General features: G+C 49.7%; 77 protein-coding genes. 28 read left to right on the plus strand and 49 right to left on the minus strand.

The window, feature by feature from the left end:
* The 8 genes from XMD579_RS10860 to XMD579_RS10895 form a co-directional block, all read right to left on the minus strand.
* The coding region (locus tag XMD579_RS10860) for a hypothetical protein (protein ID WP_173481966.1) at positions 1 to 556 on the minus strand (556 nt) is incomplete at its 3' end.
* A 238-nt stretch (positions 557 to 794) separates the two neighbouring features.
* The gene (locus XMD579_RS10865; protein ID WP_173506361.1) at positions 795 to 19,901 is read right to left on the minus strand and encodes an Ig-like domain-containing protein; all 19,107 of its coding nucleotides are present in this window, start codon (positions 19,899 to 19,901) and stop codon (positions 795 to 797) included.
* A gap of 84 nt (positions 19,902 to 19,985) precedes the next feature.
* Positions 19,986 to 21,257 (minus strand): sigma 54-interacting transcriptional regulator, encoded by a 1,272-nt coding sequence (locus tag XMD579_RS10870; RefSeq protein WP_173481968.1) that lies wholly within the window; start codon positions 21,255 to 21,257, stop codon positions 19,986 to 19,988.
* Positions 21,258 to 21,329: 72 nt separating this feature from the next.
* Entirely contained in the window at positions 21,330 to 22,493 is a 1,164-nt protein-coding gene (locus tag XMD579_RS10875) for an HlyD family efflux transporter periplasmic adaptor subunit (protein WP_173489332.1), read from the minus strand.
* Positions 22,486 to 24,585, minus strand: a complete 2,100-nt coding sequence (locus XMD579_RS10880) for an ATP-binding cassette domain-containing protein (RefSeq protein WP_173481971.1) — start codon at positions 24,583 to 24,585, stop codon at positions 22,486 to 22,488. Before XMD579_RS10880 ends, XMD579_RS10875 begins: the two co-directional genes overlap by 8 nt.
* A 10-nt stretch (positions 24,586 to 24,595) precedes the next feature.
* Positions 24,596 to 26,071 carry a FimV/HubP family polar landmark protein gene (locus tag XMD579_RS11470; RefSeq protein WP_173481972.1) on the minus strand — a complete coding sequence of 492 codons (1,476 nt, stop codon included), beginning with the start codon at positions 26,069 to 26,071 and terminating at the stop codon, positions 24,596 to 24,598.
* Positions 26,064 to 32,681, minus strand: coding sequence for a cadherin repeat domain-containing protein (locus tag XMD579_RS10890; protein WP_173481973.1), 6,618 nt, complete (start codon positions 32,679 to 32,681; stop codon positions 26,064 to 26,066). The genes XMD579_RS11470 and XMD579_RS10890 overlap by 8 nt, the downstream gene beginning before the upstream one ends.
* Before the next feature lie 261 nt (positions 32,682 to 32,942).
* Positions 32,943 to 34,247, minus strand: coding sequence for a ferric reductase-like transmembrane domain-containing protein (locus tag XMD579_RS10895; RefSeq protein WP_173481974.1), 1,305 nt, complete (start codon positions 34,245 to 34,247; stop codon positions 32,943 to 32,945).
* Positions 34,248 to 34,381: 134 nt separating this feature from the next.
* Between XMD579_RS10895 and XMD579_RS10900 the strand changes: the two genes are divergently transcribed.
* The 3 genes from XMD579_RS10900 to XMD579_RS10910 are packed head-to-tail and all read left to right on the plus strand — an operon-like array spanning position 34,382 to position 36,194.
* Positions 34,382 to 34,990 carry a protocatechuate 3,4-dioxygenase gene (locus XMD579_RS10900; RefSeq protein ID WP_173481975.1) on the plus strand — a complete coding sequence of 203 codons (609 nt, stop codon included), beginning with the start codon at positions 34,382 to 34,384 and terminating at the stop codon, positions 34,988 to 34,990.
* Between the two features lie 36 nt (positions 34,991 to 35,026).
* Entirely contained in the window at positions 35,027 to 35,848 is an 822-nt protein-coding gene (locus tag XMD579_RS10905; protein WP_173481976.1) for a M48 family metallopeptidase, read from the plus strand.
* Between the two features lie 25 nt (positions 35,849 to 35,873).
* Complete coding sequence (locus XMD579_RS10910) at positions 35,874 to 36,194, plus strand: DUF1905 domain-containing protein (RefSeq protein WP_173481977.1); 321 nt, start codon at positions 35,874 to 35,876, stop codon at positions 36,192 to 36,194.
* A gap of 17 nt (positions 36,195 to 36,211) precedes the next feature.
* Here XMD579_RS10910 and XMD579_RS10915 read toward each other — a convergent pair whose 3' ends face one another.
* Positions 36,212 to 36,589: a DUF2237 family protein gene (locus XMD579_RS10915; RefSeq protein WP_217362034.1), complete on the minus strand. Its 378-nt coding sequence runs from the start codon at positions 36,587 to 36,589 to the stop codon at positions 36,212 to 36,214.
* 9 nt (positions 36,590 to 36,598) lie between these two features.
* A complete protein-coding gene (locus XMD579_RS10920) occupies positions 36,599 to 37,201 on the minus strand; it encodes an NADPH-dependent FMN reductase (protein WP_371731447.1) in 603 nt (200 codons plus the stop codon).
* Positions 37,202 to 37,295: 94 nt separating this feature from the next.
* On the opposite strand from XMD579_RS10920, the gene XMD579_RS10925 reads away from it, so the two are divergent.
* The gene (locus tag XMD579_RS10925; RefSeq protein WP_173481979.1) at positions 37,296 to 37,685 is read left to right on the plus strand and encodes a hypothetical protein; all 390 of its coding nucleotides are present in this window, start codon (positions 37,296 to 37,298) and stop codon (positions 37,683 to 37,685) included.
* Positions 37,686 to 37,730: 45 nt separating this feature from the next.
* Here XMD579_RS10925 and XMD579_RS10930 read toward each other — a convergent pair whose 3' ends face one another.
* The 11 genes from XMD579_RS10930 to XMD579_RS10980 all read right to left on the minus strand — a co-directional run bounded on the left by XMD579_RS10930 (position 37,731) and on the right by XMD579_RS10980 (position 49,330).
* Positions 37,731 to 38,297, minus strand: a complete 567-nt coding sequence (locus XMD579_RS10930; protein ID WP_173481980.1) for a hypothetical protein — start codon at positions 38,295 to 38,297, stop codon at positions 37,731 to 37,733.
* A gap of 102 nt (positions 38,298 to 38,399) precedes the next feature.
* Positions 38,400 to 38,873, minus strand: a complete 474-nt coding sequence (locus XMD579_RS10935; protein ID WP_173481981.1) for a hypothetical protein — start codon at positions 38,871 to 38,873, stop codon at positions 38,400 to 38,402.
* A 14-nt stretch (positions 38,874 to 38,887) separates the two neighbouring features.
* Positions 38,888 to 39,400: a retropepsin-like aspartic protease gene (locus XMD579_RS10940; protein ID WP_173481982.1), complete on the minus strand. Its 513-nt coding sequence runs from the start codon at positions 39,398 to 39,400 to the stop codon at positions 38,888 to 38,890.
* Between the two features lie 11 nt (positions 39,401 to 39,411).
* Positions 39,412 to 41,748 (minus strand): DNA polymerase II, encoded by a 2,337-nt coding sequence (locus tag XMD579_RS10945; protein WP_371815204.1) that lies wholly within the window; start codon positions 41,746 to 41,748, stop codon positions 39,412 to 39,414.
* Positions 41,741 to 42,733, minus strand: a complete 993-nt coding sequence (mvaD, locus tag XMD579_RS10950) for a diphosphomevalonate decarboxylase (protein ID WP_173481983.1) — start codon at positions 42,731 to 42,733, stop codon at positions 41,741 to 41,743. Before mvaD ends, XMD579_RS10945 begins: the two co-directional genes overlap by 8 nt.
* Positions 42,733 to 43,656 carry a mevalonate kinase gene (gene mvk / locus XMD579_RS10955; protein ID WP_173481984.1) on the minus strand — a complete coding sequence of 308 codons (924 nt, stop codon included), beginning with the start codon at positions 43,654 to 43,656 and terminating at the stop codon, positions 42,733 to 42,735. Before mvk ends, mvaD begins: the two co-directional genes overlap by 1 nt.
* Positions 43,653 to 44,660: a mevalonate kinase gene (locus tag XMD579_RS10960; protein ID WP_173481985.1), complete on the minus strand. Its 1,008-nt coding sequence runs from the start codon at positions 44,658 to 44,660 to the stop codon at positions 43,653 to 43,655. Before XMD579_RS10960 ends, mvk begins: the two co-directional genes overlap by 4 nt.
* Before the next feature lie 2 nt (positions 44,661 to 44,662).
* Entirely contained in the window at positions 44,663 to 45,829 is a 1,167-nt protein-coding gene (locus XMD579_RS10965) for a hydroxymethylglutaryl-CoA synthase (RefSeq protein WP_173481986.1), read from the minus strand.
* Between the two features lie 15 nt (positions 45,830 to 45,844).
* The gene (gene fni, locus XMD579_RS10970) at positions 45,845 to 46,870 is read right to left on the minus strand and encodes a type 2 isopentenyl-diphosphate Delta-isomerase (protein WP_173481987.1); all 1,026 of its coding nucleotides are present in this window, start codon (positions 46,868 to 46,870) and stop codon (positions 45,845 to 45,847) included.
* Positions 46,867 to 47,907, minus strand: coding sequence for a hydroxymethylglutaryl-CoA reductase (locus XMD579_RS10975; protein WP_173481988.1), 1,041 nt, complete (start codon positions 47,905 to 47,907; stop codon positions 46,867 to 46,869). Before XMD579_RS10975 ends, fni begins: the two co-directional genes overlap by 4 nt.
* A 202-nt stretch (positions 47,908 to 48,109) precedes the next feature.
* On the minus strand, positions 48,110 to 49,330 hold the full coding sequence (locus tag XMD579_RS10980; protein ID WP_173481989.1) for an argininosuccinate synthase: 1,221 nt from the start codon (positions 49,328 to 49,330) through the stop codon (positions 48,110 to 48,112).
* Positions 49,331 to 49,561: 231 nt separating this feature from the next.
* Here XMD579_RS10980 and rnt point away from each other — a divergent pair, with 231 nt between their 5' ends.
* Complete coding sequence (gene rnt, locus XMD579_RS10985; protein WP_173483279.1) at positions 49,562 to 50,197, plus strand: ribonuclease T; 636 nt, start codon at positions 49,562 to 49,564, stop codon at positions 50,195 to 50,197.
* A 16-nt stretch (positions 50,198 to 50,213) separates the two neighbouring features.
* On the opposite strand, the gene grxD is transcribed toward rnt, so the two are convergent.
* Entirely contained in the window at positions 50,214 to 50,555 is a 342-nt protein-coding gene (grxD, locus tag XMD579_RS10990; RefSeq protein ID WP_173483231.1) for a Grx4 family monothiol glutaredoxin, read from the minus strand.
* A gap of 169 nt (positions 50,556 to 50,724) precedes the next feature.
* On the opposite strand from grxD, the gene XMD579_RS10995 reads away from it, so the two are divergent.
* The 8 genes from XMD579_RS10995 to XMD579_RS11030 all read left to right on the plus strand — a co-directional run bounded on the left by XMD579_RS10995 (position 50,725) and on the right by XMD579_RS11030 (position 58,575).
* Positions 50,725 to 51,906, plus strand: a complete 1,182-nt coding sequence (locus XMD579_RS10995) for an aspartate aminotransferase family protein (RefSeq protein WP_217363555.1) — start codon at positions 50,725 to 50,727, stop codon at positions 51,904 to 51,906.
* A gap of 60 nt (positions 51,907 to 51,966) precedes the next feature.
* On the plus strand, positions 51,967 to 52,875 hold the full coding sequence (argF, locus tag XMD579_RS11000; RefSeq protein WP_173483232.1) for an ornithine carbamoyltransferase: 909 nt from the start codon (positions 51,967 to 51,969) through the stop codon (positions 52,873 to 52,875).
* A 78-nt stretch (positions 52,876 to 52,953) separates the two neighbouring features.
* Positions 52,954 to 53,895 (plus strand): LysR family transcriptional regulator, encoded by a 942-nt coding sequence (locus tag XMD579_RS11005; RefSeq protein WP_173484701.1) that lies wholly within the window; start codon positions 52,954 to 52,956, stop codon positions 53,893 to 53,895.
* Complete coding sequence (locus XMD579_RS11010) at positions 53,888 to 54,217, plus strand: YqcC family protein (protein ID WP_173506362.1); 330 nt, start codon at positions 53,888 to 53,890, stop codon at positions 54,215 to 54,217. Before XMD579_RS11005 ends, XMD579_RS11010 begins: the two co-directional genes overlap by 8 nt.
* Positions 54,210 to 56,192: a monovalent cation:proton antiporter family protein gene (locus tag XMD579_RS11015; RefSeq protein WP_173506363.1), complete on the plus strand. Its 1,983-nt coding sequence runs from the start codon at positions 54,210 to 54,212 to the stop codon at positions 56,190 to 56,192. The genes XMD579_RS11010 and XMD579_RS11015 overlap by 8 nt, the downstream gene beginning before the upstream one ends.
* A gap of 49 nt (positions 56,193 to 56,241) precedes the next feature.
* On the plus strand, positions 56,242 to 57,294 hold the full coding sequence (locus XMD579_RS11020; protein ID WP_173506364.1) for a DUF3549 family protein: 1,053 nt from the start codon (positions 56,242 to 56,244) through the stop codon (positions 57,292 to 57,294).
* Positions 57,295 to 57,303: 9 nt separating this feature from the next.
* Entirely contained in the window at positions 57,304 to 58,305 is a 1,002-nt protein-coding gene (locus tag XMD579_RS11025; RefSeq protein ID WP_173506365.1) for a nucleoid-associated protein, read from the plus strand.
* Between the two features lie 3 nt (positions 58,306 to 58,308).
* Complete coding sequence (locus XMD579_RS11030) at positions 58,309 to 58,575, plus strand: hypothetical protein (RefSeq protein WP_173481997.1); 267 nt, start codon at positions 58,309 to 58,311, stop codon at positions 58,573 to 58,575.
* A 15-nt stretch (positions 58,576 to 58,590) separates the two neighbouring features.
* Here XMD579_RS11030 and XMD579_RS11035 read toward each other — a convergent pair whose 3' ends face one another.
* Both XMD579_RS11035 and XMD579_RS11040 read right to left on the minus strand, forming a co-directional pair.
* Positions 58,591 to 59,397, minus strand: coding sequence for a replication protein P (locus tag XMD579_RS11035; protein ID WP_173506366.1), 807 nt, complete (start codon positions 59,395 to 59,397; stop codon positions 58,591 to 58,593).
* Positions 59,315 to 60,109 (minus strand): DnaT-like ssDNA-binding domain-containing protein, encoded by a 795-nt coding sequence (locus tag XMD579_RS11040; RefSeq protein WP_173483239.1) that lies wholly within the window; start codon positions 60,107 to 60,109, stop codon positions 59,315 to 59,317. Before XMD579_RS11040 ends, XMD579_RS11035 begins: the two co-directional genes overlap by 83 nt.
* A 141-nt stretch (positions 60,110 to 60,250) precedes the next feature.
* Between XMD579_RS11040 and XMD579_RS11045 the strand changes: the two genes are divergently transcribed.
* Genes XMD579_RS11045 through XMD579_RS11055 form a run of 3 tightly spaced genes read left to right on the plus strand, consistent with a single transcriptional unit; the run spans position 60,251 to position 63,232 of the window.
* Positions 60,251 to 61,759: a thymidine phosphorylase family protein gene (locus tag XMD579_RS11045; RefSeq protein ID WP_173483240.1), complete on the plus strand. Its 1,509-nt coding sequence runs from the start codon at positions 60,251 to 60,253 to the stop codon at positions 61,757 to 61,759.
* Positions 61,760 to 61,766: 7 nt separating this feature from the next.
* Positions 61,767 to 62,657: a ribose-phosphate diphosphokinase gene (locus tag XMD579_RS11050; RefSeq protein WP_173506367.1), complete on the plus strand. Its 891-nt coding sequence runs from the start codon at positions 61,767 to 61,769 to the stop codon at positions 62,655 to 62,657.
* Entirely contained in the window at positions 62,657 to 63,232 is a 576-nt protein-coding gene (locus XMD579_RS11055) for an alpha-ketoglutarate-dependent dioxygenase AlkB (protein WP_173506368.1), read from the plus strand. Before XMD579_RS11050 ends, XMD579_RS11055 begins: the two co-directional genes overlap by 1 nt.
* Here XMD579_RS11055 and XMD579_RS11060 read toward each other — a convergent pair.
* Positions 63,212 to 63,646, minus strand: a complete 435-nt coding sequence (locus XMD579_RS11060) for a flavodoxin domain-containing protein (RefSeq protein WP_173482003.1) — start codon at positions 63,644 to 63,646, stop codon at positions 63,212 to 63,214. The two genes, XMD579_RS11055 and XMD579_RS11060, sit on opposite strands and share 21 nt — an antisense overlap.
* 168 nt (positions 63,647 to 63,814) lie before the next feature.
* Between XMD579_RS11060 and XMD579_RS11065 the strand changes: the two genes are divergently transcribed.
* The 3 genes from XMD579_RS11065 to ppiC all read left to right on the plus strand — a co-directional run bounded on the left by XMD579_RS11065 (position 63,815) and on the right by ppiC (position 66,025).
* Positions 63,815 to 64,486, plus strand: a complete 672-nt coding sequence (locus XMD579_RS11065) for a DUF4395 family protein (protein ID WP_173482004.1) — start codon at positions 63,815 to 63,817, stop codon at positions 64,484 to 64,486.
* A 118-nt stretch (positions 64,487 to 64,604) separates the two neighbouring features.
* Positions 64,605 to 65,729 (plus strand): SulP family inorganic anion transporter, encoded by a 1,125-nt coding sequence (locus XMD579_RS11070; protein WP_217364124.1) that lies wholly within the window; start codon positions 64,605 to 64,607, stop codon positions 65,727 to 65,729.
* Positions 65,730 to 65,746: 17 nt separating this feature from the next.
* Positions 65,747 to 66,025: a peptidylprolyl isomerase PpiC gene (gene ppiC / locus XMD579_RS11075; protein ID WP_173482006.1), complete on the plus strand. Its 279-nt coding sequence runs from the start codon at positions 65,747 to 65,749 to the stop codon at positions 66,023 to 66,025.
* Here ppiC and XMD579_RS11080 read toward each other — a convergent pair.
* Entirely contained in the window at positions 66,022 to 66,816 is a 795-nt protein-coding gene (locus XMD579_RS11080) for a DUF3530 family protein (protein WP_173506369.1), read from the minus strand. The two genes, ppiC and XMD579_RS11080, sit on opposite strands and share 4 nt — an antisense overlap.
* 174 nt (positions 66,817 to 66,990) lie before the next feature.
* On the opposite strand from XMD579_RS11080, the gene XMD579_RS11085 reads away from it, so the two are divergent.
* Positions 66,991 to 67,410 (plus strand): hypothetical protein, encoded by a 420-nt coding sequence (locus tag XMD579_RS11085; RefSeq protein ID WP_173483247.1) that lies wholly within the window; start codon positions 66,991 to 66,993, stop codon positions 67,408 to 67,410.
* A 4-nt stretch (positions 67,411 to 67,414) separates the two neighbouring features.
* On the opposite strand, the gene XMD579_RS11090 is transcribed toward XMD579_RS11085, so the two are convergent.
* Complete coding sequence (locus XMD579_RS11090; protein ID WP_173506370.1) at positions 67,415 to 67,957, minus strand: hypothetical protein; 543 nt, start codon at positions 67,955 to 67,957, stop codon at positions 67,415 to 67,417.
* A gap of 152 nt (positions 67,958 to 68,109) precedes the next feature.
* Here XMD579_RS11090 and XMD579_RS11095 point away from each other — a divergent pair, with 152 nt between their 5' ends.
* Positions 68,110 to 68,685: a rhodanese-like domain-containing protein gene (locus XMD579_RS11095; RefSeq protein WP_173506371.1), complete on the plus strand. Its 576-nt coding sequence runs from the start codon at positions 68,110 to 68,112 to the stop codon at positions 68,683 to 68,685.
* 102 nt (positions 68,686 to 68,787) lie between these two features.
* Positions 68,788 to 69,318, plus strand: a complete 531-nt coding sequence (locus XMD579_RS11100; protein WP_173482011.1) for a hypothetical protein — start codon at positions 68,788 to 68,790, stop codon at positions 69,316 to 69,318.
* Here XMD579_RS11100 and XMD579_RS11105 read toward each other — a convergent pair.
* From XMD579_RS11105 to XMD579_RS11120, 4 genes are read right to left on the minus strand one after another with little or no spacing between them, the layout of a single operon-like run.
* Positions 69,315 to 70,115, minus strand: a complete 801-nt coding sequence (locus tag XMD579_RS11105) for an amidohydrolase (protein WP_173484713.1) — start codon at positions 70,113 to 70,115, stop codon at positions 69,315 to 69,317. The two genes, XMD579_RS11100 and XMD579_RS11105, sit on opposite strands and share 4 nt — an antisense overlap.
* On the minus strand, positions 70,103 to 71,254 hold the full coding sequence (locus tag XMD579_RS11110) for a methionine aminotransferase (RefSeq protein ID WP_371815205.1): 1,152 nt from the start codon (positions 71,252 to 71,254) through the stop codon (positions 70,103 to 70,105). The genes XMD579_RS11105 and XMD579_RS11110 overlap by 13 nt, the downstream gene beginning before the upstream one ends.
* 9 nt (positions 71,255 to 71,263) lie before the next feature.
* Positions 71,264 to 71,638, minus strand: coding sequence for a hypothetical protein (locus tag XMD579_RS11115; RefSeq protein ID WP_173506372.1), 375 nt, complete (start codon positions 71,636 to 71,638; stop codon positions 71,264 to 71,266).
* Positions 71,638 to 72,120, minus strand: a complete 483-nt coding sequence (locus XMD579_RS11120) for a DUF2489 domain-containing protein (RefSeq protein WP_173484714.1) — start codon at positions 72,118 to 72,120, stop codon at positions 71,638 to 71,640. Before XMD579_RS11120 ends, XMD579_RS11115 begins: the two co-directional genes overlap by 1 nt.
* 18 nt (positions 72,121 to 72,138) lie before the next feature.
* Between XMD579_RS11120 and XMD579_RS11125 the strand changes: the two genes are divergently transcribed.
* From XMD579_RS11125 to XMD579_RS11135, 3 genes are all read left to right on the plus strand, one after another.
* Positions 72,139 to 72,378: a hypothetical protein gene (locus XMD579_RS11125; RefSeq protein ID WP_173482015.1), complete on the plus strand. Its 240-nt coding sequence runs from the start codon at positions 72,139 to 72,141 to the stop codon at positions 72,376 to 72,378.
* Positions 72,379 to 72,460: 82 nt separating this feature from the next.
* Positions 72,461 to 73,939: a SulP family inorganic anion transporter gene (locus XMD579_RS11130; RefSeq protein ID WP_173506373.1), complete on the plus strand. Its 1,479-nt coding sequence runs from the start codon at positions 72,461 to 72,463 to the stop codon at positions 73,937 to 73,939.
* A 9-nt stretch (positions 73,940 to 73,948) separates the two neighbouring features.
* Positions 73,949 to 74,794 (plus strand): universal stress protein, encoded by an 846-nt coding sequence (locus XMD579_RS11135; protein ID WP_173482017.1) that lies wholly within the window; start codon positions 73,949 to 73,951, stop codon positions 74,792 to 74,794.
* A 62-nt stretch (positions 74,795 to 74,856) separates the two neighbouring features.
* Here the strand turns inward: XMD579_RS11135 and XMD579_RS11140 are convergent, their stop codons facing one another.
* From XMD579_RS11140 to XMD579_RS11160, 5 genes are all read right to left on the minus strand, one after another.
* Positions 74,857 to 75,195, minus strand: coding sequence for a carboxymuconolactone decarboxylase family protein (locus XMD579_RS11140; protein WP_173482018.1), 339 nt, complete (start codon positions 75,193 to 75,195; stop codon positions 74,857 to 74,859).
* An 83-nt stretch (positions 75,196 to 75,278) separates the two neighbouring features.
* Positions 75,279 to 76,067, minus strand: coding sequence for a sulfite exporter TauE/SafE family protein (locus XMD579_RS11145; RefSeq protein WP_173482019.1), 789 nt, complete (start codon positions 76,065 to 76,067; stop codon positions 75,279 to 75,281).
* Positions 76,068 to 76,095: 28 nt separating this feature from the next.
* Positions 76,096 to 77,412: a sulfatase gene (locus XMD579_RS11150; protein WP_173482020.1), complete on the minus strand. Its 1,317-nt coding sequence runs from the start codon at positions 77,410 to 77,412 to the stop codon at positions 76,096 to 76,098.
* Positions 77,409 to 79,346 carry a TRAP transporter fused permease subunit gene (locus tag XMD579_RS11155; RefSeq protein ID WP_173506374.1) on the minus strand — a complete coding sequence of 646 codons (1,938 nt, stop codon included), beginning with the start codon at positions 79,344 to 79,346 and terminating at the stop codon, positions 77,409 to 77,411. Before XMD579_RS11155 ends, XMD579_RS11150 begins: the two co-directional genes overlap by 4 nt.
* A gap of 64 nt (positions 79,347 to 79,410) precedes the next feature.
* Entirely contained in the window at positions 79,411 to 80,391 is a 981-nt protein-coding gene (locus tag XMD579_RS11160) for a TAXI family TRAP transporter solute-binding subunit (protein ID WP_254442903.1), read from the minus strand.
* A 99-nt stretch (positions 80,392 to 80,490) separates the two neighbouring features.
* Here XMD579_RS11160 and XMD579_RS11165 point away from each other — a divergent pair, with 99 nt between their 5' ends.
* The gene (locus XMD579_RS11165) at positions 80,491 to 81,411 is read left to right on the plus strand and encodes a LysR family transcriptional regulator (protein WP_173506375.1); all 921 of its coding nucleotides are present in this window, start codon (positions 80,491 to 80,493) and stop codon (positions 81,409 to 81,411) included.
* 6 nt (positions 81,412 to 81,417) lie between these two features.
* On the opposite strand, the gene lipA is transcribed toward XMD579_RS11165, so the two are convergent.
* The 12 genes from lipA to XMD579_RS11225 all read right to left on the minus strand — a co-directional run bounded on the left by lipA (position 81,418) and on the right by XMD579_RS11225 (position 92,178).
* Positions 81,418 to 82,395, minus strand: coding sequence for a lipoyl synthase (lipA, locus tag XMD579_RS11170; protein WP_173482025.1), 978 nt, complete (start codon positions 82,393 to 82,395; stop codon positions 81,418 to 81,420).
* Entirely contained in the window at positions 82,392 to 82,982 is a 591-nt protein-coding gene (gene lipB / locus XMD579_RS11175; protein ID WP_254442908.1) for a lipoyl(octanoyl) transferase LipB, read from the minus strand. Before lipB ends, lipA begins: the two co-directional genes overlap by 4 nt.
* A 68-nt stretch (positions 82,983 to 83,050) precedes the next feature.
* Positions 83,051 to 83,323, minus strand: coding sequence for a YbeD family protein (locus XMD579_RS11180; protein ID WP_173489067.1), 273 nt, complete (start codon positions 83,321 to 83,323; stop codon positions 83,051 to 83,053).
* Positions 83,324 to 83,363: 40 nt separating this feature from the next.
* Positions 83,364 to 84,512, minus strand: a complete 1,149-nt coding sequence (locus XMD579_RS11185) for a D-alanyl-D-alanine carboxypeptidase family protein (protein WP_173494304.1) — start codon at positions 84,510 to 84,512, stop codon at positions 83,364 to 83,366.
* Positions 84,513 to 84,542: 30 nt separating this feature from the next.
* Positions 84,543 to 85,409 carry a septal ring lytic transglycosylase RlpA family protein gene (locus XMD579_RS11190; RefSeq protein WP_173506376.1) on the minus strand — a complete coding sequence of 289 codons (867 nt, stop codon included), beginning with the start codon at positions 85,407 to 85,409 and terminating at the stop codon, positions 84,543 to 84,545.
* A gap of 2 nt (positions 85,410 to 85,411) precedes the next feature.
* Entirely contained in the window at positions 85,412 to 86,395 is a 984-nt protein-coding gene (gene mltB, locus XMD579_RS11195) for a lytic murein transglycosylase B (protein WP_173506377.1), read from the minus strand.
* Positions 86,396 to 86,424: 29 nt separating this feature from the next.
* Entirely contained in the window at positions 86,425 to 87,564 is a 1,140-nt protein-coding gene (rodA, locus tag XMD579_RS11200; protein ID WP_173482030.1) for a rod shape-determining protein RodA, read from the minus strand.
* Entirely contained in the window at positions 87,564 to 89,453 is a 1,890-nt protein-coding gene (gene mrdA, locus XMD579_RS11205; protein ID WP_173482031.1) for a penicillin-binding protein 2, read from the minus strand. Before mrdA ends, rodA begins: the two co-directional genes overlap by 1 nt.
* Positions 89,454 to 89,458: 5 nt before the next feature.
* The gene (rlmH, locus tag XMD579_RS11210) at positions 89,459 to 89,926 is read right to left on the minus strand and encodes a 23S rRNA (pseudouridine(1915)-N(3))-methyltransferase RlmH (protein WP_173482032.1); all 468 of its coding nucleotides are present in this window, start codon (positions 89,924 to 89,926) and stop codon (positions 89,459 to 89,461) included.
* Between the two features lie 5 nt (positions 89,927 to 89,931).
* Positions 89,932 to 90,261: a ribosome silencing factor gene (rsfS, locus tag XMD579_RS11215; protein ID WP_173482044.1), complete on the minus strand. Its 330-nt coding sequence runs from the start codon at positions 90,259 to 90,261 to the stop codon at positions 89,932 to 89,934.
* 10 nt (positions 90,262 to 90,271) lie between these two features.
* Entirely contained in the window at positions 90,272 to 90,925 is a 654-nt protein-coding gene (gene nadD, locus XMD579_RS11220) for a nicotinate-nucleotide adenylyltransferase (RefSeq protein ID WP_173483268.1), read from the minus strand.
* Positions 90,925 to 92,178, minus strand: a complete 1,254-nt coding sequence (locus XMD579_RS11225; RefSeq protein ID WP_173494302.1) for a glutamate-5-semialdehyde dehydrogenase — start codon at positions 92,176 to 92,178, stop codon at positions 90,925 to 90,927. The genes nadD and XMD579_RS11225 overlap by 1 nt, the downstream gene beginning before the upstream one ends.
* Positions 92,179 to 92,379: 201 nt before the next feature.
* Between XMD579_RS11225 and XMD579_RS11230 the strand changes: the two genes are divergently transcribed.
* Positions 92,380 to 94,200, plus strand: coding sequence for a hypothetical protein (locus XMD579_RS11230; RefSeq protein WP_173494301.1), 1,821 nt, complete (start codon positions 92,380 to 92,382; stop codon positions 94,198 to 94,200).
* Between the two features lie 73 nt (positions 94,201 to 94,273).
* Here XMD579_RS11230 and parC read toward each other — a convergent pair whose 3' ends face one another.
* A complete protein-coding gene (gene parC, locus XMD579_RS11235) occupies positions 94,274 to 96,514 on the minus strand; it encodes a DNA topoisomerase IV subunit A (RefSeq protein ID WP_371815206.1) in 2,241 nt (746 codons plus the stop codon).
* A 146-nt stretch (positions 96,515 to 96,660) separates the two neighbouring features.
* On the opposite strand from parC, the gene XMD579_RS11240 reads away from it, so the two are divergent.
* Positions 96,661 to 97,527 (plus strand): ChaN family lipoprotein, encoded by an 867-nt coding sequence (locus XMD579_RS11240; protein WP_173506379.1) that lies wholly within the window; start codon positions 96,661 to 96,663, stop codon positions 97,525 to 97,527.
* Positions 97,528 to 97,827 lie beyond the last annotated feature (300 nt).

Raw genomic sequence — 97,827 nt, forward strand, 5'->3', positions numbered from 1 at the left:
CGATGACATCGTCCAGTACTTCGCCGTTGCTCATAAGCGTCAGGGTTGGCAGCTTCGCGCCCGGTGTCACACCGACCGCTTCATCAAACACAACAGTCAGGGTGACTTTATCGCCAGGCAGGTAGTTACCGCTGACAACATCTACAGAGGCTACGCGCGGTGACACGAGGTCGTCAGCAATATCTTGCAGTGAGGTTTCAATAGTGACAGCAGCGCCAGCATTGGCAGTAGAAACGATCTGGCTATTAACACCTGAAGTGACAGTGGTCGCAGCGACAGAACCATCAGCGGCGAGAACTGATGCGCCATTTAAAGCAAAACCGGTGACTGACAGAGACGGGGTAGCGTTGTCAGTATCCGATACAAAGTAGTTGAATGTCAGTGTGGCGTCGTCGGTTTGACCGGCGTATGTCGCAATCGCGCCGTTAGACAACGAAAGAAAAGGCACAGCGCCGTTTGACACTGTGACACTGTCACTGAACGTTGCGCTGATAGGCACAACGGATCCGGAATTGTAGCGCGCTGATGGCACGCTGAAACCTGAAAGAAAAGTCATCTCTACCCCTAGATTTGCTCTTCGTTTAACTTCATTCGCCTCTGGCTAATAGTGACAACTAGTGACACCAATCCAACCAGGTTTGTCATTATACTGACAATTTGTCACTGATGTCAAACATGTCAGGTATTTTTTGTCACACTCGACTATGTATGACATGGGGTAGATATGCGGGGAACTACTTTAGGGCATAAAAAACCGCCCCGAGGGGCGGCTGTTGGATTCACGGATAACTGAATTACCAGTTGAACTCCCAGGTATCAACCTGTTGGGTTTCTGTGATGTGCGTCACCTTAAGCCCAAGCGAGACAGATCGATCTGACGATGCATCGTTGCCAGCCACATCGACACCGGCAAACGTGACTTCACCACTGGTAATGTCGCTTCCGGTTACTGCGTGGGTCGACACAACCACACCGTCGACGACTAACTCAAGCGAATCGCCTTCGGCTATATCGACAAGCTTAATGACGATATCAGGGGTAGCGTCCGCGTTAACACCACTGTCATCAACGGCGGCGTTAGTTCCGTTATATACAGTATTCGTACCGGTTATTATTTCCTTGAATACTGCATCTGCCGTGTCCGTAGGAGATGCGTCAGTCACAGTTACAGCGTTACTGCTAGTGGCTGAAAGATTACCCGCTTCATCCATTGCATAAGCGTAATATGTACCAGCCGCCAGGCCTTCGGTAGACAGATTGGTATCTGTGTTAGTCGACGTAATGGCGACCCGGTTAACTTTGTCATCTGCCAACGCGACTATATCAGCAAAGGTCGAGATTGCATCGTCGTTATTGTCGTTGATTAGATAGACAAAGCCTTTCTCATCTGACTGGACAACAACATCATCACTAGCATTACTCACAGATTGAGCAGCCATGACAAGGTTAGGATTCGTTGTGTCAACAACAATAGTCGTGCTGTACTCACTGGTCGCATCGTTTCTGACTCGAATCTTCAGGCTGGCACCGTCAGTCAACGCAGAGGCAAAGGTTATCATCTGCCACGGCCTGTTGTCGGAGAGGTAGCCCGAGTTCGAAATACTCGAAGAGGTCCAACTAGAGCCTCCGTCAAGAGAGTATTCAATCTGCTTGTTGTAGAAACCGTCAGGAGCATTGGCAATCGATACAATTGCTGACTCAATTGTTTGGGACGATATATGATTATCATCGAATGTAATCACTTCAGCGCTGTCGATCGTCACCGCTCCTAGACCGTTACTCAGCGTTATATACCTGCTACTGGAAATGGCGGGTGAAAAATCAGTGAAGCCATTTATGGCATCTGCCAACTTTCCAACCATGCTATTGTTTCCAGTGGCGCCACTAAGCGGGAAGGTTACGACTCCCGATGTGCCACCTGCATCTGTATAACTCACCCTCAGGATATCACCGTCCGACAAGTCAACTGTATCAATGCCGTTACTGACCACGCTAACTGAGGCACTCACCATTATCGGCGTGTCCGAGATCAACGTAACATCTAGTTCAAGCGGTTCAGGTACCAAATTGAAAGATTGGTGTGCAGCCGAACCCTTGTTACCCGCCACGTCAGCGATGCTTGCAAGCAGAGTAACCGCCCCACTCTGTCCTGCGAGATCAGACGAAGTCAGGTCGATATCAACATACCCATTTGTGATGTCATTGGCTGTCAATTCTATTGTTGTTAAGGCACTAACGGAGATCTCATCCACCGAGCTCTCGCGATCCAACGTCACAAGGTTGTTCGTCAGGGTAAGCGGCTCAGTTTGATCTACTGGCACGGTAAAGCTGATCTTCGCGCCGGATGAGCCCGGAGTTCCGATCACGGTGATAGTGATTCCACTATCTACACCACCCTGCAATAAGCTGAACGAGGTGCTGCTATCGAACATTGGATAAGAGACGTCATACTCATAGGTGTTACCACCGACCAATGACGGCGCACCACTAACTGACACATCGGACGCGTAATCGTTGATCGTTTGACTAGGTTGAGTAATCACAACAGCCGGCGTGCTTGCGGGTAGCAACACCTCGCTCCACGATGAGCCGTCCCACTGTATGAAATAGGCCTGTGGATTATCCAAGGTACCACGAGCCGCATTATCGTAGTAGCGCGCGCAGTGATAAGTGATGGCTGTATTCTGCAAAAACTCGTTTGCATTTATGAGGTTTATTAGATCGTTAGAACCAAAATACTCATCAAGATATAGACCCGATATAGGTTCTCTGTATCCTGCCGCGGCAAAGGCTGTATCGGTCATCTGATCTGCCGCAGTAATGATGCCATCACCATCTGTATCCACAGCATAAAATGCATCGTGCACGAGATGAGCTTCAATTAGCTTCAAGTTATGCGATGAGTTTAGCGTATAAGTAGTCACATCTGGCGATGCATCGTCGTAGGTTAGATACTCCTTCATTGTCCCGACAACGTTCACGCCACTCATTGCAACGCTGGCCGTAATGGTCTGAGCACCGTCGGCACTATCAAGTTGCACGTAGTCACCGGCACTCGTGCTGCTCGTATCCAAATTGACTCGAACGGTACCACCAGTGGAGTACAAATCGACATCTGTAATGCTCAACGGAGCAGTTACAGGAGCCGTCGTATCAAAAGTTATTGCCTGAGTGAATTCGGCTCCAGTGTTACCCGCCGCGTCAGACACCCGGAACTTCACAGTGGTATCACTGTTGAGATTCGCATCGCTAAAGCTCACAGCAGTAGAACTGATAGCAGTTGCGGCGACCTGGCTCCATGCAGCACCATTCCAGTACTCTAGAATTTCACCAGTAGCCAAGGCTGCCGAGAGTGTCGCACTGATTGTGAGGCCATCTACATCATTGGTGATGAAATCGCCTTGTACCCCCGAGTCATCACTGATAGTTATCGCAGTGACAGCCGTCGTGGGTGCTGTGGTATCCAGCGTGAAAGTAAGGCTCTGACTGGCAGAGACATTCCCGGCAACATCAGTCTGTCGAACCTCAACAACATAAGCTCCATCGGCCGAACCGTCGGTTGCCGGAGCGGTGTAGGTTTCACTCCACGAACTGAACGCCCCCGCATCCTTCTGCACTCGATATTCAACAATAGCGCCTGATTCTGCATTTGCTGGTGCAGTAATAGCGCCAGAGTTAGTTACTGCATCTGAATCATTGCCGGAGACACCGTTGGTACTGTCAACAGCCAAAGTTGCGTTTGGTGAAGCTACAGCCGTGTCGATGGTAATTAACTGCGAATCCACAGTTCCCGCCGTTCCGGCTGAATTCACAACCCGCATCTGTACTGTCGCTGTAGACGTTAAACTTGAGGCATCGTAGCTAACTGCAGTACCTGTTACTGAATCGCTGATATCAGTCCAGTCTGTACCGTTAGTTGAGAACTCAAGACGCTGGCCCGTTGCCAGCGCGGCATCAAGTGTCGCGGTGATGGTTAGACCGTCGTCGTCGCTGGTGATGAAGTCTGGAGTGGACGGTATTCCGGCTTTGACATTAAGAGCAGAAACGTCAATATCTGTCGCAGTTGGGCGAACCAATATCTCACTACCGGAACTGTAGAATTCATCTATCCCTACTGCAGCTTTCCACGTAGTTAACGCTGCGGGCTCGGGATTTCCTCCTCTGAAGGTCTGCAAAATCTGATATTGCAGAGTATAGATCGAATCACCCGGAGCCGGTACCGCAAAATCAGAGGTGTAAGTGGCTCCATTTAACTCCAATGTTAAGTAGTCACCAACCTGTACCGAGCTAATATCAATTAATACGTCCCCTTGCTGTCGATTGGGGTCAGTACTAACTGCAACAGCTAAATCTGCCATAGGCGGATATGCTGAGGTGTCATCCGAAATCGCATCGATCGTAACCGATGGAACTGGCAGAAGAGCGGCTAATTCCGCCGGCGTATCTGCGGCATTAACGCCGGCTGACACTGCCGCGGCGTTTAGCGCAGCAACTTCAGCGACAGCGACAGTACGGCCCAAGCCTATGGCGTTGTAATCATCGGCATCCGGTGCAGCACTGCCCTGATCGTCGATGTAATCCAAAACTACCTGCATCGCTGTCAATTTGGCGTGTGCCGCATCGAGCGCTGCCTGAATAGCCGATGCACTAAGCGTTCCGGTTATCCCACTGACAATCTCATTCGCAAGAGAAACAAGCTCTTGCGTCAAAGGCAGATCAGAAGATCCGTCGTTGTAGGTGTCTATGCCAAGAGCGAGATATCCAGTGAACGCGGGTAACTGAACCGTCGACATAGCCGTAGGATTTAACGCCTCAATAATAATGTTGAGGGATTGTACTCCCCAAACACCGGCGCTATCGATAATGTCCTTGCCAGCATTTGGTACGGACGGAGATGATTGATAATACTGCTCTCCTGAGTATCGTTCCGACACTACATAATCGGTTAAGCCAGCACTAGTCCATGCGTTTGGCAAACCGTTGAAAGCGTCGACAATTGCGTACAGACCGCCGTCAAAAGCTGGATTATCCTCATTTCCAGAAACCGACGTGTTCAAGTCAGTCGTATCAACTGAAATATCGGTACCAGTACCTCCCCTAATTGCTAGCGCAAAACGAGCACCATTAATCGTCGCATAGCGGTAGGTCACATTCGGACCTGAGCTTGGGTCAGGGTTAACATTTCCATTGACGTCTTCTTTGAAAATGTTCTGTGCTTCAGCCAAGGTCAAACCATCATTAGATCTTCCAACAGCGTTATCCCCGTTTCGGTCGAGCAAGTAATAGACTCGCCCACCATCAACGGTCACTGGCAAGATAAGATTGCCCAAACTACCCATATCAAATGTCGACGGTACGGGAGGTGTAACAAACTCTTCAAAGGCCTCCAGCGCGAGCGCAGCCGGCGTAATTGCAACGTTATTGGATAGCGTCACACTAGTTAGGCTATCTGAGTTCCCAGCCACATCAGTGAATTGGAAGTCCACCGTAACATCGCCACCAGCTGCCACTTCGGTATCGCCTGCCGAGACGATGTAGGTAGCTGAATAGGTACCATTACCGTTGTCCGTAACACCTTCTAGCGTTACACCATTGAACTTGGCTGCTGAGAACGTAATTCCAGTTTCGCCGCTCGCGGATGTAAGAGTAATTGCCACCGAGTCACCCACGCCGTAGGTTCCTGGAGCTACGCTCACCGACAGGTCAACTGCAGTATCTAGCGTCAGATTAATCATTTGCGTCGCGGTATTACCCGCAGCGTCAGTGTGCTTCACCTCAACCTTATAGCTGCCATTTGTGGTTGGCGCAGTGTAGGTACCAGCCCAGTCAGAGACAACACTGTCATCAGCTGCATTCAAAATGCGGTACTGCAGTGTATCCGAACCTGTATTTGTGGGTGCTGTAATGCCCGCCGTATCGGTTATGCCATCTGTCGCGCTGCTACCGCTGTCGGTGGTGATAAGCGCATCAGGCATTGGGATCGTTGAATCATATTCAAACGTGATTGTCTGAACTGTAGAAATGTTGCCCGCTTCGTCGGTCTGACGTACTTCTACTTTGTAGTTACCATCAGTTGTCGGCGCTATGTAGCTAGTCGACCAATCCGTCACGACAGCATCGGAGTTGTCAGCATCAAGCACACGGTATTCAACTACCGCCTGCGTCTCAGCATTGGTAGGCGCAGTGATAGCCGCACTATTTGTAAGGCTGTCATTCGCAGTACCTGAATCGCTTGTCAGCGCCGCATCGGTGGTAGCAGGAGGTGTGGTATCCAACACAAAGCTGGAAGTTGCTGCAGTACTTACGTTGCCTGCATCATCTGTCGCTACTACAGATACGGTGATCCTACCGTCGGTTAGCTGCGTCAAATCTGCAGAGGACAACTGTACAAATTGACCTCCGCCAGTTGCTGTCAGCGTTTTCTCAACTTCGTTGGAACCATTAGTGAAGGTTAAAGTGATCTCTGTGCCCTCTTCCGCAGAGACGTTGTAGAGACCCTCAGTTGCATTCAACGACGTGATCTCAGTTTCGGTCAATGCACCGGAAACAGCCCCATTAACCGCAAGACTTGGCGCATCTGGAACGACTGTATCAATCACAACAGGTTTCCCGGTTGGTACCGTCTCTTCACCCAGGGCATTACGAATCTTCAGTGTGATCGCCGCAGACTGGGTCAGCGTTGGATCAAGGTACGAGACAGACGTACCTGATACGCTAGAGCTAATGTCGACCCACTCACCTGCACCATTGAAGTACATAAGCTTGTGACCGGCAGCTAGTTCGGCGCTCAGAGTCGCCTTCACGGTCAAACCAGAAGTCTGGTTTACAATGAAATCACTCTCGGAGAAATCGGTGCTAATTACACCACCTAGTTCAATTTTGAAACCTGTGGTGGACATGTCAGCGCCGTCTCGGTCTCGGACATACAGGTTTCTAATCGAACCCGAGCTCGAATTGCTAGCTTGATAGCCGGCTGCGTAGATCTTTGCATTCAGCTGATTGTAAATATCGATGTAACTCGCATCACCGTTCCAAGTCGTATCGAATGTTGCAATTACTCCGTTTGAGTCACTTACCGTATACGTGCCAGAGCCAAAATCTTCGTAGTCAAAATAGATCGTATCGGAACTCGTGCTAACGCGAGTGTCGGATGGTCCAATCTCTCCAGATACATTTTCAGTGACCGTGTAACCAAGACTATCGAAGGTAATTGCCTGAGTCGGTGTTACTGGTTTCACCTCCTGCAATGCCACCGTCACATCAGTAGTATTGTTGAAGCTATCCGTGAATCCGGCTGTCACGGAGATAGTCTCAGTACCCGCAAACTTCGCATTTACCGCGGTGTAGGTGTCCATGTTATTGGCTGTCGACTTCGTAAAGTACGCAGCAAGCTCGGTATCGGTCAGTGCTGTTCCGTCAACCTTCACAACAACATCGGCATTCTCAGTTACCGTAAAGCCGTCATCATATGAGGCGTCACCTAAATTCACTACTGCGGTCAGAACTGGGGCATCAGGTGCCGTGGTATCCAGAATTCCTGTACCCGCCAGCTCGGTGGATGCGTAACCCAGGTTACCCGCCGCATCCTTAAGTGCGGCAGTAATAGAAAGGGTTTCGGTACCATCGAATGCATCGGTAATCGCCGTCGCGGTGTAGGTACCTGCAGGGCTTTCAATGATGTCAAAACTATCGGTAATGTCGGTTGAACCATCCATCAACACCACGGCTGCGGAGTGTTCGCCAACGATCGTGAGCACATTGCCGTCACTTGAAAGGGTCGGCTGGTTAGGACGATCGGCATCCAAGCTAAAGCTTGCAATATCAGAGCTGGTGGTTTGGTTGCCGGCCAGGTCGGTGGAGATCACCGATACTGTTATCGTGCCTGTGCCAAGGTTGTTTACATCCCCAGCCGTCAATACCAACTTCTGCGCGCTGCCATCATTGGCTGACAGTGTCTTCGTAACCGAAGTGCTGCTAGATGCATCACTTGTTAGGGTTACTTCGAGCGTTTCACCCTGCCCGCCTTGAACGGTAATGACACCTTCAGGAGCTGTGGCTTCTACGACACTTGCTGCATCATCGCTTATCGCCACTGGAATGACTACTGCGGGAGCAGACGGATCTGTGGTGTCGACTACGATATCCTGTGAGGCTGTTGCGCTGGCCTCACCAGAAAGATCCTTCACACGGATTTCGAGTGTGTAGGTCGCATCTGCGCTAAACGCAGTTGAACCGAATGCGATAGCGGTGCCGGTAATAAAGTCATCGGCAATCTGAGTCCAGGCACCATCATCAATACGGTACTCGGCCAACTGCCAAGCTTTCAGTTCAGCGCTCAGCGTTGCAGAGATCGTTTGAGCGCCGGTATGCGACGTGATGAAGTCAGTAGCAGAACCACCCGCATTATCAGCATCAAACGTATCCATGCTAATAGCGTCGATGCTAGCGACCGTCGGCAGTGGCTCAGCCACAAGGTCTACGAGGCTTTGAACGGCTGACTCAGTGAGCGTTGCTAGATCTTCACCGCTGTCCGTACCAATTGAGCTGTGCGCCAGAATTGCGTTCGCTACAGCGACATGACGCTCCTCCAGCGTTACCGCAGGTGAGCCAAAGGCGGTTATACCTGCATCTTGGTATTGCGCCAGCGACGGTGCAGCGACATCGACACCATCGGCTTGCGCGTACTCAGCGATTGCAGCTAGGGCTAATAGATGATACGAGCCTGTGGTGATCAGACCTTGGATATCGGTGAAACTGGTGTAAGTTCCTGACGCAGCATTTAGTTGCTGCAACAGAGCAGGAATTAGCTGATCCGTGATACGCGAGCCATCACTCAGTTCAAGGCCAGCTTCACGCAGATCATCGACATCAGGCGGAGTGTTGTTGCTGTCGGCAATATAGGCAGCGATTTTCGTCAGCGCGGTTGTCTGAGCCGTCATCACGGATGACGCAATTGCCGCGATCTCAGACAGATCTTCAACATTGCTTAGATCCGTTTCAGCGCCGAGGGCTTCGTTGAACAGCCTCAAGTTAGATGCATCGATGCTCAAGCCAAGCACCGCTGTATCGGTCTCTGACAACAAGACATCGGCTTCGTCATTGATCTTGCCTATTAGGCGATCTGTTACTGCAGTGAGTGCAGCGATCTGTGCCACTGTGGACACATCATTCTCATCCAGACCCGCAACGATCTCGCTGACGAGGTCGGCTTGCAGATCGGCCTGCGCATTATCTGCACGTAGGGTCACACCAACTCTGGTCAGATCTGTTGCAGCGATTGCGCCACTATCGATTGCTGCAACATCCAGAATGGTCTCCATGCTATCGAAAACAGCCTGGATTGACTCGCCCGTGGTCAGCGTCTCATTGGTTGATTTCAGGGCTGAGAGTACCGCATCCTCGCGGCCTGCAGTGACATCTAGACCCACATCTACAAATGTCTGGGCCCCCATAGCACTAGTATCAGCCTCTGCATCGCCTGCTGCAGCAATCAGCTGCCCATGAGTGGTGATGGCTATCGCCATCAAACTCTGGAGCGACGCCAGATCAGATACAGCACTCAGGTCTGTCTGCTGTTCAAGTACTGCCTGCAATGTGGAGAGGTTATCGGCAGTGATGTTGGTGACACCTAGATCTTCCAAATCGCTCTGAGCGATATCAGCTGTGCCTGCCACATTTGCAAACAGTGCCGTGGTAAGCGACAACAGTTCGTTAATATCAGCAACGCTTGCAAAGTCAGACTCATCCGCAGCCGCGAGAAGATCACTCACTAGGGTGAGCTGCACAGTTTGCGCTGTTAGATCAGCAACCGGTGTCAAACCAATGGCAGTCAGCATTTGCGCTGAAACGGCTCCTGTATCGCTGTCTGCGATATCCAACAGGCTATTAATCGCATCAACAGCGGCTTGGACGTTAGCAAGGGTTGTTGCACTGCTGGTGTTCTTCAATGCTGACAAAGTCACTGCCAGACGCGTGTCGTCTAGAGCGTCGATCCCCATGTTGGCAAAGGTTGTTGCAGTAAGCAGAGAGGTATCCGCACTGCTCTGCCCGGCAACAGCCGTGATGTCGGCGAAAGCTTGAACAGTGGTATTCAGTTTGCTCTGCAGTTCCGCCAGGGTTGAAACGGAGTCCACCGACCCAAGGTCGCTGAGCACCTTCTGTAGCGCCGGTAGGTTATCTGCGGTAGCTCCCTGAATACCCAAATCTAGGTACTCAGCGTCGGTCACCTGAATGTCAGTGTCACCGGCAGCACGTGTCAGAACGCGGTCGACAAGGTCAACCTCTACCTGCAGGTCAACAAGACGCGCAACATCGCTGAGCGAAAGTGTAGCTAAGAAATCTTGCAAGATAGCGACCTGAGCGGGTTGGGCACCGGCTGTCGCTGTCAATTCAACACCAATGTTGACGAGATCAGCCTCATCAAAACTTGGTGTACCGGACTGTGCTGTCGCTAGAATAGCGGTGTAGCTGTCGACAAGTGTCTGAACAGCAGCGAGGCCGGTCACCGTGTTACCAGTATTGGCCAGCGCGTCTTTAACGGCCAGAGCCATATCGTCCGCGGTTAGGCCCGTGATAGCGTCATCTGTGACGCCATCTACGCCCATTTCACTGAATGTCGCAGCATCAATAGCGGCTAACGCTGCGCTTGTATCCGATTGAGCTTGGGCTGTAGTTGTTAGCGCAACCACTGCATCAAAGGCATCAACCGCTGTCTCCAGCAGTGTTTCAAGGTTCGCGTATTGAACCACTGCAGCACTGCTGGTTTGATCAGCCAGCACCTTCAGCAGAACAGCACTTCGACTGTTGCCAGCGCTGTCGGCCAGCAGATCAGCAAACCCGAGTTGTGTTAGCTCCGCATCGGATATCGCGACGCTTTGCACATCGTTTGAATCTGCGAGTGATAGAACCTTCTCTACCGTGGCAACGTAGCTTTCGATCTTAGCGACTGTGTTTATCAGATTCGCCTGATCTGCCGCAGATTGTCCGTTTCCTACAGACGCAATAACCCCTTGCAACAGCGCTACCTGATCTTCTGAACGAGTCGCACTTAGGTTGGTGACTCCAATTATCTCAAACGCCTGTTCAAGTTCCGCAGCGCTTGGTTGAGCGCCGGTTGCGTAAACCGTGTTAAATACTTTGTTGTAGCTGCTGGCCAGGCTATCGATTTGAGCGTAGAGATCACCCTCAACTTCAAATCCATCGCGCACGCGCGCCAAGGAATCCAGTACTGCGCTGAGATTATCGGCACGCACTTCAGCCAAACCGATATCCGCAAATGCCTCGAGACCAGGTTCTGCCGCGTCAGCAGCCGACGAGTATGCGTGGATCAACGCAGATGCGGTGGTGACTTTGTTCACCAGCGCTTCGACGACGGCAACCGTCATCAGATCTATTGCGCCTAGTTCGGCATAACCGCTGGCGTTATTAGTGTCTGCGATGACTTGTAGCGTCGGATTACCCGAAGCATCGAGAACTTCAGCGCCTTCGCTATCAAGAACCTTCTCGTATCTTAGCGAGGTGTTGACGATGGTACTGCTTGCCGTGAACGTCGCTGTCCAGTTAATACCGTCGGTGCTGCTCCAGATTGGCGCACCCTCGGCAGCAGTGAAGTTACCGCCTACCAGTTCCAGTACGTCGTCTGGCAACTGCCCCACCCGCTCTGGGAAGCTGATCGTCACGACAGACGACTCCCCAGCCACCAACGCAGTTCTTGTGAATACAATGGTTGCCTGACCAAGCGTGTCAGCCAACTGATCAGCGAGTACGCGGTTGATCGCACCCATTTGGGTGTCATCAACGTTTTGAATATCCAGCGCTTCAAGCTGCGCTGTGGTAATACCTGAGGCTCCCTCTGGCGAACTCGTAAAAGTTGCCAAATCAGAGGTTGTTACCTGTACATAATCGCGGTTCAGACTGAGTGTGTCTGTCACCTCACCGACTCGCTCCCAAGTTGCAACCAGACTATCGCCTGATTCAGCCAAAGTGAGGGCAAATGGCAGATCGGCGTAGGCGTCCGCTGCCTGCAATTGCGCAAGCAGATCAGTGATGAGGTCGCCTTCGGACACATCTACCGTAAGTACAACATCACTAAACTCTAGACGGACTTGTCCTGGGGAAAGCTCAAATCCACTTTCAACAACAGTACCTGCAGGTGCGATTGCCTGTACAGCAAAGCTAGCAATATCGCCGCTCTGAACGACAGTCGAAGTGATTTCGCTGGCTGCAACAGTTTCAGTCAGGGTCGACTGGAAGGTTGAGTCGGGCTGAGGTCCAAAAGACTTGTAGAGCACTTGTACGTTGTTGCCGTCGGCAACCACGGTGTAGTTCTTAGCAGAATAACCAGGCTGCGCCTGAATTGCCGCGACCAGGTCACTGACGCTCGGGTTTACCACACCAGAGAGATCCAACGACAGTGCATCGCCACCAATATTGATCGCAAACACAGCGGGCTCTAGCGTGCCATCGGTGCTCACTGTCAGGCTTTGCTGCGCCTGAACCATGGCATCTGCCGTACCCGCTTGTAGCGCAGACAGATTCTTAACCGCTTCAGCTAGCGTGATAATTTTATCGCGGGTATCCACGGCGGTATCGCCATAGCGACCTGAGAGCCTGTCAAGAAGCTCATTCATTACAGCGCGCTCAGTAGCGGCAGTTGCAGGCAGAATATTATCGACGCTACCAATAATAAAGTCGTTGCGTGAAGAGCTCTCTGCGGGGTTACCCACCAAGTCAGCAGTGCTCGCTTGTACTTCGAATACTGCGCGAGGGTCATCAACCACAAAGGTAGGCTGGGGATCTTCGCTTTCGGCAGCAGCGACGGAGATCGCTTCGGTCAAATCTAACGACCATTCGAACTCAACGGTTCCATCTACAGTGTTGTAGGTGGCGCTATTGACAGTAAGCCCAGCGGGTAGCAGTGAATCGTTTATCACGACCGCGCCATCCACGATCTGCAGGAAGCTTGTGTCCAGCGAGTATTTGAAGCTATCGTCTAAGGAGTTGTTCAACAGCACATTGAGGTTGTCGCCTGGGCGAATACCCTCAATCGAGCCTTTTACAAGCAGGGGGGCGTCGCTTGAAGGCGCAGTAACCTCAGCAACTGGCGGCACGATGTCGACTGCTACTAGAATTGGGGCACTGAAGTCCGCCTCTTGCCATACCTGTGTTTCGCTTGCGGCTATTGCGAAGCTTACAGGGATACTATTGGCATCGCCTTGTAGCTCAATGATCTCCATCGGCACAGGCACCGAGATCGAGCCATCTTCAGCGATATGAGAGGCATCGATTACCACCTCAAAGATATTGGGCTGACCATCATGATCACCGCCAACGATATTACCCCAGCGCACAAAAATAGTGTCGCCAAGTTGAGCACCTTTAATCGGCAGCGTTGCTGTCTCGGCTTCCGCTAAGTTCAGACCAAAGCCCGAGGCTGCAGCGGCATCCATATAGGCCAGATCCATGAGATCGCGGTTTACGCCAACGGAATCGAGTGACTCGATGCTTGATGAAGCCTCGAGGGCTTCGACCAAAAGATCGGCACCGGCCTGTTGAATCGCAAAACCGGCTGTACCGTCGATGTTAGTGACAGGCTCAATCTGCTCTGCAAGCTCTGACAATGTTGCAGCAACAGAACCGCTGAGGCTGTCTCGCGCTGATAGCATGGCAAGCACTTGACCGTATTTAACAGATGCTTCGGAGACACCTTCTTCTCCTGGTTGTAGCAAGTCTAGGCCTGTATCCGCCTCAACTGCCGCAGCGTTTGTTACCGCTGGTGTAGTCGCAGTGATGTCATTTAAGCCAAAAATTGAACCAATACCTGCGTTGTACTGATCAACAGTTGCAACGTCGAGCTGAGCGTCAGGCCCATTGATCGCAAAGAATTTTGCAACGGCCAACTCAGTCAGAGGTGATACGGTCACGTCGACCGCACCCGGCCCAGTAACATTGAACATTGCACGAATAACGGTATCCAGGTCTTTCGCTTCACCGGTGTACTCGTCGATGTAATCAGGATCAGAATCCTCGTCGAGAACTTCAAGAATCACAGGTCCACGATAGCCCGCAGGGTAGGTTTCGCTTGGCGAGACTACGATGCTTGCTTTACCCGTTGCCGGGTCGATATTAATTACAACCCCATCTTCAAGAAGCGAATTACCCGCTTTGTCTAGCAGATCAATCTGAGCCGCGGAGTTGACGACGAGACCGAGCACGATCGATGGATTAAGCTCGAATGACTGAGTATCGACACGCTGCGTGTGACTGAGATCTGACTCAGAGAGGTTCTGAGCAAAATCGCCTAAGGCATCACTAGCGATGCTTACCTTCAGATCGGCATAGGTCAGATCGGGAATCTGAACGTCTACACTGAAGCGCGTCAGATCCATTTCACCCTGTTCATTGAGCTCAAAGCGGAAGTTCTCTGCTACTAACCCTGTATTCCAGCCGGGATCCGATTCAGTTGGCTGAGGCATCGCATGCAGGTTGCCATCAGAATCTTCGTAGGCACGAGGTGCAACCGAACTGCCGGGGATCTGAGCCAACTCGATCGAGAAGAAATCCAAAATCTCAGCTTCGTTATCAGCCACCAGCTGTGCAATTGCAGCAGTGTCCGATGGATCAATACTCTGGTCAGTCGCAAGAATCCAATCCATCACCTCTGAGAATTCAAAGGTGAAGCTAACGGCCTCTAGCGTGTTAACCACATCCTCACCGTCATCATTGGCAGTGAAGCTGTCGGTGGCAGCAGTAAGTTCCGGCGCTTGGGTATCGACCACCGCCGTGGTGTAGTTACGCTTATCGCTCACCATCTCAACAAGCGCGGGGTTACCGGCATCATCAGTCAGCACGGCTGACTGCTCTGCCAGACCGAGAACCTCTAGATCATCGCTGTTGATATCCCCCTCAGCGACGGTGTATTCAAATCGAAGGGTGTCTGTTCCATCTCCTTCGATGTAGTAAGCAAGCTGACCATTACTCAAGGTCAGTACTGGGCCATCGTAATCCTCATGACCTATTTGCGACTGAGTAACAGCGTTCAAGTCAACGTTGATGACAGAATCAAACGCCACTTCAAACGCAATCGTGGTGCCTGCTTGGTAGTAGCCGTCATTCGCTACATTAGTCGCAGCAGAGGCGCCCGTTGCGCTAGAAGTTGTCTCGACAATGCTGATTGTCTGCACGACCGGCGCATCCGTATCAACAACAACGAGGTTCGCCGATGTCAGAGACCCGCTCTTAATTCGGCTCACATCGAAGGCATTACCATCTAGGGCATTGCCGGCGGCATCCGCAATCACTCCGCCGTTCATCACTACGGCGTTAACTGCTAGCTCAGCTGCAGACTGGTGATTATCCAGTACGTCGTATCGGAACAGGAGTGTGTTCGAGTAACTGCCCGATACATAGCTGGCGACACCGCCATTCGACAGTGCCAAGGTAGGTCGGCCCGCCGTTGTATCGACTGAAACCCACTCAGTGGTATGCATTTTGATCCAGACTACATCACCGGTGTTGTACATGCCGATCTGTGCAGGATCCACCTCAGCGCTGTTGTACTGCGCCTCAATTGCACTGAAGCCAACAAGTGCCGGGCCCTCTGCGTCAACAATAACCGTGTTCTGTAGACGGTTAGACGATCCGAGCTGCGTTTGCGTCAGGTTACCCGCCTGATCAACAACCAATTTGTCATTCTCTAGGAAAGTGACAACCTGCAGGTCTCGGACCTGTGCATCACCCTCACTGAAGGTGTATTCAAAACGCCAGCTGTCAGTACCCGAGCCAGAGACGTAGGTCGCCGTCTCACCATTGGATAGTGTCAGCGTCGGCACTCGATCACTCGCCGGCTCATCGGCTCGATCCATTAGGGTCACCGCCTCAGAGAATTTAACGTCTAGGGCTAGCGTATCGCCGATAGCATAAGCACCGGCAACAGTTTCAATACCCTCGATGCGCGCGTTGACTGTATCAACAGGCTGAACCAGCACGTTAGAAGCAAGATTTGCGTTGAACGCCATATCAGCGACTGCACCATCAGCAACACGTACTTTTACCGGATCAGTGCTGTTGTCATTCGGTATAACAACGAAGCTGTACTCGCCTTCTGGCCGCCCGGAGTTATCAGGCGTTTCGAGACTGTCGAGATCAATCTCGCCGTTGAGAACATTGATCCAGCTGAAATCTTCAGGGGTGCCCGGGATGCTCGGTGCAATCGCAGAGTAACTAATCTCTCCCGTCTGCGCGTCGACTGTGCGTAACTGGACCGCTTCGGAGAAGTTGATAACGATACGGACTTCATCACCCTCACCGGCAATCCCTCGAAGGTCGGAGCGGATCTCTACCGTTGGGTAGGCACTGTCGAGTGTGTACGCAGCTTCCGCTGACGTTCCCAGACCATAATTTCCTGCCAGGTCCGACACCTGAGTCATATCAAGAGAGATAGACTGTTCACCAGCTTGAGTACCTTTGAGTGGTGTGAAACTACCCGTCCAGGTTACCCCGCCATCATCACTAGAGAGCGCGCCAAGCGAGCCATTTTCAAGATTGAAAAATTCGGGGCGCAGCTCTTTTACCGCTGCATCAAAGACGACTGTCAGCGTCGCCAACTCACCCGCACCGAGGGTCGCAGAGCCATCTGTATCTAGCAGGCTGATCTGCGTCACCTCTGGTCGCGAAAGATCGATCTGCACGCCACCCTGATCATCGGCTAGAGCGCCATCATTTGGCAGACTCAAATCGGCTGATTCACCCGCAACAACGCCGGTAAAACGGGCAAAGTTAGCGCGAAACTCATCGATTGCGAGCTGGGAAGCCTCGCCATCGGTTGCTCGTACTGTGTAACTGAAGACTAAGCGGTTTGGCGTTGAGGCTGCTGCATTGAATTGCGCAATTTCACCATTGCTCAGTTTCAGCTCTGGAGTACCCAGCGAATCGTCCATCGCAACGGGTTTGTTCCAACCCAACGCAATATCGATAATCTCGCCTGCCTGATAGTTCCCCGCGTTAACGGAGATGGTGTTGAAGTAAGGCGTTGCGGCATCAACGACGACATCAGAGCGGTACGATAAGCGGCTATTGTTACTCAGAATTGCCGGGTTAACTTCATTACCTGAGATATCTTTTAACAGCGCGCCGTTACCAATTAGAGCGTGGACATCGAGGTCTGAGGTGTCGAAATCGTTCGGTTGAACGACATATTTAAACTTGAGGTAACGGCTCTCATCGCCGCTTACATACTCAGCGACCGCACCGTTACTGAGCGCTAAGATTGGACTCCCGTTGGTGAAGTCGACATAAACGTTTTCGCTGAACTGAACCGTCAAATCGACCTCATCACCCGCGAGATAAAGCTTATCCTCAGCCGCGGTGATGGTTACGATGACCGGCGCGACACTGTCGATCTCAACGGTTCGCAGATCTGCCAGATTGGTACCGGGCTCTATCTGAGCTTTCGCGGCATTACCGGCAAAATCAGTAATAACTGAATTGTTGCGTACCAGAGCGAGCACATTGAGTGCATCTACCTGATCGTTCTCAACGACTGTGTACTCAAACACCAGTGTGTCGCTCTCACTACCGCTGATATAGCTGGCCTCTTGGCCGTTGTTTAGAGCGAGGAACGGACGGAAGCCGGTCGATGTATCAACCTTTACCTTTTCGTCATACTTCACCGCGATACGAATAGTCTCGTCCACTGTGTAAGGCGTAGTATCAACGGCAGTCACCGAAACAATCTGCGGCGGGATCACATCCCACGCGCGGGAAAACGACTGCTCCGCGTTTTCATTGCCTAATAGATCGGTCACTGTACCCTTGCGCAGCGCCACAGTGACTTCACCCGTTGGGTTATCAGCTAGCGGCTCTACCTCCAGCGTGTAGACCCGATTCGGGACTACCTCGGTAAAACCACTGGTCACTCGCAAACCGTTGGTAATTGTCAGGTCGTTGACATCGAAACCGACAACTTCTTCACCAAAATCGATGGTAAAGAGACGGTTATTATTGAACAGGATCTCTTGCGAGAAGCTGACTATCGGGCCTTGAGTATCGATGCTCAGAGGGTTTGAAGCGCTCAAGCCTACACCCGCGTTGCCAGAGTCATCAACGACCAGAGCGTTATCGAGTGTCAGCGTTACACCCTCTGCCTCCTGACCTAGGCTAGGGATGAATACCCCTTTCCAGACGGTTCTCGGTAGTTCGGTACCGTCCACCGCTACCAACGTATTCAGCGTTCCGTTAGAGACTGTGATAGCTGAGCGCGGATTCGATACCGGCTCAGCAAAAGTCAGAGTTACACCGACGGTTTCACCGGCGACAACCTGCGAGCTATCAAAGCTGATTTGTCCCTCTGGGCGGGTTGTGTCCACCTCGATATCGTAAGTAGTTGCAACGGCAGTAATATTACCCAGTGCTAGAGAGACCTGATCATTTGCATCAGCCAAAGAGACAACGTCCACACCATCGGCATTGAAACTCAGCACATCCAGGTCAGATGAGTCAGCGTCACCATCCTGAAGGGTGTAAATGAACTTGTAGGTGCGGGCATCTATCTGCGCAGCATAATTTGCAGTAGTGCCGTTACTCAGGCTGAGGTTCGGTGAACCATCGCCTTCAAAGTCGACCGGCTCAGAGAACTTAACCAGGAACTCAACACTGTCGCCGATAGAACGAACACCATTGGTCGATTGAATCGCGCTGATATAAGGGGAGCGCGCATTGATCTCAACATCGTTGAAGGTCGATAGATTATTTGCGCTGCTGATACGCAGATCGACATTTTGCCCCAAGGTGCCAACAAAAGCGCCATCGTTCTCCGCAACACCGAGAACCGTCAGATCCAACGTATCACGGTCGCTCGGTTTCACAACGTAGCGGAATGTCAGCGTATTTGTTCCACTTCCCCCTTGATAGGTGGCAAAACCACCATTTTTAAGCACGAGCGTCGGCACACCCTCGGTGGTATCGACGTTGACAACACCGGTCGTACGAACCGTCAGATCTAGAACATCACCCACCACAAACTGCTCGGTGTCGTTATCTAGATAGCGGACACTCTCGATCGTGATCGGCTCATAGGTCACTACATCCGGAGCATCTGGATTCTGGTCACCGAGTGATACAAATAGCGCGTCAGCAAGACCTGGCACTGGGACTTCACCCAGTCCGTTACCAGCTGAGTTACCATCACCATCAAGGATGGTACCGCCATTAAGTAGAATCGTCCCAACCTGAAGGTCAGCAACATTCATCGTCTCGGTAACAACAAACGAGAATGTGAGAGTCTGTGTGCCTGACCCTGCTGAGTAGACACCGAAAACGTCGAGTAGTTGTTCCCCATCGCCGGTCAGCGTCAGCGTGGGTGTACCGTTACGGCTGTTGACTAGCACAGGCTCATCAAAAACGACTTTGAAAGATACGGTTTCACCCACCAGGTAGTTGCCGCTGACAACCTCAACCGAACGGGCTTGCGGGAGAACAAGGTCGTTATTGGTTTCAGTGTTCCCAACGATGGCGATTTTATCTTGCAGCGTTAGGTTGGCATCATTTGCTAGGTCATCTGGGGTTGCACCGATCAGATAGACATCCCGGTCCTCAATCGCCACTGTGGTAACAGTAGAGTTGATAATTGCATCGCCCAAGTAGAATCCGTTAACGCTCAAGTCCGGCGTTGAATCGTCAGTCTCGGCTACGGTGTAACGGAATACAAAGGTATCATCGGAGTTTAACGCTGCAGTCGCCTCAGCGTCATAGATCGCCCAGCCGCCATTGGATAGATGGAGGTAGGTTAAATCCGAAGCCCCCTGGATAGAGACCACGTCATTGAAACGGGCCTCTATGAGCAGACTTTCATTGTAATTGGTCAGTATCTGACGCGCTGCAAACTGTTGAATTGTGATAGCCATTGTACTCTCCTTGCGCTAACAGCGCACTAGCCCTGCCACACAAGCAAAGCCGGTAAATTCTTTAAAATCTGATGCTTATATAACTTATCTAGACTTGGCTTTGATTTTTTCTATCTTGCGATACAGCGTGCGAACCGTGCATCCGAGCTCGTCTGCAACCGCCTTCTTATCACCGCCATGCTTCACTAGCAGTTCCTCGATAAACAGGAGTTCGCGCTCCTTTAGCGAAAGGTTTTCTCGCTGTGCGCGTTGAGCTGATGGCGCTGTTGATGAGACTGGCGAACCAACCACCGGTTGGGGTTGTGGGCGCGCCTGAGGTGCAGGCGCACTGCCCTGATCGGCTGTACTTAGGTCGTCAAGCGACTGATTGGTTGCAGAGAACTCCTGCAGTTTTGAATCCACGGTATCGGTATCAACCTGAGCCCCTGGAGCACCAGACCAACGCCCTTTTCGACGAGCATCGTTAAGCTCAGCCGGCTCTACTACCGGAGCAGAGTTTGCTTCTTGAGTGGTCAGGGTATGTGTCTCAGTCGATCGTTCAAGAGCCATTGGATCATCGGCGTTATCCACCATAGTCGATTCAATGCTGAACGTGCGATCCTGCAAGTCTTGGCTCTGGCTGAACACTGAGCCGCCGGTAATCGCGAACTGCATCACACTCTCATTGATGACATAACTCGTGGACTGCGAGATTGCTCGTAACAGGATGTTGCGCAGCTCAATCAGGTTACCGGTGAAGCTGTGCGAAAGCAGGCGGTTGTAGGCCGAACGATCCAACTGGTAAGGCTGACCCGGCGCAATTTCACGCAGGATATTTGCCGAGAGCAGATCGATATCCGCAATACGCTCGTTCAGTGTTGGCGTATTAATCACCATCTGGGCGAGCATGTGATACAGATCGTTTCTGAAACGACCCGCTTCAACAAGTGCGGTTAGGTTAGCGGACGTTGAACAGACAAGACGCACGTTGGATGCGATCACATCATTCGAGCCAACCGGCGTAAATACACCGCTCTCCAGATAGCGTACCAACTGTGCCTGCATATCCAGTGTTAGCTCTGCCACCTCGTGCAGATAGAGTGTGCCCTCTTCTGCCAAGAATACGGCACCTTTGCGCACCATCTCAAAAGCGGAGTTCTGCATGCCGAACAGTTCGATACCAAAACGGCTATCGTTCAGTGCAGTACAATTGACCGTTACAAAGCGGCCATCAGCCCTACGACTCGCCTTGTGAATAGAGAGCGCACACTGTCGGCGACCCGTTCCTACCTCACCGTTGATCAAGACGTTGGCATCCAAACGGGATGAACGCTGTAGGTTTTCAATCAACAGTTTGAACGCTTCACTGGCAGCCATGGCACACTACTCCTAATGTAATATTTGTCATATGTGGCAAAAATATTCTTGTTTGTCGCATCTGTCAAACTCCTATTTTTCACCAAATGACTGATTCAATGTCTTGACAACTGGCTTGAGCAGGTATGTCAGGACTGACCGGTTACCGGTCTTAATGTCAACCTGACCGGTCATACCCGGGATCAGCTCGACCTCTTTTCCAATCGATGTAAATACGGGGTTTGCAGGCATCATCAGGTGGACGATATAGAAGGTTTGCTCCTGCCCTGGACGGCTCCCATCTTCGACAACTGTGTCGCCCGAAATGAACTTGACGTTTGCTTCAATTGTCCCGTAAATGCTTGAGTCAAAAGGGTCAAGACGCAAAGTTGCCATTTGGTTCAATGACAAGTCAGCAATGTCTTTGGGCGCTACTTTCGCCTCGAGAAGTAGCTGATCATCTTTAGGGATAATCTCCATCAACTCTTCGCCCGCTTTGAGGACTGCACCCATGGTCGTGACGTTGATGTTCTTCACATAACCTGGAATCTGAGCCACTACATCTGAGCTCTCTACCATATCGGTGCGCTGGTTCAGCACTTGGCTCGACTGCGAGAGTTCATCGCGCGCTTCAGCTAGTTCGGTACTGGCTTTCTCACGGTATTCATTTATGCGGCTGCGCAGTTTTGCTTCAGCGTCGATGACCGCTTTTTCCGCGGTAAGCACCTCCATCTGATCCACATCACCGGTGGCCTTAAGCTGATCAACAATCCCCTTTTCGCGTTTAGCTAGGCGCAGGTTGTCGCGCAATGCGCTGACATCGTTGCGAAGACTCGCTTTGCGACTCTCGTAGAGTGTGCGTTCGATATCAACGATTTCAGCAGCCCCTTTAACGAGCTCCGGCTCAAACTGCGGCTCTTCATCAGATATCTCGGCAGTTAAGCGTGCGATTTTGGCTCGCAAAGCATACACACGGGCTTGGATCTCGTTACTTGAGGCTTCAAAACGCTTGGAGTTAATCTTTGCGAGAATCTGCCCCGCTTCAACGAAGTCACCCTCTTTTACATACAGCGCATCAAGAACACCGCCATCCACAGACTGAATCACCTGCACACGGCTCTGAGAAAACACTTTTGCCTGTGCCCGAACAAACTGGTCCAACTCGAAATAGTAGGACCAGGCGATAAAGCCTGTGAAAGCAGCGAAAACAATCCATACAACGGCTGTTCCGCTGTAAATCTCTTTAGTCTTAGCCATTGCTCACCGCCCTAGCGCTCTTTGGGCGCAGTTGTACCGCTGACGCAGGCGCGTCATTCGCGATCTGACCGTTATTCATCACAATGACTCGGGTAGCCAGATCCATCGCCAATTTAGGATTGTGGGTAGCGAAGAGTAGAATATCGGTCGGACGCATCCGCACTTTGATCGCCTCAACGACCGCCGCTTGAGTATTCGGATCGAGTGACGCAGTGGGCTCATCAAGCACCCAGACGCTGGAGTTGCCCACAAACATGCGCGCAATAGCGACGAGTTGCTTCTGCCCGCCCGAGAGACCAACACCGCCCTCGGCAATCTCAAGGTCTAGGCCTTTCTCGCTCTGATCAGCGATAGCGTTGAGACCTAGAAGGTTGACCACACTGAGAATTTTGGTGTCGCCGATTGGGCGACCCAGAGTGAGGTTGCTCTTCAAAGTACCTTTGAATAGTTCTGGGGTTTGCGGCAGATACGCTAGGTTCTTAGCGATGTATTCAGGGTCGAGTTCCCAAAGGTCGGCATCGCCCAGACGAATGCGTCCGGCACTGGGTTTGTAGAGACCGGCCAGCACTTTTAGAAGAGTAGATTTACCTGAGCCGATACTCCCAAGGAGCGCGATTCGCTCGCCCTGCTTCACCTCCAAACGCTCTACATTAAGGATCTTCTGCCCCTCTTCCGAGTACTGAAACTCCAGATTTTGCACGGAGATGCGAGCTGGGCGAACATCCGGATAGACATAGTCGACGCCCTGATTACGCTGTTCTGGAATAGCCCAGAATGCGTCTATCATCTTCATTGACTGCGCCACGCTCTCATACTGCACAAGATGACCTACCGCCTGGCCCACAGGGCCCAGTACTCGGCCACCCAAAATTGAACAGGCGATCATGCCACCCATAGTCATCTCACCCTGACCGATCAAGTAGACGCCGATAACGATCGCAATTACATATGAGACCTGTCCCATTGTTTGAGATGTAGTGGTCGCGTTGGTGGAGATACGCTTCTGCTTGAGGCTGTACTCGGAGATTGAGTCGTTGATCTCATTCCACTCATGCTCAAACATCTGGTAGGAGCCAACGCTTCGGATTGTTTCGCGTCCGCGAATACTATCGACCAAGACACCTAGCTTCTCGTTCGAGCGCATCACTAGGTTTGCCGCTAGGTCCTTGCAGCGCTTCTGTGCAATCAGTGCCATGATGATGCTGACCACCAAAAATGCGCCGTAAACAAAGGCGATCTGTCCACCGATAAGGTAGATAACACCGAGGAACATCAGTGCAAACGGCATATCCACTAGCGAGAATACAATCGTCGAGGAGAAGAACTGACGTACCGACTCAAGACCATTGATCTGGGCCGTCAGTGTACCAACCTGATTTGGCAGCTTGTCGAGCTGCACATTGAGAAGGCGCTTGTAGATGTCCGCTGAGATCTTCTTATCGATAAACGATGAGTTGTGATCGACAATCTTGGAGCGGGTGATTTTGAGTAGCCAGTCGACCATGTAGATGATCGATACGCCAGCCACCAACGAGGTCAGTGTCTCCATCGCCAAGGTCGGCACAACACGGTCATACACCTGCATCGCAAAAAGCGACGAAACTACAGCAAAGAGGTTAACGATGACCGTGGCGATCGCGATATTCACCAACCACACCGGATGCTCTTTGAAGTTCTTAAAGATCAGACCCTTGGTCGTGATGACCTTCTGCTCCGGCGCGCTCTCATAACTGGTCTGTCTGCGCTCTAGCCAAGTGACGACGGTTACAGGCAAATGCTCAGGTTCAAGCTCAACCTCATCCAGCGTGACCTGATCGATGATGCGATAGAGTGTGTCGCTCTTCTCGATAATCTTCCACTGTCCGTCATGGAAGATAATCCCTGGCAGGTTGCTATCTTGTAGCTGAGACGTTGAGGTATGCGCCACATTAAGATCATTTAGACCCAGACGTTTAACTACGAACTGCAAGGTCTCGAAGGGCGTAAAGTTTGTCAGCTCCTGGAGGTCCTCAAAGGCCTTATCCAGAGCTCCGACATCATATGTGGCGCCACTGTTCGCCAGCAGGGCCATGGTTAGTTCTTTAGTAATCACTGCTCAGGCCTCACTCGATCTTATCGTTCTTATCCGCAATGATCGGTCGATCACTGGGGTTATTCATTTTTGCCAGAATGGCTTTTGCTTCGGCCTTTTCTGCCTCCGAACCATCACGGCCGATCTCTTCGAGCAGCATCCGAGCCATCACTTCATCACCCATGTTCATGTAGACAATGGCTAACTGCAGCTTCTCGCTCTTGTCGGCGCCGGCAACTGCAGGCTTGGCTACTTTTTCTGGTTGTTGCTGAACCGGCGCGCTTGGCTGTGCCGGGGGTCGTGCCGGCGCTGGGGCAGGCTGAGTCGTCGGCGCCTGTGCTCGCGGCGTAGCTGGATTCACAGGGCCTGCGGGTTTAGCCGGATTAGCTGGCGGCGGCGCTGGCGGTACTGTTGGTCTGGCTGGCCGGGGTGCAGGCGCGCGCTGTACTGCTGGGGCCTGGGGCTCTTTGGTTGGACTAGCCTGAGCCTGTTCTACCCTCGCAGGTATCGCTGGGCGCTGCGGTGCTGGGCGCACTGGCGCTGGTTCTGGATCATTCCAATGAGGCTGTTGGGGGCTCGGTTGTTGCGGGCTTGCCTCTAATGGGTGCCAAGGTTGCGGCATCTGCACGGCCGCTGTTTGAGCCTGTGTATGCTGAAGCTGCTGATTGTGGCCCATCAGTGAGGGCAACGCCTTGAGTAGATCACTCATCATGGAATGCTGGTCGTGCTGCACCGAATGATGACGCGAGTCTGAGTTCTTGTGCATAAACAGCACGACAACAAACATCGCTAAGAGAAGTAGCACCGCCAGTGCGATAACGACAATGTAGAACGGGAACTGCTCAGTGCCATTGGAGACTGGTTGGCTGCTCGACTGCATCGGCGGGTAAAAAATCTGTGGTTGTGGAGCGGGCGTGGAGTAGATCGCCGCTGGCTGCATCGGCTCAACGACCGGCGCCGGCTGTGCCGCTGGGGTCGTCACTGAAGATGACTGCGCAGCAGGTGCTACAGCTGCCACAACCGGTTTTGATACGGCTCTTACCGCGGTTTTAGCGGGCTGATCGTACTCTTTAGCCGGCGCGAAATTTGCAGCTACCTGCCCTGACTGAAGCGACAACTCTACAGGATAGACGCGACGAAACTCTTTGAACTGCACATCCAGTATCAACGTGAAATTAGCACTATCGACTGGGGTTGATGTGGTAATAAGGTAGCGATTGACGCCTAACTTGCGCACGGTCGCGGTATTGAAAAACGCAGGTCGGGTGTAGCCAGCTTTTTGGTACTCCGCTTCTGATGCCACAGTGACGCTAACTGGGTCAGTAACAGATGAACCAAATTCGGCGACGCCATAGACCGGCTTACCGATGGACGGAAATATATTGAGTTTTAACCCCTCATTCGCCAAAGCGACATTGAGCCCTATAACCAGTAACAGAGCGACTAACGTAAGCAGTCTAATGAAGCGTTTGGCATGGATTGATGCCATATAATTTGAGTTAACCATAGATATTTACATCCGTTTCAGCGTCAATGTGGTCGACACCAGCGGGTGTAACGACCTGTGTGTTATTCAAAATTGAATCTGGTGTTGCAGGCTGAGCAGCTGCGACCGCATCGTCAGTTGTGCTCAGTTCCTGAATTTCGCCATCGATCAGCATCTCGAAATCGGACTCGTCCGAGAGGTAAGCTGAGAGGTCAAGTAGATCGGTATTCGGTTCAATCCCTTCGGGGGCGATGAACGGTGCAATTACCATCGGGTAATAGTCATAGAACTGCTCGAGTACCTGAGTCAGCTCTGGGGCAATCTGTTGCACGTATGGGTTTTCGCTTGCGGCGACGGCTTGAACAGCGTCGGCAATTAACGGGTCGAGCTCGCATTGATCTAAACCGCTCGCAGGGTCAAGCAGATCGAGCGTTGAATTGATTCCACCGGTAAGGTTATCCAGCGTAGAGAGAGCCGCTAATACCAGACCGTGGTTCTCTGCAGCAGAGATTCCGTCAGCTGTATCAAACCCATCCGCTGTTGTAACTGTGATTTGGCCGCGGGTGTCGGTGAGGCTAAACAGCCCATACAGCTGTGCCATCGCCTGATCATAAGCGGCATCCAGATCCAAAACGCTATTTGCCTCTGCTAAACGCAGCGCCAGCTCTGTCAGTGGCGTCACGCTGATCGGTTCAAGCGCTACTGAATCTTCGTAGTTGATGAGCGCGCGTAGACCAAATCCTGCCGTGGTTTGGCCGTAGTCCTTTAGCTCGCCGCTAAACTCATCGAGGTAATCAAGCTCTGCTGAGCCGTCCAGAATATTGATGATCGCCGGGCCGCTGTAGCTAGCTGGCATCAGGTCGACATAGTCGATTGCACCGTTGAGTGGATTGAAGTCGGTCTCGCCGAGGAGTTCGCCCTCTAGGGTATAGGCTTTGACAATTAGGGAGTCGGTGACGAATTCGCCGGCCACAATCCAGGTGCTCGTGTCACTGTTGTAATCGTGTACAGAACCATCGATATCGACAAACGTCGTTTGATCGTAATCGTAGTAAGATTTTGCGGTGTTATTGCTGTCCACGCCCGTAAGTTGGCCCAACACCAAATCAAACACTAACGAGCCACCTTTCAGATCATCAAGCGACACTCCATTGGAGGTCGCTAGATCAAAGACTAGAGTATCGCTTTGTGTCGCATCCGTGCCCGAAGTAAACGTGGCGACAATCTCATCTGTGCCTACCTTCGTGACATTAATTTCTGTGTTGGCGGGAATGATCAGTTGTTCGCTGTAGCTCAGCGTAAAGCTTGTTGTTTCTAGCTCCACTGTCTCGACAGTGGGTTGAATATTGTTAAATGACCACTCTCCTGCAACATCAATCGCTGAAAAAATGAGATCGGCGTTACCGCCGGCGCCAGTCAATGTAACGCCGTCATCGAGGACGATGGCGTGAACCGAGACTGTTCCAACAAAGTCAGTATCCATGGGCTGTGTCACCTGGAACAACAAACTGCTGGCATCATTTGGGTCGACCGATTGCAGTGCGGCGTTGAGTTCTTTCACCACTGGATTACCCAATGAATCAGCCCCAGTCAGGTGTAGTACAGCCTTGACCCCTTGTACATCAGACGGGGTCACCGGCTTATCGAAGGTGACTTGTAATGGCAATGTAGCACCCTGCAAGGGCGAAACATTCCATTCGGCACTGATCACTTGCGCAGCATTTGGAGCAACATCGGACACAGCGACAGTCAATGTTTTGTCTGAAAATTCATCACCATTGCTTGCGCGAAGAGTAAAGCTGAAACCATTGCTCGCATTGCTCTCGTAATCTAAGTTCTCCAGCGCGGTAATTGCACCCGAACTTGAATCAACTGAGAAAGGCACGGTGATAATTGGCTCGTCATTCACATCGAGCTCTGAATTCTCAACGATCGAATACTCAATAGTTCCGTTAACGCCAGATGCCAGCGTTGCGATACTTGGCTGGAAGGTTGTCCCGGCCAGAACTTCTGGGGTCTCAATATTTTCTAGCGCTGAATCAAACACTGGATTGGTGCCGTCATCCAGTACAGCGACCGTTAACGGAAGGTCCTTGGGAACGCCCTGCTCATCGGTTGCACGAATTCGGAAGTTGAGCGTAGACAGCGTTTCATAATCGAAAGTCACGTCATCTTTGAATACAAGATCCCAGTACTCCGGCGAATCTGCATTCTGCGTGATGGTAAAGAAGTCAACGGATCCGTCTAACAGAGTCAAAACTGCAGCGGGATCATCAACGCGCAACTCCCAAGCATAAGCCGAAAGATCTGTATTCTCTTCAACTGTCGCAAGACTCAAGCGCATTTCGGAGAGTTCGATACTCTGCCACTCACCAGTGGCGATATTTCGCTCTTTCAGGGCAACGAAGTTAGCTGCGGTACCGCTCTCATTGACATCCAAGCGCACATTTTGAGTAGCCGTTTTACCGTCTGCTCCAGTGGCGATAAGCGTGAAGGTATAGACGCTCTTTAGATCGTAATCTGGTGATGCATTGATACTGACGTCACCGGTATCTGGGTCGACGGTCAGGAGTTGGAAGTCACCGGTACGTGCTAGCGAGAATACAACTTGATCCGACACATCACGCTGACTATCGTCATCATAGATGTCAGTAACTGTGCCCGGACTGTAGACCAGCGCGCCCGCTTCCACATACTCCTCAACCACACGCACAGCATCGTAGTCATCCTCAGCAGTACCATCATCTTGGAATTGAGGTGCGCTCTCATCCAGGTTACCGATATGAGCTGCAATGCTGGCTGTTCCGCCGATATTACCTGCCGCATCGACGGCATTTACCGTCAGGGTTATCTCTTTCGTATCCTGATCAACCAACCGATCTTGAACCAAGGATTCGAAGTCAAATTGCCATAAGCCGCTGACTGCGTCTTGGCGGATACTGACACCGCCGGTATCAGGGTTAATTTGGAAATATTGCTGATCTTCGGCGCTCAGTTCGTATGTGATTGATGAGGTATCGTCCGACTGAGCGATGAAGAACAGAGTGGACTGATAAGGCTGATTCTCCAGTAATTCAATCAGACCACCAGTGATCTCATCGCCATTGGAATCAACAAAGATAGGAGCCGTAGGCGGCGTCGAGTCAAAAGTAAACACACCGCTTTTCGTCGGCACACCAATAATTAGGTCACCGGCTGAGTCCAGCATTCTTATGCTGTAGTTGATATTGGTGTTATCTAGCTGCGCGGATTGGAGTGCGGTTAAGGCGGTCAGATCGAAAGTTGAACTGCCCAGATACCCCGCACTGGTAACGCTCGTATCGATTGATGCAACGAGAGAATCATATCCATCCAAGGTAAATTCAATTTTTGCGCCAGCCGGCGACGCAAAGCTGAGAATAGAGAACTCTGCATCAGGACGCAGCACCCCTTCAGTTGTATCCACACCCAGAATTGAGGCACCTACGTTGTAGGTGACCGTGGTCATCTCATCAACCGGTGAATACTGGGGAATCTCATTACCCGCAAGATCACTGACTACCAGTGTGTCGAGGAAAACCGCGTCCGGGGCAATGTTCAGCGTTGTATCGTCAACAGTGACACCCTGCACCACGAATGTTAGTTCTGAGGTGACACCGGTTGTGTCGGCTGGAACTACCAGGGCTGCTTGATTCGGCTCACCAACTAGATTGGATAACTGCAGATAGCTGGCGTCTGTTTGAGCAACTAGCGTAGTCCAGTCGATAGTTGCACTGGCATCCAACTTAGCGACTACTGTGACGTCTGCTTGGTCATTTTCATCAATGACATAGCTGACCAGCATCTCGGAAAAATAAGGGAGACTGGTGTCGATCGTGTAATTTCGATCCAGAAAAAGAGAAACCTGATCTCCGGTGTTACCGCTGGCATCGACTTGGTAAGCTTGAACCTGCTTTGACGTTAGGACACCCTCGGGCAGTGCAATGGTCGTTACGTAAGTGTCGCCTGAACGAGTCCAGCCACCAGAAGGGGGAAGAGCTTCGATAAAGGTCTCCCCTGCATCCAGCGAGTAATTGAGAACTGCGTATTTCTCCAACCCGAAGACCTGAACGATCGAGGTACGTGTGATGCCATCCGAGGCAGAGGCGCCTGTATCCGTTATCGAAAGTGAAAGCTCGCTCGGCGCAACCGTGTCAACCTCGGGATTAAACAGCTCCAGAAGTTCAAGTCCATTGCCAGCCAAGTCAGCGTAGGTGTCGGCTGGTATTACAGCCGAGCCGATTCCCTCGAACGGCTTATCAAGCACAAAGTCCGCAGTAAATTTCAGCGGATTTTGTGGGTCAACTATAGGGGCAATAAGGGTGTTTTGATCATCAACGGCAAGACTCAAACCACTTATTTGAAGACCTGAAAAATCAGGCGGCCACTCAGCCAATTTTTCAGAAAACAGGATGTTCAGCTGATACATACCAGCGTTGTTCTCGGTCAGGGTCTCAGTGGTATCTATCCAGAGTTTGACAGTCGGTGCGGCCTGATCAATATCCAGAGTTCCTGTGCTCTCCAAGCCAGATTCAGGAACTACGGCTCGAACATCAAAAGACGTTTCACTCCCCGCTGCTGGTTGTACCCATTCTCCGCTTACGGGTACCGCCGTTGCTAAATCAATCGACCATGCACCATTAACGACCGTGACATCCTCAAAGGTAACGATAATCTGCTGATCGGTCCCAATAACGGAAACATCTAACGTCTCACCCTGTTTTAAATTTGCTGTACCGCTGACCGTCGGCGAAAGCTGGCCGCTAACCGAATCAGTCACTACGGGTGCGACGGATGCACTGAGATCAACAGTGAAATCATCTACGGCTAAATCACTGCTCATCAACTCCGTACCATCAAGGTACATCGCGATCCGTGCTGTGACTGTGTAGTCGCCATCGTTAAGTGGCAGGCTTAATTCAGTTGCAAATCTTGAGGTTTCTAACGGTGTTGCTGTTGCAGTATCGAGCGTCCACTCGTATACGCCCGCCTCTGTCTGACTGGCAACCGGTGTCACCTCGTATTCAATCAGCTCTTCACCGGTTGAGGTGGTTTGGCTCAGTTTGACGATGAGTTTGAGATTTTCATTCAGCTCAGGAGATGTGCCGGTGAAAACAGGTGACTCGACATTGACGATCGCTAGATCGTTGACTGTCGGACTTGGCGGCGCCACTCGCAGCTCGCTGGTCGTTTCATCTGTTGAACTTAGCTGCGACTCACTATTCGTAACAGTTGCCTCTACGTCGTAGATAACACCCTGCTCCAGCTCTGAGAGTGTGCCAGAGACAACATCAAGATCCTCCGCGCGTAGATTGAGGGCCCAATCGCCATTCTCATCGGGTGTGACATTGACAACGACGCCATTCACGGCGACGGTTAATTGCTCGCTCGCCCCCAAAACAGCCGTGCCCTCAATGATGGGGAGCGTGTCAGACACGTTTTGTGTGTCGACCGTAGGAAGTTCAGGCGCCGTTGTGTCACTCTCATCAACATCTAATACTTCGATTGTGATGGCTTTTTCAGTGACATTTCCGGCGATGTCAGTCGCAATCAGTGTCAGCTCATAAATATTGTCGCCGTCGTCATCGCTCGGCGCTTCAAAATCGGGTGCCTCTTTAAATTTGATGGCACCGGTTAGCGAATTAACCGAGCAAGCAGCTTTGTCAGCACCATCGATAGAGTACTCCAGGGTTGTTTCATCCGTTGCAAGCGCAACACCTATATCGGCACTGTCCAGCAGAGAATCTGTCGTTCCCTCATCAAAACTGAGTGCAAGCTCATCACTGTCAAACACAGGCGCGATACGATCGAGCGTGATGCCGACATCATTTGTAACAGTGGCGTCTGACACCAGCGTCGCAACCATGTCATACAGCCCGTCATCGAGGGCCTGCAGTTCAGCCGCTTCTATTGCAAACAGTGCTTTGTTATTGCTGACAACCGCTTCGTAAGTTGTACCGGCAAACTCCAATTCGATGGTTTCGCCGTTGTCTATGTTCGCTGTTTTAACCGTCACAACGGCATCGTCAACATCCTCATCGATACCAAGCTCTGTTCCGAAAGTTGTTACGATACTGGTGATACTCGCGGCAGGTGCCGCTACTGTCCCACCGACGCCACCAACGCTAATGTTGATATCCCCACCCTCCGGCGTAGGGGCAAGGAGGGCAGCAGCGGGCGCCGCAGCACCCATCGCCATCATCGCAGGACTGATACCACCCGCAGCAGCCGCTGGTGCGGCAGTTCCAAACATTGGGATCGCACCTGACAAACCACCGTAAGAGGCTTGCATCAGGCCGGGAACGTAATCGGGGAAGTAGACCTCAGTCTCGGGTCCGAAACTGGCCAGCATTGTCTGAGTGCTATAGGGCGTGCCCATGTCACCGAAGAATTCACGAATTATGACAATGGTGCCATCGGGTAGAAGCAGTTCTAGATTGGGTCCGTTTTGTCGCCCCTCTACAAACGGAATCGGACTGAGAGAGGAGCCGTCCAATAGGGTATAGCTGGCCCCTGCTCGTGCGAGCAGCTCACGCATTTCGGCCACATCGTACACAGTCGATGCGGACTCGAAATCTTCTTTGATCAGGACCTGCCTTTGGTCAAGGATCATCGTGCCATCGTTACCCTAAATTGGTCAAAACTATGTCAAATTACAAATTGACACACTTATGACAATTATGTCAGGTATGGCAAATAGCGTCAACGATAGACGTGACACTATTGTCAATGATGGCAAAAATAGACGAATAACCTTATTAAAATCAATATCTTGAATGAACCTAGCGTTCAAGCAGGGCTCATTAAAAATATGACACACAGGCGCGAAAAATGGGTAGAAGATCCATTCTTGACAGAAAAAACAATATGAGTGTCAGTCGTAATCAAACCGCTCCAGCAGAATACGATCGTCAGATACGCCCTTCTGTTTGAGTGCCTGATACACCTGGTCCATCATCGGTACAGGCCCGCAAATAACGAAGAGCCAAGTGTCAAACTCAGCGTCGGAAAAGCTCTGCTCAATCAGCTTCTGATCGATTAAACCGACCTCACCCTGCCAACCCTCAGTTGGCTCTGACAGCACAAGTATTGGGTTGTCATCAGCCAGCTCGTCACGACAGACAATCTGATCCTCAGTCCGGTTAGCGTATATCAGACGATACGAACGCGGATCATCGGTTTGTTTGAGTTGCTGAAGTATTCCAAGTATCGGTGCCACACCCACACCCCCTGCAATCAGAGCAACACCGGGTTCCGAGCGGCCATCGACGATCAAACTACCATAAGGGCCATCCAAGTAAGCACGCGCACCCACCTTGGTTTCACCGAGCGTTGAGGTGAAATCACCGAGCTCTTTGATCACAAAACAGATCTCAGGCCCCTCTGCGGGTGCCGACGCGATAGAGAACGGGTTCTCGCTGATTGAGAAACTTGAATGACCGAGCTTCAACCAGGCGAACTGCCCGGCTTTGTAATCCATCCCCGGATGCCCATCCGGCAGCAAACTCAAGCGCCACTGTCTCTCTGACAACCTTTCCACCCGACTCACCTTCCAGGGTTTGCCCAGTTGTTGAATGGGCGAAATCAGATAGCGGTACACTAGCGTCAGAAGCGCAATCAGCGCCATGACTTGCCATAGCAGCGCTACAGTTTCGTGTGCCGCATACCGCCCCGCAGACAAGGTATGGTGCAGAAGGAGTCCAACCAAGGCTGCGGCGATTAAGCCGTGCAGCCGTCGCCAGGTCTCATAGCGATAGTCCAGCGACGAGCGCCAGACTGCCAACACAACAAGCACTGGTAGCAAAATAAAAGCGATCACACCTGTCGAGATCGCGGCAAAGTCAGTGGCGACTGCAAATTGACGCGTGCTGTCCCACGGCCAAGGGCCTGTTGTTGGGGTCGATTCGTAAAGAAAGGGATGAAGCAGAGCAGCGATCAGCGCACACCATCCAATGATGCGATGAAACCTCATCGTTGCATCCATGCCAACCTTGCGTGAGAAAGATTTAACCCGGCCAGACAGAACAAATTCAGAGAGGATCATCGCGAACGCAAGGATACCCAATACTGAACCAAGCTCTTGCCAGAAAATGCGTGGATGACCTACGAAGTACCAGGAGGCCAGCAGGGGTATTGCAATAATCAGTACATAAAAACCTATCAACAGTCCCTTCTTCATCTCAACCCCTCCGTAACGCCCCGTATCAAAAACTCTCAGTATCAATATAGGTCAACGTTACGATAGCGGGCTAAACTAAACGCCATCTGCCCAATCCTGCGTACCAACCCAAACTAGTGACAGGAGGTTTTTACATGTCGAAAATCAATGTTAAACGCCGCTCCCTACTAACTGCCGCGGCACTGCTCCCGTTGGCTCCCGTTGCCAATGCGCTTGCTCCAACCCCGTCAGCAATGGAGGGACCTTTCTACCCCACCTCTTCGATGCGCTTCGATGATGTCGACAACGATCTGGTAAAGATCGAAGGTGCGGTAAAAGCCGCCGGCGGTGAAGTAATTCAGCTGAACGGTAGACTCGTAGATAGCGATGGGGATGCCATCGCCAATGCGATCGTAGAGATCTGGCAATGTGACGCGACGGGTCGCTACTTGCATACGGCGGATCGCCGCGCCGAACCACGCGACGCTGGCTTTCAAGGGTTTGGCCGCGCCCGTACCGATGCTGAAGGGCGCTTTACGTTCAGAACCATCAAGCCTGTGCCCTACCCGGGCCGCACCCCGCATATCCACGTGAAAGTGATTGACCAAGGGTTTGAGCTGCTCACCAGCCAGCTCTACCTCGAGGGCCACCCCGGCAATACGCGCGACTTTCTATTCAATCGTATGAGTAGCGAACAGCAGCAACAGGTCAGTATGCGCTTTGAGCAGGATCCGGCGCAGACAGAGGTGTTACTGGTGGTATAACATTCGCTAGAATTAAGTTCGCCCGAGAGCCCTTCAATGACAAAATTTTCCAAGCTTGGCTTAACACTCACGCTAGCTGCGATGCTCAGCGCGTGCGGTACCAGCCCCACCGGTCGCAGCCAGCTGATGCTGGTCTCACCCTCGCAGGCTATCAACGCCTCCAAAGCGGCTTATACCCAGATGTTGGCCCCGCTCAAAGATGAAGGCAAAGTAGACACTGATGCAGAGGTGGTTAAGCGCGTACAGACGATCGCGGGGCGTATTGTCTATCAAGCGATCGAGCGCTTTCCCAACACCCGTAACTGGGATTGGAGCATCAGCGTTATTGATGACCCAGAGACTGTAAACGCCTGGTGTATGGCAGGCGGTCGCATGGCCATTTACACCGGCTTAATTGAGAAGCTAAATCCAACCGATGATGAACTGGCTCAGGTGATTGGGCATGAGGTCTCCCATGCCTTGGCCAATCACACGGCGGAGCGTATGTCTGTGGCGATGGCGACTCAACTTGGGATGTTGGCACTGAGTGTTGCAACCGAGAACAGTGAATACCGCGATCTTGCGCTTACAGGTGCGCCTTTGGCCGCTGCAGTCGCGATTACGCTGCCCAACAGTCGGACCGGCGAGCTTGAAGCCGATCGTCTTGGCATGGAGTTGGCTGCGCGCGCCGGTTACAACCCGAACGCTGCTGCCACCCTCTGGCAGAAGATGGGCGCTAATAGCAAAGGTGCTCCGCCCGAGTTTCTAAGTACCCACCCTGCCCCAGGAAACCGCCAACAGACGCTGGCAAACTTGGCACCGCAGATGACGGGCTTATACAACCCAACTGCAGCGGCCCTTACCTACTCGTTTAACTAGGTTGCAAAGACAAGAGCGGACTGAGATGCAAACGAGCTCATCGCACGAGGCACATAGCTTTGGATTCACTGGCGAAGTCTGGCGCTGGGAGTCGGAGAAAGCCTCTTGGTTCTTCGTCACCCTGCCCATCGAGACCGCCGAGCAGATTCGCTTCTTTTTTCCGTTAAGACGGGGCTTTGGCAGCATTCCGGTTCAGGTACAGATAGGCTCCAGCTGCTGGAAAACCTCTATTTTTCCCGATAAGAAGTCGGGCTCGTTTATCCTCCCACTCAAGGCACCCGTTCGCACCAAGGAGGGCTTTGGAGAGGGAGACGACATCTCTGTGGAAGTGACCGTCTCACCTTAAAAAGCGCCATGCTCTGGCTAGTGCAGCTGCTCATGCGAATATCGCTTGAGCATCTCTAGATCGACTCGTTCCAACGCAGCGATATTTGTGGAGCTAAGCTTTACCGGCGGCGCACAGTGGAAAGCCTCCGCCTCAAGCCATCGCGAGGCACACAGGCACCATGAGTCGCCAGCCTTTAGACCCGGGAAGTCATACTCCGGCCGAGGGGTAATCAGGTCATTACCGCGACTCAATGAGAACTGCAGAAACTCGTCGGTAAGAATCGCACAAACGGTGTGTGAACCACGATCATAGGCATCGGTATTGCAGCAGCCGTCACGAAAGTAACCGGTCATTGGGTCGCAACCGCACTGCTCCAACGCCTCTCCCAACACGTTTTTCTGTTTCTCAGCCATCATCCACTCCTAGACGTCTTGACGTGAGTACGCATGGCGCTCGACAAAGGATTTGAATACGCTCGCGTGACGCTGCAAAAACTCGATAGTGGGTTGATCTACGATTTTCCCAGCCTGCACTTTCTGATTCACACCAGCAATCATTACCTCAGGTTTATTCATAAAGTGAAGGTCCAAGTAGACGCCCACCTGACGCAGGTGATACTGCATCCGGGCCGTGCCTTGGTTACCGGGGCTCGCACCAATGATTGTGGCCGGCTTGCCTGCAAAGGGCTGAGGTTTGCAGCGCGACAGCCAATCAATGGCGTTCTTGAGCCCACCGGGTATCGAAAAATTATACTCGGGGCTAAAAAAGATCACGCCATCAGCTTCAACTATCTGAGTTGACAGCTTCTCAACTGCTGGGTGACTCTCATCTTCCCCATCGTAAAGGGGAATACCTGCAATAGATCCGAGCTCCAGCTCAAACTTACCCGCTGCAATCTCGCAGTAATGATTAAAGATTTGTCGATGCACGCCATCGTCACGACGGCCGTCCTCAAACTCAAAAAACAGTTTTTTATCGAGCTTTTGACTTGTAAGTTCAAAGAGTAGTGAGAGTATCTTGCTCACTAAGGAGCCCTCCACCCTTGGTGTTTAGTAAATCAATTAGGCTGCTCTCGAGCGGCCATCTTTTTTTGTACTAAACTCAAAGCAAGGAGATCATATGACTAAGCAAAAGTGGATTACATCTATCACATCAATCTGGCTGACCATTTTGACAGGGAGTTTTTTACATAACGCGCTTTTTGCAAACACAAGCACGATAGACTGGAACATATTCGATGAATTCATAGTCATCGCTACACCGTTACTCATTGTATTGATGCGTTCAAAACTACTGACACTTCATAGGCGTGCTAAAACATTCACGGTCTATAGATGGATATTCCTGCGTACTGGTATGCTCGTGATTGGATTAGTGACCCTCCTCGCGGGACTGTTCGGACTAATATTCAGTGCCAGAGCGATTCAGGTAACTTCCAATCCCACCTATCACTCTCAGGACCAAAAAGACCCATTAGGGAACGACTCTCAAAATCCTAACTTTTGGTAAAAGAGTATGAAGATCTCATTAGCGAGATTTGTAGATCATTATTCATCATCCATTTTTACCAACCTCTCCTGAACTACCACCCATTGAACCAGGTACACGCGTTGATGAACTGCCAAGAGTGCCTGAAGTCGGACTAACAGGGTTACCCGACATACCTGATCTGGGTGACCCCCCTACTGACTGAAACCCTTTCGCCAATGCTAATCCAACGCCTGTCATAATCATTAACCAAATAATGGGAAGAATCAGAATGATGCCATAGGAGAGCATGACACTGATGACCGTTTCCAATGCAGAGGCCTCACTTGCATCGGTGGACGTCAATAAGGCCAGACGGTGCTGGAATAGATTACCCAGCCCTAAAATCGCGTGCATGAACTCCAACGTGAACCACATGCCTGCCATCGTAAAAAATGCCTTAAAACGATAAGACGTAAACACCAACACGATGGGTGTCGCAATGACAATCACAGCCTGAATCAAAGCAATAATCATCGGTATGAAGACCTTTACGGCTTTATTGGCTGTCATAAGCTGAGCGGCCTCTATGGCTTGAGTGCTAGCACCCACCGCTGCCACGACATTCTCTGCCATGCCAATGACGTTATTCATTATATTACTGACACTGAAGCCTTGATCTTGGTATAACTGTGTCTCGGCACATAGGAACTTTGCCCTGCTCGAGTGACGGCGTCTGTGTTAATGCCCTGAACCTCAAGCACCGTTCCAGACCTCTGAGCAATACGGGTTAGTACCGCGTTCAATGGGTTCTTGCTTATCAGGCTGATGATTTCTTTCATCCCGGATGAATCCATAGGCCTCTTGATTATGGAGATAGGCCTCGGGCGATTGATAGAACGTACCGGGCGTTTGGAGAAAAGTTTTCGAGCCTAACCAATCAACATCCCAAAGCTTATTCAGCGCAGAGCGATCAACTGGTATCGTGGTTAGCTGCTCACGCGCCACGCTGTAACAACCCGATTCGAACTCGCCGATGCGTTGAATCAATTCAGCATCATGAATTTGTGCTTTTGCTGTTTCATACAGGTAATCGTTATAACTGTATGAGCAGCCCATTGACCGGATCGCAGCATGGGTTAAGCCCGATGAATACTGCGTAGTGATCCCCCAAAGAAGCGGTATTCTTGCTTCGTGAGCCGACGTCAGATAAGAACCGAAATCAGCCAAAAGAGCATTACCTCTTAAGGAACACGAAGCTCCAGCTTTCCCTCGCTTTGAACAAAGTCGAGGTGTTTTAGAAAACTCATCCCTAACAGAACAATCTGACTGTCCAGCTCAGGTACAATCATTGCGGGTACGTTAGCCATGGAGAGCCCACCCAAGCTAACCTCCTCCAACTGCGTTAAATCGACGGGCACTCGACCATTGGCGGTTATCGCAAAGCTTTTGCCCTCACGGGGTAACGAGAGCTCATCGGCCAGAGCATCTGAAAGTGACACATAGGTCGCACCGGTATCAACCACAAAAGAGACAGGGTATCCATTGATCGTACCGGGTGCTCGATACTGCCCTTTTCGATCGGCAATCAGGCGAACCTGATCGGTGCCGTTTGCCAAAGATAGTTGTGCATTGGGATGATCGCGCTGTTCAAGATAGGCGTTAAAGCCATAGGTAAGCATCACCAGAATAAGAATCCAGGTCATATGCGCAGAAAAACGGGCCATTTTACGCTGTGTACTCGGAACCTTATTCACACAAAACCTCTCTAGAAAAGCGCTCTCTGTTTATCTATCAGATCATTAAAGCTGGCACCAAGAAAGGGTAATACTGTGTCAGCGACCGGCTCTAACTGTTTAGAGACATAGTGTTGATAATCAATGATTGATTTACGACAGATGGTTGGTTCTGGACCGTTAACTGTCATGACGTACTCAATAGGGTCGCCTCGCCCTAAACGCACGTTTAAACCCTGCCTATCTAGGTATGACTGCATTTTTTTAGCCGCTTTCACATGCGGTGGATTACTGGCCTGATAGGCATCTAGAGGTCGTCTTAGTCGACGACGATAGGTCAATTGATGATCTGCATTACCGCTGAGTAGTTGCTCCGTGGTTTCGACGACCAGATCACGCCAAGACTCGTCATTGAATATTCTGGACAACAACTCTGTCTGGAAGTTTTTGGCCAAGGGTGTCCAATCGGACCTAACCGTCTCCAACCCTTTAAAGACCAATTGATCCTCACCACCCGATCTCTTAAGACCCGCATAGCGTTTCTTAGTGCCCTTCTCAGAGTGACGCATGGTTGGCATCAAAAAACGTTTGAAATGAGTCTCATATTGCAGCTCAAGTGCACTCTCTACACCGTATTGCTGTTTAAGGTGCTCTTGCAGCCAGTGGTTAGCTTGATCTGCCAATTCAGCACCGTACTGTGCGATATCACCCTGTTGGCAGTCATCGCCCAACCAGACAAAGACTGAATCGGTATCGCCATAAATCACCTGATGGCCCCGTTCAAACTCAAACCATTGCGCGGTTTTTTGCAGGAGCTCATGGCCTCTCAACGTAATTGCTCCCGATAGGTTCTGATCATAGAAGCGACACAAATTGGACCCTAACACCCCATAGCAGGCATTCATCTGTATCTTGATCGCTTGTGATAACGCAGAGTTACCTTGCGCCTTGGCTCGATCTCGGGCTAACCAGAGCTCTTCAATGATCGCGGGAAGAATGGCCACATCGGCATTGAACTGCGCACCAAAGAATCCTGGTACTAATGATGCCTCTGAGGCCTCACCCGCCAGAGCGAGTGCTAAAGGATCCACTGAGAAGGTACGAATGATACTGGGATAGAGGCTCTTAAAATCGAACACTAACACATCACGATAGAGTCCGGGTTTAGACTCCATGACAAACCCACCAGGCACAGAGAGGTCACTGCGACCTGAGGCATAAGGAGGTGCTACATAGCCAGCGCGATGCAGCTTAGGCAGATAGAGATTATCGAATGCCGCTTGGGAACCACCCACTTTGTCCAACGCCAAACCAGTAAGACGAGTGCGTTCGATAAGATACTCAAGCAACTCCGCTTTTTTGAAGATCTCTAACACCAATCGACAATCTTCAATGTTATAGGTCGCTAATGCTTGTTTATCCTCTCTAAAGAGTTGCTGTATCTTCTCACCACGATCGTAAGGGTTATCAATCGCTTTACCACGCCCCAGCAGTGCCTGAGCGACACTCTCTAGGCTGAAGCTATCAAATTGCCAGGTAGCCCCTTTTAAAGTCTCGATGCCGTCGATGGCAACACGACCAGCAATGCGACTGAACCAGCGACCATTTTGACCAACATCGACGTGCATCTCACTGCTATCACGTCCAAGTTTGAGTCCAACTCGATTAGCCTTAGCTCGCCGTGCTAGCACGCGCAGATCAAAGCCAATCAAATTCCAGCCGACGATCAAATCAGGATCCCAATCTGCCACTATCTCGACAAAGCGTTGAAGCAGAGTTCGCTCATCCGAGCAGCCCTCACACCAGGCTAGTTCGGGTGCCTCACCATTAAATAGCACAAGACTCTGATCGCCCTGCTGCAAACCTATAGAGAGCAATTGATTGGCATTTAACGTGGTTTCAATATCTAACGAGAGTAGTTTTAAATCAGGTGTAAAATCATAGGGGCGTAACTCAACCCCTTTAACAGTTTCGAACTGAACAGCCCCAGTGCGAATAAACCGTTCCATCAAGTAGCGATCAACCGGCCTGATATCCTCTTCCATGAGAGCAATTTGTTCCGCCTCGAGTCGTTTTAACACTTCCCAGTAAACTTTTAGGCTTTGGCAGTAGAGACCCATGACCGGTTTTAAAGAGAGGGATTTCAGTTCTAAATGACGCAGCGTCCAACCCGATATATCTTTCAGACAGGACTCAATGGCAGCTTGATCAATAGCGAAAACAAAACAGACCGCTTCTGCATGTGTGACGGTAACCGCATGAGCCCCCTCCACCCCAGTCAACCAGAAGGTGTATTCAATACCCTGCGAACCATCTCGCTGAGTTCGAGTAAGAGGGAAGCCAGTGATTGGCATAACCGCGTTAGACACCGAAAGGGGTGACTACCTCTAGTTCAGGGAAGTGAGCCAATAGATCACTTAAGGACTCTTTCTGGAAAAGCAGCTTCAAGTTAGGCCCCGCATCCATGGTGAAATAGACCTCCAACCCCTGCTCACGAAGGTGCCACACCTTATGCATCGCCTGTAACGACTCTGGTTGCCAATAGACGAGCGGTGGCCAGCTGGAAGCAAACGTGGCATGCATAGACATAGCATTATGCTCTGCCGTAGAACCCAACAAGGTAAAGTCCTTATCTGAGATCGCCTGATGCAGCTTCGACAGATCGGCATTTGCTTGAGCGGGCCAACTGTTATAAAGGTGGGAGGTCTCCTTGGTGCGCTGCATCCCAGATCGGCTATCAACGGACTTTTCGCCGATATCTACTTTGACCAGACCGATTCGAAGATCATCCCAGGTCGCATCAATCGGGTGTGCATGACTGTCCAAGCCATCTTCACGGTGCCCCATGTGCCACTCTACAAATCCATTAAAGATGGATCGACAGGCACTGCCGCTCCCCATACGCGCAATCATGGATAGCGCTTCATTGGATAGATGAAGTGATAGTGCATCGTTCATCGCCAACGTCAGGGCCGCAAAACCAGAGGCAGAGGAAGCGAGGCCTGCCGCGGTAGGAATGTTATTTCGAGTCTCCACTCTGAAAGCGAGTGACTTGTTACCACGAAAAAGATCGATGAACCGACTGACACGACGTGCAAACTGTGAATCCTGGTGCATCTGTTGGCCGTTTAACCATACCTCATCAATCGGCTGATCAATCGGCGTTACTCGAGTTCTAGAGCCCAAATCATTCAATGAGACAGAGAGGGAGGGGTTGATCGGCAAATTAAGTTCAACATCTCGCTTGCCCCAGTACTTACACAGAGCGATGTTACTCGGAGCAAAGTGTTCCGATGAAGCGGAGACAGCCCCCAACTCGGGCAGCACTTTAGTCAGTACTTCTTGCTTAGTCATCACATTGACTCCTGTTTGAGACCTACACTGTGTATCGAGACGGGCAGATGTTGATAGGGTATCTCTGAAGGATTGGTCAAACCTAACGAGATGACAGAGTCACCCAAACCAGATCCTGAAATCTTAGCACCCAGAACACCAGACTGCTGACGCATTCTAAATTGCAGGTCTGCTAAATTAGCATCACACACTCCTAGCGCATCCATAAGCCCTGAGTATTGATCCATCAATTGCCCTAGCCGGTTCCACTCTTGTGACTCTATCGCTTGTTCTGCTGCGCGAGTCACCTGCCCCATTAATTGATAGATTGAGGTATAAATATCGGGATCGGCGTCAGCTCGCTGATTTACCAACGCAATCACCTCAGGTGTTTTCATCTTGTACCCGACGTAGAAGAGATCAATATCAGGGGTGCCTTTCAGTGGACGCACCTTGGCACCGTTCATTTCGTAGGCGATCATACCGCCCCAAATTGAAGCGGCTAAATCGGTGCCCGAACCACGACCGCCTTGAACCCTGTGAACGGCCTCTAGAGCCTGTTTGAATACCTGTTCATTGGTCACCGGCTCATTACAAAAGTTTAACAGGCAGGCAACGGTTGAAGCGGTGACAGCGGCCGATGAACCCAGGCCAACTTGATCTGAAAACTGACTGGAGACGGTTAAATCAAAACCCTGTTTTAGCTTGGATTGACATAGCTGAATTGCAGTGACCATAAAGCTGAACGTTGAATCGTCTGCTAACTCACTCAAAGCGCTCTGGTAACGGCCCAGTTCCGATTCAATAGTGACGACCTCATCCACTCGCGGGATCAAAGAGACAGACAGCCGGTTACCAACGGCCAGAGCAATGGCAGGTTGACCATGCAAGATGGCATGCTCGCCCATTAACATCAGGTTACCGGGGGCCGAATAACAGATCATACATCGTCTCCGAGACTGACACCCTGACCATCCGATTCAACCCGCCCCCAGCGCATCAAAGACGGTAACTTCAAAGCATCCGGTGTTTGATTAGGCAGATAGGCCAGCACAAGCCCACCGGCATCACCGGATACCGCACCAGCACCAGCGATTTTAGCCACACCGCCTAACCTCTCGATCCGCTCAATCAATGCGGCGACTCGGGCGGGCACCACCCCGATACGGTTTAAAAGGCGGTGGTTATCTTGAATCGCAGAGAAGAGCTGATCGAGATCGGTTTGAGCCGTTTCGATACGATGCGTCACAGCAGCAAACTCACTCCATATATCCGACTGTTCAAATTGGCTGCGAACACGCTCGACACAAACTCCGGTACTTGTTGCAGGAGTTCCGGTAAATATCCAGTACCAGTCGTTATTAAAAATATCAGGCAACAGACCCAATCGATTCGCTTGATCCTGCTCCACCTTGACCAAACCCCCCATGGTTACTGTAGCGGCATCAATCAAACTGCCGCGACCGTGTTGTAAGCGTTCGCAGTGCCGCACCTGCTCAATCAAAGTGGCTAAATCTTCATGTTTGGAGAAGAGTTTCAAGAGTGCAGCGAGCAGAGCAGCAGACGAGCCCATACCGGCACCCACCGGAATGTCCGATTGAATATCAAATTTGCCGCGCGGAATGCGTTCAAGGTTACCTAGGATACGGGCCACATCAACGGTGTAGAAAATCAACTCTGCCGGTCGAGAGAAGATCTCGCTGATGGAGCGTTCACCTCGAAGGTAGCCATCAAACGCCGCATCCAATTTATGACGAAGAGTGGAAAACTTTTCCAGAGCCATCTCATGTGCTCTGTCTGGAGTAAACCAGCTAAGTCGAGGCAGAAGATCGGGAGTAAAGTTAACGGTCAAACGCTGTTTAACCGAGAATGCTAGAGCTGGAGCACCGTACACAACGGAGTGCTCACCACTTAAAATAATTTTTCCGGGAGCACTTGCAACCGACATGACTAACGTTCTACGTACTCACGTTTATGATCGCTAATCGCCGCCAAGCGGAAGCGGCCCTGTGTATCGGGTGCAATCACATGCTGCCCACCATCACGTGGATCAGGGTAACGGTAAAGGGTGAGATACTCTTCGTAGCTCAATTCAGTTCGATCGTTTAGCAGCTCAGCGTGGCGGCCTGTATTCAAAGCCGATTGGTAGCCCGCCACCACCTTAGCGGTGAAGAACTCACTGACCGAACCCGAACCATAACTGAACAGTCCGATACGTTTATCGGTTAAATCTTCGTTAAGTTGCTCAAGGAGGGAACAGAGCCCAATGTACATTGACGCTGTGTAACAGTTACCAATCAAACGGTTGTAGATAAGTGTTGGTTCAATCTGAGCAGCAAGCTCTTCCGGAGATTGACCCGTTTTATTGACACGGGCCAACTGTGAGTGAGCTTTCTGTGCCATCTTGCCAAAGGGTAAGTGGTAGCAGAAATAGTCGATATCACCGTAGCGAACGGAACTCTCTTCACAGAAGTTTTCCCAGCTACGTTTCAAAGATGTTAGGTAAATTTTGGTCGAGTATTTGCCATCGACCAGCGCCGTTGTACGGTAGTTGGGACGCCAAAAATCCATCACATCTTCAGTGTGAGTGCCCGATTCTGGTTCAATCTCTAGAACTCTCGGGTTTGCTTTGATCAACATTGCAACCGCACCACAACCTTGGGTGGCTTCACCTGGAGAGTCCAGGTCGTAACGAGCCACGTCAGATGCGATCACAAGCACCTGTTTACTTGGGTTACGAGCAACCAGTGCACAGGCCATTTGAACGGCCGCTGTTGCACTGTAACAAGCGTGTTTAAGCTCAACGACACGGCAGTGACTGTTCAATCCCAACAAACGATGTACATAGACACCCGCCGCTTTGGATTGATCAATACCGGTCTCAGTGGCAAACAGAATCGTTGAGATGGCATCAGTTCCAATGCGTTCAACAATAGGAAGCGCAGCGTTCGCCGCAAGCGTAACGATATCCTCATCATGCGCCGCCATCGCCATCTTCTCTTGACCGATACCATCGTAATACTTGTTCGGATCAGTGCCTTGACGTTCAGCCAGCGTGCGCAAATCGAGGTAGTAGCTCGATGTATAGAAGCTGATTTCGTCGATACCTACGGACATACTTTGATCAAATCCTTAAAACTGTTCGATGACAAGCGCTCGCTGACCCTTAAGCGCTGTCGTACTAGGCACACCTAAAAGAAACAGTGCCGTTACATATTCACGTTTTATACGTTCAATTACGTCGACAACCGCATCAGCCGATTGCATTGCAGGTTGCAGTAGAGGTGCTGCAAATCCCCCCAACGAGGCGCCGAGTATAACAGACTTAGCTAGATCAATCCCATTACGTAGACCACCGCTGGCAATTAACGTGCTCTTATCTTGCCAAGACTGACATTGATCTAACGCCACCGGTGTCGGTAATCCCCAATCTTGGAATAGTAACCCAAGGTCATCCTGATCACGACGATGATGTTCGATTCGACTCCAGGAGGTTCCGCCGCTGCCTGCCACATCGAAATAACGAACGCCTGCTCGGTAACCAAGCTCCACATCGGCGGCCGACAGGCCAGAACCCACCTCTTTCAACCAGACTGGAACGGACAAACCCTCGACAATCTGCTGGATCTGATCGGCAAGATTCTCGAAATTACGGTCACCCTCAGGCTGAATGGCTTCCTGCAAAGGGTTCAAGTGAAGATAGAGAGCATCGGCTTTCAGTAGGTCGACAGCGGCCTGACACTGCTCCAGTGAAAAACCATAGTTGAGCTGCACAGCACCAACATTGCCGATCAATAGCGCATTGGGAGCAACCGATCGAAGATCAAAACTACTCCTAGCCGAATCGTCACTGAACATCACTCGCTGCGAACCCACCGCCATCGCCACGCCACAACGCTCGGCTGCTTCAGCGAGATTACGGTTAATGGTCCGGATCAACTCATGATCGCCACCGGTCATCGATGAAATGAGCATGGGGAAGCTTAGCGATTTACCCAACAATTTAATGGACGGATCGATCTTTTCGAAATCAAGCTCTGGCAACGCCCTGTGCGTTAACTTGATACGATCGAAGTAGCGCGCATCACGATCGGTCTCGGCATCCTGCAGAATCGCATTGATGTGCTCAATCTTCCGATCGTTGGTCAACTGACTCATTTGCGTTCCATCTGAAGGTGCGACTGCATCAGCTCACCTGGGTTAGTCTGCGCAGCAATAAGCGACAGCTCACCACACAGAACCGTCGCACCACAGATTGCAGCTAATCGACGAGCATTAGCACCCGGCTCACGATCATCTCGACAGCCAAGGCGTTCTAGGTTCTCTTCTACAAAGTCGATCCCTTTGCCGTTACCGACACTGCCGACGATGAGGTTGGGTAGCGTACAGCTGAAGTAGAGATCGCCGTTGCGAACCTCTGCGTGAACCACACCTTGTGAGCCCTCAATGATATTGGCCGCATCCTGCCCTGTTGCCAAGTAAAAGGCGAGCAGCATATTGGCGTAGTGCGCATTAGCACTGCGCAAACCACCAGCGATCATTGTGCCGATCAGGTTTTTCTTGATGTTCAGATCAACAATTTTTTCCGGCGTAGAGTGAAGGCGGCGCTCAACAATATCTCGTGGAATCAGGATTTCACAAACCACATACTTTCCACGACCAAGAATACCATTAACAGCGGTTGCCTTTTTATCGGAGCAGTAGTTACCCGATATGGAGCTGTACTGAAGGTGTGGATACTCTGTCAAAATCCAAGGAATCAGATGATCAGCGGCGTTAGTCACCATATTGTGACCAGAGGCATCACCTGTCGTAAACTCAAGGCGCAGGTAAATAAGGTTACCAACCACCTGTGAATTGATATCAATTAACTTGGCGAAACGGCTCGATTTAGCCACTACCTCATTGAGGTCATCCATTCGTGCTTTTAGAGACTGGATCGCTTGGTGCGCTGCATAAGCATCTTCCGCTTCAAGCAAAATCGAGCGAGTCATACGCTCATCAATCACACTGACTTTAATCCCCTCTTCACAGAGTGTAGAGATACGTGCACCACGGCCAACGGATGGCCATAGAGGGGTTTCGTAAGTGGCTAGAGGAACACTCAACTTCTCTTCAATCAGATGACCTGACAGTTTCATCGGACCGACCCAGCGCATTGGGATCGGAGCTTGAAGAATTTTGTGTGTTTTCATCCGCTGAAAATCCAATAAAAAAGGGTTGTAGTAACAACCCTTTAGGTTCAATAACTATCTAGAAACAATTTTATCGATCACATCTACCTGATGCAATTGATTGAACTCATAACAGAGCTACTGAGATCACTAAAAAAACAAAAAACCCGAGTCATCAATCGATGATTCGGGCTTCGATTTAGCAACCTAGGCTAGTTGACGATCAGTCGAACTTACGACCTTTGCTAGCTGCGATACGCATACGAAGGGCATTCAACTTAATGAAGCCTGCAGCGTCTTTCTGATCGTAGGAACCTGCATCATCTTCAAAGGTTGCAATGCTCTCGTCAAACAGACTCTCTTCAGAGCGACGACCAACAACCGTCACGTTACCTTTGTACAGTTTGACACGGACTTCACCGTTCACGTACTTCTGGCTCTCGTCGATCATCGTTTGAAGCATCTTGCGCTCTTCTGACCACCAGAAACCGTTGTAGATTGTCTTAGCGTAACGTGGCATCAGCTCATCTTTTAGGTGAGCCGTTTCACGATCCAGTGTAATCGATTCAATCGCACGGTGTGCAGGAAGCATGATGGTTCCGCCCGGTGTTTCGTAACAACCACGTGACTTCATACCTACAAAGCGGTTCTCTACGATATCAAGACGGCCGATACCGTTTTCGCCGCCCACCTTGTTAAGGTAAGTCAATACGGTAGCTGGAGACATCTCTTCACCGTTGATCGCAACAATGTCACCCTGACGGTAGGTCAATTCAAGGTAAGTTGGCTGATCTGGAGCCTCCTCTGGAGAAACAGACCAACGCCACATATCGGCTTCAGCTTCTGCCCAAGGATCTTCAAGAATGCCGCCTTCGTATGAGATGTGAAGCAGGTTCGCATCCATAGAGTAAGGTGACTTTTTCTTTTTGTTAGAGAAATCGACTGGGATGTTGTGAGTTTCACAGTAAGCCATTAACTTCTCGCGCGAGTTAAGATCCCACTCACGCCAAGGTGCAATAACGTGCACGCCCGGTTTCAGTGCGTAGGCACCCAATTCGAAACGTACCTGATCATTACCTTTACCGGTCGCACCGTGTGAAATCGCATCGGCACCTGTCTCGTTGGCGATCTCAACCAGACGCTTAGCGATGAGTGGACGAGCGATCGACGTACCCAGTAGGTATTCGCCTTCGTAAATGGTGTTCGCGCGGAACATTGGGAATACGTAATCACGAACAAACTCTTCACGAAGATCTTCGATGTAGATCTCCTTGACGCCCAACGCTTCGGCTTTAGCTCGCGCTGGCTCAACCTCTTCACCCTGACCAATATCAGCAGTAAAGGTTACAACTTCGGCATTGTATTCATCTTGTAACCAACGAACGATTACAGAGGTATCCAAACCACCAGAATAAGCTAAAACGACTTTTTTAATGTCGGACATTGACGACTCCAACTCCATGCTCGCCCGATCAGGGCAGAGGTTAATACGGCGCACTGAACTCATGAATCAGACAGCACTGAAATTTATGGGCGGGAATTATAGCGAACATTTAAATAAATATCAGTAGATCTGAGTTTTAACTCTGCCCTTATCCATTGGATTTGTTAAACTCCACAAAACCCCATCGAAGAGTAAGGATCTACTGTGCCAAATTCGAAACAGCGTCACCCAATGGCAGACCGTTTCCGTGGTTATCTTCCCGTTGTTGTTGATGTTGAAACAGCTGGATTCAATGCTCAAACCGATGCTCTCTTAGAGATTGCAGCGGTCACTCTGACCATGGATGAAGAGGGCTACCTGATCGTAGATCAGTCAATTGAGGCGCACGTAGAGCCTTTCGAAGGGGCAAACCTAGAACAATCGGCGTTGGATTTCACCGGCATCGACCCTTGGTCGCCGGATCGTGAGGCCGAGCCAGAACTCATGGCGATGGAGAAGATCTTCAAGCCTATCCGCAAAGCGGTTAAAGCGCATGACTGCAAACGAGCCATTTTGGTTGGACATAACGCCCACTTTGATCATAGCTTTGTATGCAATGCAGCTGATCGTTGTGACATCAAGCGTAATCCATTCCACCCATTCTCCACTTTTGATACCGCCACACTGGCGGGTCTAGCGTATGGCCATACGGTCCTCGCTAAGGCGTGCGATCTCGCCGGAATTAGCTTCGACAACAAACAGGCGCACTCCGCTCTCTACGACACAGAGAAAACGGCCGAGCTATTTTGCATGATTGTCAATCAGTGGAAAGAGATGGGGGGATGGGACATGATGCTCGCCCTCAGAGAAGAGAGCGAGCTGGACTAACAAGCGTCAGCGGGGATTAACCCTCAGCGTTGTCACCCTCTTCAGATTTAGCCGCTTCAGAGACCAATGTCTGTAGTTCACCGCTCGCTGCCATATCACAGATAATGTCACACCCGCCGACTAGCTCACCATTAACCCACAACTGAGGGAAGGTCGGCCAGTTAGCGTACTTTGGTAGTTCTGCACGAATGTCAGGGTTCTCAAGGATGTTTACGAAAGCAAAACGTTCGTTACACGACATCAACGCTTCAGATGCACGTGATGAAAAACCACACTGAGGAAAGCGAGGTGTGCCTTTCATGTAAAGAAGAATGGCATTGCTTTCGATCTGTTCTTTAATTGTCTCTAAAGTGCTCATTAACTCACCTCTTAAATCTCATTGAACGAATGGGCGCACTATACAGTAAATCTGAGTAAAAAACTCGGTTATAACTACTCTAAGATTGCTTATTTTGTAAGCACAAAATAATATTAGTCTCCAGCGACAGCCACGGCTGTCTTTTTGCGTTTTATGGAGAACACTTTCAATGACCATGACCCCTGTAATGCCCACCTACGCTCGGTTACCTGTTGCTTTCACCCACGGTGAAGGCGTTTGGTTGTACGACACTGAAGGGCGACGCTATCTGGATGCACTCTCTGGCATCGCAGTTACCGGTCTTGGTCACGCTCACCCTGCCGTCACTCAAGCACTCAGCGAACAAGCCGCTAAACTGATTCACACTTCCAACCTGTACGAGATCTCTCTGCAACAGCAGCTGGGTGAAAAGTTATGTACAGAGACCAATATGGAAGCGGTCTACTTCTGTAACTCCGGTGCGGAATCGAATGAGGCTGCAATCAAGATTGCTCGTAAATACGGTAACGACCGCGGCATCACTAACCCGTCTATCATTGTGATGGAGCAGAGTTTTCATGGCCGCACCATGGCAACGCTGTCAGCCACTGGAAATCGTGCCATTCAAGCCGGGTTCGAACCACTTCTGAGTGGCTTCGTGCGCGTGCCATACGATGATGTTGAAGCGATTAAGAAGGTCGCATCAAACAACCGGAGCATTGTAGCAATTCTTGTAGAGCCCGTTCAGGGTGAAGGTGGCGTGCACGTCCCTACCGACGGCTACCTAAAAGCACTGCGTGAGATTTGTGATGAGAATGAGTGGCTGCTCATGCTTGATGAGGTTCAAACAGGTAATGGACGTACTGGCAAATACTTTGCCTTCCAACATGAAGGTGTACAGCCTGACGTATTGACCACAGCAAAAGGTCTAGGCAACGGGGTTCCTATTGGTGCCTGCTTGGTTGCAAAACATGGCAACCATGTATTCGGTCCTGGTAACCACGGCTCAACCTACGGTGGTAATCCATTGGTATGTGCGGCGGCGCTTGCCGTTTACAACACCATCCAAAATGAAGAACTGATGGCCAATGCGATGGCTCGTGGCCAACAGATTCGTGATGGCTTGGCCTCTCGCTTTGCCGACCTTGAAGAATTTGTTGAGGTACGAGGCAAAGGGTTGATGATCGGTTGTCAGTTCAATACTGACATTGCTGGCTTAGCTAAACTTGCCTCTGACAATCAGCTATTGCTCAATGTGAATGGAGGAGGTAAGGTTATTCGATTGCTACCACCTCTAATCATCTCTGAGTCTGAAGCAGAGCAACTGATAGAGACTGTATCTGAGCTAGTTCATCAGCTACTTGCAAAGTAATCAAAACTAACTTTATTTAGGATATCGTCAGCCATGCATTTGGCTGACGTTTTAATTTTTATGGGAACAAGACACTTTCTAACTCTTCTAGACCTAACGCCTGAAGAGCTTAACAAACTGATCAATCGTGCGATTGAACTCAAACGCATGCGCAATGCGGGAGAGATCTACGAGCCACTCAAGAATCGCGTTATGGCGATGATCTTTGAAAAGTCGTCTACACGAACACGTGTCTCCTTCGAAGCAGGCATGGCACAGTTTGGTGGTCATGCGATGTTCCTATCCCCTCGCGACACCCAGCTGGGACGCGGTGAACCGATTGAAGACAGCGCTCGAGTCATCTCTAGCATGGTTGATGTAGTGATGATTCGCACCTTCAGCCACGAATTAGTTGAAACCTTTGCAGCCAACTCCAAGGTGCCGGTCATTAACGCGCTGACCGATGAGTTCCACCCCTGTCAGCTACTTGCCGACATGCAAACCTATCAAGAGATCCGAGGTTCTATTAAAGGTAAGACCGTGGCATGGGTTGGTGATGGCAATAACATGTGCAGTAGCTACATCAATGCGGCTCGCCAGTTTGATTTCCATTTAAACGTCGCTTGTCCTAAAGGTTTTGAGCCAGATGCAGAGCTACTCGCCGCAAACCCTGGTCGTGTAACAATTACTCATGATCCTAAAGAAGCCGTTAAAGATAGCGACCTGGTTGTAACCGATGTTTGGGCATCAATGGGACAGGAGGAGGAAGAGGCTCTTCGTCTGAAGCGTTTTGATGGATTCCAAGTCAATACAGCATTGATGGATCTCGCTAAACCGGATGCTCTATTCATGCACTGCCTGCCGGCTCACCGCGGTGAAGAGGTCAGCGACGAAATGATGGACGACCCACGTTGCGTTGCATTTCAAGAAGCTGAAAACCGCCTACACGCCCAAAAAGCACTTCTGGAGTTCCTTCTAGTAGGCATTTAACCCTTTGAGTAAGCAGTCCATGGGCTGCTTACTTGATATGGTCTATACTGGCCTCAATGCAATTAGCTGGAGTCAGCCATGATCGATCTTCGACATCTTAAAACTCTTGTGGCATTAAGAGATGCCGGTAGCCTTGTCGAAGCTGCAGAGCGGGTTCACTTAACCCAATCGGCCCTTTCACACCAAATCAAAGATCTCGAAGAGCGCCTAAACTGCTCGCTGTTCATCCGCAAAACCAAACCGATTAGTTTCACCTCTGCTGGTCAACGCATACTATCGTTGGCAGATGACATTCTACCGATGATCCGAACAGCCGAGCGTGATATTGCTCGCTTAGCGGGTGGTGAAGTTGGTCGTTTGAATATCTGTATTGAGTGTCATAGCTGTTTTGATTGGCTCATGCCAACCATCGACTCATTCCGCAAGAATTGGCCTGAAGTTGAGATGGATCTCTCAACCGGTTTTACATTCCAGCCACTGCCAGCACTGGCTCGTGGTGATATTGATCTTGTCATCACATCGGATCCAGAGCCAAGAAACGGCATTCACTACGTTCCACTGTTCAGTTACGAATCGATGCTCGCCCTAAGCCGCCAACATCGACTCAATGCTAAAAAGCAGATTGAGCCGTCAGATCTATCGGAGGAGACCTTGATCACCTACCCCGTCGATCAAAACCGTTTGGATCTGTTCACACGATTTTTAGACCCAGCAGGTATCGAACCTCAAGAAATTCGCACGGCGGAGTTAACCGTTATGATGGTGCAGCTGGTTGCTAGTGGTCGAGGCGTGGCTGCGCTGCCAAACTGGGCACTGCACGAGTATCTTGAAAAGCAGTTCATCGATGCCAAGTCTTTAGGTGAAGAGGGTTTGTGGTGCACACTCTATGCGGCTATCCGCGAAGAGCAGAAAGAGTCAGACTTCATGCTGGACTTCCTAAGCACCGCGCAAGAGATCAGCTTTAAACGACTCAACGGCATTAAAGCCGCGATCACCAAGTTCGAAAACAACGATGAGTAAAGCTCAAGCCGTTACACTCTCGATTGAAGCGATCAGAAAAGAGATGGTGCGCTTATCACTCTGGGAAGCATCGCCACCGCCCCAGGAAGCTTTAAGTAGTCAGCAACCCTTTTGCATCGACACGCTTGAGTTTACTCAGTGGTTGCAGTGGATTTTAATCCCTAGGCTTGAAGCCCTTTTAAAAACTAAAATTCCTCTGCCTGACTCCAGTGCCATCCACCCCTATGCCGAAGAGGCACTGAAGAGTCGTACAGAGAACGCCCAATTAATCGCTCAGATTCAACAACTCGATAGAGCACTCAGCGGGGATACTAATGGCTGAAAGCTACGGTCTATTTGAACAGATACTGCTTATTTTCATTGGTGCCGTTGTTGCCACCACCCTGTTCAGACGTTTAAAACTGCCAGCCATTTTGGCCTACCTAGCTATGGGTGCCCTGATTGGCCCGTTTGCGCTTCAAGTTGCACACCCCGACCAGATGGCGCTTCTTTCAGAGCTTGGCGTTGTATTCCTTCTGTTCATGTTGGGTCTTGAGTTCTCATTGCCAAAAATGATTGCCATGCGCAAAACCGTTCTTGGCTTAGGTTCAGCCCAAGTCATTACTACCTCCGCTATTTTCATCGGCTTATCGCTACTAATGGGGATGGAGTTGGCACCCTCCATCGTTCTAGCCGGTGCGTTAGCCTTATCTTCTACAGCCATCGTGACCAAAGAGCTCATTCGACTCCAGCAGCTAGGACAACCGCATGGGCAGCTATCCTTCGGGATTCTGCTATTTCAAGATATTGCCGCGGTCGTCTTTCTGATCTTAGTTCCTGCGCTAGGAACCAGCACCGCTGAAGCTAGCGAATCAATCATCTGGCCACTACTGCAAGGCGCTGGATTGCTACTTTTACTTCTTATTCTTGGGCACAAAATTCTTCCCGCACTGTTTAATGAGATTGCCCGTGAACGCTCGGATGAGCTCTTTGTCCTAGTTGCACTGGTCACTGCTATGACGGCAGCTTGGATTACTCACGCAGCGGGCCTATCAATGGCTTTAGGTGGCTTCTTAGCGGGCATGATGTTGGGCGAGAGTCACTTTAAGCATCAACTTGAGAATGACATACGCCCATTTAGAGATGTGCTGCTTGGCCTCTTCTTCGTCACTGTGGGTATGCAGCTTGATCTGTCTGCGCTGGTTGAAAACATCCACTGGGTTATTCTAACGACTCTGATGCTGGTCACGGCGAAAACCCTCGTCATTTTGCTGCTAGGTCGTCTATTCGGTAATAACGCAAACACCTCCCTGAAAGCAGGCATCAGTCTAGCTCAAGGCGGTGAGTTTGGCTTTGCCCTACTCGCGGTTGCTCTGACCTATCACGTGATCGACAGTGACCTAAACGCTGTCTTAGTCTCCACCATTATCATTTCGATGGTCATTACACCTAGTCTATTAAATAAAGCCGATTGGATCGCAGAGCGCTTTTTCCCAACCGAAAACAGCACTGAGTCTGTGCCAGAGCACCAACATGCTGATGCCGCCAGCCAACATCACGAACTCGCCGACCATGTCATCATTTGTGGCTATGGTCGTGTTGGACAGATTGTGGCTCGTTTTCTGAAGCAGATGGGGATTCAATACGTAGCCATCGATCCGGACCCGATTCGCATTAAAGAGGCCTCTTCAGCCGGTGAGCCTGCCTATTACGGCGATGCCAAACGTGTCGATATTATGCGAGGCTTAGGAGCTGCGAAGGCTCGCCTTATTATTCTGACGCTGCCTAACCCCAAGTCGAGCCTTGAGACGTTAAAACAGATCAAGCGCGAATTCGGTGATATCCCAGTACTCGTTAGAACCCAGGATGACTACCACTTAGAGCAGTTTCAGATATACGGTGCGGCAGAGGTGGTGCCTGAAGCGCTTGAAGGCAGCCTAATGTTGGTCTCTCATGTACTCACACTACTGGATGTTCCCGCCGATATCATCAAAGAGCGCATCCGTTCGGTAAGATCACAACGTTATCGGATATTGCATGGTTTCGTGCACGGCGGACAATCCCTGAAAGCCGATTTAGACCCAAGCCGTGTGATTCAGAAGCACGCGGTTACTCTCTCTGAAAACGCCTATGCTTGTGGCAAAACCCTGGACGCCCTTGACCTAGAGTTAGAGATCAGCTCACTGATTCAACAGGGTGAGGAGATCGATAACCCATCGGGTACTCTGCTACTTAATGAGGGTGACACTTTGATTCTGACCGGATCGCCTAGGGAGATTGAACAAGCAGAAGAGAGGATTCTGCTCGGCAACCTGTGATTCGCTCGCCGACATGGTAAAATCGCGCGCTTAGAAAATGGAGTCAGCGATGAGCGATCAACAGGTAACTTTAACCGCACTATTCAAACAGGCCGGAACCGCGATGCGTATCTACGATCTCGGCCGTCGTATCAGAGCATTCAGTGCTGACGAGTTTGAACGCATCGAGACTCAGGCCACCCCTTACCCTACTCCCTACCTGCAGCACGCCTGGATCGCGCTGCTACTTTGGAATCCTAAGTCTGCTGATGAGAATGCCGTCTGGTTTTTGAAGTTACCGCTTGATGAGCAAGGGTTTCTGCTCAGCGCTGTACGTGATGATATCGTCAATCGCCTCCTACAAAACGTTCAATCCAGTATCGACGGTGTTCCAACAGAAGACAGCCTAAAAGAGAATCCTTTCGCGTTTAAACCAAGCGATGAAAAGATGGCACTGTTTCATGCCAAAGCGGCTCTGGATAACCACCAAGCAGCATCAGCCTATTATGAGCCTGTGCAGCAATTTATCAGCCAACCCAACCTTGATACAGGCTGGGAGAACTTGTCACTGCAGGGCTTGGCTGATTTTGTTGTAAGACTGGAACAGTCCGGTAACGAAGCCACTTTAGTGAACGCACTGAATCAGCTTCCTGAAGGTTTACACGCACAGGTTTTAGGGCTGCTTGAACATGTGAAGCCTAGCAGCGATCTATCCGAAAAGCTGTTTCAGCAGCTAACAGAGGCATTAAGCGAAAACAGAGACCCTGTGCTTATCTCACTTCTTATCCGTGCGCTCTCTAGTGCTAAAACAGAAAGCCATACGCATCAGGCGATTGAAGCTGTTCTCAATAGCAGAGCAGCACAGAGTGCTGAGCTGCTCGCTGCGATCGCTACCCGTTGTGAGAACGCGCTGCTTGAGCCAACACTTCTAACTCTGTTTTTAGAGGCTCTAGCTAAGTGTGATGCCGGGCAGAACGCCTTCAGTCGTATCCTAGCAGACTTGATGTACCTGCCGGTGCATCGAGTCTTGATGGTTCAAGCGCTTCGCTCATCCTCGGTGTCCGATGCACTGAAACAGGCAACCGATCAAATGTTCGGCCCACACTTTCGCCAACCACAATAGGCTCTTGCAATGAACAGTGTTCGCGCTATCGCTCACCGATTAACTCGTCAAACTGGTGATCAGTCATTTCACCTAAAAGAGCAACCTATTGGGTCAGAACTGAATGCCCGAAAACTGCTGAACGAAATCGATCAGGTCTTCACCCGCAGGGCCACCAAGCGTTATGGCCGTTTTGCGGATGAGGCAACGAGCTTCAAAGGACTCCTGCTGAACTGGCAAGAGAAGGGTCTGGACCTGACTCAATTCAGCTCCAAAGTCGTCGAGCTGTTAGCCGTGATGTTCGAGAGTGAGGATTTAGAGACGGATGGTTACTGGGCGTTCATCGAGCAAGATGAGACCGAACTGCACGAACTCTGGATAGCTCAATTAAAACAGTCTGACGGATGGTGTTTTGATGAGAGCAATGAGCTGATTGAATCAGAACAGATTGAGTTTTCAAAAATGGGACTCTGTTGCTGCATCGATCTTAAGCGCCTTTTTGACCCTAACGCCAGTCGCTACCTAACCTTAGGCTTCGGTTTTGGTGACCGTTCTGCCACTCGAGCTTTGGCTGAGTTTATTGGCTTCTTCGATACGGTGGATACCCAAGCTGACACAGAACGCTTCATGGAGGTAGTTCGTGACTACAGCGCCAATATGCCGGAAGAGGCTGGTAAACGTTATCAGAAAGAGGTTGCCGAGTTCTGTATAGAGCAATCCAAAGCGGGGGAGACCGTAAGTTATCGTGACCTAACTGCCTCCGTTGAAAGTGACCAAGAGGTTGGGTTTGATCAATACATCGCCTCTGAAGCCCCAGAACTTAAAGAGCAGTTCATTCCCGATCGCGCCAGTCTGAAAAAATACGTTCGCTATACCGGCAGAACGCGTGAGGTATCGATCAGTTTCAGCAATGAATCGCTCGGAAAATCGATCTCTTTTGATCCTAACAGTGAAACTTTGACATTAAAGGATCTGCCTGCGAACCTGATCAAGCAGCTCAAAGAGCAACTCGAGCCAGAGATTAAGGAGTAACCGATGCACTTTTTCATCATCATCGCGGGGGTCGCTTTCTTCATCTATTGGAAGTTTTTTAGACCTCGCCAGTTAGAGGTGTTTATCGTCTCGGTCATTGCCACAATGATCACGATGACGCTGGTTGCCATTGTGTTTGATGATGTGAAATTGGGCTTTCTCTTTTCGGTATCGATCCTGGGGTGGAGTAAGCTGTTTGACCAACTGATCAGCGATCAAAATGCTTCGAAAATGTCGAAGCACCTTAAACGCTTTCTTGGAAGAAAATAGTACTCTTGGATCTGACTATTGAGTAGTCGGCAGCGTCCAACCACGATCTTGAGCCGTTGCTAAACTCTGCTGGTACTGTCGCGAGCGCACATTGGAGCCCTCAGGCAGGGTCAGGTAATAGAGCAATTTGCAGGCCTCAGCCTCATCGATCTGATGGGTTTTAGCAAACTCGAGCATGGTGGTTGCATGCGTCACTTCGCTTTTGTCTTCAATCGCAACAGGCACCGGTTGATCAATCGTCTCACCAGCACGCACCCGCTTTGAAATCATATCGTAGTAGTATCGAAAACGTGGGTAGATATTGGCTTCCGCCTCCCCTCGAATCTCATACCAACCGGTCTGCTTAGCCGCCTCATATACTGCAGGGTGAGACCAACCGTGATGATGATCACCCGCGTATCGACAAGCCTCTTGGTAAGCTTCATAACTGCTAGGAAGACCAAAGTCTGCTCCAACCTCTTTTAGTATGTTGAGGAACTCTGAGATGGATGGCATCCAAGCTAAGGTCTCTTTACAACGATTAATAGCCGCTACCAGTTCATTTTCACCATAGCCAGAGATGCTCATTGCCCACTCACGTTTGGCAATCATAATCTCCTGCTCGGTTTCAAAAGCACTTTTGAATTTATGGCCATAGATCGCCATGAAACGAGCAAACACCATGTTGACCATCGCTTTGGTCTCTTGGCTGATCAGCTCGCGTTGCGGCGCCTCATGTTCCGGCGTACTGAGTGAGCGATTACCAGTCGAGGTTTTTGAGGTCCATGACGGCTGCGGTAACCCGTTTTCGGTTTTCCCGAGTATCTCGTCGACTTTTTTCATGCTGCCCACCGGCTTGTGAAGATTCGTTAAAACGTTCAGCTTTAGCCGAACGGCTCTCTTGATCACGAACGGCACGTTTTACCCAGGCTAAGAATTTCTGGTTCCAAACGCTCTGGTGATCAAGTTTATCCAGATAGTAGAGTGTAAATTCATCAAGATGCGATTCCGCAAATCGAGCTTCAATACCATGCTGCTGAAGCAACTGATAGAAACTCTCATCAGGCCTCCAAGAGACATCCATACGAATTTGAAGTTTGCGTTTCTGTTCAGCCGCTTCGAAAATTTCGTCCAACTCATTGGTTGATCGACGCCAGCCACCACCAAAACTGGGCGGCACGTTCCGTCTAGAGTTTGGCAAACGATGAGTTTGAGGTCGAGCAGCTGTCGCCTGGATGGCTGCAGGCGCTTGTTTTGTCGCAGGCGTTGCTACGGATTGAGAAGCTCCCTTTTCAAAACTAATCAGCAGTTGATCATCAGATACTTGCAGACCAAACAGGGATTCAGATGCCAGCGTGTAAAGATGCTCAAGCAACTGTGCCTCACTCCAGAAGGGGCAGCGCTCCTGCAACGCAGACAATGAGAGAGTTAACTCATCTGCTTTGACAATAAGGCGGTACTGTTCAATCAGACCCAACAGCAGCGCACCATCCACACCATACTTGGATGCTAGGGATGGGGAGACAGATAGAGGCTGTTCGGGTAGATCGTTCATCAATACACTCTCAAAGTTGATCAATTATTTTAACAGCGCCGATTGATCCATAACAGTAGAAACCTCATTACTGTTTGAACTCTTGTGGAAAGTATCCCGTTTTTAAGTAGACTGAATTTAGTCTTAGTATAAGAGTGACCTATGTTTCCAGAGAAAATGAATCCCTTAAGGGCACGCCGTTTAGGGATTGATACACACCACGAACCCAACATCTACCTTCGTTCAGACAGTTCTGTCTGCAAATCGGAAGGGTTTAACAGCCTAACGCGCGTCCTCGTCTCGACAGAACAGAATCACATGATCGCCACGTTGAATATCGTGACGGGAGACCTAATTGACGAGGGGGAGATCGGACTCTCTGAATCGGCTTGGGAGAAACTTAAACTGATAGGACATGAGTCCATATGGCTGTCTCACCCAAGGCCTGTTCATTCGCTGTCGCATGTGCGATCAAAGGTCTATGGCCATAAATTAAATGAAGAGCAGTTTAGCGAAATTATTAATGACATCGTTGATGAACGTTACGCTGATGTTTACTTAGCCGCCTTTATTACCGCCTGTGGTGACGACAAGTTAGATGATGAAGAGATCACCTCTCTCACGCGCGCAATGATCAATGCTGGAAGCACTATTGATTGGGGGCTAGATCAGGTCCTAGACAAACACTGTGTGGGTGGTTTACCCGGCAACCGCACCACGCCCATTGTGGTCTCCATATTAACGGCTGCAGGCTTAACCATTCCCAAAACCTCTTCACGAGCAATCACCTCGCCGGCCGGTACCGCTGACACCATGGAGACGCTCACAGATGTCAGTCTCACCTTAGATCAGATGCGAGAGGTCGTTCACTCGGAAGGAGGTTGTTTAGCCTGGGGAGGGTCCGTGAGGCTGAGCCCTGCTGACGATCTACTCATTCAAGTAGAACGCGCACTCGATATCGACAGTGAAGGACAGCTGATCGCCTCTGTTTTATCAAAAAAAGTAGCCGCAGGCGCGACCCACGTTTTGATCGACATTCCAGTAGGGCCAACCGCTAAAGTTAGAGATGATGAAGCCGCCGATAAGCTAGCAAACAGTTTTAAACGAGTGGCTGATAACTTAGGTGTCACCTTAGCCATTGTTAAGACAGACGGGACTCAACCGGTCGGTGAAGGAATTGGACCCGCTCTTGAAGCGCGAGATATTGTCCGAGTTTTAAAATGTGATGAGCAAGCACCTCAGGATCTGCTAAATCGCGCGGTCTACCTTGCCGGTGCAATGCTCGATTTAAGCGGTAAAGTATCACCTGGCGAAGGTGAAAAGCTCGCCAGAGAGTTGGTTACAACGGGGAAAGCTTGGGAGAAATTTGTTGCCATCTGTCAGGCGCAAGGCGCTTTTAAAGAGCCACCTATAGCCCACTATCGTTACGAAATGTTAGCGGAGAAGGATGGCACTCTCGCCACTGTTGATAATCGTATCCTAGCTAAAGTCGCCAAGTTGGCCGGTGCGCCAGCTGATGCGGCGGCGGGGGTTGATCTACACGTTAAAGTAGGCGATCTGATCAAACGTGGGCAGCCCATGCTAACGATTCATGCTGAACACATTGGCGAGCTAAACTACGCGGTAGACTATCTGCAATCACACCTACAAATTTTAACCTTTGGTGAATAGGTGACTTATGAAAAAAACCATTCTATTTAATCTATCTCCAAGCCACCCTATTCCGGAGAAACTCGCTGAAGCTACCGGTCTACCACTAGGTCAATTTGAAATCCGTCACTTCCCTGATGGGGAGACGTTTCTCAGGGTTGATACCGACGTAGCAGAATCCAACGTGGTTATTTTCTGCGACCTATACCAACCCAATGAGAAACTTTTTCCATTACTCAGTTTTGCAGAAAATGCTCGCGAGCTAGGCGCTAGCAATATCTGTCTGATCACACCCTATCTTCCGTATATGCGCCAAGACAAACGTTTTCATACTGGCGAATCGATCACCTCTAGACACTTTGCTAAGCACCTATCCCTCGCCTTTGATGCACTGATAACGGTCGATCCACACCTACATCGTTATCCAACACTGGATGCGGTTTATACACTCAACGGAATGGTCTGCACGGCGCAAACGGTGATTACCGAGTTCCTAAAAACGCAAACCGACAACTTATTATTGATCGGCCCTGATGAAGAGAGTGAACAGTGGGTAGCTGCCATCGCAAACGCATCTAATCGCCCCTATCAGATCCTGTTGAAAGAGCGATCAGGTGATTACGATGTCTCTGTGACAGAGCCTGAACTGGCCCAATACAGAGGCTATTGTCCTGTATTAGTCGATGACATCATCTCCAGCGGCAGAACCATGCTAGCGACCATTGAACACTTGGAGTCAGCGGAGATGGGTAAACCTTTGATCATCGGAGTCCATGGTATTTTCGCTAAAGATGCATATGCACTATTGAAAGATATTGCCGAAATTCACAGCTGCAACAGCATTGTCCATGAGACGAACTCATTAGATCTGACACCGGTCATAGCTACGCAATTGATGGGCTATCTTGAACAGCTGTAATGGGTAGTGATTTAAACGTTAAACTGATCGAGGGTTTTCTCAGTTCTAAAGAAGCAGATGCACTGCTCACAGAGCTCACAGACACCTTAGAGTGGCGCCAAGAGAGTATTACCCTTTATGGAAAAAGCCACCCTATTCCAAGACTGCAGTGCTTTGTAGCATCAAAAGGTGTCAGTTATCGTTACTCTAATCTGACAATGGAGGGTAGCGGCTTTCCGAACATTCTCGAATCCATTAAAGACAAAATCGAGTCAACGGCCAACCACACATTTAATGCCGTTCTTTGTAACCTCTATCGAGATGGGCATGACAGTATGGGGTGGCACAGTGATAACGAGCCAGAACTGGGCGAACAGCCTGTCATCGCGTCACTGTCACTAGGGAGCTCTCGCACCTTTCGATTTAGAGATCTAAAGAGTAGAAAAGAGACCGTCGACTTTGAACTCAGCCACGGCTCTCTGCTGATCATGAACGCTGGAGTTCAAGAGTATTGGGAGCACTCAGTGCCAAAACGTCTTCGCGTTAAACAACCGAGAATCAATCTAACCTTTCGACTAATCGATCCAGCTCGCTAGCCAACGCATAACAGGTTCTGCTGGCTCAGGATCTTTATTGGCATCAACATAGAGCGGCTCAACCAACGATTGAGCCTTCAGATTTGAAAACACTTCAAACAGTCGTTTGGCCGCCCCGTTGAAATAGTCATAACTTGAATCCCCTAACCCTACCAATGCAAAGCGCTGATGGGTTAAATCGGGCTCTTCATCTAATAGATCACAGTAGAGCGGCATCAAACCGTCTGGGATGTCTCCCATTCCTGTCGATGCCGTCATAATCAGCAGGGAAGCTGATGGATCAAGATCAGAGAGCTCGGGTGTATCTAGCCATTCACACTGATGTCCCTGAGTGGTCAGAAATTCCTGACACTCATCAGCCAATTCAATAGTTGAACCATAAACGGTACCGACGATGATTTGAAACTTAGACATCCAATAACCCTGCTGGAGAGCCGCTTATATTAGCAAAGTTAATAAATAACCAAGAGATCTATAACCAAACTAGTTAAGAAAAACTTAACCTAAGCAGCATCTATTATTAACGCTTATACCTAGCCTATTATTAGGAACAGTTAATATAAAAACAATAGAGGATCACTGATGAGAAACCCACTGTTTCACCCAATGAGTTACGACATGGTCAACGACAATGTTGTTAGAACACGTGCCGCTTTTCTATTCTTAGTACCCGTCTCTATATTAGTCATCTTCTACAACACCATAAATGGCTCGGCTTTCATTGTTGATCCCAGCACACTGGAAGATACTTGGGAAACCAACATGGCTGGGCAGATCATCTACTCCGCTGAGGTCGTTCGCCAGGTCTACGACTGGACCCCACAAACTTACCTATTGCTCTATGTCCTTTGGGAGATGGTGCTAAGTCAAAGCAAACGCACCGCTTGGCTCTGCCCTCTGTTCTGGATTTCCGCTGCCATGAACCGTCACCACAAGCCGGTCTACCGCCCATACCAGCCTAAGAAGTTTGCTTGGAAGATTGGTACCGCACTGGTTGCAGCCTGCCTTCTCTTCTTCAATCCGGTACCGGTTGCCGAATTTGTAAACAGCCTCACAGGAAGTGAACTGCTGACAACCACACAAAACTGGATGCCTCGCTGGACCCCGCTAGTGACCATTCCTCTCTGTCTAACCTTCATGTGGCTTGAAGCCGCTGCAGGTTGGTGTGCCGGCTGTTGGTTCCACTCGGTGCTGGTAAAAGTTGGTATCTTCAAAGAGCACTGTGACACCTGTGTTGACAGCAGCAACGACTAAAAGACGATAGCTAGTTCACTCAAAACCTTATAAATTGTGAGGATCTTATACGATCTATACGGTCCTCACTGACATCCCACATCGATCACGTTTTAATTCGGTACTCCCTTTCACTGCTCTGCGTGAGGTCTTTAAAGAGGGGTACCGTTTTGATCATTTCATCAAAGACCTACTCGCCGGTTTAACTGTCGGTATCATCGCCATTCCGCTCTCTATGGCACTCGCCATTGCCAGCGGTGTACCTCCACAGTACGGTCTCTATACAGCGATCATTGCCGGTATATTGATCCCTTTAACCGGTGGCTCTAGATACAGCGTTTCAGGCCCAACGGCTGCATTCGTAGTCATACTCTATCCCGTTGCTCAAAGTTACGGCTTGAATGGACTTCTACTCGCAACGCTTCTGGCCGGTTTGATCATGCTCACGCTCGCTTTCGCGAGGTTAGGTCGGTTGATTGAGTATATACCCGAACCGGTGACTCTCGGCTTCACCAGTGGCATTGCCGTCGTTATCGCAGTATTGCAACTCAATGATTTCCTAGGCCTTCATATAGCTGAAATGCCTGAATTCTTCTTTGCCAAGCTTGTCACCCTGTTTGACCATCTTCCTGCCATTCACACCGGGGAGCTCGTTGTCGGGGTGGTGACACTGGCCTCATTGATCATTTGGCCAAAATTTAAAACGCCCATCCCAACCTATCTTCCAGCAGCCATTGTCGGAACCCTAGCGGCTTTTCTCTGGGGCTTTAACGAGATAGAGACTAGCTGCTTCTCGCTGACCGTCATCTTTGACATGGTGATCGCCATTTGCGTGGGCGTCGTGCTAGCGGCACTGCTCTTCATGCGAGACATAGCACAGATGACCCAAGTAAAAGATATCAGTGGGGTGCGTAAACATGTCCCTAGGCCGCTCTCTGAAAGAACCGCCGTCTACAAAATCAACGGTCCGCTTTTCTTTGCTGCCGCTGATCGAGTTTTTGACCAACTGGAGCACCTAAGCCAAGGAAAACAAAAAATCATCTTATACCTAGATGGTGTATCGATACTGGATGCCGGCGGGCTGTCGGCACTTGAACGTTTCATTGAACGTCGAATTCAGGATGGCTGTGAAATCGTTTTGGCAGATCTGCAGTTTCAACCGTTAAAAACTGTCTCTCGATCTGACCTGACACCTCTACCGAACCAGTTAAGTTTTACCGCCACCTTAGCAGAAGCGCTAGATCTGATAGAATTCACAACATAACCATTTCGAGAGAGACTATGGCCACCGCATCTGCAGTACACATTTTGGTAAAGACCAAAGAGGAAGCTTTGGCGATATTAGCTGAGCTTAAAAAGGGCAAGAAGTTCGATCAGCTCGCTAAAAAACACTCTATCTGCCCATCAGGCAAAAAAGGCGGTAGCCTCGGTGAGTTTCATCGTGGCGATATGGTCAAAGCCTTCGATGACGTGGTCTTTAAGCGCCCTATTTTAAAGGTTCATGGTCCTATCAAAACCCGTTTTGGCTACCATCTAATTAAGACCCTCTACCGTAACTAAGGTAAAAGCCTATCTAACCAACCAGAAACAGTGTCGACCAACTCAGATTTATGTGTTTTGAAGTAGTGCTCTGCCCCTTCAACAACCAGCTGTGCAGACTTTGGATTACCTGCTTTTTCCAGCATAGCCAGACGCTCTGGCGCTTTTCTGATGACAGCTGGGAAATCCTCACTGCCATAAAGATCTAAGACTGGCATTGGCATTTTATCAAGCTGAAAGGGCTCTACCATCGGTTGTTTGTAATCAGTGGCTCCCATCCCGATTCCGATATAGGCATCAAATGAGGCTAAGCTCGCTTCAGGTTGATTCTTAATCCAGCGCTGCGCCATGTGTGAACCACAACTGTGAGCGAGCAAAACAACCTTTCCGCCCTGCTGTTTAGCAAACTCGGTAGCAGCCTGGAAACGTGGAGCAGCATCATCAAAGATATCGACGTAGTCAAAATATTTAGCGCTCTTTTCCAGAACCGGAAGTTGAATGCTGAGCGTATTCCAACCCGCTTCGACCAATCCCACTCGCAAAGGGTTTACAACGCTCTCCCAGTCGGCGTGATAACCACGTCCATGAGCGATGATCACTGTCCCTTTTGGCTCGTCGGCCTCCATAAAGATCGCTAGAAACTCCCGATCACCGTCACTGAGTTCTATAGGGTCGCCATCAAAGATGACATCAACTATTTCATCCACCATCCGTTGTTCACGCTCAAGATCAGGGACTCGTTGAGCATGAGCGACAGTGGCAAGCATCGATACCCACAGTGTAAATGCTAACGGGAAGGTAGATAGGCGCATGACAAACTCCTAAGATGAATCAGACAGGTTAACTGTATTAAAGCAGAATACGAAAAGGTGTAAATATTGAGTCACTTTTAAAATAAATTAATAACTTAGGGAACTTTTCAGGAAAACCTGTCTCTATATAGATAAGTGTCACAATGTTCATTAATGGTACAAAAGCAAAGTCCAATGAGAATCATCGCAACCTCTTTAATCTGCTCAACACTGCTGGTAAGTGGATGCTCTAGCGTGAGTTACGACACGGCTCATAAGCTACGTATCAATGGCGATGTAGTCACTGCCCAATGTGAATCATCCATGTCAACGGTCACTGAGCATGAGAAGTTAAAATGGGGACGTAACATTGCAACGCCTATTTTGACGGTAGCGACCGTTGGATTGGCACCCATCATCATCGGTGCCAACGCAGCCTTGGACTATGTCGATCGCAAAAATGCATCCAACATGTTGGAGAGTTGCGGCAAGAATCCACTCAATGAAGAGCAGATACTTGCCGATGTTGGTACTAACGCCATGGTAAACGTCGCATTAGGCGCGGTTGATGTGGGTGGTGTGCTATCACCTGTTAGCTCAAACGCCGCGAACTAAGTTTCTACTCTGTGCCCAATCGATACGCATCGTGGCAGGCTACACACTGCGACGTAAGATCGGCCATTTTCAGAAAAATCTCCTGACTATCTTCGGTAATTTCCGCATCCCTGAGCGTCGTAGCTAATGCATTGGCTTTAGTGTGCATCCCGTGACCCAACATCTGCATTCCAGGAGGCATGTACTCTCGAGCCGAATGCAGACCATTGGCGCCGTGACTGTTGCCAAAACCAAGATGCTGCTCAATCGCTTCTGCAGCCTGAACATAGTCTCCAGAGGCCACATTCATTAGGGCTAGGTTTACCCCCCTCAGGTGGTCTCGCATGTTCTGCAAAGTGAGATGGTATTCAGCTTCAGGAAACAATACGAGTTCTCTCTGGTCATTGACGACAGGTGTAGCCTCCTCTTCAGACATGCCGAGATGCTTCATCATCATCTCGTGATCATGTTGAGTCATTTTGCTGTGATCAACGGACATCTCTGCCATTGAGTGGCTAGAAGCCGTCATCAAAAACAGGGCTAATGAGAGTGGAGTCAGTTTTTTCATGCCAGGACCTACGAAGTAATTATTCGATCAAAGAATAATAGCAGAGGTTAAAAATTAATAAGACTTTTCCAAAGCAGAAGAGGATAATGGTAATAAGACTCTTGTTTATGGTTATAAAAAGTAAGAGTCGCTATTAACACTGAGGAAAGATCATGAAAAAGCTTTTAAGCATCGCTACCGCTGCAGTATTTGCGGGTACCACATTAACTGCAATCGCCAGCGACGAACACATCCAGCTATGGGACAAAATGAACGCTTACACCGTTGAGCTTGAAGATGGCCCAATGGAGATCACTCGAGTTAAAACTCCACCTGCATTGATTAAGGGTTACCTACAACCAATGGTTCCAGCAGAAGGTGTAACGCCAGTTGGTGAGATCGATGTGATCGAAGCGATTGGTAAAGAGAACAACATGATCGTTGATATGCGTATGAAAGATCACGTTCTTCAACTAGGTACCATCCCTGGATCTATCAACATTCCATACACTGAAGTTGCCATGAACATGGATCAATTCGGTTGTGAGAAAAAGGGTGAGGGTTGGAGCTGTGCAGACGTTACAACTAAGATCTACGCTTTCTGTAACTCAAGCACCTGTCCACAAAGCCCAAGCGGCATTCGTGCCATGATCCGTGAAGGCTACCCAGCAGAACTGATCTACTACTACCGTGGTGGTTACCAAGATTGGACCATTCATGGACTTACAACGGTTGAGGGTGACCTCTGATAGAGAGAGTGAACTTATAAATATTCTAAAGAGGCCTTAGAGCCTCTTTTTTTATTCCTGTTCAATGAATAAAATAGGCTAAATTTTGATCAGGAACATGAATTGAAAACCTACTCTCTAAAAGCCCTTATTATCTCAGCCGTGTTATTGGTCAGCGGCGCTCTCAAAGCCGATGATTCTGCTAGAGCCTTCTACCAACTTGCAGAGAGACCGGTCACACTGATTGATATGGGCTTTTACAGACTCAACCTTGATCTAGATAAGCAGTTAATCCCGAATATTGCAGATCTTCTTAATACCCGAGACGAGCAGATTGGCATGCGCGCCTACATCTCCTCTTCACCTGAAACCGATATTATTTTAATCGTTGAGACACGCCTTAAGGGTGCGTTTGATGATTCCCGAAGTACGCGAAAAGCAAAAGCACTGTGCGACAAAATTACCGCTGAATCCGCACTCTATTTCTTTAGAAATCCTTTAATCGATTACTTTCAGACATTTGACCCATTTGAAGAGCCACTACCTAAGGAGTTAGCGGGTCATCTTGAAAGCGCACTTCGCCTCAGTGCGATTGTACCCACCAAAGAGGGGTTACCTGAGTATCGTTGCATGCGCCCGCTTAAACTTCGTTAAAGTTCAACGATTCTGCGCTTAACACCGCTCAAGGTGAACGCATCACGATCGGCGGCCGCCGGGAAGCGAGATCGATACTCCATAAGATCGTCTTTATTCAGCGAAACAGATTCGATCGTTGCTTGAAACGGTTCACTCTCTTTTAACAACTCCCCATCAAAAGAGATCACCAGGCTGTCGCCAGAATACTCCAGTCCATTTCCGTCCGTACCGACTCGATTGACTCCAACAACATAGGCTAGGTTCTCCACGGCTCGCGCCTGAAGCAGAGAGCGCCACGCGACTCTTCTAGCAGCCGGCCAGTTAGCCACATAGAGAAGCAGATCATACTCATCACAATTTCTTGACCATACCGGGAAACGAAGGTCATAACAGACCAGCGGCATAATTCGCCACCCTTTGTAGTGAATAATGACGCGCTCTTCACCGGCCGAGTAGTGATTTGGCTCATCACCCATAGTGAACAGATGGCGTTTGTCGTATTTAGCGACACGCCCCTCAGGGGTGATAAATAGGAAGCGATTTCGAAACTCCCCTGCCACAGAGACGGAGAGACTGCCTGCCAGAGCTTTCCCGCTTTGAGACGCGAGTTCAATCAGCCATTGTAAGTTCTTACCATCAATCGGTTCTGCACAGGTTTCAGGTGACATGGTAAAACCTGTCAAAAACATCTCAGGCAGAACGACTATATCGCAACTATCTAAAGCTAATATCTGCTCATCGATAGCCTTACGGTTGGCCTGAGAGTCCTCCCAAGCAAGATCGATCTGAAAATAGCTCAGCGTTAAATTCGACATAGGCGTTCAATCGCTTTATCAAGGGTGTCATCCGCTTTGGCGAAGCAGAGACGAATACAACCTGTCTGCTCACCGTTTGAGTAGAACGGCGAAAGAGGAATGGCTGCGACACCCACCTCATCAATCATACGCAGTACAAATTGATCATCAGGCTCATCGCTGATCGCAGTGTAATCTACCAACTGAAAATAGGTACCACTCGAGTTGAGCAGTTTGAAACGGCTGTTTTGCAGCCCCTTAGCCAATCGATCGCGTTTTTGCGTAAAGAAATCCGGCAGTGTTCGTGGGTAGTCTGGCTCTTCAACCATAAAGTCCGCTATCGCATGTTGAATCGGGGTGTGGCTTGTGAATGTAACGTACTGGTGAACCTTGCGCAGCTCTTTGGTTAATGGCGCAGGCGCAACACAATACCCAGTGCGCCAGCCTGTGACGTGATAGGTTTTGCCGAACGAGGAGACAATGAACGAACGCTCAATCAACTCTGGATGTGTGTTCACACTTTGATGCACCTGTCCGTCATAGACCAGGTGTTCGTAGACCTCATCACTGATGATCAATATGTCGGTGCCTCTGACAATGTCTGCCAGCGCATCTAAATCGGATCGCTGCCAAATAGATCCCGTCGGATTATGTGGCGTGTTAATGATGATCATACGGGTTTTAGGTGTGATGGCTGCTCTTACCTCATCCCACTGCACCGAGAAATTGGGCGGTAGCAACTTAATATGAACGGGCACTCCACCATTAATCTCAATGGCAGGCTGATAGCTATCATAGGCGGGATCAAAGACGATCACCTCGTCACCGGGCTGAATCACAGAGGTAATCGCAGAGTAGATCGCCTCTGTTGCTCCTGGCGTTACAGTCACCTCATTGGCTACATCCAAATCTCGACCATAATAGTTTTTCACTTTGAGCTTAATCTGTTCCAACAGTTTGGGAACACCGGCCAAAGGGGCGTATTGATTGTTGCCTGAGGTAATCGCACGGCCAACGCCGTCTAGTAACTTCTGTGGGCCTAGGTAATCTGGAAAGCCCTGTGACAGGTTGATTGCCTGCTTTTCAGCCGCTAATGCAGACATTGTTGTGAAGATGGTTTCACCGACAGAAGGCAGTTTAGTTTTGGGGTAGTTCAGCACGCTTGGCTCCTAAAACTCTCGTATTGTGGGCTCTTTTTTTATCGCTTTTTTTAACCGTTCGAGAACCTGTGCAATGCGCTCTCGACCTTTTCGATCATATAGATAGTTGGCGAGACCTTCACTCGCTTTTTGTTCGCCATCAAGTCCTTCATGTATCCTGAGGCAATCAATCCTTGCCTCTTCCAGTAGTGGATCTGACTGTATTGGCAAGCCTAGAAAGAGATCCCACTCGGTCACTTTGGCTTCCCCAGAGAGCACACGTTCAAGTAGATTGATCACCGATCCTCTTGTTGGGCGATAACTGGGTGTTCTGCCAAAGGTCAGTGCCGCGACCAACAGTAGAGTTGCCAGCAGAGTAAAGATAAATACTGGCAGTATGGACATCAGTGCACCCTATGCATCTCATGATCAATCAGACGTTGAGCCGCGGCGTGGATTCGCTCTTGGCATTCAACCTCCACTTTCAGCATCTCCATCTGAAATTTTCGCTGTGACTGTTTATCCAACGCTTTCCAATCTTGAAGAATTGGAATATGGGAAGTTTTACCGTAGACCTCTTCAATCACTTGGTAGTCAGGGTCTTGATGCAGCGATGCGTCATAATTATCAATCATCACTTTCAGACGCATGCACCCCTCCGTCAAAGTGATCTTGTCATCGTGCAGTATGGCATTAGAGATGATACGAATGCTCTCTGTTAGGTAACGTCGATTGGCTGCTGCCTCTACTGCCAATTTCTCCTCCTGCTCAGCTAGTTGTCGTGTAATCTCTCGCTGTTCACGCAACTGTTTGGTAATAAACCAGGCCAGCAGTGCAATGGCTATCACACCAATTAAGATCAGGGTGTATACTAGACTCTCGTTCATTTTCACTAATCCATTACCATGTTAATTCTCGATTCAAACGCACAGCTAGGAACTCTTATTGAGGAGCTCTACTTAAAACCAACCGGGATGACTGCAGAGCAAGCTGCTGAGTTATGCGGTCTTGATACGAAAGAATTTAGCGCTATTCTAGCCGGTGAGCTGCCAATGAACCACAAAAGAGCACTCGCTCTTTCTCGTGGTTTTAATACCCACATCAGTTTTTTTCAGAACTACATCCCTAGCAAATCCGATCAATAACTCAAAACCGGCCGACCACCGACAAACGGCTTGAAAGCTGATAACATTGCGGACTTTCGTTTTTAATACCCTGAAGGTCCCAATGAGCCCATCATTACACTACAACTGGTTCTCTAACGTACGTGGCGACATCCTCTCTGGTTTGGTTGTTGCTTTGGCTTTGATTCCAGAAGCGATCGCCTTCTCGATCATTGCAGGCGTTGACCCTAAAGTCGGCCTATACGCCTCTTTCTGTATCGCTGTCATCACCGCGTTTGCCGGTGGACGCCCTGGCATGATCTCGGCCGCCACGGGGGCCATGGCCCTACTGATGGTCACCTTGGTGAAAGAGCACGGTCTTGAGTATCTTCTGGCAGCAACTCTATTAACGGGTGTTATTCAGATTGGTGCCGGTTATCTTCGCTTAGGCTCGTTGATGCGCTTTGTATCCCGCTCGGTAGTGACCGGGTTTGTAAACGCTCTGGCGATCTTGATTTTTATGGCGCAGTTACCTGAGCTCATTGATGTTACTTGGCACGTCTATGCCATGACCGCAGCAGGCTTGGTGATTATCTACACCTTCCCCTACCTAACCACTAAAATCCCATCACCACTGGTCTGCATCCTTGTTTTGACCGCGGTTTCAATGGCACTTGGACTGGATATTCGTACGGTAGGCGATATGGGTGAACTGCCTGACACACTCCCTATTTTCCTATGGCCAGATGTGCCTCTGACACTAGAAACACTGTGGATCATCCTTCCCTACTCACTACCTCTTGCAGTCGTAGGTCTTCTTGAGTCTCTTATGACCGCCACCATCGTTGATGATCTTACTGACACGTCAAGCGATAAAAACCGTGAGTGCAAAGGCCAAGGCCTTGCCAACATCGGTGCTGGCCTGTTTGGTGGCATGGCAGGCTGTGCGATGATCGGCCAGTCAGTGATCAACGTGAAATCAGGTGGTCGAACACGCCTATCAACACTGATCGCAGGTGTGGTTCTGCTAATACTCGTTGTTTTCCTAGATGAGTGGGTCTCGCAGATTCCGATGGCGGCACTGGTGGCCGTGATGATCATGGTCTCTATTGGAACCTTCTCTTGGGAGTCGATCTTTAACCTACGCAAACACCCAATGTCGACCAACATCGTCATGTTGACGACGGTCGCCGTCGTTGTGGCGACTCACAACCTAGCCTTTGGCGTCTTTGCCGGTGTGCTGTTAGCGGCCCTATTCTTTGCCAACAAAATTGGTCAATTCCTCTACATTGGCAAAGAGGATTGCGAGGGCGAAAACCATCGTGTCTATCGTGTTGTCGGCCAGGTATTCTTCAGTTCAAGTGATAAGTTCACCGCTGCGTTTGATTTCAAAGAGGACACAGATCGTGTCACCATTGATCTATCACGTGCACACTTCTGGGATTTAACTGCCGTCGGCGCACTGGATAAGGTGATTCTTAAATTCCGTCGTGAAGGGATTGCGGTTGATACCGTTGGTTTGAACGAGGCGAGCGCGACCATCGTGGATAAATTCGCCGTACACGACAAACCTGATCAGATCGATGAGCTGATGGGACACTAAGGAGTATTTATGACTCAAGTTGTAGCCTGTATTGATGGCATCGGTGAACGCTCAGAAGCCGTGTGTGACACGGCCGCTTGGGCGAGCCGAGTTCTTCAAGCACCTCTTAAGCTTCTGCACGTTCTAGATAAACGTGAATTCCCAACGGAAGAGAAGAGTCAACTCAGTGGCACCATTGGGCTCGGTGCCCGCGAGTCTCTTCTAGAAGAGCTCGCCTCTCTTGATGAGCAGCGTGGACGCATTGCCCGTGAACAGGGTCGTGTCATGTTGAATGCCGCTCTAGAGAGAGCCAACCAAGACCGCGCATTCGAACCCTCAACCTCACAACGTCATGGCGACCTGCAGCAGACCCTTGAAGAGGAGCAATCAGATACTCGTCTGCTCGTGTTAGGCAAAGGCGCGCATGGGGATGCAATGGGGGTTCATATCGAACCGATCATTCGCGCACTGCATCGCCCTATTCTGATTACAGATACAGCACTGGTTGAACCCAAGCGTTTTATGATCGCTTACGATGGTAGCAAAACCGCTCGTAAAGCTCTGGATATGGTTGCCAAAAGCCCACTGTTAAAAGAGGCTGATTGTGAGCTATTAATGGTAGGGCCAGCGACATTCGACTTTAAACAGGAGTTGGAGATCGCTGAAAAGGTCCTAGTGGAGGCTGGCTTTAATGTGAATGCCACATTAGCGGCAGGTGAAGCAGAAGAAGTTATTCTGGAGCATGAGTCTAAGACGGGTTCAGAGCTGCTGGTAATGGGCGCTTACGGACACTCGCGTATCCGCCAGATGCTGGTTGGCAGTACCACTACCTCACTTCTAAGACGAACACCGACGCCCGTCCTTCTGTTGCGTTAGTCTTATCTGTTTTTGATAGCATTGCCTAGGAGGTTTAATACCCTCTTAGGCAATGTACATAATTACTTTTGAGCTTGATACTGCTCGAACGCCTCGATTGCTTGTGCACCATAGACCATTGAAGGTCCACCGCCCATCAACATAGCAACCCCAATCATATCGTCAAGCTCTTCTCGAGTAACACCAGCGTTGGTCGCGGCATTCATATGGTAGGCGATACAGCCATCACAACGGATCGCAATTGCAATGCCCAGCGCAATAAGCTCTTTCGTTTTAACATCCAACACCCCCTCTTTCATGGTGCCTTGATGCAACGCAGCAAAGCCTTTTCGCGCACCGTTCGGCAGCTTAGCGGCAAATTCATTAAGGTGATCGCGATATTCTGGGTAGTTATGACTCATAGCCTGCTCCTAAATTAAGTTAGAAGCATAATAGAGAAGTGGGTAGGAAAGGTATTGAGATAGGTCAGTTAAATTAGAATTCTCTAAATTAAGTGCATAGATTCTAATAGGGCTTCAACTAAACCGATCAGGGCCAGACCAATAAAGAGTCCCGTTATCCGTTTAATCGACTCTTCACTAAAACGTGAAAAGAGCTTAGAGGCCAACGGCAAAGAGACCACACAGCCGACCATCAAGGAGGCCACCAGTGCATAATCCATGACACCGCGGCTACCAAAGGTGATTGAGACTGCCAGTGATAGAATCAGTCCAACAGGAATCGACGTCGCTACGGCAGATTTTACAGAGAGCCCGCCAGATGAAGAGAGTGCTGGAACCACTAGGACTCCGCCACCCACACCCGTAAGACCCATCAAAAAACCAGTGATACCACTGAGCCAAGAGAGGCTGAGTCTGCTTAAATATTCTTTAATCCGTTTAGTAAACATCGAAGCGAGAGAGAGCAGGCCAGCAAGAAGAACGAGTAGCATCAGCACTCGATCCACTGTCACTCTCATCTCTGGATCCGAAACGAGTGTTAAGCTCAAGGCACTGAGGATGGTGACCGGCAAGCATAGGTAGAGAAACTTTCGACCAACCGTCCAGTTAACCCCACCCTGCTTCGCATGACCAACTGTCATCAACACCTTCGCTAAAAAGGCAAAGAATGAGCCACTGGCAACCGCCAATGTTGGATCCAGATTAAACAGAACAATCAGGGAGGGAACCACCAGAACGCCAGCGCCAACACCCGATAAAAAGATCAGCATCGAGAAGAAGAATCCTGCCACAATTGCATAAGGATCCAGACTACTGAAGAGAGAGAGTTCCATCACATTGTCCTAAATTAAAAACCGCAGCTTATCGCTGCGGCATATCTGCTCGACCATAACCCAAACTAACAGAAGCATCGTCAGGGATGCTTGGAATAGTATCATTCCAATCCATCCAAACTTGACGCATCTCAGCCAGTTTATCTGGATAGTTCTTAGCTTGGTTCGCACGTTCGCGTGCATCGTTGACGACATTGAATAGATACTCATGCTCATCAACTTTCAGGTATTTCCAATCGCCCATACGGTAGGCACGCTGATCACGGTGATTCATACGCCAGAAGAGAGGACGTTCAAAGCTCTCAACTTGACCCGTTAGAACAGGTGTCAAATCTACTCCGTCCGTTGCGTAGCTTGGGTCCGCTTCGCCGCCACCGATCTTCATCAGAGTGTATGACCAATCCATTGTCATACAGTGCTGAGTCGTTTTCTGGCCAGCCTTAATGCCCTTAGGCCAACGAACCACCCAAGGGACACGAATACCGCCCTCTGTTAGGTCCATTTTACCGCCGACCAGAGGCCAGTTATCGGAGAAACGCTCACCACCGTTGTCGCTGGTAAAGACGATCAAGGTATCCTCTGTTAGGCCCTGCTCTTCAAGCGCAGCCATGATGTTCCCGATCCCCTCATCCATGTGGTGAATCATACGTTGATAGGTATGAATGTTACCGCCATCAAGATGGAAAAGATTGGTGATGTTTTTAGAGACCTCTTCGTCGTCGCGCGTCTCCCAAGGCCAGTGTGGCGCCGTGTAGTGAAGACTTAGGAAGAAAGGTTTACCGTTTTTCGCATCATCTGCTTTACGGTTTACAAACTGAACCGCACGCTCTGACAATAGATCCGTCAAATAACCCGGCTCATGGTGCTCCTCTTCATCAATGTAGAGGTCATGGTCACCCTTACCACTGACATGGCTAAAGTAATCTACACCACCCGCCATAATGCCATAGAACTCATCATAGCCCGATTTGAGTGGGCTGAAATGAGGTGGGTAGCCAAGGTGCCACTTGCCGATTAGACCCGTGTTGTAACCCGCTTTTTTTAGCTGTGAAGGCAAGGTTGGGATTTCTGGTGGTAAGCCTAAACGGGGGTCACCTTTTGATCGACTGTTGATTGGCTCTTCCAATGCACCGCGCAAGCGGTACTGATAAGCCATAGTCATTAAGGCAAATCGTGTGGGTGAACAGACGGGGGAGTTCGCATAACCGTCGGTAAAGATCATACCCTCTTCTGCCAAGCGATCGATGTTTGGAGAGATCATGCCAAACTGTGCTTCACGACCACCGTAACAGCCCAGATCTGCGTAGCCCAGATCATCAGCAACAATGTAAATAATATTGGTCATAGTGCCCCACCTTCCTTAATAAGGCTGTTAAATCCAAGAATACGACGGTGAGCAAGCAGGATAAGAACCGCTCCACCAAGACCGACTAGATCCCAGTAACCGTCAGGAACAAACATCAACACGACACAGCTGATCCGCAGTGCAATTTCGAAAATATTCAGTTTTGACTTATCAAAGCCGATCAAAGCGCTAGAGAGAACCGGAATGCTGACGAGCAGTTTCAGCATCAACCAGGCCCAAGGTAACCAAGCGAACTGAAGATTTTCCTGATCGACACTCAGCATCATTGGGTTGTAAGCAAACATGAAAGGTATCAAAAAGATCATAATACCGATTCGAGAGGCATCAACGGATGTCTTAATTGGACCACCTCCCGAGATCGTTGCCGCAGCATAAGCTGCGATAGCAACCGGCGGTGTAATGGCTGAACCAACCGCGATCATGAATACAAACATGTGAGCCGTTAGCGTGTCCAAACCGAGCATCTGCATCGCTGGAATCGCGATTGTTGCTACCGTTACATAAGCGGGTAGCGTTGGCATACCCATACCCAAGATCACACACCCTACAGCTGCAACTAACAACGAGATCATTAAAGAATCAGTCACGACCGAATTCAACAGCACACCAAATTTAACCGGCACCCCTGTTGCGGATAGCGCAGAGATAACGATCGAAACTGCAGCGATTGCCATCAGAAGGCCAGCGAAAGTAGAACCGCCATCTGATAGACATTTAATTAAACGTGCTGGCTGCTTACGTATTGCCGGGTTAATAAAACTGAGTGGGAACAGAATTGCCAAAGCCGTAATCGAAGCACCCGATGGAGACATCCCCCTAATAAGCAGAACCACAATGATTAAAAGTGGACCAAAAATCATCAAAAGATTCAGGTAGTCTTGCTTCTCTGGAACAGGCGTTTTAGCGATATCCTCTTCGTTCGGTTGAATCCCCAAACGCTTAGTCTCGAAGTAGATCATCGTGCAGACACTGACGTAGTAAGCTACAGCAGGTACTAATACAGCAACAATGACTGTCAGGTAGCCAACACCTGCAAAGTCAGCCATAACCAGCGCAGCTGCCCCCATAATAGGTGGCATGATTTGACCGCCAGAAGAAGCAGAAGCCTCTACTGCGCCAGCAAAGCTCTTTGTAAAGCCTCGGCGCATAATCATAGGGATAGTGACAACACCCGTACCCACAACGTTGGCAACCGCGCTGCCTGATACCGTACCAAATAGACCAGACGACATTACTGCAGCGTAAGCAGGGCCACCCGCCGTGCGACGCATCCAGTAGAAGGCGATACGAATCATCGACTCACCGGCACCCACGCCTTCAAGTACAGCGCCAAGAATAATGAACGGGAATACCGTCGTAATAACGATAGAGAAGGTACTACCCATCATGCCCGTATCAAGAGAGAAGAGAAGGTTCTGTGCCAACATCTCTTCAACACCACTATTTACGGTACGTAAAGGCCCCGGCCAAAGGTGCCCTGTCCACATATACGCAATTCCGATCACCCCAAGGATTGCAACCGGAATGCCCCAAATACGCCAACAGAAAAATAGAGCACCTGCAGCCGAGCAAACTGCGACCCACATCTCGTATGAGCCAAATAGGAACATTGCATCATCAATATCGCGCGCGACGAAATAGAACTCGAAGCTACCCCAGAAGAGGCCAGCAGTAGCTGCCAATCCTGTAAGAAGAACCCACCATGGCGTTTTCTTGCTTGAATCAGCCAGATCAACCAACACCATCGCTACACAAAGTGCGAAGAAGGTAGGTCGGAACCAGTGCATAGGGAAAGGCCCTAAACGGAAATCACCAATAGCTGGAAGGATATTTGCAAGGCCGTAGAAGGCCACCACAATACCCAAAACAAAAGCGATCGACTTTTGCACAGTAGCTGCGAGAGAAGTATTCATAATTAAGACTCTAAATAAGCGAGGCAAAGCTGCCCCGCTTTATAGGTAACGAGTAACTGAATAGTTACTTAAGGTTTGCAGGAACTTCAATACCCTGCTCTTCGTAGTACTTGATAGCACCAGGGTGAAGTGGAGCAGTTACACCTGTAAATGGGCTGTACTTAACTAGGTGGTTAAGTAGACGGTTGTCTTTACCCATCTGCTCACGTGACTCCATGTAAACCTTAGTCATTGTGTAGGCAAGATCATCAGACATCTTCTCGTTCACACCGATAAACATCAGTGTTAGGAATGCGCCTGAATCAGTCTCATTAGCTTGATCTGGGTAGGTACCCGCAGGAACGACAGAAGCTTCCATACCCAATCCAGCTTTAGGCTGTGTACCTTCAGGAATTCCTAGGATCCGAATTGGACGCTTAAGGCTTAGCTCAGCAACAACCTGCGAGCCTACTGGGAAAGAACCTACGTAAACGTCAAACTGGCCATCCTGGAAAGCCTGAGCTGCAGCACCCCAAGGTGCTTTGATGCCCTCGTATGCATCTTTAGCTAGGCCACCCGCTGCTGCAAGAGAGGTGATCTGAGCGTTAGCAGCACCCGCTGGTGGACCGATGTATACGCGTTTGCCGGCTGCATCCTTCCACTCGTTGATGCCGTTATCAGCCCAAGTGATCGCGTGGTAAGTACTGCCAGGGAAGCCGTAGAGTGCACGCACAGTTTTAGCCATTTCAGCGCCTTTCTCAGCGCCCATCTTCTTGTAAGGGCCTTTACCTACTGTTAAGGCTTTAAAAGCGCCTGGTGGAATAACGGCTGAATCTAGTTTGCCCGTAGCTACTTTTAGTAGTGACTTAGTCAGTGTCTGACCCATCGCTAGCTGAACATTGACATCCTTATCAGCAAGGTAAGAGGCCATAGTCTGAGGCATTAGACCGACAACAGACTGAGCAGTTGCTGCTTCCATACTGATATCTGCTGCTTGTGCAGTAACTGACGCGAGGCCTAATGTAGTCGCAAGGACAGTTTTACGAAGTGCGTTCTTGAACATCATTTAACTCCAAGGGTTATTATTTTTAGAACTTAGCCAGTCTAGTAGATTGCTTATAAATGTGTAAAATGCATTTTTAAATAGCCAAATTAAAAAAAACGTATGGATCCAAAACACCTCTATTATCTATCGGTGGTCCTTGAGAAGGGCTCTTTGACAGAAGCCGCTAAACATTTAGCACTGACTCAGCCAACCCTGACTCGCACCATGGCGACACTGGAGATGCAGGCTGGAACACAGCTGTTCAGCCGAAGTCGATACGGCGTTAAAGGAACTCCCGTTGGTGTCGCCTTGGCTCGTGAGGGTCGAACGATCAATCGAAGCATGGAGGCGGCACGATTTCATGCATCGCGTTACAGAATTGGTTTGGACAAAGAGATTCGCATTGGCATTGGTCCACTACTGTCGGCAACCATCATGCCAGACGCCATGAACTCACTGTTAGAGCGGCACCCTAAGGCCTCATTGACGATTGAAGTCTCTCGCCCAACGGCTGTCATTGATCATCTAATCGATAATCAACTGGATATTGCGATTGCACCCTCTGCGTCTGACAAAATGATACCTGGCTGTGACCGACAGCTCCTCTTTACTGATGAAATCGCCATCTACTGCAGTAAAAACCACCCTTTAGCCGACAAATCGGATTTAACGATTGAGGATTTAGCGGCAGCGAATTGGTTAAGTCTTGGCCACGGGTCACCTTTTGAACGTGAGGTGATGGAACTGCTTAAAGAGTCTGGTCTAGCAAAAATACGTACTCAGATTGTCTTTCGTAATGAGGGGTATCTTCTGTTAGAGACTCTTCGTCAAGGGAAGCATCTGGCGGTATTGCCCAACGTGCCGATGCAGGTATTTAAAGATTCTGAAGAGTTTAAGCGGATAGAGTTCAAACGAGAGCTATCTCAACCGAGAAATATCTATCTTTGGGCGCGTGAAGAGATGCTGGAGAATAGCATCTATGAAAGTATTAAAGAGGTGATGCTGGCACAAGCAAAGACACTCATCGCCAGCACTCAGTAGGATTAATTAGCCTACCTTTTCACCTTTGGCTTGTAGGTCAGCATGGTAAGATGAGCGGACCAATGGTCCACTGGCAACATGACTAAAGCCCATCTCTTTTGCCAACGCCTCAAACTCTGCAAACTCATCAGGTGTGACAAATCGATCAACCGGAAGGTGATCACGGCTTGGCTGTAGGTACTGCCCAATCGTAATCATGTTGACGTCATGTGCACGAAGATCCTTCATCACCTCAACAATCTCTTCGTTCGTTTCGCCGACGCCGACCATCAAACCAGACTTGGTACGCACTTCTGGACGCAGTACTTTGTAGCGTTTTAGAAGCTCCAATGACCAAGCATAATCAGCCCCTGGGCGAACCTGTTTGTAGAGACGAGGCACTGTTTCTAGGTTGTGGTTAAAGACATCGGGCGGAGTATCTTTAAGGATCTCCAATGCGATATCCATGCGGCCACGAAAGTCAGGCACCAGGGTCTCTATTTGAATAGAGGGCAGACGTTCACGGGTTTCACGAATACAGTCAGCAAAGTGCTGTGCGCCACCGTCACGTAGGTCGTCTCGGTCTACAGAGGTAATGACCACGTAACGAAGACGCATATCCGCAATCGCTGTGGCTAACTCAATAGGCTCGTCTGGCGATAAGGCATTAGGACGGCCATGTGCAACGTCACAGAACGGACAACGGCGAGTACAGATATCGCCCATGATCATGAAGGTCGCTGTACCATGAGTAAAACACTCACCTAGGTTTGGGCAGCTCGCCTCTTCACAGACCGACGCAAGTTTATGCTTACGCAGGGTATCTTTGATGCGCTTAACTTCAGCATTAGAGCCCATGCGGACACGAAGCCAATCAGGCTTACGTGGCATATCCTCTTTTTCAGTCGGTATTACCTTAACCGGAATACGTGCTAACTTTTCAGCGCCACGCAGCTTAACTCCCTGCTCCGCTACACCCTTAGGTTTGATTGTCTCTTCACTCATTCGCTATCCCATCCATGAATAGTGTGCCACTCTGCGTAGCCAATTGCGTTTGCCAGATATTGTACTAGTTCAGACCCAACCTTTTCTACTTTAGTCGCAGAAGGATCAAACCTTGATAACTGTGTCATCTGAAGCCCTGCATAGCCACAGGGATTAATTCGTAAGAAAGGCTCAAGATCCATATCGATATTGAGCGCTAAACCGTGAAAGCTACGACTCTTGCGTACGCGCAGTCCCAGTGAACAGATCTTGTCTCCATCGACATAAACACCCGGCGCATCTGGTTTTGCGGCGGCTATGACTCGATAATCCGCTAACAGAGAGACAACCGAATCCTCCATCAGTGTGACCAGATCTCTAACACCCAACTTATTACGTTTTAAATCAAGCAGTAGATAGATCACCAGTTGACCCGGCCCGTGGTAGGTAACCTGACCCCCTCGATCGACTTGGACGACAGGTATATCACCGGTGCCCAACAAATGCTCCGCTTTACCTGCCTGCCCCTGGGTAAAAACAGGCTCATGCTCTAACACCCAGAGCTCATCCGCTGTGTCTGCTGTCCGCTCATTAGTAAAAGCCTGCATCCTATCAAAGGCTTCTAGATAAGGCTGACGCCCTAAATAGCGAACGTTTAGAGGTAGATCAGATACCACTAAAGCACCATTTTGACACGACCTGACGCCTTCAGATCGGTATGAATCTGCGCCAACTGCTCTTCACTGGTTGCAGTGATCAATACACGAACTGAGGTAAAGCGTCCTTTACTACTAGCATTGATCTCAACTTTAGACTCATCCAAATCCGGGTCGTAAAGTTTCATGGTATTAACCACGAAATCTCTATAGTCCGGTGCACTGTCACCGACCACCATGATTTTGTAGTCAGGACAAGGAAACTCAATTTTAGGAGCTGTAGGTTCGCTCATAGGTACCTCTAAAGTGAACGAAAGGTGGCTCAATCAGTGACTAACCGAACAACCCTTGGAAAAATAGAACAATGCTGTGCCAGATCGCTTTCACGAAGCCTGCCTCTTCAACAGACTGAAGCGCAAGCAAGGGCTCACGAGCAACCTCTTCACCCTCTAGTGTGACTAAAAGATGACCTACCACTTCACCCGCTGCCAAAGGTGCTTCAATAACCTCTGGAAGGTCTAAGGTCGCGGCTAACTGATTCTCACTGCCGCGAGGAATAGTTAACGACAGATCACCACCCAAGCCGAGAGAAACTGAATCGGTTACACCCTTCCAGACTTTTGGCTTGTTGAGCTCTTGTCCCGCTTTGTAGAGAGGGTAATTTCTGAAGAAACGAAAACCGTAAGCCAACAGCTTTTGACTCTCTTGGGCACGAGCTTGATCAGACGTCGTTCCTAGAACCACAGAGATCAGACGCATATCATCACGCACGGCTGACGATACCAGGCAGTATCCCGCCTCTTCCGTATGACCCGTCTTGATACCATCGACCGTTGGATCGCGCCACAACAGACGGTTACGGTTAGGCTGTTTGATATCGTTGTAGGTAAAGTACTTCTCTTTGTAGATAGCGTACTGTTCAGGGAAGTCCTGAATCAACGCACGACCAATCAACGCTAGATCTCGTGGTGAAGAGTAGTGACCCTCAGCAGGTAAACCGGTCGCATTTTTAAAGTGGGTATTGGTTAGACCCAAACGCTCAGCATGCTGGTTCATCAAATCAGCAAAGGCCTCTTCACTCCCGGCCACATACTCAGCCAAAGCAACCGACGCATCATTCCCTGACTGGATAATGACTCCACGAAGCAGATCCTCTAAACGAACTTGGGTCCCTTCACGAACAAACATACGTGACCCTTCCGTTTTCCAAGCTTTAACGCTGATTGGCACCAGGTCGTTAAAGCTGATGTTACCCTCAGACACTTCGTGCTCAACAATGTAGCTGGTCATCATTTTAGTCAAACTCGCTGGTGCAAACTGACCATCTGCACCTGACTCAGCAATAATGTCACCCGTCGAGGCATCCATTAAGACATAAGCTGTTGCCGCTAATTGAGGTGGTGGAGGCAGAACGGCTGCCTGAATTTGAACCGTCGCAACCGCGACAAACAGTAGAACTAGGGAACGAATCTTTGAGTGCATCTTTACAACTTTTAAATAGGTTAAAACAGTTTAGGGGGATTTTATCAGCAATGGCGATGAATAGCCCATCGACTCCAAACTTTGCACCATTGAGTCAATCGATAGTGTGTCAGTCAGCGGTCCAACGAGCACTCGATGAAACTCTGCATCACCCTGGCGAACTCTCTTGATGACAGCTTGGACGCCATCCATCGCTGAGAGTCGACGTTGAACCGATAGTGCCGAACTCTCTTTACCAAAGGATCCTACTTGCAGGAATGCACCGGTCTCGTCAGGTTTTGGCTGTTGAAGAGACGCAACAGGTTGAGGCGTTTTCTCTACTGTTTCAGTGGTATCAGCAAGATTTCGAGCATCAATGGCCTCGACCCTAACTCGACCGGTACCCTGCTTCAAAATTTCCAAACGCGCCGCAGCTGAGTAACTTAGATCGATCAAACGATTTTCATGGAAGGGGCCGCGATCGTTAACGCGCACAACAACCGACTTACCGTTATCCAGATTAGTCACTTTTGCGAAGCTGGGAATGGGCAGGCTCTTATGTGCAGCAGACATCTTGTAGATGTCGTAGATCTCACCGTTAGAGGTTTTGTGACCATGAAACTTCAGGCCGTACCAAGAGGCGATACCCTCAGCTCTGTAACCAATGTGCGAAGGGAGCACATTATAGCTTTTACCCCAGACCTCGTAGGTCGAACGGTTGCCCCCACGACTGTAAGGTAGGTCGACAGGAACAGCATCGGCCACATTGGATACATCCGGAGGATTATCAGGGGCAAAGTCTTTGCGAACTTTATATCGACCGCCTGCCGTTTCACGATCGTAGGTAGGCGTGGAACTACAACCCACCAAAGCCAAGGCAAATAGAGCAACGATTACTTTCAGCGTGAATTTTGTCACCGTTAACCCTTGTTGATCTCAAGACGAATAGCTTCGCTCAGTTCACGAACCGCATTGGCATAGAGACGACTGTGATTGTAGCGAGTGATGACATAGAAATTATGCAGTCCGAGAAGGTATTGATCACCTTGATCGCTGCTCATACGCATCAGTGTTGCAAGTTGATCGTCTGCAACTTCACCCTTGGCAATCACTCCACGTTGACGCCACTCGCCCAGTGTAAGCTCTGGTTTAAGGCCCTGGTTAAACCACTCTGAATCAACACTGCCGTTCAAAAGGACGTCACTGACAATAGGCTCACCCGCACGCCAGCCATGACGAGCAAAGTAGTTCGCCACACTACCAATCGCATCAACAGGGTTACCCCAAATATCGCGCTGTTGATCGCCGTCAAAATCGACGGCATAAGCTAAGAAGCTTGAAGGAATGAATTGACCATAACCCATGGCGCCAGCGTAAGAGCCTTTCAAAACACCGGGTTCAACACCCTCTTGGCGTGCTAAGCGAAAGTAGTCACCCAACTGCCCTAGGAAGAAGTCGGCACGTTTAGGGTAGTCAAAACCCAAGGTCGACAGCGCATCCAAAACTCGATAATTGCCAGTGATACGCCCAAAGCGTGTCTCCACACCCATGATCGCTAAAACTATCTCAGGCGGAACGCCATAAACTTCTTCAGCCCTTAACAGGGTCTCTTTGTGCTCTTTCCAGAACTGAATGGCTTGGTTGATACGACGCTGCTCAATAAAAATCTCTCGGTACTCGCCCCAATTTAGGCGGCGCTCTGCTGGACGGCTGATCGCATCAATAATGCTCTGCTGATACTTTGCTCGACCTAACACATCACGAATGTAACTCTCTTCGAAACCGTCAGCCTTCAGATCATCAATCAATATCTGAGCTCGTGGATGGGCCTCATAACCAGCAAAAGAGGCTGTTGATACCGCTAAACAACCCGCTAACACCATCGTTTTAAAACGTTTAAGCATGCTTATCTCCAAGCAGTCATCTTATTATTCTAGCGTCGCAACATCGATTTATGGGTATGAATCGACATCAGAATTCCGAAACCTATCATCAACGTCACGATAGAGGTACCACCATAGCTCACCATTGGTAGAGGGACCCCTACGACCGGCAGAATACCACTGACCATGCCGATGTTGACAAAGACATAGACAAAGAATGTCAGCGTGATACTTGCAGCTAGCATACGGGAAAAACTGTCAGGTGCCTTAACAGCGATCATTAAGCCACGACCTACAATTAAAAGGTATAGAGCGAGTAGCACCAATACCCCTTTCATTCCCAGCTCTTCGCCGATTACTGCAATGATAAAGTCTGTATGAGATTCAGGAAGAAAGTCCAGTTGAGACTGAGTACCACTCAAGAAGCCTTTACCTGAGAGGCCACCCGAACCGATCGCCGTTTTAGACTGTATGATGTTCCAGCCCGAGCCAAGAGGGTCGCTCTCTGGATCTAAAAATGTCAGCACCCTCTGTTTCTGATAATCCTTCATGATCATCCAGAGCCCAGGCAGTGAAGCCGCTACAATCCCAGCACTCAGAAAGATCCAGCGCCAGTAGATTCCCGAAAAGAGCAAAATAAATACACCAGAGGCACCGATCAGCAGCGAGGTACCAAGGTCCGGTTGCTTCATAATCAGTGCAAATGGGATCGCAATTAAGATCAAACTCACTATGATCGCTTTGAAGTTGGGTGGCAGTGTGTAGCGAGCGATGTAACCCGCCACCACAATAGGTAGTACCAGTTTCATTAACTCTGAAGGCTGAAAACGAAAACCGGGCAGCGCCAACCAACGTTGAGCCCCTTTAGCACCGACCCCAAACAAGATAACGCCAACCAACAAGGCCACTCCTAGTAGGTAGAGCCAGGGCCCTACCCTCATAATCACCCTTGGAGGGACTTGCGCGAGAAAAATCAACGCGGCAAATCCTGCAGCCATGCGGATGGCCTGACGCTCAACATAGGCCCAGTCTTGCCCTGATGCACTGTAAAGAATGACCAGCCCTGCTATACAGAGCGCCAGCAATAGTAGAAGCAAGGGTAAATCTAGGTGAGTGTAACTCCACAACGAGCGCTGCTTGCGAAGTCCTGACTGATCTGGCGAGACGGAGCGGTGGAAATCTTTAGACATTAATCATCTCCCAACTCACTGGTGTAATCGCCCAGTAACCAAGCATCAATCACTTCACGCGCGACCGGTGCTGCAGCTCTAGAACCACCCTCGCCGTTCTCGACGACTACCGCCACTGCAATTTTAGGATCATCAGCCGGTGCAAAGGCAACAAAGAGTGCGTGGTCTCGCTGACGTTCTAGCAGAGCCTCTGAGTCATATTCAGCATCTTGAGCAATGCCGACCACTTGGGCCGTACCTGTTTTTCCTGCCATGGTATAAGGCGCTCCCGCACCGGCTTTTCGAGCCGTACCGTAGGGAGCATTCACCACATTCACCATACCCTCAATTACCTTTTCAAAGTACTCGGGGTGATTGAGTTCAACATCGGGTAGTGTCGGCTTCTGTTGTAGCTGTTGGATAATCTCTGTCTGTTCCGCCGTTAGCTCATTTTCAGCGATGAAGCTCTTGATCATCTGTGGACGCACCCACTTACCTCGATTGGCTAACACTGCAGTGGCGGTCGCGAGCTGCAGTGGCGTAGCTATCATATAACCCTGCCCAATACTTAGATTGAGTGAATCACCGGGGTACCAAGGCTGTTTCTCGCGACGCTTCTTCCACTCATTGGATGGGAGAATAGCTCGGCCCGCTTCAGGCAGATCCAGACTGGTGACCTGTCCAAAACCGAAACGCCCTAAATAGTCACTGTAAACATCAATCGATGTTTTAGAAGCCGTATCATAAAACCAGACATCACAAGACTCAGCCAATGCGTGATTCAGATCGACTCGACCGTGACCAGATTTCTTCCAATCTCGCCATTTCCGACCATTTTCAGAGAGTTGATAGAAACCTGGATCCCAAACTTTGTGATCAATCGGTACCGATTTAGAATCAACTGAGGCAAGCGCTGTGAAGGGCTTTAGCGTTGATCCCGGTGGGTAGGCTCCACGGATGGCCCGATTATAAAGAGGCTGATCTTTATCATCGCGAAGCGCATTGTAGTTGTCGAACGATATACCTGTTACAAACTCATTGGGGTCGTAAGAGGGGTTGCTCACCAATGACAAGATTTCACCGGTTTGGGGTTCAATCGCTACAACCGCAGCTCGCTTACCCTCCAACAGTTTCGCTGTAAACTGCTGCAGCTTTAAATCGAGACTTAACTGGATATCCAAACCTGGGGTTGGGTCCTCTTGCTCCAAAACACGCATGACTCGGCCGCGCACATTGGTTTCAACACGCTGCAAACCGACCTGTCCATGCAGTAGCGGCTCGTAATATTTCTCAACCCCAAGTTTGCCAATATAGTGTGTTGCAGCATAGTTATTAGGGTCTAAGGTTTTGAGTTCACGCTCATTAACACGCCCAACATAACCAATGGCATGCACCAGTGAATCAGGGTGAGGATAGTAACGAACAAGATCAGCTTCAATCTGTAGCCCCGGTAGACGATAGAAGTTCACTGAGAGCTTAGCGATCTCCTCTTCGGTTAAGCGAGATTTGAGAGGAACGGTGGAGTGTGGACGACGACGGTGCTTAAGGCGCTTTTTAAAGCCTTCTACCTCTGCCGCAGAGAGCTCTACTAGAGAGGCGACATCCTCTAATAGCGAATCCACATCATCGACCTCCTCTTTAAGGAGCGTCAAACTGAAGCTAGGGCGGTTTTCTGCCAACAGTTCGCCATTACGATCGTAGATAAGACCTCGTCTGGGGGCGACTGGCTGAAGTTTAATGCGATTGTTTTCTGATAACAGAGAGAATCGATCGTGCTCAACGACCTGCAAGAAGTAGATGCGACTGACCAGAATGGCCATCAGCACTAAAACGAAAAGAAACGCGACGACTGCTCGGTTAACAAAGAACCGATTCTCTTTCTGGTAGTCGTTAAATCGTCTCTGATCCATCTAACTCACTTATGGTAGGGATGACCTTGAAGTAAGGTCCAAGCTCGATATATCTGCTCAGCAAGAATAATGCGAACCAGCGGGTGCGGTAAAGTCAGCGCTGATAGCGACCACTTTTGATCGGCAGCGGCGATGCATCTTGGATCAAGACCATCGGGACCACCCACCAAAAGCGTTATATTATTTCCTTCCATCCGCCAGTTTTCAGCCTGTTCTGCAAGCTTTTCTGTCGACCAGTTCTTGCCATCAACACAGAGAGCGATCACTCGATCCCCTTTTGGGATGGCCGCCAACATGGCGTCACCTTCAGAGCGCATAGCCCGTTGGATATCAGCCCCTTTGCCACGATGGCCAGGCTGTAATTCAACCAGTTCTAGCTGAAAATCAGAGGGAAGACGCTTGCAGTACTCTTGGTAGCCGTCCGTGACCCATTTTGGCATCTTAGTGCCGACTGCAAGCAATCGTATGCGCATAAGGCTTAGGCGTCGCCTACTGACCAGAGGCGTTCAATGTCATAGAAATCACGAGCATCTGGCATCATCACGTGCACAATGATGCTACCAAGATCGACCAATACCCAGTCACCAACCGTTTGACCTTCAATACCCATAGGCAAAAGACCCTGCTCTTTCACCTTGTCGATCACCTCTTGAGCAGCGGCTGCTACTTGACGCTTAGATGTACCACTTGCAACCATCATGTAGTCAGTGACGGTAGAGCGGCCACGAACATCGATTAGGTTGATATCTTTTGCTTTCATTCCCTCAAGCGCATCTTGCACTAGGGCGATCAATTGATCATCTTGCATGTAAATTAAATTACCTTTCATTGGCGTCATAGAGACGCTCATTTCTAATAAAATTCCAAACGCTGTCTGGAATTAAAAATCTGGGGTTTGAGCCCCGCTTAATAATCTTTCTAACCTGAGTCGCAGAGACATTCATCGGAGTCAACTGATGCATCGCCAAATGACCTGAAGGACGAAGGCTTAACGCTTCTAAATCCTCAACCCTATGCTGATCAATAAAGCACTGAAGCTCTGAATCAAACTCAGGTTCATAACCGGGTCGAGCAACGATCAACAAGTGACCGAAATCCGTTAACTGCTGCCAATGGGACCAACTCTTAATGCCCAGCAGAGAGTCCATCCCCATCACCATTATTATGGGCAAATCCTCACCCACTTCGGCACGTTTTTTCATCAACGTGTTGATGGTGTAGCAAGGCTCATCACTGATCAATTCACAATCATCAGCAACCAGTGCAGGCTCCGATTCTACCGCTAGCCGAACCATCTCAAACCGCTGCACGGCAGAGCCGCCGGTTGATGCTTTATGGACTGGCTCACCGGTTGGGACCAGATTAATGTGAGGCACATTGAGCACCTCCTGAAGTTCTAGCGCAGTTCTGAGATGTCCATAGTGAATAGGATCAAAGGTACCACCAAAAAGAACCAGAGGAGGTTTCTGCATTACTTACGAACCTGCCCTTCTCCGTAAACAATGTATTTCTGAGACGTCAGCCCCTCTAGACCGACCGGCCCACGAGCGTGAATCTTATCCGTAGATATACCGATTTCAGCACCTAGGCCGTATTCAAAGCCATCGGCAAATCGAGTAGAGGCGTTGATCATGACAGAGCTGGAGTCGACCTCACGCAAAAATTGACGCGACAGCGTGTAGTTTTCAGTAATGATCGCGTCGGTATGGTGAGAGCCGTAGTGATTGATGTGCTCAATTGCACGATCAATACCCTCAACAATTTTGATTGAGAGTATCGGTGCCAAGTACTCCGTCGCCCAATCCTCTTCAGTCGCTCCATTAGCTTGAATAATGGCACATGTCTTGTCACATCCACGAAGTTCTACACCCGCCTCAGCGTAGGCTTCAGCTAGCTCTCTAAGAACCTCATCAGCAACCGATTCATGAACCAGCAGTGTCTCCATGGTGTTACAGGTACCGTAGCGATGAGTCTTGGCATTGATGGCAATATTGACAGCCTTAGCTAGATCAGCCTCTGCATCAATATAGACATGACAAATACCGTCGAGGTGTTTAATAACAGGCACGCGCGCATCGTTCGTGATACGCTCGATCAACCCCTTACCGCCACGAGGCACGATAACATCCACAAACTCTGGCATAGTAATCAACTGACCAACGGCTTCACGATCCGTGGTTTCCACCACCTGTACAGCCGTTTCAGGCAAACCAGCCTGTTTTAGGCCCGCCATAATCGATTTAGCAATCGCCTGATTAGAGTGAATTGCCTCAGAACCACCGCGAAGAATCGTAGCGTTACCCGACTTTAGACAGAGACTGGCGGCTTCCATTGTGACATTCGGGCGTGACTCATAGATGATGCCTATTACGCCTAGAGGAACACGCATCTTACCTAGCTGAATTCCGGATGGCAGAAAACGCATGTCGGATACATCACCGACAGGGTCTGGTAGAGCGGCAACCTGACGAAGACCCTCGATCATGCCATCGATACGCTCTGGAGTTAGCGCTAGACGATCCAGCATCGCATCATCAAGCCCACGAGCCTTTCCAGCCTCAAGGTCTTTCTGGTTAGCTTGAGTGATCGCATCGCGATCGGCATCAATAAGTTCAGCCATTGCAAGCAATGCACTGTTTTTCTGTTCTGTATTAGCACGTGCTACGACACGTGAAGCTTCGCGCGCATTCGCACCAAGCGTCTGCATGTAATCCGCTACATTCATCAGGTCTTTACCGATCAATTTATTGAGAATTCTAGTATAGCGTGACAGCGATCAAGAACCCACCAATAACAAGAAATTACGCCAGCAAAAATTGCTTTTAATGCCTATGAAATAGTTACAAATTTTAGGAACCAACTGGTCGATCGGTCGAAGACAGACTGGTATTATGAAACTCTTATTTTGTGTACTGGAAACAAAGGCATGCTTGAACAAGACGGCGAACAATACAAAGGTTACCTACGTTGGTACCAACGCCCTGCCTTTGCTGCAGCCATCGCTCTGGTTTTGCTCTTCTCTTCGACCTTGGTTGGCTCCTATCTGTTGGCCAAAAATGCCGCAGAAAACGAAGCACTAAAACAGGCCAAAATTTGGAGTAACAGCGCCTCCATGCTGGTTGCCCCTCTGATTCTCTCTAAGGATTTGGTCAGCCTTAACTTTGTCACTAACCAGATTGCAGACGACCCCTTCGTAGCAGGCATTCAAATCACCGATAGCCAGACCATGCGGTTAGCCGCGGCTGGCAAGCAAGAGGGTGTCCACACAGCAAAATCTATCGCACCTAATAACGAAACCATTGCTCAATTAGAGGTCTGGATCGACCCAACTCCCGTTCAGCAACAACTCAATTACCAGACGGGACTAATCAGCAGCGGCGCTATTATCGCTTTTCTGTTATCACTGTTTATCTATCGCCGGCAGAGCAAACTTCTTGAAGAGGAAGTGGCTTATATTGAACAAATTGAGCAACATTTTGACGATCAAATCACAGACTCAACGGAAGCTCAGGAAACAATCGACGACAGCGATGAAGAGGTTTATGAAGACGGTGTTGAGGCAGAAGCGCTAATCGAACAAGAACCAGAGCTAGACTATCAAGAACAGGACACTGAGTTCAACTCCCTAGATAACCACCTTGGATCCGAGGCGGAGACAGAGATTGAATCGACTATTGAGACTGAAGTGGACACTGAAGTAGATTACGATGACATAGGCAATTTCGGATCCGCGTACGATGACCCGATTGTTGAAAACAGCACTTCAGATGAGCCTAGCGAACCTAACTTTGAAGAAGTTCACGAGCCAAACACTGATGAGGCAGACATTCCGCCTTGGGAACCTAGCGAAAATGAGACGATGGTAGAGACCAATGAACCTACCAACATTGAACCGCCAATCGTCAAAATGCAGATAGATGAGACCGATAAGGATGAGATCGATCTGGTTGAACTTCTAAAACCAGAGAGACGCGAACCGAGCGTACCGCCCTTCAAGCCTCTATCAAAAGAGCCCGAACAAGAGCGTGAAGAGCCCAGCTTTGAAACGTTGATGTTTGATACAACGCCAGAGCGCCAAGAGCCCGTGAAGAAACTGGCGCGCAAACTGCCTATCATCAATGAAGAACAGCTCGATCTATACACCATTGAACAGGAGCTTGATCTGTTAACACCAGCCAGTGAAGCGGCCTACGTTGTCCTGATCGACTTTACCAGCCCCCACTCGGCGCTGATCTCCAATGAAGAGCAGTTACAGATCAAACGCACTTACCGAACACTGGCGAACTCCGTTGCCAATATTTACGAAGGCGAGGTCTCCGCACTTGGCGAAGACATACTGATTCAGTTTGATAATGCCAGCGAGGATGACGAGCATGGCGTTAATGCGGCTTGTGCAGCCATGCTATTTGCCCAACTTGCCCGTTCGTACAATAGAAGTCGTTCAGATCAGCAGGAGCCGATACTGAACGTCCACACCGCAATTGTAAGAGGTCAACAGGGTCGTCAGGATAGAATGGCCGACGAAGCCCGCTTCTTAACTCGCTCAACCAAAACAGATCGATTGATTAGCCATACAGCACTCTCAGAGGCACCCGATCTAAAAAGCGGTGTTCTATCAACCGCTGAGATCAAACGCGAAGATGAGGACAAGGTGCTGATCCTATCGTTGAGTAAAAGCTATCAAGATCTGTTAGAAAAACAGGGGCGTTATCTTCTGGCAAAACTGGCACAGCAGGCCGCACAGTAATCTTCATAAACCGCACATTATTGATTCAACAAAAAAGGGAGCCAGCGGCTCCCTTTTGATATTTAGGTAGTCATTACTCTACCGATAGATGGCTCACTCGCTGATAGCCCCTTGGCAGTTTATTGCCTCGACGACCGCGCTCTCCACGGTAGTGTTCTAGATCGGCTTTGGTCATTTTAAGGTACTGCTTACCCGCATGAACCAGAAGTTCCTGATCTTCATTAAGAACAGCCACAGCAACCATCAACTCTTCACGAGCTTGAGCCCTTGCCGACGGGATGTTAATGATCTTATTACCTTTACCTCGTCCCAATACAGGCAGCTCAGAGACTGGGAACACCAGTAGACGCCCTTCAGAAGTTACGGCAGCGATCAAACCATTTTCGCTATCAGAAATGGAAGCAGGCGCTACGATATTGGCCCCTTTGGGTAGCGTCAGTACCGCTTTACCGTTTTTCGTCTTACTGGTCATATCACCTATCGACGTGACAAAGCCATAACCAGCATCTGAAGAGAGAAGAACCTTATCACTCTCTTTACCCGCGGTTAGTGCCTCTATCGAAGCACCCTTTTGCAGACTAATGCTACCGGTAACAGGCTCGCCTTGCCCCCGAGCTGAAGGCAGGTTATGAGTCTCTAATGTATAACTGCGCCCCATACTGTCTAGCAGGATCGTCGGCTGGTTCATGCGCCCAGCAATCGAGAGTTTATAACAATCACTCGCTTTGTAATTCAGAGTAGCCGGATCAATGTCATGCCCTTTAGCAGCACGGATCCACCCCTGTTTAGAGAGGACGACGGTAACAGGATCAGAGGTAAGCAGATCTTTATCACTGAACGCTTGAGACTCTTCACGCTCAACCAGAGGAGAGCGGCGATCATCGCCAAACTCTTCAGCAGCCTGTTCAATCTCCTCTTTAATGAGATTACGCATCAACTCATCAGAACCAAGAATAGATTCAAGTTTTTTACGCTCTTCATCTAACTCAGACTGCTCTGCACGGATCTGAAACTCTTCCAGTTTCGCCAAATGACGAAGTTTGAGATCGAGGATGGCGTTAGCTTGGACATCCGTTAGACCGAAGCGCTCCATCATAACCGTTTTAGGCTCATCCTCGTTGCGGATGATTGCGATCACTTCATCGATATTAAGATAAGCAATGATCAAACCATCGAGGATATGCAGTCGATCTAATACTTTCTGCAAACGGAATTCGAGACGGCGTCGAACAACCTGGGTACGCCAAGTAAGCCACTCCGTTAAGATCTGACGAAGATCTTTAACCTGTGGACGGCCGTCAATGCCGATCATGTTGAAGTTAACTCGGTAGCTTCGCTCTAGATCGGTGGTTGCAAACAGGTGAGCCATCAACTGCTCAATATCGATACGATTTGAGCGTGGCACAATCACGAACCGAGTCGGATTCTCATGGTCTGACTCATCACGCAAATCGCTAACCATTGGCAATTTTTTCTGCTGCATTTGAGCTGCAATCTGTTCAAGCACCTTAGCACCAGATACCTGATATGGAAGAGCCGTAATGACAACGTCACCATCCTCAATTTCATAAATAGCACGTGCTTTTACAGAACCACGACCGGTCTCATAGATCTTTTTAAGATCAGCCGTCGGTGTAATGATCTCAGCAGCGGTTGGGAAATCAGGGCCTTTTACTTTCTGACAAAGACGCGCAACACTGGCATCAGGATTGTCGAGCAGATAAGTACAAGCCCGAGCGACTTCGCGAAGGTTATGGGGAAGAATATCAGTCGCCATACCAACGGCGATACCCGTAGAACCATTCAAGAGTACGTTAGGTAGACGCGCTGGCAGAACCTCAGGCTCATCCATCGTGCCATCAAAGTTAGGTACCCATTCAACCGTTCCTTGACCTAACTCTTTTAACAACACCTCGGCATATTTAGAGAGTCGCGCTTCAGTGTATCGCATTGCTGCGAAAGATTTAGGGTCGTCAGCAGAACCCCAGTTGCCTTGACCATCTACAAGCGGATAGCGATAACTGAAAGGCTGTGCCATAAGCACCATAGCCTCATAACAGGCCGAATCACCGTGCGGATGAAACTTACCTAAAACGTCACCTACCGTACGTGCTGACTTTTTAAATTTGGCGCTCGCCTTTAGTCCAAGCTCAGACATTGCATAAACAATACGGCGTTGTACTGGCTTCATACCATCGCCTAGATGAGGCAATGCACGGTCAAGAATGACGTACATTGAGTAATCTAAGTAGGCTTTCTCTGTAAAGGTCTTTAAAGGAAGGGTTTCGACCCCTTCATCGATCAGATTTTCCACAAATAGTGTTCCCAGACGGGTTAGCATTTACAAAAACAGTTGTTTACGAGTATGCCACCATAGACACGCGCTTGCATCTGAAAAGCACCAAGATAGGATCAAATGCGTAGAGTGAAAACGAGTATCAACAAAAAGACACGGACAAGATGAACCTGTTAAAAGCTGTTTCTATTTCAATTCTATTTGGCATATCAGCCGTATCAGCAGCTGAGTGGCAAACTGATATAAAAAGTAATAATCCCATTGTTGGAAAAATATGGGATAACGCAAACCAGCGTTTCATAACTCAACAGCAATTACTGGATCAAATGAGTGAGATAGATTGGATATTGTTGGGTGAAAATCATGAAACGGATATTCATCACGAACTTCAAACAGAGATACTAGAGCTACTGTCCCAAAAGAAGATACTCGGTAATGTTGCCTTTGAAATGGCGAATACAGATCAACAGAGTGCACTAGACAGCGCATTAGGGGAGCCGTCGAATCCAGAACAACTCAACTGGCAAAAAGGCTGGCCTTGGGAGTGGTATGAATCACCCGTCAACTTAGCTTTAACGAAAGCAAACAGAGTACTCGGCACAGACCTAACTCGACAACAACAGATGCAAGCCTATATGGATGAGTCGATAGATCATCCTAACGAACACTACAAAAACTTTATGCTCGACATACTCTATGAAAGCCACTGCGGCAAGCTACCCAAATCACAACTGGGCAATATGTTAAGAGTTCAAATAGCCCGTGATCGACAGATGGGTAGAGTACTTAAAGAGAACAGCACCGATAAAGTCGATCTATACATTGCAGGCAACATGCATGTCAGAAAAGATGCCGGCGTCCCCTTTCATAATGAGCTGAATAGCTTATCGATCATGATGCTATCCGTTGGTGACAGCAGAGACCCCTTTGAAATCATACCAGACAGCTATCAGGATGAAGCGATAGCTGATTATGTGATATTCACACCGGAAGTAGAGCAGAGGGATCACTGTTCGCAGATTGAAGGGTAGTAGTTAGCTGTTGGAGCGGTCTTGCGAAGGCTGCGATGTTTGGAACGTAATTAGAGAGTGGTGTCAGACCGGAGGTCAGACACCGGAGCAGTAAACTGACATCGGAGCACCGGGTCCGACCTCTGGTCTGACCCGACTATCTGATCCGGCAGAGATTACTTGTCGGAGTAGGCAATGACCTACAATAGGTGCCGAGCGTTGCTCGTCATCGCTTCGCGACGCTTGCAGCGCCTCCCCGCCGCACTTTCAGTGCATGCGTGGTCACATGGGCATTCGCTCAGAAGTCTCCTTGCTACCAAA

It is taken from the genome of Marinobacterium sp. xm-d-579 (genome assembly GCF_013282935.1).
Classification (GTDB): Bacteria; Pseudomonadota; Gammaproteobacteria; order Pseudomonadales; family Balneatricaceae; genus Marinobacterium_E.

Bases quoted from the DNA above. Each gene is read 5' to 3' on its own strand.
- XMD579_RS10865 (WP_173506361.1), bottom strand. From the start codon at position 19,901: ATGGCTATCACAATTCAACAGTTTGCAGCGCGTCAGATACTGACCAAT.
- XMD579_RS10870 (WP_173481968.1), bottom strand. From the start codon at position 21,257: ATGGCTGCCAGTGAAGCGTTCAAACTGTTGATTGAAAACCTACAGCGT.
- XMD579_RS10875 (WP_173489332.1), bottom strand. From the start codon at position 22,493: ATGGCTAAGACTAAAGAGATTTACAGCGGAACAGCCGTTGTATGGATT.
- XMD579_RS11470 (WP_173481972.1), bottom strand. From the start codon at position 26,071: ATGGTTAACTCAAATTATATGGCATCAATCCATGCCAAACGCTTCATT.
- XMD579_RS10890 (WP_173481973.1), bottom strand. From the start codon at position 32,681: ATGATCCTTGACCAAAGGCAGGTCCTGATCAAAGAAGATTTCGAGTCC.
- XMD579_RS10895 (WP_173481974.1), bottom strand. From the start codon at position 34,247: ATGAAGAAGGGACTGTTGATAGGTTTTTATGTACTGATTATTGCAATA.
- XMD579_RS10900 (WP_173481975.1), top strand. From the start codon at position 34,382: ATGTCGAAAATCAATGTTAAACGCCGCTCCCTACTAACTGCCGCGGCA.
- XMD579_RS10905 (WP_173481976.1), top strand. From the start codon at position 35,027: ATGACAAAATTTTCCAAGCTTGGCTTAACACTCACGCTAGCTGCGATG.
- XMD579_RS10910 (WP_173481977.1), top strand. From the start codon at position 35,874: ATGCAAACGAGCTCATCGCACGAGGCACATAGCTTTGGATTCACTGGC.
- XMD579_RS10915 (WP_217362034.1), bottom strand. From the start codon at position 36,589: ATGGCTGAGAAACAGAAAAACGTGTTGGGAGAGGCGTTGGAGCAGTGC.
- XMD579_RS10925 (WP_173481979.1), top strand. From the start codon at position 37,296: ATGACTAAGCAAAAGTGGATTACATCTATCACATCAATCTGGCTGACC.
- XMD579_RS10930 (WP_173481980.1), bottom strand. From the start codon at position 38,297: ATGAATAACGTCATTGGCATGGCAGAGAATGTCGTGGCAGCGGTGGGT.
- mvaD (WP_173481983.1), bottom strand. From the start codon at position 42,733: ATGACTAAGCAAGAAGTACTGACTAAAGTGCTGCCCGAGTTGGGGGCT.
- mvk (WP_173481984.1), bottom strand. From the start codon at position 43,656: ATGATCTGTTATTCGGCCCCCGGTAACCTGATGTTAATGGGCGAGCAT.
- XMD579_RS10960 (WP_173481985.1), bottom strand. From the start codon at position 44,660: ATGTCGGTTGCAAGTGCTCCCGGAAAAATTATTTTAAGTGGTGAGCAC.
- XMD579_RS10965 (WP_173481986.1), bottom strand. From the start codon at position 45,829: ATGTCCGTAGGTATCGACGAAATCAGCTTCTATACATCGAGCTACTAC.
- fni (WP_173481987.1), bottom strand. From the start codon at position 46,870: ATGAGTCAGTTGACCAACGATCGGAAGATTGAGCACATCAATGCGATT.
- XMD579_RS10975 (WP_173481988.1), bottom strand. From the start codon at position 47,907: ATGAAAACACACAAAATTCTTCAAGCTCCGATCCCAATGCGCTGGGTC.
- XMD579_RS10980 (WP_173481989.1), bottom strand. From the start codon at position 49,330: ATGTCCGACATTAAAAAAGTCGTTTTAGCTTATTCTGGTGGTTTGGAT.
- rnt (WP_173483279.1), top strand. From the start codon at position 49,562: ATGGCAGACCGTTTCCGTGGTTATCTTCCCGTTGTTGTTGATGTTGAA.
- grxD (WP_173483231.1), bottom strand. From the start codon at position 50,555: ATGAGCACTTTAGAGACAATTAAAGAACAGATCGAAAGCAATGCCATT.
- XMD579_RS10995 (WP_217363555.1), top strand. From the start codon at position 50,725: ATGACCATGACCCCTGTAATGCCCACCTACGCTCGGTTACCTGTTGCT.
- argF (WP_173483232.1), top strand. From the start codon at position 51,967: ATGGGAACAAGACACTTTCTAACTCTTCTAGACCTAACGCCTGAAGAG.
- XMD579_RS11005 (WP_173484701.1), top strand. From the start codon at position 52,954: ATGATCGATCTTCGACATCTTAAAACTCTTGTGGCATTAAGAGATGCC.
- XMD579_RS11010 (WP_173506362.1), top strand. From the start codon at position 53,888: ATGAGTAAAGCTCAAGCCGTTACACTCTCGATTGAAGCGATCAGAAAA.
- XMD579_RS11015 (WP_173506363.1), top strand. From the start codon at position 54,210: ATGGCTGAAAGCTACGGTCTATTTGAACAGATACTGCTTATTTTCATT.
- XMD579_RS11020 (WP_173506364.1), top strand. From the start codon at position 56,242: ATGAGCGATCAACAGGTAACTTTAACCGCACTATTCAAACAGGCCGGA.
- XMD579_RS11025 (WP_173506365.1), top strand. From the start codon at position 57,304: ATGAACAGTGTTCGCGCTATCGCTCACCGATTAACTCGTCAAACTGGT.
- XMD579_RS11030 (WP_173481997.1), top strand. From the start codon at position 58,309: ATGCACTTTTTCATCATCATCGCGGGGGTCGCTTTCTTCATCTATTGG.
- XMD579_RS11035 (WP_173506366.1), bottom strand. From the start codon at position 59,397: ATGAAAAAAGTCGACGAGATACTCGGGAAAACCGAAAACGGGTTACCG.
- XMD579_RS11040 (WP_173483239.1), bottom strand. From the start codon at position 60,109: ATGAACGATCTACCCGAACAGCCTCTATCTGTCTCCCCATCCCTAGCA.
- XMD579_RS11045 (WP_173483240.1), top strand. From the start codon at position 60,251: ATGTTTCCAGAGAAAATGAATCCCTTAAGGGCACGCCGTTTAGGGATT.
- XMD579_RS11050 (WP_173506367.1), top strand. From the start codon at position 61,767: ATGAAAAAAACCATTCTATTTAATCTATCTCCAAGCCACCCTATTCCG.
- XMD579_RS11055 (WP_173506368.1), top strand. From the start codon at position 62,657: ATGGGTAGTGATTTAAACGTTAAACTGATCGAGGGTTTTCTCAGTTCT.
- XMD579_RS11060 (WP_173482003.1), bottom strand. From the start codon at position 63,646: ATGTCTAAGTTTCAAATCATCGTCGGTACCGTTTATGGTTCAACTATT.
- XMD579_RS11065 (WP_173482004.1), top strand. From the start codon at position 63,815: ATGAGAAACCCACTGTTTCACCCAATGAGTTACGACATGGTCAACGAC.
- ppiC (WP_173482006.1), top strand. From the start codon at position 65,747: ATGGCCACCGCATCTGCAGTACACATTTTGGTAAAGACCAAAGAGGAA.
- XMD579_RS11080 (WP_173506369.1), bottom strand. From the start codon at position 66,816: ATGCGCCTATCTACCTTCCCGTTAGCATTTACACTGTGGGTATCGATG.
- XMD579_RS11085 (WP_173483247.1), top strand. From the start codon at position 66,991: ATGAGAATCATCGCAACCTCTTTAATCTGCTCAACACTGCTGGTAAGT.
- XMD579_RS11090 (WP_173506370.1), bottom strand. From the start codon at position 67,957: ATGAAAAAACTGACTCCACTCTCATTAGCCCTGTTTTTGATGACGGCT.
- XMD579_RS11095 (WP_173506371.1), top strand. From the start codon at position 68,110: ATGAAAAAGCTTTTAAGCATCGCTACCGCTGCAGTATTTGCGGGTACC.
- XMD579_RS11105 (WP_173484713.1), bottom strand. From the start codon at position 70,115: ATGTCGAATTTAACGCTGAGCTATTTTCAGATCGATCTTGCTTGGGAG.
- XMD579_RS11115 (WP_173506372.1), bottom strand. From the start codon at position 71,638: ATGTCCATACTGCCAGTATTTATCTTTACTCTGCTGGCAACTCTACTG.
- XMD579_RS11120 (WP_173484714.1), bottom strand. From the start codon at position 72,120: ATGAACGAGAGTCTAGTATACACCCTGATCTTAATTGGTGTGATAGCC.
- XMD579_RS11125 (WP_173482015.1), top strand. From the start codon at position 72,139: ATGTTAATTCTCGATTCAAACGCACAGCTAGGAACTCTTATTGAGGAG.
- XMD579_RS11130 (WP_173506373.1), top strand. From the start codon at position 72,461: ATGAGCCCATCATTACACTACAACTGGTTCTCTAACGTACGTGGCGAC.
- XMD579_RS11135 (WP_173482017.1), top strand. From the start codon at position 73,949: ATGACTCAAGTTGTAGCCTGTATTGATGGCATCGGTGAACGCTCAGAA.
- XMD579_RS11140 (WP_173482018.1), bottom strand. From the start codon at position 75,195: ATGAGTCATAACTACCCAGAATATCGCGATCACCTTAATGAATTTGCC.
- XMD579_RS11145 (WP_173482019.1), bottom strand. From the start codon at position 76,067: ATGGAACTCTCTCTCTTCAGTAGTCTGGATCCTTATGCAATTGTGGCA.
- XMD579_RS11150 (WP_173482020.1), bottom strand. From the start codon at position 77,412: ATGACCAATATTATTTACATTGTTGCTGATGATCTGGGCTACGCAGAT.
- XMD579_RS11155 (WP_173506374.1), bottom strand. From the start codon at position 79,346: ATGAATACTTCTCTCGCAGCTACTGTGCAAAAGTCGATCGCTTTTGTT.
- XMD579_RS11160 (WP_254442903.1), bottom strand. From the start codon at position 80,391: ATGATGTTCAAGAACGCACTTCGTAAAACTGTCCTTGCGACTACATTA.
- XMD579_RS11165 (WP_173506375.1), top strand. From the start codon at position 80,491: ATGGATCCAAAACACCTCTATTATCTATCGGTGGTCCTTGAGAAGGGC.
- lipA (WP_173482025.1), bottom strand. From the start codon at position 82,395: ATGAGTGAAGAGACAATCAAACCTAAGGGTGTAGCGGAGCAGGGAGTT.
- lipB (WP_254442908.1), bottom strand. From the start codon at position 82,982: ATGCAGGCTTTTACTAATGAGCGGACAGCAGACACAGCGGATGAGCTC.
- XMD579_RS11180 (WP_173489067.1), bottom strand. From the start codon at position 83,323: ATGAGCGAACCTACAGCTCCTAAAATTGAGTTTCCTTGTCCTGACTAC.
- XMD579_RS11185 (WP_173494304.1), bottom strand. From the start codon at position 84,512: ATGCACTCAAAGATTCGTTCCCTAGTTCTACTGTTTGTCGCGGTTGCG.
- mltB (WP_173506377.1), bottom strand. From the start codon at position 86,395: ATGCTTAAACGTTTTAAAACGATGGTGTTAGCGGGTTGTTTAGCGGTA.
- rodA (WP_173482030.1), bottom strand. From the start codon at position 87,564: ATGTCTAAAGATTTCCACCGCTCCGTCTCGCCAGATCAGTCAGGACTT.
- mrdA (WP_173482031.1), bottom strand. From the start codon at position 89,453: ATGGATCAGAGACGATTTAACGACTACCAGAAAGAGAATCGGTTCTTT.
- rlmH (WP_173482032.1), bottom strand. From the start codon at position 89,926: ATGCGCATACGATTGCTTGCAGTCGGCACTAAGATGCCAAAATGGGTC.
- rsfS (WP_173482044.1), bottom strand. From the start codon at position 90,261: ATGCAAGATGATCAATTGATCGCCCTAGTGCAAGATGCGCTTGAGGGA.
- nadD (WP_173483268.1), bottom strand. From the start codon at position 90,925: ATGCAGAAACCTCCTCTGGTTCTTTTTGGTGGTACCTTTGATCCTATT.
- XMD579_RS11225 (WP_173494302.1), bottom strand. From the start codon at position 92,178: ATGAATGTAGCGGATTACATGCAGACGCTTGGTGCGAATGCGCGCGAA.
- XMD579_RS11230 (WP_173494301.1), top strand. From the start codon at position 92,380: ATGCTTGAACAAGACGGCGAACAATACAAAGGTTACCTACGTTGGTAC.
- XMD579_RS11240 (WP_173506379.1), top strand. From the start codon at position 96,661: ATGAACCTGTTAAAAGCTGTTTCTATTTCAATTCTATTTGGCATATCA.